General features: G+C 46.8%; 82 protein-coding genes (2 of these 82 cut by a window edge). 40 read left to right on the forward strand and 42 right to left on the reverse strand.

The window, feature by feature from the left end; genetic code table 11:
* The 3 genes in view from CLV42_RS26140 to CLV42_RS26150 are tightly spaced (at most 24 nt apart) and all read right to left on the reverse strand, a layout consistent with a single transcriptional unit that may run on beyond the window.
* On the reverse strand, positions 1 to 1,692 hold the 5' portion of the coding sequence (locus tag CLV42_RS26140) for a glycosyl hydrolase family 28 protein (RefSeq protein WP_106604886.1). Its footprint begins 504 nt before the window's first position; 1,692 of the gene's 2,196 nt are visible here — the first part of the coding sequence; it begins with the start codon at positions 1,690 to 1,692; the stop codon falls past the left edge of the window.
* A gap of 19 nt (positions 1,693 to 1,711) precedes the next feature.
* Positions 1,712 to 3,361: a RagB/SusD family nutrient uptake outer membrane protein gene (locus CLV42_RS26145; protein ID WP_106604887.1), complete on the reverse strand. Its 1,650-nt coding sequence runs from the start codon at positions 3,359 to 3,361 to the stop codon at positions 1,712 to 1,714.
* Between the two features lie 24 nt (positions 3,362 to 3,385).
* Positions 3,386 to 6,346, reverse strand: coding sequence for a SusC/RagA family TonB-linked outer membrane protein (locus CLV42_RS26150; protein WP_106604888.1), 2,961 nt, complete (start codon positions 6,344 to 6,346; stop codon positions 3,386 to 3,388).
* A gap of 356 nt (positions 6,347 to 6,702) precedes the next feature.
* Here CLV42_RS26150 and CLV42_RS26155 point away from each other — a divergent pair, with 356 nt between their 5' ends.
* Entirely contained in the window at positions 6,703 to 7,725 is a 1,023-nt protein-coding gene (locus CLV42_RS26155) for a LacI family DNA-binding transcriptional regulator (protein ID WP_089838684.1), read from the forward strand.
* A gap of 9 nt (positions 7,726 to 7,734) precedes the next feature.
* On the opposite strand, the gene gap is transcribed toward CLV42_RS26155, so the two are convergent.
* Together gap and CLV42_RS26165 are read right to left on the reverse strand one after the other, a co-directional pair.
* The gene (gap, locus tag CLV42_RS26160; protein WP_106604889.1) at positions 7,735 to 8,736 is read right to left on the reverse strand and encodes a type I glyceraldehyde-3-phosphate dehydrogenase; all 1,002 of its coding nucleotides are present in this window, start codon (positions 8,734 to 8,736) and stop codon (positions 7,735 to 7,737) included.
* 20 nt (positions 8,737 to 8,756) lie between these two features.
* Entirely contained in the window at positions 8,757 to 9,761 is a 1,005-nt protein-coding gene (locus CLV42_RS26165) for a GlxA family transcriptional regulator (protein ID WP_106604890.1), read from the reverse strand.
* Positions 9,762 to 9,946: 185 nt separating this feature from the next.
* Here CLV42_RS26165 and CLV42_RS26170 point away from each other — a divergent pair, with 185 nt between their 5' ends.
* From CLV42_RS26170 to CLV42_RS26210, 9 genes are all read left to right on the forward strand, one after another.
* Positions 9,947 to 10,531 carry an RNA polymerase sigma factor gene (locus CLV42_RS26170; protein ID WP_170117653.1) on the forward strand — a complete coding sequence of 195 codons (585 nt, stop codon included), beginning with the start codon at positions 9,947 to 9,949 and terminating at the stop codon, positions 10,529 to 10,531.
* Positions 10,532 to 10,648: 117 nt separating this feature from the next.
* Entirely contained in the window at positions 10,649 to 11,830 is a 1,182-nt protein-coding gene (locus CLV42_RS26175) for a FecR family protein (RefSeq protein ID WP_106604892.1), read from the forward strand.
* Between the two features lie 265 nt (positions 11,831 to 12,095).
* Positions 12,096 to 15,395: a SusC/RagA family TonB-linked outer membrane protein gene (locus tag CLV42_RS26180; protein WP_170117654.1), complete on the forward strand. Its 3,300-nt coding sequence runs from the start codon at positions 12,096 to 12,098 to the stop codon at positions 15,393 to 15,395.
* 10 nt (positions 15,396 to 15,405) lie between these two features.
* On the forward strand, positions 15,406 to 16,830 hold the full coding sequence (locus CLV42_RS26185; RefSeq protein WP_106604894.1) for a RagB/SusD family nutrient uptake outer membrane protein: 1,425 nt from the start codon (positions 15,406 to 15,408) through the stop codon (positions 16,828 to 16,830).
* Positions 16,831 to 16,852: 22 nt separating this feature from the next.
* Positions 16,853 to 17,608 (forward strand): DUF4843 domain-containing protein, encoded by a 756-nt coding sequence (locus tag CLV42_RS26190; RefSeq protein WP_170117655.1) that lies wholly within the window; start codon positions 16,853 to 16,855, stop codon positions 17,606 to 17,608.
* Between the two features lie 33 nt (positions 17,609 to 17,641).
* Positions 17,642 to 19,174, forward strand: a complete 1,533-nt coding sequence (locus tag CLV42_RS26195; RefSeq protein ID WP_106604896.1) for a PKD-like family lipoprotein — start codon at positions 17,642 to 17,644, stop codon at positions 19,172 to 19,174.
* 22 nt (positions 19,175 to 19,196) lie between these two features.
* Positions 19,197 to 21,185: a TlpA family protein disulfide reductase gene (locus tag CLV42_RS26200; RefSeq protein WP_106604897.1), complete on the forward strand. Its 1,989-nt coding sequence runs from the start codon at positions 19,197 to 19,199 to the stop codon at positions 21,183 to 21,185.
* Position 21,186: 1 nt separating this feature from the next.
* Positions 21,187 to 22,269, forward strand: coding sequence for an alpha/beta hydrolase family protein (locus CLV42_RS26205; RefSeq protein ID WP_106604898.1), 1,083 nt, complete (start codon positions 21,187 to 21,189; stop codon positions 22,267 to 22,269).
* Positions 22,270 to 22,360: 91 nt separating this feature from the next.
* The gene (locus CLV42_RS26210; RefSeq protein WP_245901738.1) at positions 22,361 to 23,419 is read left to right on the forward strand and encodes an NADP-dependent oxidoreductase; all 1,059 of its coding nucleotides are present in this window, start codon (positions 22,361 to 22,363) and stop codon (positions 23,417 to 23,419) included.
* 78 nt (positions 23,420 to 23,497) lie between these two features.
* Here CLV42_RS26210 and CLV42_RS26215 read toward each other — a convergent pair whose 3' ends face one another.
* The 4 genes from CLV42_RS26215 to CLV42_RS26230 form a co-directional block, all read right to left on the reverse strand.
* Positions 23,498 to 24,619 (reverse strand): glycoside hydrolase family 76 protein, encoded by a 1,122-nt coding sequence (locus CLV42_RS26215; RefSeq protein WP_106604900.1) that lies wholly within the window; start codon positions 24,617 to 24,619, stop codon positions 23,498 to 23,500.
* Between the two features lie 34 nt (positions 24,620 to 24,653).
* A complete protein-coding gene (locus tag CLV42_RS26220) occupies positions 24,654 to 26,450 on the reverse strand; it encodes a RagB/SusD family nutrient uptake outer membrane protein (protein WP_106604973.1) in 1,797 nt (598 codons plus the stop codon).
* Between the two features lie 17 nt (positions 26,451 to 26,467).
* Positions 26,468 to 29,848: a SusC/RagA family TonB-linked outer membrane protein gene (locus CLV42_RS26225; protein ID WP_106604901.1), complete on the reverse strand. Its 3,381-nt coding sequence runs from the start codon at positions 29,846 to 29,848 to the stop codon at positions 26,468 to 26,470.
* A gap of 94 nt (positions 29,849 to 29,942) precedes the next feature.
* Complete coding sequence (locus CLV42_RS26230) at positions 29,943 to 30,872, reverse strand: FecR family protein (protein ID WP_106604902.1); 930 nt, start codon at positions 30,870 to 30,872, stop codon at positions 29,943 to 29,945.
* A gap of 179 nt (positions 30,873 to 31,051) precedes the next feature.
* On the opposite strand from CLV42_RS26230, the gene CLV42_RS26235 reads away from it, so the two are divergent.
* Both CLV42_RS26235 and ppsA read left to right on the forward strand, forming a co-directional pair.
* Entirely contained in the window at positions 31,052 to 31,507 is a 456-nt protein-coding gene (locus CLV42_RS26235; protein WP_106604903.1) for a MarR family winged helix-turn-helix transcriptional regulator, read from the forward strand.
* An 8-nt stretch (positions 31,508 to 31,515) separates the two neighbouring features.
* Positions 31,516 to 34,140, forward strand: a complete 2,625-nt coding sequence (gene ppsA / locus CLV42_RS26240) for a phosphoenolpyruvate synthase (RefSeq protein ID WP_106604904.1) — start codon at positions 31,516 to 31,518, stop codon at positions 34,138 to 34,140.
* Between the two features lie 115 nt (positions 34,141 to 34,255).
* Here the strand turns inward: ppsA and CLV42_RS26245 are convergent, their stop codons facing one another.
* The 6 genes from CLV42_RS26245 to CLV42_RS26270 form a co-directional block, all read right to left on the reverse strand.
* Positions 34,256 to 34,849 (reverse strand): RNA polymerase sigma factor, encoded by a 594-nt coding sequence (locus tag CLV42_RS26245; RefSeq protein WP_106604905.1) that lies wholly within the window; start codon positions 34,847 to 34,849, stop codon positions 34,256 to 34,258.
* A gap of 102 nt (positions 34,850 to 34,951) precedes the next feature.
* Positions 34,952 to 35,911: an MBL fold metallo-hydrolase gene (locus CLV42_RS26250; protein WP_245901739.1), complete on the reverse strand. Its 960-nt coding sequence runs from the start codon at positions 35,909 to 35,911 to the stop codon at positions 34,952 to 34,954.
* 77 nt (positions 35,912 to 35,988) lie between these two features.
* Positions 35,989 to 37,059 (reverse strand): serine hydrolase domain-containing protein, encoded by a 1,071-nt coding sequence (locus tag CLV42_RS26255; protein ID WP_106604906.1) that lies wholly within the window; start codon positions 37,057 to 37,059, stop codon positions 35,989 to 35,991.
* A gap of 6 nt (positions 37,060 to 37,065) precedes the next feature.
* Positions 37,066 to 38,187, reverse strand: a complete 1,122-nt coding sequence (locus CLV42_RS26260; RefSeq protein WP_106604907.1) for a lactonase family protein — start codon at positions 38,185 to 38,187, stop codon at positions 37,066 to 37,068.
* A 98-nt stretch (positions 38,188 to 38,285) separates the two neighbouring features.
* Positions 38,286 to 39,896, reverse strand: coding sequence for a M1 family metallopeptidase (locus CLV42_RS26265; protein ID WP_106604908.1), 1,611 nt, complete (start codon positions 39,894 to 39,896; stop codon positions 38,286 to 38,288).
* A gap of 28 nt (positions 39,897 to 39,924) precedes the next feature.
* Positions 39,925 to 40,347 carry a secondary thiamine-phosphate synthase enzyme YjbQ gene (locus CLV42_RS26270; RefSeq protein ID WP_106604909.1) on the reverse strand — a complete coding sequence of 141 codons (423 nt, stop codon included), beginning with the start codon at positions 40,345 to 40,347 and terminating at the stop codon, positions 39,925 to 39,927.
* Positions 40,348 to 40,473: 126 nt separating this feature from the next.
* Here CLV42_RS26270 and CLV42_RS26275 point away from each other — a divergent pair, with 126 nt between their 5' ends.
* Together CLV42_RS26275 and CLV42_RS26280 are read left to right on the forward strand one after the other, a co-directional pair.
* Positions 40,474 to 41,322 (forward strand): universal stress protein, encoded by an 849-nt coding sequence (locus tag CLV42_RS26275; protein ID WP_170117656.1) that lies wholly within the window; start codon positions 40,474 to 40,476, stop codon positions 41,320 to 41,322.
* A 103-nt stretch (positions 41,323 to 41,425) separates the two neighbouring features.
* Entirely contained in the window at positions 41,426 to 42,643 is a 1,218-nt protein-coding gene (locus tag CLV42_RS26280) for a PAS domain S-box protein (protein ID WP_106604911.1), read from the forward strand.
* 82 nt (positions 42,644 to 42,725) lie between these two features.
* On the opposite strand, the gene CLV42_RS26285 is transcribed toward CLV42_RS26280, so the two are convergent.
* From CLV42_RS26285 to CLV42_RS26300, 5 genes are all read right to left on the reverse strand, one after another.
* Positions 42,726 to 44,405, reverse strand: a complete 1,680-nt coding sequence (locus tag CLV42_RS26285) for a RagB/SusD family nutrient uptake outer membrane protein (protein ID WP_245901740.1) — start codon at positions 44,403 to 44,405, stop codon at positions 42,726 to 42,728.
* A gap of 23 nt (positions 44,406 to 44,428) precedes the next feature.
* On the reverse strand, positions 44,429 to 47,710 hold the full coding sequence (locus CLV42_RS26290; RefSeq protein ID WP_106604913.1) for a SusC/RagA family TonB-linked outer membrane protein: 3,282 nt from the start codon (positions 47,708 to 47,710) through the stop codon (positions 44,429 to 44,431).
* A 23-nt stretch (positions 47,711 to 47,733) separates the two neighbouring features.
* The gene (locus CLV42_RS34460; protein ID WP_262510011.1) at positions 47,734 to 47,859 is read right to left on the reverse strand and encodes a hypothetical protein; all 126 of its coding nucleotides are present in this window, start codon (positions 47,857 to 47,859) and stop codon (positions 47,734 to 47,736) included.
* 459 nt (positions 47,860 to 48,318) lie between these two features.
* Positions 48,319 to 49,068 carry a metallophosphoesterase family protein gene (locus tag CLV42_RS26295; protein ID WP_106604914.1) on the reverse strand — a complete coding sequence of 250 codons (750 nt, stop codon included), beginning with the start codon at positions 49,066 to 49,068 and terminating at the stop codon, positions 48,319 to 48,321.
* A 2-nt stretch (positions 49,069 to 49,070) separates the two neighbouring features.
* Positions 49,071 to 49,814 carry a nucleotidyltransferase gene (locus CLV42_RS26300; RefSeq protein WP_106604915.1) on the reverse strand — a complete coding sequence of 248 codons (744 nt, stop codon included), beginning with the start codon at positions 49,812 to 49,814 and terminating at the stop codon, positions 49,071 to 49,073.
* A 180-nt stretch (positions 49,815 to 49,994) separates the two neighbouring features.
* Between CLV42_RS26300 and CLV42_RS26305 the strand changes: the two genes are divergently transcribed.
* Positions 49,995 to 50,456, forward strand: a complete 462-nt coding sequence (locus CLV42_RS26305) for a hypothetical protein (RefSeq protein ID WP_106604916.1) — start codon at positions 49,995 to 49,997, stop codon at positions 50,454 to 50,456.
* 80 nt (positions 50,457 to 50,536) lie between these two features.
* On the opposite strand, the gene CLV42_RS26310 is transcribed toward CLV42_RS26305, so the two are convergent.
* Positions 50,537 to 50,935: a hypothetical protein gene (locus CLV42_RS26310; RefSeq protein ID WP_106604917.1), complete on the reverse strand. Its 399-nt coding sequence runs from the start codon at positions 50,933 to 50,935 to the stop codon at positions 50,537 to 50,539.
* A gap of 187 nt (positions 50,936 to 51,122) precedes the next feature.
* Here CLV42_RS26310 and CLV42_RS34210 point away from each other — a divergent pair, with 187 nt between their 5' ends.
* A complete protein-coding gene (locus tag CLV42_RS34210) occupies positions 51,123 to 51,692 on the forward strand; it encodes a hypothetical protein (RefSeq protein WP_106604918.1) in 570 nt (189 codons plus the stop codon).
* 111 nt (positions 51,693 to 51,803) lie between these two features.
* Here the strand turns inward: CLV42_RS34210 and CLV42_RS26320 are convergent, their stop codons facing one another.
* Entirely contained in the window at positions 51,804 to 52,130 is a 327-nt protein-coding gene (locus CLV42_RS26320; protein ID WP_106604919.1) for a DUF4870 domain-containing protein, read from the reverse strand.
* 290 nt (positions 52,131 to 52,420) lie between these two features.
* Here CLV42_RS26320 and CLV42_RS26325 point away from each other — a divergent pair, with 290 nt between their 5' ends.
* Complete coding sequence (locus CLV42_RS26325; protein ID WP_211303540.1) at positions 52,421 to 54,148, forward strand: LuxR C-terminal-related transcriptional regulator; 1,728 nt, start codon at positions 52,421 to 52,423, stop codon at positions 54,146 to 54,148.
* Positions 54,149 to 54,178: 30 nt separating this feature from the next.
* On the opposite strand, the gene CLV42_RS26330 is transcribed toward CLV42_RS26325, so the two are convergent.
* From CLV42_RS26330 to CLV42_RS26340, 3 genes are all read right to left on the reverse strand, one after another.
* On the reverse strand, positions 54,179 to 54,748 hold the full coding sequence (locus tag CLV42_RS26330; RefSeq protein ID WP_106604921.1) for a hypothetical protein: 570 nt from the start codon (positions 54,746 to 54,748) through the stop codon (positions 54,179 to 54,181).
* 367 nt (positions 54,749 to 55,115) lie between these two features.
* Entirely contained in the window at positions 55,116 to 56,003 is an 888-nt protein-coding gene (locus tag CLV42_RS26335; RefSeq protein ID WP_106604922.1) for an ATP-grasp domain-containing protein, read from the reverse strand.
* 22 nt (positions 56,004 to 56,025) lie between these two features.
* Positions 56,026 to 58,515, reverse strand: coding sequence for a glycoside hydrolase family 95 protein (locus CLV42_RS26340; RefSeq protein WP_106604923.1), 2,490 nt, complete (start codon positions 58,513 to 58,515; stop codon positions 56,026 to 56,028).
* A gap of 426 nt (positions 58,516 to 58,941) precedes the next feature.
* Here CLV42_RS26340 and CLV42_RS26345 point away from each other — a divergent pair, with 426 nt between their 5' ends.
* Positions 58,942 to 63,021: a hybrid sensor histidine kinase/response regulator transcription factor gene (locus CLV42_RS26345; RefSeq protein WP_106604924.1), complete on the forward strand. Its 4,080-nt coding sequence runs from the start codon at positions 58,942 to 58,944 to the stop codon at positions 63,019 to 63,021.
* Positions 63,022 to 63,033: 12 nt separating this feature from the next.
* A complete protein-coding gene (locus CLV42_RS26350; RefSeq protein ID WP_106604925.1) occupies positions 63,034 to 63,597 on the forward strand; it encodes an SMI1/KNR4 family protein in 564 nt (187 codons plus the stop codon).
* 1 nt (position 63,598) lies between these two features.
* On the opposite strand, the gene CLV42_RS26355 is transcribed toward CLV42_RS26350, so the two are convergent.
* Complete coding sequence (locus CLV42_RS26355; protein ID WP_106604926.1) at positions 63,599 to 64,675, reverse strand: WD40 repeat domain-containing protein; 1,077 nt, start codon at positions 64,673 to 64,675, stop codon at positions 63,599 to 63,601.
* A 177-nt stretch (positions 64,676 to 64,852) separates the two neighbouring features.
* Between CLV42_RS26355 and CLV42_RS26360 the strand changes: the two genes are divergently transcribed.
* Positions 64,853 to 65,323, forward strand: a complete 471-nt coding sequence (locus tag CLV42_RS26360) for a VOC family protein (protein ID WP_106604927.1) — start codon at positions 64,853 to 64,855, stop codon at positions 65,321 to 65,323.
* A 34-nt stretch (positions 65,324 to 65,357) separates the two neighbouring features.
* On the opposite strand, the gene CLV42_RS26365 is transcribed toward CLV42_RS26360, so the two are convergent.
* A complete protein-coding gene (locus CLV42_RS26365) occupies positions 65,358 to 65,810 on the reverse strand; it encodes a hypothetical protein (protein WP_106604928.1) in 453 nt (150 codons plus the stop codon).
* A gap of 340 nt (positions 65,811 to 66,150) precedes the next feature.
* On the opposite strand from CLV42_RS26365, the gene CLV42_RS26370 reads away from it, so the two are divergent.
* The 7 genes from CLV42_RS26370 to CLV42_RS26400 all read left to right on the forward strand — a co-directional run bounded on the left by CLV42_RS26370 (position 66,151) and on the right by CLV42_RS26400 (position 75,710).
* Positions 66,151 to 69,006 carry a TIM-barrel domain-containing protein gene (locus CLV42_RS26370; RefSeq protein WP_106604975.1) on the forward strand — a complete coding sequence of 952 codons (2,856 nt, stop codon included), beginning with the start codon at positions 66,151 to 66,153 and terminating at the stop codon, positions 69,004 to 69,006.
* A gap of 105 nt (positions 69,007 to 69,111) precedes the next feature.
* Entirely contained in the window at positions 69,112 to 72,225 is a 3,114-nt protein-coding gene (locus tag CLV42_RS26375; protein WP_106604929.1) for a SusC/RagA family TonB-linked outer membrane protein, read from the forward strand.
* An 18-nt stretch (positions 72,226 to 72,243) separates the two neighbouring features.
* Positions 72,244 to 73,809, forward strand: coding sequence for a RagB/SusD family nutrient uptake outer membrane protein (locus CLV42_RS26380; RefSeq protein WP_106604930.1), 1,566 nt, complete (start codon positions 72,244 to 72,246; stop codon positions 73,807 to 73,809).
* 26 nt (positions 73,810 to 73,835) lie between these two features.
* Complete coding sequence (locus tag CLV42_RS26385) at positions 73,836 to 74,600, forward strand: hypothetical protein (protein ID WP_106604931.1); 765 nt, start codon at positions 73,836 to 73,838, stop codon at positions 74,598 to 74,600.
* A 221-nt stretch (positions 74,601 to 74,821) separates the two neighbouring features.
* Complete coding sequence (locus CLV42_RS26390; RefSeq protein ID WP_106604932.1) at positions 74,822 to 75,274, forward strand: DUF6934 family protein; 453 nt, start codon at positions 74,822 to 74,824, stop codon at positions 75,272 to 75,274.
* Between the two features lie 24 nt (positions 75,275 to 75,298).
* Complete coding sequence (locus CLV42_RS26395) at positions 75,299 to 75,499, forward strand: hypothetical protein (protein ID WP_106604933.1); 201 nt, start codon at positions 75,299 to 75,301, stop codon at positions 75,497 to 75,499.
* 22 nt (positions 75,500 to 75,521) lie between these two features.
* Positions 75,522 to 75,710 carry a hypothetical protein gene (locus CLV42_RS26400; protein ID WP_106604934.1) on the forward strand — a complete coding sequence of 63 codons (189 nt, stop codon included), beginning with the start codon at positions 75,522 to 75,524 and terminating at the stop codon, positions 75,708 to 75,710.
* Between the two features lie 182 nt (positions 75,711 to 75,892).
* Here CLV42_RS26400 and CLV42_RS26405 read toward each other — a convergent pair whose 3' ends face one another.
* The gene (locus CLV42_RS26405; protein ID WP_106604935.1) at positions 75,893 to 76,279 is read right to left on the reverse strand and encodes a hypothetical protein; all 387 of its coding nucleotides are present in this window, start codon (positions 76,277 to 76,279) and stop codon (positions 75,893 to 75,895) included.
* 99 nt (positions 76,280 to 76,378) lie between these two features.
* Positions 76,379 to 78,382, reverse strand: coding sequence for a glycoside hydrolase family 19 protein (locus tag CLV42_RS34215; protein ID WP_106604936.1), 2,004 nt, complete (start codon positions 78,380 to 78,382; stop codon positions 76,379 to 76,381).
* 105 nt (positions 78,383 to 78,487) lie between these two features.
* On the opposite strand from CLV42_RS34215, the gene CLV42_RS26415 reads away from it, so the two are divergent.
* From CLV42_RS26415 to CLV42_RS26445, 7 genes are all read left to right on the forward strand, one after another.
* Positions 78,488 to 79,348, forward strand: coding sequence for an alpha/beta hydrolase (locus CLV42_RS26415; protein ID WP_106604937.1), 861 nt, complete (start codon positions 78,488 to 78,490; stop codon positions 79,346 to 79,348).
* 113 nt (positions 79,349 to 79,461) lie between these two features.
* Complete coding sequence (locus tag CLV42_RS26420) at positions 79,462 to 80,712, forward strand: PAS domain-containing sensor histidine kinase (protein WP_106604938.1); 1,251 nt, start codon at positions 79,462 to 79,464, stop codon at positions 80,710 to 80,712.
* 14 nt (positions 80,713 to 80,726) lie between these two features.
* On the forward strand, positions 80,727 to 81,785 hold the full coding sequence (locus CLV42_RS26425; protein ID WP_106604939.1) for a response regulator: 1,059 nt from the start codon (positions 80,727 to 80,729) through the stop codon (positions 81,783 to 81,785).
* Between the two features lie 87 nt (positions 81,786 to 81,872).
* Positions 81,873 to 82,256 (forward strand): hypothetical protein, encoded by a 384-nt coding sequence (locus CLV42_RS26430; protein WP_146154484.1) that lies wholly within the window; start codon positions 81,873 to 81,875, stop codon positions 82,254 to 82,256.
* A gap of 93 nt (positions 82,257 to 82,349) precedes the next feature.
* Positions 82,350 to 82,784: a MauE/DoxX family redox-associated membrane protein gene (locus CLV42_RS26435; protein ID WP_106604941.1), complete on the forward strand. Its 435-nt coding sequence runs from the start codon at positions 82,350 to 82,352 to the stop codon at positions 82,782 to 82,784.
* 86 nt (positions 82,785 to 82,870) lie between these two features.
* Complete coding sequence (locus CLV42_RS26440) at positions 82,871 to 83,089, forward strand: hypothetical protein (RefSeq protein ID WP_106604942.1); 219 nt, start codon at positions 82,871 to 82,873, stop codon at positions 83,087 to 83,089.
* 64 nt (positions 83,090 to 83,153) lie between these two features.
* Positions 83,154 to 84,215, forward strand: coding sequence for a hypothetical protein (locus CLV42_RS26445; RefSeq protein ID WP_146154485.1), 1,062 nt, complete (start codon positions 83,154 to 83,156; stop codon positions 84,213 to 84,215).
* Here CLV42_RS26445 and CLV42_RS26450 read toward each other — a convergent pair.
* The 8 genes from CLV42_RS26450 to rmuC form a co-directional block, all read right to left on the reverse strand.
* Entirely contained in the window at positions 84,209 to 85,564 is a 1,356-nt protein-coding gene (locus tag CLV42_RS26450) for a RagB/SusD family nutrient uptake outer membrane protein (RefSeq protein ID WP_106604944.1), read from the reverse strand. The two genes, CLV42_RS26445 and CLV42_RS26450, sit on opposite strands and share 7 nt — an antisense overlap.
* 11 nt (positions 85,565 to 85,575) lie before the next feature.
* On the reverse strand, positions 85,576 to 88,815 hold the full coding sequence (locus CLV42_RS26455) for a SusC/RagA family TonB-linked outer membrane protein (RefSeq protein WP_106604945.1): 3,240 nt from the start codon (positions 88,813 to 88,815) through the stop codon (positions 85,576 to 85,578).
* A gap of 54 nt (positions 88,816 to 88,869) precedes the next feature.
* Positions 88,870 to 90,096, reverse strand: a complete 1,227-nt coding sequence (locus tag CLV42_RS26460) for a FecR domain-containing protein (RefSeq protein ID WP_106604946.1) — start codon at positions 90,094 to 90,096, stop codon at positions 88,870 to 88,872.
* 52 nt (positions 90,097 to 90,148) lie between these two features.
* Entirely contained in the window at positions 90,149 to 90,667 is a 519-nt protein-coding gene (locus CLV42_RS26465; RefSeq protein WP_106604947.1) for a sigma-70 family RNA polymerase sigma factor, read from the reverse strand.
* A 133-nt stretch (positions 90,668 to 90,800) separates the two neighbouring features.
* Complete coding sequence (locus CLV42_RS26470; protein ID WP_106604948.1) at positions 90,801 to 91,184, reverse strand: response regulator; 384 nt, start codon at positions 91,182 to 91,184, stop codon at positions 90,801 to 90,803.
* Positions 91,185 to 91,205: 21 nt separating this feature from the next.
* Positions 91,206 to 94,805, reverse strand: coding sequence for a response regulator (locus CLV42_RS26475; protein ID WP_170117657.1), 3,600 nt, complete (start codon positions 94,803 to 94,805; stop codon positions 91,206 to 91,208).
* A gap of 31 nt (positions 94,806 to 94,836) precedes the next feature.
* Positions 94,837 to 95,520: a basic secretory family protein gene (locus CLV42_RS26480; RefSeq protein ID WP_245901741.1), complete on the reverse strand. Its 684-nt coding sequence runs from the start codon at positions 95,518 to 95,520 to the stop codon at positions 94,837 to 94,839.
* A gap of 73 nt (positions 95,521 to 95,593) precedes the next feature.
* The gene (gene rmuC / locus CLV42_RS26485) at positions 95,594 to 97,012 is read right to left on the reverse strand and encodes a DNA recombination protein RmuC (protein ID WP_106604950.1); all 1,419 of its coding nucleotides are present in this window, start codon (positions 97,010 to 97,012) and stop codon (positions 95,594 to 95,596) included.
* 301 nt (positions 97,013 to 97,313) lie between these two features.
* On the opposite strand from rmuC, the gene CLV42_RS26490 reads away from it, so the two are divergent.
* A complete protein-coding gene (locus CLV42_RS26490; protein ID WP_106604951.1) occupies positions 97,314 to 97,919 on the forward strand; it encodes a porin family protein in 606 nt (201 codons plus the stop codon).
* 411 nt (positions 97,920 to 98,330) lie between these two features.
* On the opposite strand, the gene CLV42_RS26495 is transcribed toward CLV42_RS26490, so the two are convergent.
* Genes CLV42_RS26495 through CLV42_RS26505 form a run of 3 tightly spaced genes read right to left on the reverse strand, consistent with a single transcriptional unit; the run spans position 98,331 to position 102,294 of the window.
* Positions 98,331 to 100,028: a DUF885 family protein gene (locus CLV42_RS26495; protein ID WP_106604952.1), complete on the reverse strand. Its 1,698-nt coding sequence runs from the start codon at positions 100,026 to 100,028 to the stop codon at positions 98,331 to 98,333.
* A gap of 8 nt (positions 100,029 to 100,036) precedes the next feature.
* Complete coding sequence (locus tag CLV42_RS26500) at positions 100,037 to 101,284, reverse strand: NAD(P)/FAD-dependent oxidoreductase (protein WP_106604953.1); 1,248 nt, start codon at positions 101,282 to 101,284, stop codon at positions 100,037 to 100,039.
* Positions 101,285 to 101,292: 8 nt separating this feature from the next.
* Positions 101,293 to 102,294 carry a 4-hydroxyproline epimerase gene (locus CLV42_RS26505; RefSeq protein WP_106604954.1) on the reverse strand — a complete coding sequence of 334 codons (1,002 nt, stop codon included), beginning with the start codon at positions 102,292 to 102,294 and terminating at the stop codon, positions 101,293 to 101,295.
* 843 nt (positions 102,295 to 103,137) lie between these two features.
* Here CLV42_RS26505 and CLV42_RS26515 point away from each other — a divergent pair.
* Entirely contained in the window at positions 103,138 to 106,749 is a 3,612-nt protein-coding gene (locus CLV42_RS26515; protein ID WP_106604956.1) for a PAS domain S-box protein, read from the forward strand.
* Here CLV42_RS26515 and CLV42_RS26520 read toward each other — a convergent pair.
* Complete coding sequence (locus CLV42_RS26520; RefSeq protein ID WP_106604957.1) at positions 106,735 to 107,178, reverse strand: nucleoside deaminase; 444 nt, start codon at positions 107,176 to 107,178, stop codon at positions 106,735 to 106,737. The two genes, CLV42_RS26515 and CLV42_RS26520, sit on opposite strands and share 15 nt — an antisense overlap.
* Before the next feature lie 137 nt (positions 107,179 to 107,315).
* On the opposite strand from CLV42_RS26520, the gene CLV42_RS26525 reads away from it, so the two are divergent.
* Entirely contained in the window at positions 107,316 to 108,500 is a 1,185-nt protein-coding gene (locus tag CLV42_RS26525; protein WP_106604958.1) for an IPT/TIG domain-containing protein, read from the forward strand.
* Positions 108,501 to 109,365: 865 nt separating this feature from the next.
* On the opposite strand, the gene CLV42_RS26530 is transcribed toward CLV42_RS26525, so the two are convergent.
* Positions 109,366 to 110,115, reverse strand: coding sequence for a hypothetical protein (locus CLV42_RS26530; protein ID WP_106604959.1), 750 nt, complete (start codon positions 110,113 to 110,115; stop codon positions 109,366 to 109,368).
* A 229-nt stretch (positions 110,116 to 110,344) separates the two neighbouring features.
* Here CLV42_RS26530 and CLV42_RS26535 point away from each other — a divergent pair, with 229 nt between their 5' ends.
* From CLV42_RS26535 to CLV42_RS26545, 3 genes are all read left to right on the forward strand, one after another.
* The gene (locus CLV42_RS26535) at positions 110,345 to 110,926 is read left to right on the forward strand and encodes an RNA polymerase sigma factor (RefSeq protein ID WP_170117658.1); all 582 of its coding nucleotides are present in this window, start codon (positions 110,345 to 110,347) and stop codon (positions 110,924 to 110,926) included.
* A 97-nt stretch (positions 110,927 to 111,023) separates the two neighbouring features.
* Positions 111,024 to 112,178, forward strand: coding sequence for a FecR family protein (locus CLV42_RS26540; protein WP_106604961.1), 1,155 nt, complete (start codon positions 111,024 to 111,026; stop codon positions 112,176 to 112,178).
* A gap of 205 nt (positions 112,179 to 112,383) precedes the next feature.
* Positions 112,384 to 115,343, forward strand: the 5' portion of a protein-coding gene (locus tag CLV42_RS26545; RefSeq protein ID WP_170117659.1) for a SusC/RagA family TonB-linked outer membrane protein. The gene runs 574 nt beyond the window's last position; 2,960 of the gene's 3,534 nt are visible here — the first part of the coding sequence; the start codon lies at positions 112,384 to 112,386; its stop codon lies beyond the right edge, outside the window.

Consider the following 115,343-nt stretch of genomic DNA (forward strand, 5'->3'; position numbering starts at 1 on the left):
CGACATTTCACTGCCTATCACAAAACCACCATGTGCATGATATACGGTACAGTTACTCACGATCGCGTCTTCTGTAGCCACACCTCTCTTACGGCCCTGTTCATCTCTGCCGGATTTGATACAGATACCATCATCGCCTACATCAAAAGTGCAACCTTCTATGCGGGAATAACGGCAGGACTCAAGATCCAGTCCGTCGCCATTCTGTGCATACCAGGGATTCTTCGCATATACGTTACGCAAAGTGATATGCTCCGTCAGCAACGGATGAATACACCAGGCGGGTGAGTTCTGGAAAGTCACGCCTTCCAGCAGCACATATTTACAGAAGGTGATACTGATCATATTGGGACGAAGGAAATCCTTGATGTCATCATAGTCAGCGGCAGTCTTGCCCGGCTCTATTACACCAGCCAGTTTGGTATGAGAACCTTTCAATGATTTTGCAGAGGGGTACCAGGTCTTTTTATCTTCTCCTTCTATACCACCGGAAGCCAGTAGTTTTGTCCACTGTGACTCCGTCAGCTTATCCTTCTTCACAATACGCCAGGCATCTCCACCGCCGTCCAGGATACCATTGCCGGTGATGGCAATATTCTCCGCATTTACAGCAGATACCGGCGCCTGGCAGCGGATGGCCTTTAAACCTTCATAGGTGGTTTCAACCAAAGGATACTGGTCAAAGTCTGTGGTGAACTGTAAAATGGCATTAGGCGCCAGGTACAGGTTCACATTACTCTTCAGCACAATCGGCCCTGTCAGCCACAGTCCGGAAGGTACCATCACCACACCGCCGCCTTTACTGTTACAGGCAGTGATCGCCTCGTTGATGCTTTTACTGTTCAATGAAATGCCATCTGCCTTTGCGCCGAAAGCAGTGATATTGAAGGTATCCCTTCTGAAATGCGGTTCATAGATCTCCGGCAGGTCAAAACGGTACTTCCCTTCAAACTCCGTCTGTGCCAGGTATTTTTCCAGTCCGATGTGTTTATCCCGGATCTCCCGGGCTACGAGCCCTGCTACCAGGGTGGCGCCGTAGGTATTGAAATGTGTATTGTCGGTCACGCCGTTGGGCAATGTGGTATAATGTCCTGCTGGTGTAGTCTTAAACAGCTTCTCGGAACCCTGTACGCCATGCTGTAAGAGCAGGGCTTCACTGCTCTTGTGCAGGTCGACCAGCGGCACCTTCTGGCTGGCGGCCACTTCCCTTACCACACGGGGATACTCCCCATGCTGGTCCACAAAAGCGCCTTTATCATCAAACTTCCGGCGTTGTACCGGGGTGAGGAGGATAGGATTTGCCCCTTTCTCACGGGCTTCTTTTACAAAGCGGAGCAGGTTATCCTTGTATTCGCCATCAGGAGCCGCATAACGGTTCGGATCATCCTTTTTGGCGTCATTATGTCCAAACTGGATAATAAGCCAGTCTCCGGGTTTTAATTGCGCTAAAACACTATCCCAGCGATGCTCATTAATGAAGCTTTTGGTACTGCGCCCGTTCACGGCATAATTCTTTACGGTCACACCCTTCTGCAAAAAGAGCGGGAACAGCTGTCCCCATCCTCTTTCGGGATTATCTTCCAATGGTTTGTTGGCCATGGTAGAATCTCCGATCATAAACACGCGCGGCGGATCGTCTGTCGCTATCCAACTGACCAACGGAAAAAGCAGCGCCAATAGATACAACTTCATGAGCTTTCGGTTTATAGTATTACTGATAGTTCGGGTTCTGAGTGAACTCACTCTTGTTCGTCACCGCATCGATCTGGTCCTGCGGGATAGGACGAACAATATGGTATGACTGAAAATTCTTGGCCGCGTCCGGATTGTGTGCGGAGATCTGGGCGCCCATTTTACCGGTACGTTTCAGATCAAACCAGCGCAGCTGTTCGCCTGCCAGTTCGCGGGCCCTTTCTGCCAGGATGAAATCAATGCTCATATCTGCATCAGTTACCTGCATTTCTGCTTCGTGACCGGGGATAATAGAACGTTTGCGTAGGGTCGTAATGTATTCTGCCGCTTTACCTTTATTACCAAGGTTGATCTGGGCTTCGGCTGCGATCAGGTACATCTCACCCAGACGGATGATATAGGCATCACGGGCGCTCTGTTCTTCATCCTTGCTGCCACGGGTCGGATCATCAAACTTCTTCAGGGAGATATAATGGGTACGGTCAGAGCCTCCTTCACCAGAAAGATAAGAAGTATTCCTGTCATACACACGATATGGTTTACCGGCAGTGTCCGCAGGAGAAACAATGTACTTAGTGCATACTACCGCAGTATCTCCCAGTTTCATACCTCTGCGTCCTGTGGCCGGATTATTACAGAACCATACAGTTTTGAAGGTAGCATCAAACCGTGCATCGGCCTTTTCATTAAAGAGTTGCAACAGGTACAATGTAGGCATATACCTGTTGAACGGACGACCATTCGCAATATCACGCTGCATACCAGGCAGGTCATCATATTTCATCGTAAACATCAGGTGGCCATTGTTAGCGCCACGGGAATGCCCGTTAGGATATAAAGTAGCGTCCAGCCTGTCGTTAAACACCAGGTTCTTCATATAATTAACGGCCCATACGATCTCTTTGTTTTGCAGATTGTCCATCCGCCAGAGGTCAGCGTATTTGGTCTGCAGTGCAAATCCGAAGTTATTGATCACGGAGTCTGCCAGCGCCGCAGCTTTATCATTCTGACCACGGGTGAGGTACATCCGTGCGAGGAACGCCATGGCTACTGGTTTGGTAGCACGGCCATAGTCGGCGGTAGTGCGCGGCAGATTAGCAGCTGCCATTTCCAGGTCGCGGAAGATCTGCGCGTAAAAAGTATCTACAGGGGTACGGTTGGCGGTTGTCTGCACTCCGTTTGTTTCCGTCAGCGTATAGTGAACGCCGCCCCATGTTTCCACAATATGCCAGTAATAGAAGGCGCGCAGGAAACGCAGTTCCGCCTCACGGATCACTTTCCTATCTGCTGTCAATCCAGCCTTGTCGACCCTGGCTATTCCGGTATTACAGAGGTTAATGGCTGAATACAGCTGTCTCCACAATCCGCCCATCACGCTATTGCTTGCCTGGAGGTTGATGTATTGTGTGAGATCAGGGTATTTGTCGCCGGTACCACTGGTCCATAAGTCTGTGCCCATTTCAGAAATGCTATAGCCCTCTTCTTTTCCGTACCACCAGCGGTTATAGGAATAAGCAGCATTTACCAGTGTTTCGAAGCCATCAGGTGTACTGAACACCTGGTCGACGGTAAGCCCGGAAGGATTGTACTCTTCCAGTTGTTTGTTGCAGGCAGCCAGCAGACCAGCACCCAGCAATGTGATAATGAACAGATTTATATAACGTTTCATGGTTTGTCAGGATTAATTGATTGATCAGAATTCTACGTTCAGGCCAGCCACATACATCTTTGTCAACGGATTACTCAGGTCACCTCCCCGCTCAGGGTCATAGTCTTTCACTTTACTGAAGGTGAACAGGTTCTTACCCGTTACATAAACGCGCAGATTACTCATATGCATGGTCTTTAACGCGCCGGCCGGCAGTGTATAACCCAGTGAGATGTTGCGGATCTTCACGAAAGAACCATCCTTATATCCCAGTGTTTTGATATAAGGCGTACCATCTTTTGATACACTTGCATTCGGACGGGGATAGGCATTCGTTTCGTGCTCCGGTGTCCAGTAATCCAGTGGCGCACTATTTTCTAATCCCTGCGGATCATATTTGGCAGCATATTCTGAGTTGATCCATTGTCCGATACGTGCAAACACATACACGTTCAGATCGAAATTCTTAAAGCGGACATCGTTATTAAAACCACCGCTCCAGGTAGGCACTTGTTTGCCCACTACGATACGGTCGCTGGAATTCAGTACCCCGTTATTATCCTGGTCACGTACTTTGATATCGCCTGGTTTGTTTTTGTATTTGGCAGCTGCATCTGCTTCCTTAGTCTGCCAGATACCGATCTTCTCATAATCGAAGAACACTTTTACTGGCTGACCAATGAACCAGCTGTTGGCTACATCATTGGTGTTGGCATCAGCCAATGCCACGATCTCTTCCTTGTTCTTTGAGAAAGTGATATTGGATGTCCAGCTGAATCCATTCACTCTTACATTGACGGTGTTGATACCGAGTTCAATACCTCTGTTCCTCGTTTTACCGATGTTCTGGATCACGGTGCTAACGCCCGAAGAACTAGGCAATGTTCGCTGCAGCAGCAGGTCTTTGGTATGTGTATCATAGTAGTCGATGGTGGCATTGATTCTGCCGTTCAGGAAACCCATATCCAGTCCGACGTCGGTAGTGGATGACAGTTCCCATTTCAGGAATTTATTACCAACCTGGCTGCCGATAGCATATCCCATGGCAGAGTTGGTATCATCATATGAGAAGGGAATTTTGCTTAGATAACTGGCCGTTGCATAAGGCGGTACGGCATCATTACCGGCAATACCATAGCTGGCACGCAGTTTCAGATCGCTGAAGATATGCTGGTCACGCATAAAGGATTCGTCAGACACACGCCATGCTCCTGCAACAGATGGGAAGAAGGCCCATTTATTACCAGGCGCCAGTTTGGAAGATCCATCGGAACGTCCTGTTAATGACAGGAGATATTTTCCCTTATAGCTATAGTTAATACGTCCTGTAAAGGAGATCAGTTTATTGGCCATATAGCTGGAACGGATCGCAATACCGCTCACGCTATTCTGCAAAGCATAGTATAGTTGTGAAGGGAGTAGTTGTCCTTCACCCTGCAGGAAGCTGGAGTCACGCTGATCGGAGAGTAAGCTGGCTACACCGGTTACGCCGAATGAATGGTCTCCGATGGAGTGCTGATAGTTCAACACGTTCTCCCAGCTGAGAAAACGTCTGCTGCCATTATTGAGTTGTGACCGGGAAGCCGAGGCGGTAGCACGGTCGATCGTATTTTTAGCCGCATAGATACCCGTACGTGAGTTATCCAGTGTAACACCGAAGTTGGAACGTAATGACAGGCCTTTTAAAGGAGTCAGCTCGACATAAGTGTTCACGAACGTACGGGTTATTCTGCCGTTGTTCTGATAGGCATTGGGTTGTTCATCCGCCAGGGGACTGATCATTGTGCCACCATTAGGGAATATGACCAGGTTACCATTCTGATCATAAGGAACGCCAAGCGGTATGATCTTGTTACCCTGGTTCAGGGGATCACGGCGGCTATCCTGGTTGTAATAAGTGATCTGACTTTGCATACCCACTTTTAGGTAATCATTTACAACCTGATCGAGGTTCAGACGGGCGGAGTATCTTTTCAGGTGATCCAGTTTGAAGAGTCCTTTTTCATCGAAGTAATCCAGCGAGAGATACACCTTCGTTTTATCAGATCCACCGGATACACCTACCTGGTAATCCTGTTGCAGGCCATCATGGATCAGGAGGTCTGCATAGCTTGTCCAGAGGTTGTTCTGGATAGCATTCACTTCTGATGCGTTAAAGATCAGCGGATCATCTGCTTCACTTTTCCAGCGACCAGTAGTGCGGTTGGCTTCACGTTTCAGCGCAACATACTGCGGACCGGTAGACAACGCAGGATAACCTGCTACCTGCGAGGTGCCGACATAAGTGTTTACGGTAACACGTGGTTTACCACTGGCGCCTCTTTTAGTCGTCACAATGATAACACCGTTGGCGCCTCTGGAACCATAAATAGCGGTAGAGGAAGCATCTTTCAATACCTCCATAGACTGGATATCGTTCGGGTTAATATCCTGGATGTTTTCATACTGCACACCGTCTACAATGTAAAGAGGTCCGTTATCTGCACGGATAGAGCGGTTACCTCTGACGGTCACATTGACCTTCGCACCGGAAGCGCCACTGCTTTTGGTAATATCCACACCCGGCAGTTTACCCTGTACAGATTCCATCACATTGGTGGAAGGGATCTTCTTCAGCTCTTCCCCCTTCACTGAAGTAATAGCACCGGTGAGATCACGTTTCTTTACTTCACCATAACCTACTACCACCACTTCGTCGAGTTGTTTATTATCTTTTTCCAGCTTCACAATGATGTTACTGCTACCATTAATGTTTTGTGTCAGGGGCTGATATCCCAGATAACTGATTACCAATACACCTGTTCTGGCATCGGGAACGGTAAGGGAAAATGCGCCGGTGGCATCTGTCTGAGCACCTGTTGTGGTGCCTTTAAGTTGTATGTTCACCATTACGAGCGGCTCGCCTGTTGCTGCGTCGGAGACACGCCCTTTTATAACCTGACTCTGCGCAAATGCCATCCCGGCACTGCCTAGCAAGAGCCAGTACATCAATAACAGTTTTTTCATAACGTAGTGTTGTATATGTCTTTCTAAATTTGGGTCTTGTTAATCCGCAACGGAAATAGTTTTACTACAGTGGCAATACAAAGCAGTACTGGTTTGTATCAGATCCTTCTACTGATATCCCCGAAACAATTCTACAGCTATATTCATTAATTCGGAAAGGTTTGCAGGTATTTATTTACGCAAACGTTTGCGGAATGCATGTATTGTGATAGCTGCTGCCCGTAAACAGTGGAAAAACAGGTTAACCCGGCTGCTAAATGTCAGCGCTTTATTCATCTGTGAGGCGTTTTTCATACGTGTTAGAACGACACCAATATAGTATAAAATAAATTATAAGTATATTTACTCATTGCGTTATGAAATTCGAAGCTGCCACTATAAAAGATATCGCCATTGCGCTGGGGTTGTCCACCTCTACCGTGTCCCGTGCCCTGCGCGACAGTCATGAGATCAGTATTGCTACCAAGCAGCTGGTCCTCGAATATGCCACCAGGATCAACTATCATCCTAACCCGATCGCGCTGAGCCTGAAGGAAAAACGAAGCCGCTCTATAGGCGTCATTGTTGCGGAGATTGCCAATAGTTTCTTCTCACAGGCCATCAATGGTATAGAGTCTGTCGCGAAAGACAAAGGGTATAATGTAATGATCTCCCAGACGCATGAGTCGTTCGATAAGGAAGTGATGACACTGCAATACCTGGCGTCCCGCTCCATCGACGGACTGCTCATCTCTGTGTCCAGTGGTACGGAGAACCTGGACCATCTGAAGGCGTTACACGAAAGGGGTTTTCCTATCGTATTCTTTGACCGCATTGTGGAAGAGATACAGACCCATAAAGTGATGGTAGATAATTTCAGGGGCGCTTACGATGCTACACTCCACCTGATCAATAAAGGGTACAAACATATTGCGGTGATTGCAGGTCCGGAGAACCTTTCTATCAGCCGCGAACGTATTGCAGGATACAGGGAAGCGCTGGCGCATACCCGGGTAAAACCAGGTAAGGCGCTGATCAAATACAGTCGTTACGCCGGACTGCAACTGCAGGAAGTAGAACAGGCCGTGAGCCAGCTATTGAAACTGCGCCCACGGCCTGATGCTATTTTTACGGCGTCAGATAAGCTGACCACCAATTGTATGCGTGTATTGAAAAGTAAGGGTATCCGTATTCCTCAGGATATCGCCCTTGTTGGCTTCTCTAATTCAGATCTGATAGAACTGCTGCACCCACCGCTGACCGTAGTCAGACAACCGGCCTTCGAAATGGGGCAGATCGCTACCCAGCTCTTACTGCAACTGATAGAGAGTAAAAAGCCCGTTAAGGAATTCGAGAGAAAGATCCTGAACACCAACCTTATTATACAGGCTTCATCCTGATGCGGATTATCATGCAGGTACCTGCTGCTTAGCCAGTTCCACAGTCAGTTCAGCGATCCTGTTGGAGATGCCTACTTCATTGTCGTACCAGGCCACTACTTTCACCAGATTGCCTATCGCACGTGTCAGGGTGCCATCTACGATGGAAGAATGTGTATTGCCCAGGATATCTGCAGACACCAGGGGCTCTTCTGTATATTCCAGCACTCCTTTCAATGAAGTATCCGCATAATGTTTGAACAGCTGGTTGATCTCTGCTGCAGAAGCAGGTTTCACCAGGTTCAGCGACATATCTGCAATAGAACCATCAATCACTGGCACCCTGTAAGAGAAACCATCCATTTTACCTTTCAGTGCAGGCAATACATCACCGATCGCTTTTGCGGCGCCGGTAGTGGTAGGAATGATAGACTGCGTAGCAGCGCGCGCCCTTCTGTAATCTTTATGCGGACCATCCTGCAGCATCTGGTCCATCGTAAATGCGTGCACAGTGCTCATAAACCCGGATGCAATACCATATTCCTTATCCAACAGGTATAATACCGGTGCGATACTGTTGGTGGTACAGGAAGCAGTAGAAAGGATCGCATCTTCCACACTGATCTGGTCATTATTGACACCTGCTACGATAGTCTTCACACCACCAGTGGCTGGTGCTGTGATCAATACTTTTTGTGCACCCGCAGTAATATGTTGCTGCGCCAGTTCCCGCTGTGTAAAACGGCCGGTGGATTCAATCACCACATCTACTCCCAGCTGGCCCCAGGGCAGTTTCTCCGGCGACCGTTCATTCAGCAGCAGGATGTTCTTACCGTTCACAATAAGATGTTTATCATCATGTGTCACTGTTCCCGGGAATTTCCCGTGAGAAGTATCATATTTCAACAGGTGCGCGAGCAGCCCGATATCTGTCAGGTCATTCACTGCTACTACTTCCACTCCTTTTTTGTCCTGTAGTGCTCTCAGCGTCATTCTTCCTATACGTCCAAATCCATTAATAGCTACTTTCATCGTTATATAATTTTGGGTGATTAATTAAGCGTTTGTAATGCTGTTCTGAAGGAACGGCGGTAATCTGAAGGCGATACCATCATATGGCGCATAAAGGTGCGCCGCATAGATACAAGTCCTCCCAGGCCGCATTTCTCTGCAATCTGTTCCATACTCAGATCACTGTCTTCCAGGTATTTCCTGGCAATTTCTATGCGCAGTTTCTCTACAAATTTTGCCGGCGTCATTCCTGTTTCTTTCATGAATACACGGTTGAAATTCCGCAGGCTCATGTTACTATGTTCAGCAAGATGCTCTACGCGAAGGTCATCCTGTAAATGACGGATCATCCAGGGATGTAGCTTTCCTGCAATGGAATTCTCCATTGTGTGCACATCTAATAAAGAACTGAACTGTGACTGATAACCCGTACGTTTCAGGTACAAGACGAGCTTGCGTGCCGCCTGCAGGGCCAGGTCCCTCCCATAATCTTCCTCTAACAATGCCAGCGAAAGATCTATACCGGAAGCGACACCGCCTGAAGTATACACATTGCCGTCACGCGTATAAAAAGGATTCGTATCTACTTTAATACCCGGATACCTGCGCTGAAAGTCCTGGCTGAACTGCCAGTGAGTCGTAGCATGTTTACCTTCCAGTATACCTGCTTCCGCCAGTGCATAGGTGCCCACGCATACCGAACAGATGCGCCGTACCTTCGGATAGGTATCATGCAGCCACCCGATAAATGCACCACTGGTTTCCAGCATGGCCATCGGAAAACCAGCAACGATCAGCGTGTCAATAGGTTTGTCTATCGCATCTACCCTCGTCTCGCAGCTCAGCTCCAGGCGGCTTTTTGTCGTGATCTTTTTTGTAGTGAGTGGAGAAGCCAGCAGTACCTGATACCCTTCTCCCGGTAATGCCCCTCTTTCATTCAGAATTTGGTCTGCCGCCGTGAATACGTCCACTGGTCCGGCGATGTCCAGCAAAAAAGTACCCGGCATAGGCACAATCACAATGAGTTTCTTTGTTTTAACTGCCATAAGATTGCTTGAACGTTACAAATGTAGTGTACTCAGAAGATGGCACAAATGCCATATTTTATACAATTTATGCCATTTAATGGTGATATCCCTCCTGGTATAAAATACCGCCCGGTTTACAGGAATAGGATAAAAGAGCCTGTAAAGTTTCTTATCTTTAGCGCTTCAGCTAGTCAATTACATACTTGGATATTACGGAATTACATAATGAACGTGAACTATTGGGACAGGTCGCGGCAGGTGATGAATCTGCATTCCGTACTATTCTCCGCTTCTATCATCCCAGGGTCTTCTCCCATGCCCTGACCTTCACCAAATCCTACCCCGAGGCGGAAGAGATCACACAGGATATCTTTATGAGAATATGGCAGCAAAGGGAAAAGCTGCCTGAAATTGAAAACTTCCGGAACTTCCTGTACATCCTCGGCCGTAACCAGATCATTTCCGCCATGCGTAAACAGGTCATGAAAACGGACCCGGCTACGGAAGACCCCATGGAAGATATACTGATTCCAGACCGGCAATACCAGTATAAGGAAACCTATGCATTGATCCTGAAGGCGGTAGATAAACTCCCTCCGCGACAAAAGGAGGTATTCACGATGAGCAGACTGGAACATCTCAGCCATGAACAGATAGCCGAAAAACTAAATATCTCAAAAGCAGCGGTCAACTGGCATATTGTGCAGGCGCTGAATACCCTGAGGAGCTATCTCGCCAATTACCCCGAAGTGCTTATTCTCCTGATAGCTATCGCTCCAATGTATTAATAAAATAAAAATCTAAAATTATTTTAGGGTTGACCTATTATTCACCTTTTCCTATTGCGTCTTTATAAGGGCAAGGGGCAATTATTTATTCAGCATTACCATACAGGCCGACAGCTCATGGATCAAAACGTTTTTACTTCATTACTTGACAAGTATATCGACGGCAGCATCAGCACAGCCGAAAAAGTGCAATTTGCTCATCTGATGGAGCTGCCGGAAAACCGGGAGTTGCTGGAGCATGCTTTGCAGGATGCGATGCTGACTGACAAATACCTTTTTCCCCTACCGGCATCAGAAACCAACCGTTTTATAGAACAGTTTACAACACAGGTCCATGAGCTGCCACCTGCACCTGTTAGGCCTATATACACATACCGGCGCTGGGCTGCCGCTGCAGCCGTTCTCTTATTACTGGGAACAGGCGCCTACTTCTGGTACAGCCGTATGCCAGCTTCCCGTCCCATAGCCTCCAATGCACAAGTAAGACCACTGCACGATGCCACGCCGGGTGTAACAGGCGCGGTACTTACCCTGGATGATGGCAGACAGGTAGAACTGGACAGCACCGGCAACGGCGTCATCGCCAACCAGAATGGCACAAAAGTGCTGCTCAGAAAGGGGCAGCTGGATTATGAATCAGGCAGTGGTTCAACCGGCATCTCCTACAATACCATGACCACTCCCCGTGGCCGCCAGTTTAAACTGGTACTGCCGGATGGCACCAAAGTATGGCTCAATGCCGCATCTTCCCTGAAATACCCAACCGCCTTTACCGGCAATGAAAGAAAAGTGGAGATCACCGGGGAAGCATACCTGGAAGTAGCACAACATGCAGACAAACCCTTTATCCTGACCGCAGCCAATAATGTGACCATAAAAGTATTAGGTACCAGCTTCAATGTGAATGCCTATGCCGACGAGAACGCCGTGCATACCACGCTGGTAACCGGTAGTGTGCAGGTAGCCGCTGTAAACGGCGATGCCGTTACCCTGCAACCAGGCAAAGAGGCACGCCTGCAGAAGAAAACAGGAAAATTCAGTGTACTGGCAGCCGACGAAGAACAGGTACTGGCATGGAAAAACGGCTATTTCTATTTCGATAGGGCCGATATACAAACCATCATGCGGCAGATAGCACGCTGGTATGATGTGGAAGTAGAATACAAAGAAATACCAGATAAAAAATTCAGTGGTACCATACCGAGAAATGTCAATGCTTCACAGGTATTTAAAATACTGGAGCTTACCGGCAACGTACATTTTACCATAGACGGCAATAAAGTAATCGTAAGATCATAAACCAACCATACCACCAAATCAGCCACCACAACAATTGTATTTGTTCACATTTTAAACAGCATTTTATAGAAAACTACAAAACACAATTCTGAAAATGTCTTCCCATTAAAAAAGTAAACCGGCGATGCGCTAACATCCCGGTTCATGGGTGACGAATGTAACGTTGGATCACAATTTCTTCAACCAAAACAAATTTATGTATTTCACTGCTTTGTGCAAAAACAAAGAGCGTGGCTTTGCTTTGCCAACCAAAATCTGGATGATCATGAAGTTGTCCTTTGTACTTATGCTGGCTTGTACGCTGCACGTCTGTGCAGCAGTAAATGCGCAGACTGTAACATTACACGGAAAAAACATCAGCCTGGAAAAAGCTTTTTCCGACATCCGTAAACAGACAGGGATTAACTTCTTCTATACAGCGGAAGACCTGGACCGTGCCGGAAAAGTAGATGCTGATATCAATAACCTCCAGCTCAAAGAGGCCCTTTCCGTTCTTTTAAGGGATAAGGCGCTTTCCTTTTCTATTGTGGATGGTGTTGTCATTATTAAGAAAAAAGAGGCTGTAAAAGCCCCGGAAACGGCTTTACCGCCGGGAGACATCACTGGTAAGGTGACCAATGAAAAAGGGGAACCCATTCCGGGGGCTACTGTCATGGTGCTGGGCACTAAAAACGGTACGCTGACCAACTCCTCCGGCGTATTTACCCTCCGCACCGGCAGCCAGGATGTGACCCTGATGGTCACGGCCATTGGTTTCAAACGCCAGTCCGTGAAGGTGAAGAATGATAATTCCTTGCAGATCGTCCTGGAACAGGAAGCTACCAAACTGGATGACGTCGTGATCTCCACAGGTTTATTCAACCGCCGTAAAGAGAGCTTTACCGGTGCTGTGGCTACCTTTTCCGCTGAACAGCTGAAAACTGTCTCCAATCAGAATGTACTGAAATCACTCGCTATACTCGATCCCTCCTTCCAGATCGTGGAAAATCTGAATGCCGGCTCCAATCCCAACCAACTGCCGGATATACAGATGAGAGGCCAGACTGGCTTCCCCGACCTGAAGGGCGACTACACTACCAATCCTAACCTGCCTCTCTTCATCCTGGACGGTTTTCAGACCACCCTGGAGAAAGTGAATGACCTGAACATGAACCTGGTGCAGAGCATTACCCTCCTGAAGGACGCTTCTGCAAAAGCTATCTATGGTTCCAAAGCAGGTAACGGCGTGGTGGTCATAGAAACCAAACCGCCTACCGCCGGTAAACTGAGGGTATCTTACAATGGTAGCATGGACATCACGGCTCCTGACCTCAGCAGTTATAAACTGACCAATTCCATGCAGAAGGTAGAAGCGGAAGTGCTGTCTGGCAAATACAGCTCTACCAATCCTGCTACCCAGGCTGACCTGTTGCGCGACTACAGCAACAACCTACATGCTGCACTGGAGGGGGTAAATACCTACTGGCTGTCACAGCCACTTCGGAACGGCATCGGCCAGCGCCATGCAGTTACCCTGGATGGCGGCGATGATGCGCTCCGGTATTCAGTAAGCCTTAACTACAACAATGTAGCGGGTGTAATGAAAGGTTCCGACAGGAATACTATTTCCGGTATTATCAACCTCATCTACCGGAAGAAAAATTTCCAGTTCAGGAACAATCTGACCATCGACCGTAACCGCTCTGACAATTCTCCCTATGGCAGCTTTACCAGAGTAGCGATGCTGAACCCTTACTGGAGAATAACAGACGATAACGGCAACTATATCAAAACATACAATAATGGCGCGGCAGGTAATCCCCTGTACGACGCTACCCTGAATTCAAAGGATTTCACTACCTATACCAACATCATCGAGAATTTCTACACCGACTGGGATGTGGCTCGTAACCTGCGACTCACCGCCCGTGTAGGGATACAGGCACAGAAGAATGACCTGGAGCAGTTCACTCCGGCCAACCATTCTTCCTATACCAATGTACTACCCGGTACCGATGCTTATCTCGACCGTGGGGAATATAGCATCCGTAACGGAAAAACGAATAGCCTGAATGCCGACCTGTTGGCCAACTACTCCTTCCGCCTGAACAAACATCATTTCTTCCTGAACGGTGCTTATTCCGTTACACAGGACGTTGCCACCGCCAATGGCATGACAATGGTAGGTTTTCCAAACGACAAGATAGACGATATCTCTTTCGGCTACCGTTATAAGCCCGGTACGAAAGCATTGGGAACTGAAAATACCAGTCGCTCGATAGCACTTACTTCCGCATTGAACTATTCCTACGACGACCGCCTGCTGCTGGACCTCTCCTATCGCGGGAACGCCAGCTCACAGTTCGGCGCTGACAGTCGCTGGGGTCTCTTCTGGTCGGCCGGTGCCGGCTGGAACCTGCACAGGGAAAGATTCATGCAGTCGTTCCGTTTTATCAACGTGCTGAAACTACGCGGTAGTGTTGGTACAACCGGTACGCAGAATTTCAACTCCTACCAGTCGCTCGCCACCTACAATTACATCACCGATAGGACTTACAATGGAGATATGGGCCTTGACCTGGCTGCACTCCCCAATCCCCACCTGCAATGGCAGCAGGTACAGGATAACAACATCGGTGCAGACATCACCCTGTTCAACAGGCTTAGCCTGCGCTTCGATTACTATATCCGGGATACAAAGAACCTGTTGAGTGACATGATCGTTGCTCCTTCTGCCGGTTTCGATACCTATAAAGAGAACATCGGCGAATCCCGCAACAAAGGCTATCAGCTGGGCGCCAGCTTCCGGGTATATACCCACAGCGAAACACGTACTTCTGTAAATGTCTTCGCTAACCTGGCACAGAATACCAACCGTATACGCAAGGTATCCAACTCACTCGTACAGTTGAATAAAGAGGCAGACGACGAGAAAGGAAACACAACCACCGGCAACAACGACAGCCGTAAACCTGCTACCCGCTTCGAACCGGGTCAGTCTATGACCGCCATCTGGGTAGTGCCCTCACTGGGTATTGATCCTGCCAATGGCAAGGAGATCTTCATGAAGAAAGACGGTTCACTGACGTATGTATGGTCTGCCGCAGATTATATAGTGGGCGGTGACAGCAATCCGGAATACCAGGGTTCCTTTGGCGCGAATGTGCAGCATAAGGGCTTGTCAGCCAACTTCGCATTCACCTTCAGGGCCGGCGGACAACAATACAATACCACACTGGTAAACAGAGTGGAAAATGCCGACTTCAATTACAATGTAGACATACGCGCACTGGAACAACGCTGGAAACAGCCGGGCGACAGAACGCTGTTCAAAGATATTGCCGACAAAACAGATACAAGGCCCAGCTCCCGTTTTGTGCAGAATCTGCATGAACTGCTGTTCTCTTCCATAAGCCTGGGATATGATTTCAGCCATGCCAACTGGCTCAGGGCTGCCAACATCAACCGTGTATACCTGGCTTTGAATATGAACGACCTGGCCCGTATCAGTTCCGTAAAAACAGAAAGAGGGCTGGACTATCCTTTCGCAAGGACCATCTCTACTTCTTTACAGATCACCTTTTAACAGTGCAAATATGAGATTCAGAAATATATTACTGCTGTTCATTCCGGTTTTGCTGCTTACAGCCTGCAATAAGTTCCTGGATGTAAAGCCTAAAACACAGATCGATACAGACGATGCGTTCAGGGATGAACAAGGCTTCATGGATGCACTGACGGGCGTATACCTGAAGATGAATGTGAATGCTGTATACGGGCAGGAACTGAGCTTCGGGCTCACAGAAGTATTGTCCATGCAGCACAGCCGTTTCACCAGCACCTTTCATGAATACTATTACGCCGCGCAGTACAACTATACCAATGCGGCAGTAAGAAGCAAGATAGACGGTATCTGGAAAGGATTGTACAATGCCATCGCCAACGACAACAGCCTGATAAGCCATCTGAATACCACCGATCAGAAGATATTCAGGGATGTGAACTACCCCATTATCAGAGGAGAAGCCTATGGTCTGCGGGCATTTATGCATTTCGATCTGCTGCGCCTGTTCGCGCCCGCTCCTGCTTCCACAGGTGGTCTTACTGCGAAAGCCATTCCCTATATGGACCAGCTGACGGTAAACGCTTTACCCAGGCTGACCGTACAGGAGATCCTCAATCGTATACTGGCCGATTGTGCTGTTGCCGAAGCGGCTTTAAAAACAATAGATCCGATCGTACCAGGTAGCACTACGCCTACCACTACCAGCGGATATCTGCGCGACCGCTCCTATAAATTCAACTACTATGCAGTAAAAGCACTCGAAGCAAGGGTATATCTTTATATGGGTGATAAAGCCAAAGCACTCGCAGCTGCTGAAGAAGTGATCAATGCCAACGCCTTTACCTGGGTGAATATTCCTGAAGTTTCTTCCGGTAATAAAGTATTTACTTCGGAACTGATCTTTACCTTGTATAAGTCAGATATGGATGCATTCACGCAGTCCTATTTCACACCCACTTCTACCAATGTGCTGACAAAATCAAGTAGTGATGAGTTCCTGACCATCTATGAAACAGATGCCGATATCAGGTACACCGCACTTACCGATCTGGAAAATACTTCTACCAATATAAGGGTATCTAACAAGCTGGCACAGCCTACAGGAGTGTCCACTGCCTTCCTCAGAAGAATGCCGCTCATGCGCATTTCCGAGATGTATTATATCGCAGCGGAAGCACTGAAAGAAAGCGATCCGGAGAAAGCAGTGACTTATCTCAATACGGTGAGAAGAGCAAGGAACGTAACGGCAGATCTGCCGTTTACACTTACCACAGAACAGATACAGGAGGAAATATTCAAAGAGTACAGAAAGGATCTCTATTGTGAAGGACAGTTATTCTTCTATTACAAAAGACTGAACCTGCCCACCATCGTTTATTCCAATGTAACGGCCGACAATAAGGTATATGTATTGCCGCTGCCTGACAACGAAGTGGAATATGGAAACGGCAATTAATTCAGTAACAAAAAAGATCATCATGAAAACAGTTAATAATATAACAGGTTTGTTGGCACTGCTGCTCTTTTTCCTGACAGCATGTGAAAAGGATATTTCTTCCTACAATAATGATCCAAGGGTGTATTTCTTTGAAAGGAATACAGACCTGACGCAAAGCCGCGTTACTTTCAAATCTTTCTCCTTCCTGAAACTACCGACAGCAGTCACGAAAGATACCTTCCTGATCAGGGTGAAGATTATGGGAGATGCAGCACCCTATGACCGTATTGTACGCGGACAAGCGATTCCTGACAGTACCACGGCGCAGGCAGGCAAACACTATGATTTCATAGATGGGGTAATACCGGCTGATTCTATCACTGGCTACCTACCAGTCGTATTATATCGCACAGCAGATATTACTGATTCATCTGTTACATTGAACCTGGCGATTGCTCCCACCAAAGATTTCAAGCCAGGTGTTACTGAAGACGATGTCTTCACCCTTTCCTGGAGCGACAACGTAGTAAAACCTGCCAACTGGGATGGGTTCATCAGTCTCTCTGCTTATTTCGGTACTTACAGCACCGTTAAATACCGCTTTATCATCGCGACCACCGGCATCGAACAATTCCCTTTACAGCAAAGCGGAAGGGTGCCTCCAAAAGATGGTGAGTATACTGCGGCTGCCATGAGTGACATTAAAGCTATGCTGAAAGATGCGCTGAAGGCATATAATGACAGCCATGATCCCGATCTCACAGACGAATTCGGGCAACTGGTAACCTTCCCCTGATGAGGGCTATTATTAACAAACAATGATGCTGACATGAAATTTATTTCCAGATATATACTCCCGTCACTGCTGTCGCTACTTGTATTAAACGCCTGTAAAAAAGACCTCGGCGACTATGACTATACCAAAGTGGGCATGCCTGTAATAGATACCGCCGGTATTGGCAATCCCTATTATATTGAACGCTATGCGTCATTACAGATCGATCCTTCTATCCGCTATGATGGAGGCAACACAAAGGCCTTACGCTACCAGTGGTTGCTGTATCCAAATATTACCAACAGCACCAGTGGCACTGCAGTAGTAAAGACAATTTCAACAGAAAAGACACTGAACGTTCCTATTGTCGAGAAAGTAGGTGAATACCGCGTGGAACTGATCGCAACAGATACCACCAACCAACTGAAGGTAAACATGATCTTCACCGTTGTTGTATCTGTTGGTATTGAATACGGCATTATGGTATTGCATTCACAACAGGATTCATCCGACGTTGATTTTATCACGACCGCCAACGCAGTACCGGTAGCAGGTATTACACCTAAACACCTCAGAGGTATATTCTCTGCTTCCACCGGCAGCAAAATAGCCGGTGCACCGCGCTTCATTGCACAGGAAAGGCGTTCTCAGACCATGCAGAACTGGATAACGATTGGCAGCGCAGGACATATAGCTCGTATGAGTGGTAGCGACTTCTCTTTAATGAGAGAAGATAAAGCACTGTTTCGCCGTAGCGATGCAGTCATCAATCCACAGGCATTTATGTTACTTGGGAACGGCTATAGCGCATTGATCAATGATGGCAGACTGCACATGTACACCACCGTTTATGAAACAGATGCCCTGTTCAGTGCTTCCGTTCCTGGCGACTATGAACTGGCGCCTTACCTCGCAATGGGTTCCTATTACAGCGTTGTTGCCGGTGTTTATGATCAGAAGCATGGTAAGTTCATTCACCCTGCTTCACTAGTAGGGTCTATGATAGACTTCGTTGCTGCTCCGGATACCGTACATCCTCCATTCGATCTGCGTAATATCGGCAAGGACATGCTGTATATGGACCGTGGGTTTAGCAACTACACGCACGCCTTCTTCAAAGACAAGACCGGCAACGGCTACTGGCTGTATATCATCAACTTTAATACTTCCGACAATGGTAATCTCGCCATCAGTGCCAATGACATGAGCATGCTGCCTGAGATAAGCACTGCTAAATTCTTCCAGGCTAGTGAACAGGGATATGTAGATCTCTATGCCACCGACAGGAAGATCTATGCATATAATTATCAGGGCACCAATACTGCAACGCTGGCGTTTGATGGTTTTCCTGCCGGAGAGACCATCACCTGCATGAAGATATACAAACCCAATCCGAACTATAACCTGTCAACAGTAACCGGCTGGATACTGTATGTAGGTACCTGGGACGGTCAAAAGGGTAAGGTATATGAACTACAGCTGAATGCACTCAGTGGTCAGATCAATGCAACACCGTTAAACGTATTCGAAGGATTTGGAAAGGTGGCTGACATCAGCTCAAAAGCGAGAGGTTCAGGCACCTATTAACAACGGAAATCAACGAACATTTATGAGAAAGAATTTAATGCTCACAGCAACATTTATTTTGTTACTGATGACCACCTATGTGTCTGCACAAAAGGGATTCCGCGTTTCGCCGATGTATCCCAATGGAGGCGACACAGTAACGATTACCTATAATCCTGACAGTACTATCCTGAAGGGACTCGCCCCCGTAACAGGCACGATCTACCTGTTTACCGACTTTAAATGGGAAGCAGATGACCTGAACATGCAAATGACAGATTCCGGATGGGCGGCCACATATGTATTGCCATCCAAAGCATCTCTGCTTATCTGCAATTTCAGTGCTGCAGGTAAAACAGACAAAGGCGGTAAGATGACCTACGCCTGGATGATGACCGGCAACAACCATAAAATAGTACCCGGTGGTTACCCGGCATGGGCTTTCATACGCGCCAGATCCATTCACGAAAGTGTTCCTGATGCAGTAGACAGCATCGCAATGATTGATGATGAATTAGCCTTACAATGGATGATGTGGGAAGTAAGAGATCATCATGAGAGTGACAGAAAGATCTTCTACAATGCGAATACCTTTATGAAGAATCATTACGGCCGCCGGGCTGACTCCTCCATGAGAGAGCAGATCAAACACATCACCGGACTGCCTGATGTAACAGAAGAAGAACTGATAGCTGTTTCCCGCGCCTATAATGATCTGTTACATAGTAAAGCCAGCGCCGATTCTATGAACGATATCATTATCAAGAAATTCCCTGCCGGCATTACCGCCAGAGATAAATGGATCTATAGGATGTTCCGCGAATCTAATGTGCGGGACAGTCTTTGGGAACACTTCGTTCAGCTCTTTCCACTGAAGAAATTCAGCAACGTCAACACGGAGATCGATCAGATGTACTATCAGAAGGTGTACAGGGCCGTAGCCTATACTCCTATCATCAAACGTAATGACTACAGCGTCATGAATAAAATGATACCGGATGCACCACTGATCTCTCTGACAGAGTTTCACCGGCAGGTGATCATGAACCCGTTTGAACATAATACGGTAAAGGCAGACTCCATTCTCTCCTACTCCCAGACGATCGTTGACCAGCTGGAAAAACTATCCGGGGAGAAACGGGGCGCTGAAAGCCAGTTCCTCTCACCTTCCGCATGGAAGCGCTATGTACTTCAATACAGCAGCCCGGCATTCTTCGGCCATGCTACCCTGCTGCATGTGACAGGCGACGATAAACGTGCCCTGGTATACATGGAGAAAGCAAGAGCATACCACGATCCTGGAAGAGTTGGCGCCGAATTTAACGGACTATATACGACCTTACTGGAGAATAACGGCAAACATGCCGCAGCCATGCAGATAGTAGAAAACAGTGTACGTGAGAACAAGGTTACCCCTGAAATGATCGCTATGCTGAAAAAAGAATACGTCGCCAAACATAAAAGTGAGGCAGGCTTCGACGCTTACTTCAACAGCATGAAGGATCCTGAACAGCTGAAGGCACAACAGGAACACCTGAAATCAGACCTGATCAGACAAGCTGTTCCATCTTTCAAACTGGAACAGATGAAAGGGGGCTACGCTGAGCTGGCAAAACAAAAGGGTAAGATCGTAGTATTAGACTTCTGGGCTACCTGGTGTGGCCCTTGTAAAGCGGCGCTTCCTGGTATGCAGATGGCGGTAGACAAATATAAAAACGATGACAAAGTCACTTTCTATTTCATCGCTACTCAGGAAACAAAACCGGACTATCGCGAGCAGATCAAAGCCTTTGTGAAAGAGAAGAATTACAACATCAATGTGCTGTACGACGCACCTAATAAAAAGAGTGGTCACCTGGATGATACCTATTCCAGATATGCTTCGCTGATGCACTTCTCCGGTATCCCACAGAAGATGATCATTGACGGTAATGGCATGGTTAGATGGACATCCACCGGTTACTTTGGCAGTCCCAGTGCACTGGCAGACGAGATATCATATGTTGTTGAACTGCTGAAAAAAGAGAATTGATATGTTAAGATTGTTGCTGATTGTCCTATCTATACCTCTACTGATCCCTGGCCATATATACGGCCAGGGATCTCCTTACCGCAGCGATACTGTACATTTCAGCAATGCTGATGGCAGTATCCGTTTTGGCGGCACGCTCACCATACCCGCAGGTAAGAAAAGCTATCCTGCCATCGTGCTGATATCGGGCACCGGTAAACAGGACAGGGATGGCACCATGGCCGGGCACCCGATGTTCCGTGTACTAGCCGACTCCCTGACCCGCAGAGGCTTTGCCGTACTGCGCACAGACGACCGGGGCGTAGGTGAGACAACAGGAAAATATGAAGATGCCACTACTAAAGATTTTGCAGATGATGCATTAGCCGCTGTACGCTTCCTTAAACAACACAAAGCGGTCCGCAAAGTCGGTGTTATGGGACATAGCGAAGGCGGCGCCGCTGCCATCATAGCTGCGGGTTCTTCCCGTGACATAGACTTTGTAATTACCCTGGCGGGTCTTGCCCTGAATGGACTGGACGCCCTGAAATTACAGAACTATGCCATTACCAGATCAGCGCCGATCAGCGATTACGACCGTAATCGTTATGACACCATCAATACGCGGATGTTTGACACCGTTTACAGGTATGCCGGCACGCCCGAACTGGAAGGTAAACTCCGTAGTACCTATGCCGCCTGGAAACAGGCTGATGACAGCGCCTTTAAGAAAGACTTCCCGGATAAGTATGATCATATGCGCTTTTTCCTGGAATCTTACATCACACAGGCGACAGGCCCCTGGTATCAATATCATATCAGGTTTGACCCTGTTCCTTATCTGCAGAAGATCAAAGTGCCTTTCCTCGCCCTGAATGGTGACAAAGACATCATGGTCACCTACCGGGAAAACCTCGACATGATCGCTACTACACTGAAACAGGCAGGTAACGGAAATGTAACGACCCATGCCTTACCTGGTACCAACCACCTCTTTCAGCATTGTGTAACCTGTACAAGAGAAGAAATCAGCACGTTGAAAGAAGACTTCTCTGCGGAAGCATTTACAATCATCATTCAATGGTTGCAGCCATTGCTGAAATAATTTTTTTGTTGAAGATCAATAGATAAATGACAAACGCGGCTTATTGAGGCCGCGTTTTTGTATTTGGTCTTATTTTTGCCTGACAGCTATCATGAGCTTAGCAATTTCATTCAACTACAACCGGTTGAAGACAATAAGACAGAAAATGAAAGCGATCACACTTAGGCAGTTTGGCACCACGGACAATTTCTTTTTTACAGAAACTGACACCCCGGCAATCAGTGATAATGATGTACTTGTAAAAATATATTCGACCGCCTTCAACCCCATTGACTACCAGATGAGGATAGGCGCCAATGAAAGTAAACGTATGCACTCCCATATCCTGGGAAGGGAATTTTCGGGGATCGTCGCTAAAAAAGGGAAGTTGGTGAAAGACCTTGAGATCGGAGACAGTGTATACTGCGCATCCGGCAGTATGGGCTCTAATGGCACCTACGCGGAATATATCAGTGTACCACAGCAGATCCTGGCCAAAATGCCAGCGAATATCAGCTTTGACCAGGCAGCGGCACTGCCCATCAGTGCCCTGACCGCCATGCAATGCTGTAACCGGCTCAAAATATCCCCCGAAGAATCCGTCTTCATCAGCGGAGGCGCGGGTGGCGTAGGACTGGTTCTGATCAAGATCCTGCTTTCTCAGGGTGTCAGGAAGATCGTTACCACCGCCGGTAATCCCGGAAGCAGGCAGGAACTGATCAATGCAGGCCTCAGAAACGACCAGATCATCGACTATAAAGCGTCCAATGCCGTTCCCCTGATCATCCAGGCAAATAGTAACCAGCTGTTTGATTATTGCATAGACCTTGTGGGCAGGCAAATGTCTGAGCGTTGCAGCAATATTCTACGGTTGAACGGGACTTATGTAGACGTGACCAACTTAACAACAGATGAAGCACATGAAAACCTATTCAATATAGGAGCTGTAGTGGTTCATATTTCCAATTATGCCTATAGTCTGAAAGGCAATTTTGCTTATTACGGCGATCTTTTACGACGTATCACTGGCCTGGTAGAAAAAGGTGTTATCAGTCCCTCTCCCGTTCAGGTAATCGGCGACTTTGAATTAAGCACCGTCAGAAAAGCACATGCCCTCATGGAGAGCAATCAGACCCAGGGCCATAAACTGATCATGCGCATCAGCGAATAAAAAAAGGTGTACCAACAAGCCGTGGAGCTGGCCTGTTGATACACCTAAGGGGAATTAGTATGGCTGGATATGGATAGTCTATTTCTCCGGCGGACAAACCTGCATCAATTCCACCGCACTGCTGGCCTCATAAGATTGCACAATACCAGAAGGACAAGGCACCTTGTAATTCCGATATGTGATCCCTCTTGTGGCATCGCGATTGCCCCAGGCCATGTTGATATTCTTGCGGATCCATGGCAGATATTGCTGTTGCCCCGCATCCTTCACCAGCGTCATGATATAGTGACCGAAAATCGCCTTCAGTACACCCTGCTCATTCCAGTCGCCTTCAGCAGGCAGAACACCATCCGCATCACACATTTTCTGCTGTGTATAGTCGGCGCCCTTCTTTGCATTGTCCAGGTAGGACTGCTGACCGGTAGCCTTATACAACATCACCGCAGCACCGATAAAAGTGCCCTGGTTGTAAGTGTAGTCAGAAAAGCCTTTATTGCCTTTAATGTTGTTATCTGCCGCCCTGCCGGTGGTACTGTCGGTCAGGTTTACCAGCGACCAGCTATAGATATCCTTGGCCTTGTTCAGGTAAGACGTATCCTTTGTAATGTTATACAATGTCATCGCCGCAATCACTGTCGGGAAGTTGATACAGGAGTTCTTGCCTGTATGTTTGAAATCCCACCACATGCCACCAAGGGCAGGATCGTATGATTCTTTATACACGTACTGGAATCCTTCTATGGACCTATCCAGGTATTCCTTATTACCAGTGATCTCATGCGCCCTGGCTAGGGAGATAATCCACCACATCATATCATCGTAAATGAACCATACCACTTTGTTACTCCAGTTGTACCTGTCATAACGGTTATAACCACCCTGGTACAGGTCATCTATCATCTTACGGTGAGCCGCATCTCCGGTACGCTTATAGGTATCCATAATAAGGTCCCAGTATACGGCCTGTGTCCAGATAGCACCTATGTCTTTCCGTTCCGTATTAGAATAGTACAGCTTATCTGTCGTGCTGTAGAAATACTGGTTGAAAGTATTAAAAGCAGCCGTGGCATCCTTCGACGTAAAAGATACCGGTGGCAATACGGGAGGATCTACAGTGCCTCCACCTGTTGTATTGCTTTTACCACAGGAGATGCTTGCCAGCAGTACCGTAATGGTTAGAAAACAACGTAATTTATTCATCACAAAAACAAGTTGATGTCAGTTAATAAAGTTATTACCATCCGGGATTCTGCACAAGCTGTCTGTCATTATTTACATCGTTGGATGGTATCGGGAAAAAGTAATGACGCTTGTTGAACACCCTTGTTTCAAAAGTCACCACCTTCAGGAAGTCCGGCATGTCTGCGCTGATATTCATCCCTGACATAGGTCCATTTTGGGTCTGCTCTCCGATCTTCCAGCGGCGTACATCAAAGAAACGGTTATTCTCAAAAGCCAGTTCTATCCTGCGCTCCTTACGGATGGCCTGACGCATGGCATCCTGACTGGCTGGTGCGGCCAGCCCTTCCGTTCCGTATTGAGGGATACCCGCTCTTTCACGGATCAGGTTCAGGTATTTCAGTGCATCAGGATTGGAAGGATCTGATTCATTTACACACTCTGCATAACTCAGATAGATCTCCGCTAGTCGGATCAATATCACGGTACGATTGGAAATATCCCAGGCGCCCAGTCCCATTGCCTTACGTACAATGTAACCGGTAGGAGAATAGTCGCCGCCACCTGTTTGTTTACCTGAATTACCTGTGTTATAGAGACGAGTGGTGATCTCACCAAATGATTTGTTCAACCAGGTGCTGCCATCATAAGTAATGTCTACATAAAACCGTGGTTCCCTATTCACCCACTGGTTATAGATCTCCTTTTCATGGGTATCATTTGGTGGCTGGAACATAGAAGTGCCTTCCTTTACGTAACCGGATAAAGGATCATCTATACTTCTGCCATTCTTCATAAAGAAGGCATCCACCATATTCTGTGTAGCGCCTAAGCCGCCGCTACCTCTTACATCGCGGGAGCTGGCGCCATTGTGGTAAGGAGTCAGCTCATACTGTCTGGGACCGATAGAACTGCCTGGTCTGGCAAAGATCACCTCTTTGTTCCAATCGGTCAGGATCACATCGCGGCAGGATAGGTAAGGATCATAATTGCCATTGGCATCGTTCTTTCTGAACAGGTCATAAGTGCCGGGTACAAACGTGGAAAGAAAGGCCTTATAAGCTTCTGCTGCTTTTGTCCATTTATTGGCGTCGAAGGTCTGGCTGATCAGGTGTTTACCATCTTTATTGACCATATCAGCAAAATCAGTGTTACCGTTGTACAGCGGACTGGCGGCGTACATCAGGGCACTGGCGCGGAAAGCCAGGGCAGCGCCCTTTGTAACACGGCCAAAGTCTTCATCATTGTCCTGTATGACAGGAAGATCTTCGGCAGCTCTAGCCAGTTCTGTAGTAACATATTCTACGCACTCATCAAAGGAATTACGCGGCAACTGCAGGTCTGCGTCCACAGGAGGGGCTTTCTCTCCCAGGATGATAACGGGTCCGTAGATGCGCATCAGATAGAAATAATACATAGCTCTCAGCGCCCGGGCTTCTGCCTTGTATTGTTTGATTTTGTCAGGCGACAGGTCTTTGATCGCATCTGCATTTTCCATAAATACGCTGGCGCTGCGGATACCACGATAAAAGTTGCGCCAGTAGTCGCCTACAAAGCCAGAGTTAGCATCCCAGTTGCCGATGTTCACATCATTGGATTGTACAAAGCCCCATACATAATCGGCTTCGTCGGAACCACCGGTCCACAGGCCGCGGTTGTTCTCAGAACCGGGATTGCGCTGCCCGTATTCATCCGGAACACTGCGATACACATCTGCCAGGAAGCGCTGTGCACTACCCCATGTTCTGAAGGTTTCATCTAAAGTCAGCCTATCGTCCGGCACCTGGTCAAGGTATTTTGAACAGGAGGACGTGAGTACTATAACGAGGAATAGATATAATAGCTTTTTCATCATCTTTGCTTGTAGAATTAAAATTTCAGGTTCATACCAAGAGAAATGGTCCTGATGTTAGGATACCTGGAACCGTTATCTGTATTCAGCTCAGGGTCCCACAGCTTAAACTTGCTGAAGGTAAACAGGTTGATGCCCTGCACGTAAACAGACGCATTGCGGATACCTGTTCTGTTCAACCATGTCGTAGGCAGGTTATATGCCAGCTGCGCCGACTTCAGTCGCAGGAAGCTCACGTCTTTAATCCACCAGGAGCTGGCCTGTGTATTGTTTTTATTCTCCGCTTCTCCATACGCCAGTCGTGGATAGAATGCATTAGGGTTGGGATTATCTACCGTCCATCTGTCTTCTGCAATAGCATATGCATTCGTCAGACCACCACCACCATTGAATGGTATGATAGCCGATCCCCCCAGCATTCTGTCTGCATCAGAGATACCCTGGAACAACAAGCCGAAATTGAATCCTTTATATCCCAGGTCAAAGCCGAAGCCATATACGGTAGTAGGCAGATCGCCGCGGCCTATTTTTGTAACATCATAGCTGTTGATGATGCCGTCGCCGTTCAGGTCTTTATATTTGATATCACCGGCTTTTACTTTAGACTTATCTCCCGGTACAGCGCTCTTGTTCACTTCATCTTCGCTGACGAACAACCCTTCTGCAATATATCCGTAGCGGGCCAACACGTTGTTGCCTCTGTGCTCCATCCATGGGTACGTCTGTGGCGGACGGTCATCTTCTCTGACCACATCTTTCGTATAAGTGATATTACCTCTCAGTCGCAGGTCAACTGCGCCTATTTTGGTACTATATTCAAGAGAGGCGTCAAAACCTTTATTATCCACGATACCCAGGTTCGCAAACTGCTGGTTCTGCAATCCCATAAAGTCTACGTTGGAAGCCCTTTGCAGGAAGATACCGGTACGATGCTCCTTGAACAGATCTACGATCACCGACAGGCGGTCTTTTAACGTACGGAACTCGACGCCAAGGTCCTGCTTATTAGACACCGACCATTTTACATTGGTTGCATAACGATTGATGTTGATACCGCCAACGTCATTAAATGTTCTGCCATACTTATAGGCATGATCATACGTGCTCAGGTTCGTGATGTACAGGAAACGTTCTCTCGCACTTCCCAAACCGGTATTACCATTGGAATAGCGGAATTTCAGGAAAGTAATGGCATTCTTCAGCGGAGCAAAGAATTTCTCTTCAGACACGATCCAGCCCACACCTACTGCGGGGAAGAAGCCGAAACGGTTACCCGGAGCAAACAGTTCAGAGCCATTATAACCGGCATTCACTTCCAGGAAATATTTATCTGAGTAAGAGTATGCTACCCTGCCTGCAAAACCTAAAGACCTTTCGGGAATAGAGCTGATAAAATCTCCTGCCAGTGCATTTGTTTTATCGCTGGAATAGAACAGCGCCAGGCCGCCAAAGCGGTGTTTACCAAAACTCCTGTCGTAGTTCAGAGATGCCTCCGTATAGAACTTACGGCTGGTCTGCCTGTCATTGGAGTTATTATCAAATCCGAGGTATGCATTGCCGGTGTATGTCTTTACGAGGTTCAGCGTACCATCTGGTTTGTAAGGCATGCTCTGATCGGGATAATAGGTATCCTCTCTCTTGGAGCGGGTAATGTAGTTCTGGTTGTATGTATCAAATGCAAACATGACGCTCGCTGTCAGCCCTTTTGTCAATGCATCCAGTTCCTGTGTAGCCCGCAGGTTGGAGAACAGCTGATTACGGAACTCATTGCGGTAGCCCCTGCGGGTCAGATCAGCATATGGGTTACGGAAACCACCGTTAGCAGATTGTCCGGGCACGAGGCCTCCCGGATACATGATAGGGTATGCCACAGGCGCGGCGTCCATTGCACTCTGGAAAATATCAGCGGAATTGATACCGGGATAATTACCATTGGAGAAATATCCCTGTAAACCAACATCCAGTTTTGTGCTTTTGGTTATACGCAGATTGAGGTTACTGGTGAAATTATACCGGTTGTATTTCATGGACGAATTGTATTTCGACAGATCGTCTGTTTTCAGGAAACCGGACTCACTGAAATAACCCAGGGATACATAATACTGTGCATTCTCCACACCACCACTGGCATTCAGGTTAGTACTACGGGTATGCCCGTATTTATTGAATACGGCATCCATCCAGTCCACGTCAGGATACAGCAAAGGATCTGTACCCTTTTTAGTATTTTCTATATATTCCTGCGAATATTTCGGGTTCTGGTTCCGGGTCGTCAATGCCTCATTCGCCAGGTTCATATACGAGATACCATCCAGCATATCCGGACGGCGTACAAATGTGTTCACACCCTCGTTATAATCCAGGTAGATCTGTGGCTTGCCTACTTTACCGGTCTTCGTTTTCACCAGTACTACACCATTAGCACCGCGTACGCCATAAACAGCAGTACCAGCAGCATCTTTCAGTACGGTAAAAGACTCGATATCTTCCGGTGAGATATTATTGATAGAACGTTCCACACCGTCCACCAGGATCAATGGTCCGGAGCTGTTACCATCCCCGAAAGTAGAGATACCACGTATCCAGATATCGGCGCTTCCCTTACCGGGTTCACCGGAACGTTGTACACCCACCACACCGGCAATACGTCCCGCCAGCATCGTTGTGATATCAGCCGCAGGTTGTTTGAATTCTGTCACCTTCACGGTAGACTGTGCACCTACCAGGCTTACCTTACGCTGCGTACCAAAACCCACTACTGCCACTTCGCCGAGTGATTTACTGGCTACTTTCATGTGTATGTTCAGGCTCGTCTGGTTACCCACTGTTACGATCACCGTTTCATAACCGATGAAGCTAAAAGCCAGCACAGCATCGGCCGACTGTACAATTAGTTTGAACTTACCGTCATTGCCGGTGGAGGTCATGGTACTGGCCCCACGTACTGCAACACTTACACCAGGCATAGGAGCGCCTGTTTCATCTGTTACAGTACCTGATACTACTATATCCTCCCTGCCACCTTTGGTTGTGGCAGGAGCAATTGTACCGGCAGCAGCCTTGCTGATCACAACAACATTGTTGACCTCTGCAAACTCCAGCTGCTTGTTACGGAGTAATTGTTCCAGCACCACATCCAGTCGCTCGTTGGAGAAAGAGCAATCCCGGATGGGGAAAGAGCGTAACAGTTGTTTGTCATACGCAAAAGTAACTTTCGTGGATGAATGCAGCTCTTGTATGGCCGACTCCAATGACCCGCTTTTCAGGCGGATGGTAACGTTGGTCTCTTTCAGGATCTGTCCCTTACCTGCATATACCGGCAGGAAAAGGGATGCTCCCATCAGGAGAAGCACGGCAGACAATAGCCGTCTTCTGAAGGTCGTGGTAATTTTTTTCATACGTAGTTTAGGCGTTAAGATGTTACGTTAGCAGAAACCTCCGTGACATGAATTGCATACAGTGTTTTCTTGTTTCTGTGTTGATCTGTTGGTTTTATTCATATACTATGACCACGTGGCCGGTCACTTCGATTTTCAGGTTGTGGATAGCTGCCAGTACTTCTGCGGCTTTCACAGGGTCCATGGTGGTAGATAATTCGGTGGTGTACCTCGTTGCCCGTACACCTGCCTGTGAGGTGGTCAGTGTAATGCCGAAGTTTTTCTGCATGAGCACCACCATATCCTCAAAGGAAGCATCGTTCAGCACCATGCTACCTTCCCGCCATCCCAGCAGGCTTTTATCAATAGCGTCTATCGTTGTATTGTTTTTCGTGCGGTCATAAGTCAGCGCCTGGTCTTTTACCAGTACCTCTGCAGTACCACCATTTTTCTGCACACTCACCTTGCCCTCGGTCACAGCGATACTCATCCTGTTCACCTGGCGATAAGCGGTTACATTAAAGGAGGTACCGAGCACGGTGGTGGTCAGCGGACCGCTTTCCACGATAAACGGCACGGAAGGCTTCCCTTTCACATCAAAGAAGACTTCCCCGTCCACGATGTTCAGACGACGTTCCTCACGCATATCTTTAGGTATACGGACAATAGAACCTGCGTTCAGGGTCAGCTGGGAGCCATCCGCCAATTGTATGGTTTTCCTTTGGCCCACAGCGGTAGTCACTTCTGTATAGGCCGGGTTGGATCTGTTTACCATGTAATAGGTCAGCCCTCCGGCCAGTAACAGGATTACCGCTGCAGCGGTTGCCAGGTTTCTCCGCAGGTAGTGGACCTTTTTCTTCTCCAACTCCGGTTGTATACGCTGCCAGATCTCCAGGCGAACGGTTTCTTCCTCTTCCCTGCTGAGTGGGTTAACAAGCTCATTATCAAATGACTGGTACCAGTTATCAATAGCGCCGGTCTCCTTTTCCCGGGTCTGCCCCAGGAGGTATTGCCGAAAGATGCGCTTCAGTTTATCAGTTTCCAAATGTGGACGTTTTACCTACTTATCCGGAAAATGGAGGTTTGGTACTAGAGCTGCGGAAAAAAAATTTAAACCATCTTATCAAGTTCACTTTATGGGTATTTATTCCTCCAAATTATTTGGACAGCCTGTAAATCAATATTATCTTAGCAACTAAGATATTTACCCAATAAGATATAAATATGAACACTGAAGAGATCACCCGAGTCAGGAAACTCAGCCAGGCATATGCATACACCTCTATCCAGATGCATGAAACCATTGGCCGGGAAGCAGGCCTTTCCGGCACAGACCATAAATACCTCGGATTCCTGTTACAAAAAGGCCAAATGACAGCAGGCGAGCTGTCAAACTTAACAGGTCTGACCACTGGTGCGGTAACAGGTTTGATAGACAGATTTGAGAAGAAAAAACTGGTAAAAAGACGGTTTGCGGAAGATGACAGACGTAAAGTGCTCATTGAACCCAACACCAAAAATATCATGGCATTGCTGGAACCACTTTATAAAGAATTCCGGCGTCAGTCAGAAGAATTGATAGCTTCCTTTTCAAGCAAGGAGCTCAAAGTCATCGAAACCTATTTTTCAAAAGCGATTGAAATCATGACTGAGACGACCAATAAACTCAACAATAAATAATCGTAAATATGAATTCCTACATACTTGATTTCCGGGAAATCGATACGACAAAACTTGCTATCGTCGGTGGTAAAGGTGCTAACCTTGGAGAACTATCCAGGATTGAGGGGATACAAGTGCCTGAGGGCTTTTGTATTACGACGGAAGCATATAAAGAAATTACCGGTAGTAACAGTGAATTGAATGTACTGCTGGATCAGCTGTCTGTGTTGAAACCTGATAACCGAAAAGGTATCAGCGAAACGGGCGCAAAGATCCGGAAGGTGATCGAAGCCATTTCAATTCCGGAAGGTATCAGCCATGAAATTTCCCGGCGTCTTGAGCAGCTTGGCGTACACAATGCTTATGCGGTACGCTCCAGCGCCACCGCGGAGGATCTTCCTACAGCCTCTTTTGCAGGGCAGCAGGATACCTATCTGAACATCATTGGTACAGCAGCCATCCTGAAACACATCAGCAAATGCTGGGCCTCACTGTATACCGACAGAGCCGTCACCTACCGTCTGCAAAACGGGTTTGACCATAAAAAAGTTTACCTGTCTGTTGTGATTCAGCAAATGATCTTCCCGGATGTAGCAGGGATCATGTTTACCGCAGACCCGGTTACCGCAAACAGAAAAGTAGTATCCATTGACGCCAGCTTTGGATTGGGTGAAGCATTGGTGGCCGGACTTGTAAATGCGGATAATTATAAAATACGCGAGGACAGGATCATCGATAAGAAAATCTCCGCAAAGAAACTGGCGATGCTGGCGGTTGAAGATGGTGGCACAAAAGAACAGGAAATCGGTCTGGATCAACAAAATGTCCAGGCACTTCCGGATGATGCTATTATATCACTTCAACGCCTTGGAAGAAAAATTGAGGCTCATTTTGGCAAACCGCAGGATATCGAATGGTGCCTTGCCGGGGATACCTTTTATATTGTTCAGAGCCGGCCAATCACTACCCTATACCCTGTTCCCCAGGCGGATGATCAGGAAAATCACGTCTATGTATCTGTCGGTCATAACCAGATGATGACAGACGCCATGAAACCCCTGGGATTGTCTTTCTTCCTGATAACCACCTCCGCCACCATGCGTCAGGCCGGCGGAAGGCTATTTGTTGATATTACGGCTTTGCTGGCTTCACCTGTCGGCAGAAAAACGTTAATAGAAACAACCATCGGAAAATCTGATCCTCTCATAAAAGATGCACTCTTAAATATAATTGAGCGGAAAGATTTTATAAAATTGTTGCCTGCTGATACAACAGCACCGGGCCCTGGCAAAAGTGATAAAGGGGGCCATACGATCGATTATAATGCACAATTGGAAAACGATCCGGCAATTGTTACTGATCTGATCAGGATCAGTCAGGCTTCCATAGAAGCGTTAAAACAAAACATCCAGTCGAAATCAGGAGCTGATCTGTTTGATTTTATACTGGAAGATCTGCAGCAATCAAAGCAGCAATTATCCGATCCAAGGAATATGGGTGCAATTGTAACCGCTTTCAACGCGTCCTCTTGGATCAATGAAAAAATGAACGAGTGGTTAGGTGAAAAAGGCATAGCAGACACATTTTCTCAATCTGTACCCAACAATGTCACTTCAGAGATGGGACTCGCATTACTGGATCTTGCAGATGTAATTCGCCCTTTCCCTGAAGTAATTGCCTATTTACAACAGGTAAAAGACGACAACTTCCTCGAAGAACTGCCGCAATTTAAAGGCGGACAAGAAACCCGAAACGCTATCGAGGCGTATCTGAACAAATACGGCATGCGATGTGTCGGCGAGATCGATATTACGAAAACCCGCTGGAGTGAAAAACCTGCTACGCTCATTCCCATGGTCCTCAGTAATATCAGGAACTTTGAACCTGGCGCCGGTACCCGGAAATTTGAGCAAGGCAAACAAGAGGCACGGAGCAAAGAACGGGAATTATTAGACCGGTTAAAGCAACTACCTGATGGTGAACAGAAAGCAGCAGAAACAAAAGCTAAGATTGACCTGATCCGGACTTACGCTGGTTATCGTGAATATCCCAAATATCGCCTGATTAATCGCTACTTCATTTATAAACAGGCCTTATTAAAGGAGGCAGAACAACTGGTGAAGGCCGGTCTTATCCATGAAAAAGAAGACATCTACTATCTCACTTTTGAAGAATTGCACGAAGTGGTACGCACTAATAAAGTAGATTATCAGCTTATCAATAGACGAAAGGACGAGTTCAAATCCTATGAGAAACTGACGCCTCCCCGTGTGATCACATCTGACGGTGAGATCATTGCCGGTAAGTACAAACTGGAAAACCTTCCCACCGGAGCTATTGCAGGTCTTGCTGTTTCTGCCGGCAAAATAGAGGGACGGGCACGTGTGATCCTGAACATGGAAGAAGCCGAACTGGAAGAAGGAGATATATTGGTCACCACCTTCACTGATCCCAGCTGGACACCGGTGTTTGTATCTATAAAAGGCCTTGTCACCGAAGTGGGTGGATTGATGACCCATGGAGCAGTTATTGCGCGTGAATATGGCTTGCCAGCAGTTGTCGGCGTAGAGAATGCTACAAAGCTGATCAAAGACGGACAGCGGATCAGGGTGAATGGAACAGAAGGATATATAGAGATATTACCCAACTAATAGCATTAACAAACGAAAATCATTCGCGTCAATAGGCTCCGCCAGCCTAATTGTTTGCAGCCCGGGGTTTCGTACCCCGGGAAATTAAAATGAGTTGTGATAGCCCAACACGCCCTTATTTGATGTGACAAAAGAGATACGCCACCAGCAGTGCCCAGTCGCCGGAGGAGCTGGATTTCAAATAGGCGCGCATTCTGCGGAGAGCTTCCGTCAGTTGATTCTTAACCGTTTGTTCCGAGAGATTCAGCTGACGGGCTATTTCTGCTATGGAAAGATCTTCTTCCCGGCTCATCCGGAAGATCTGCTGCATACGGGTGGGTAACAGGCTTACCGCTGCAGCAATATTGGCCGTCAGTTCTTTGGTTTCCAGGCGGTCATCAAATTCCTGGCTATCCAATATATCAAATAAGGATATCTTTTTGATCTCGGCGGCGCTGAAAGCATAATGACTGATCACCCTGTATTTGATAGCAGCGTGCAGGTATTTTGCGAATTCGCCCTCTTTTAAAACGGGGATCTCTTTTCTTCTGCGCCAGAGACTTAACATGACTTCCTGTACCAGGTCTTTCGCATCGTTTACGTCTACCCGCTGACAGGCCCGCGTATATAATGCTTTCCAATACCTGTTGTACAGTATCTCGAAAGCAGCGGTATCATCTCCTTTCAGCAATTGCAGTAAGTCCCCGTCACTGATATGCGTTTCGAACATCTTGATCTTGGTGAGCCGTAAAGTAAAAGCGAATTACTTAAGAAAGCAAGCGAATTACAAATAAATAGCCCTTCCGACTTACTACTGATTATCAGCCACTTATTATATCCCCAATGCTTCTCCTACCTTCAGCACTTCCAGCTTTCCCTGTATAGCGCCCTGTTTTTCAAGTCCCTTCAAAGTAGTCAAAGGGTCGCTCAGTGGCTCATCAGACAGGTCAAAAGTGCCGTAGTGCATGGGGATCATTACGCTGGCATGCATATCATTTGCCGCTCGCACAGCATCCTGGGGAGAAATATGGCTTTGCGACATAAAAAAGGCAGGCTTATATGCCCCTATCCCTACGATACAATAGTCGATATGAGGAAAGATCCGGCCTACGTCTGTAAAATGACTGCCATATCCGGAGTCGGCAGCGAAATAGATAGTCTTGCCCCCTGCCTGGATCACAAAAGCGCCCCAAAGCTGGTTATTAAGGTCACGAAACCCTCTTTTGGCCCAATGCCTTGCCGGAAGGAAAAAAACCTTTATATGGGCTTCTGTGTGGTATTGCTGATACCATCCTGCTGTCTGTACCTGTTCATTACCCGTCAGTTTCTTTAACAGACCTTCCATTTTTAGCCCTGTCAGATATATCGCCTGCGGATTATTCTGCGCCAGTAAACGCAGGCTCCGCTTGTCACAATGGTCCAGGTGATTGTGGGATATCAGGATATAATCCAGTCCCTTCAGTTTGGCAGGATCTATAGGAAAAGGCGTACGCCGTTTGAACAACGGGATATTATAGAAAACAGGGTCGATCAGTATATTGACGCCACCCAGCCGGATGAAGAAAGAAGCATGGCCAAACCAGACGATACAGTCTTTACCGGAATGCAGGAAATCTTCATTATAGACGATATCAGGAATCCATCTGTCCGTTTCCTTCTCTGCCTTCTGCGGGTTTCGTTGCAAGCGCCATTTGAGGAATTCGGAAAAAGAGTACTTATGCGGAAACTCATAGTTCATGAATTTCCCGTTTTCATCTACCGGCGTTCCTTTCCAGTCAAAAGGTAATTGCATGTCGGACAAGTCCGGGTTTGAGACATATTCCATAACTGCCATCGTGTGTTCCCCTCAAATATACGTTATCAGTATTGTTATTCTCCATACCGTTGGATCAGCTCTTTCAGTAAAACATCAACGGCGTCTTTTGTAGCAGCAGTGGCTGCATTCGTAAAGATCACATATGCTCTGTCGGCCTCTTTGATAACATGCACTCTCGTGATAAACGCGCCTGCATTCCCTTCGTTGAATGCTACATGATGTTGTGGCAGCTGAGGCGGATTAAACCATCCGTAAGAAAAGTTCGGCAATCCAAAGAGCAATTGTTCAAAAGTCTTCTTTGGTAATAAATCACTCTTCCCTTTCAGTCCTTTCAGCAACTCCCGGATAAAACGGGTGTATTCTTCCAGGCTCACGTTGATATTACCTGCCGCCAGCAGCCAGTTCATCTTATAGCTTTCCGCGGGAGCTAGTGGCTGCAGATCTGCATCATGTCCCCAGGGTTGTGTGGTATCTTTCAGATTAGGATAATCAAAGCGGAAATTGATCCCCAGCCGCGCTCCTAATTCCTGCACGAGTGTTTTATAAGGTTTCCCGCTTGCCTTCTCCAGCATAAGGCCCGCTGTGATATAATCGAGATTGGAAGGCATTAATCCGTTCGTATCCGGCTTCTGGGGAGCCTGTGTCAGGAAGTTGGCTACCAATTGCATACGCTGTGCCGCATAGTCACCATGCAGCTCCCTGAAAGTAGGCGTCTCCGAATCATAGGAATAGCCCTGCAGCCTTCCCCTGAATGTCAGCAGGTTGGCCAGTGTAACCGTATCGTATACATAACGGGTCCTCCATCTCAGTTCAGGGAACAGCGTCAGAATGGTCGTATTCCATTGTATCTTCTGCTCCTTCACCAGCAAGGCGGCAATAAAGGAGGTAATCGCCTTGGTATTGGAGCCGATATGGAACCTGTCTCCGGCTTGGGCGGCATAAGCCGTATTAGCACGTTTTACGCCCAGTATATGGCATTCCAGTACACTATCTGAAGAGACAACCGCGAATGCCAGTTCAGGTACCTTGTAATGTTGTCGTACACTATCCGCAAAAGATGTGATGTTCTGACTGTAGGACAGGTGGGTGATAGCTACCAACAATGGCAGCAGTAAGCGTTTCATAAGTAATTAGTCGTTATATGTTCTGATTTGTAAACAGGAAGGTCCCTGTATTTTTATGTCTACGCCTGTCTTCGTCAGCAGACCGGTTTGTGCATTCCGTTTGAAAACCACCACATTCCCACTGAGCTGGTTCGCCACTATCAGGAATTTTCCGCTGGGATCTATCAGGAAGTTACGGGGATGATCACCCAGTACAGACTCATATCCCACATGGCTTAATGTTCCGTTTTTATGAATGCTGTAAATGGCGATATTATTTTCTACGCCACGGTTAGATGCATACAGGAAACGGCCGTCGGGTGAAATATGGATGTCAGCACTGCTATAAAAACTACGCGGTACACTATCATGTGTCATCAGCCGTTGCAATGATTCCAGCCTGCCTTTATTGTATTTATACGCTGTTACCGATCCCGATAACTCTTCTATACAATAAGCAAAACGCCCATTGGGATGAAAGGTGAAATGCCGTGGACCGCTGCCGGGTGTGGTCCTGATAAAACTATCTGCCTGCAATGGCTTTGCCTGACTGGCATCAAAGATAAAACGTCGTATTTTATCGGCCCCGAGGTCGGGCGTAAATACATAGTCCTGTGCAGGGGAAAATACCGTAGAATGAATATGTGAACTTTTCTGTCTTTCTGTAATACTGCTATCCGTAAATGGAATGACCGTCACCGCAGCGCCGATAGTTCCATCGCTATTCAAAGGGAATACAGAGAGACTGCCACCTGTATAGTTTCCATTCACCAGCCAGCGACCGCTTTTATGCACCGTAAGGTAGACCGGGTTATCCCCTCCGCTAGGCTGTTTACTCAACAATGTGATAAGCCGCTGCTGTCTGTCAAACCGGTAACTGCTCACGCTTCCCATACCGGCGGTACGGGTCTCAGTACAGGCATAGATATACTGACCGTTCGCCGAAAGAGTCAGATAAGAAGGGTTCATGATAGCGGAAAATGTACAGACCTTATCGAGTCTTCCACTTTCCATATCCATCCTGTAAATGTAGATACCGTCTTTATCTTTCGCATCATTGTAAGATCCGACAAACAAATAGGTCGTCTGCGCATAGGTGAAGCTATTGGCGAGTATTGCCAGTAATAGCAGGCATGATCTTTTCAGCAAGTGATGAAGCGATTTATGGGTCCGGAATTGATGTGCCAGACAAAGATAATATTTCGCTTCATTGAATCGTCAGGCTTTTTGCGCATATCTCACGCCACCTACATCCCCTTGCCAAATTCGAACAGGAGGTTTATCTGCGGATCAATATGTATCGTATGGTTGGCCTTTATATTGATGACCGTTACCCTGTCTTTGATCTGCACCGTATGTATCTGCGGATCGTCATCGATAGCGTATTCCAGTGGAAAAGTAAACAAATGCTCCTGTTGCTGACTGATCGTAAACAGCCCACCGCCACTGGGGCTGATGGTCAGTTCCGGCATACCCGGCGTATACAACCATTGCTGGAAGAAGTCACCCAGGTCCTGTCTGCTGACCTTTTCCATCACTTGTCTGAAGTCTGTTGTATTGGCATTATGCCCACCATAAGTCGCAAAGTAGCTCCTGATACCTTTCCAGAAAATACTATCCCCCACCTGCCGTCTTAACATATGCAATACCCATCCTCCCTTCTGATAACTATTCGCATTCAGCAACTGCGTATATCCACCCTTTGTCGTGGTATCCACTACAGGGGTATATCTCTTCTTCTCAAAGGCGATCACTTTCTTCCGGTCATCTTTTAATTCAGCCTTCAGGGTATCTTTCCCGTATTTATGTTCCAGATACAGCTGTGTCATATAAGTAGCGAAACCTTCACTCAGCCATACATGTTCCCAGCCTGTTTCTGTGACGGCATCTCCAAACCATTGATGTGCTATCTCATGGGCCATCAATTCCTCGATATACTTAAAGCCTACTGATTCCTCAGAATAAAAGATGGCACTGGCATTTTCCATACCGCCATAAATAGTTTTGGACTGGATATTGGCCAGCTTTTTATATGGAAATGGCCCTATCTGTTGTATGAAAAACCGGAGGATCTCTCCTGCTTTCCCATAGTCGGCAAGCCCCTGTTTTTTATTCTCAGGGAATACATAACTATATACAGGAATACCCTGCACGTCAGCCGAATGATCCACCGCAAAAGCAGCTATACCTATGGCAATAATCTTCGTCGGCAGTGGCGCCTTTTCTGTATACCGGGTCCTTTTCTGATGATCCGCCATCAATACTTCCTGTGTTTTCAGTCCGTTAGCCACCACAGTATATTTGTCGGGTGTGATGATGTCAAAGTCTACGGCCGCTTTATCGGAAGGATGATCTATACAGGGTAACCAGTGGTGTGCACGGTCAGGCCAGTTATCTGTGAAGAAGGTACGTTTCCCGAATTTATTCCTGGAAATGATCAGGCCATCCCGGGGAACGCCTGCATATTCGATCCGGTAGGTATGCGTTTCGTCCTTACCAGCACTCACAGTCAGATAAACGGCCGCACTGTCCTGACGGAAAGGGACGTTCTTAACACTGTTTGGCGCTCCCGGTTTTCCCCCATTAGCAGCTGTATGGCCTACGGCGGATCTTTCCGTTACCTTTAGCACCGTCATACCGGTATCAGCTATCTCCGGCCCTACCAGGTCAAGACGGAGCTCCCCTACGCTATTTAGAAAGCGTACAGTGATTTCCGCGGTACCTGATATCTTATCGGTATTGTCGCGCACCGTCAGGGAAATGCCGTAGTGCTGCACATCTACGGACTGGCGCTGGCCAAAAGTGTTGAAATACATTCCCAGTAACAGTGACGGGAGTACAATCAGTTTTTTAAACATACGGTATAGTATCAGTTTTCCAGGATTATTATTCTCCCCAGGCGGTGATAACCAGCTTTCTGCTGCCGCCGTGGTTACGGTGTTCGCACAAATAGATGCCCTGCCAGGTACCCAGTGCCAGATTGCCGTTCCGGATGGGGATCATCACAGAACTGCCCAGCATCGCCGCTTTCAGATGTGCAGGCATATCGTCGGGGCCTTCATCGTCATGTTGATAGTCAGGGTCATTCTCCGGCACCACCTTGCTGAAATACATCTCAAAGTCCTTCCTGACGGTCGGGTCTGCATTCTCATTGATGGTAAGAGACGCCGATGTATGCTGGATAAAGACCTGGCACATACCGGTCCTGATCTCCCTTAACTGCGGCATAGCCTGTGCCACCTCCCCCGTGATCAGATGAAACCCTCTCCTCCTTTCATGGAGCTGCAATAATTCCTGGAATATCTTCATTTCATTCAGTTTAAGCGCAATAACACCTGTTCTAACACACTTTTCATGCCTGCCCGTAAATGGTATATTTTTTTCAGATTTAGGCAGGACAAACTTAACTTAGTAAAAGAGAAAAATGAAATCGTTATGAAAACATTACTGATTCCCGTTGATTTCTCCTCTACCTCGGATAATGCGGTCGATTTTGCGATAGAATGGAGCAAAGCTTACGGTTATGAACGCATTATCCTGCTCAAGACCTTTTACGACACTGTTTTTGATCATATCGTAGTTTCTGCTGAATATGCCCCCGTCAGTCCTCATTACATGGCCAGGGAACGGCAGGAAGCTACTGCACAAATGGACAATCTCTCCCAGCATATTATTACCCAAACGAACAAGCGCGTGCAGGTCGTCTCCATGGTCAGCGAAGCCCCCCTGCTGAGGGCCATATTGGAAGTGATCAGGGATGAATCACCCGAAATGATCGTATTGGGCAGTGATAGCTTTAAGTATTCCAGTGGCAGCTTTATTGCCGGCAACCTGATCCCGATCGCCAAGGCCAGTCCCGTAAGAGTATTGATTGTACCGGCAGCTTACTCATATCAGCCGGTAGAAAACATCCTGGTGCCCTGCGACTACAAAACGCTGGACTCCCTCCATAAACTGCAGAACCTACAGATCCCTCCCCAGTGGGATGATAGTAAACTGCTGGTCCTGAATGTGGACGCAAAGGAAAGATACCTCAATCCGGACGAACAGCTGAAAGAAGCAGAACAGCATGTACATGAGCGCCTGCGGGATTACAAACATGAGATCTGTTACAGCAGTGACAAAAACATCATCAACGGCATCCTGAGTTATACAGAGAAACATAAGATCCAGCTCATTATCTCATTACCTGGCAAGCACAGCTTTCTGTACTACCTGACACATAAAAGCATTTCTGACGCTATCTGCCGCAATGCCCGGGAACCAGTCATGATACTCAAATAAAAATCGTTTTTCCGGGTACTTCTCCTCAAAAAACACCCATTATGCCAATAAATAATATGTATAATAAATTAATTTATTATTTTGGGTGGAATAGTCTCACATCATGCCAATCAGGAAAACGCCATCTGCTTTCAGGGCACCCTCCCTTGGAGTATTGTTAATGGGAAAGGAAGATGAGTTTTCCTTCGAGCACCGGGTATTTAATCTGACCGGCGCCATCACCCTGATAATCCTGTCTGCTTTCCTTGTCATTGATCTGCTTATCGACGCAAATGAATCTACCCTGCTCCTGGTGGGGCTGATGATCATACAGGTTGTCTATTATATCCTGTCCCGCAAAATGCGGAAATACCGGTCTATTATCGTCAGTTATGTCATTGTGGTATATACCGGTCTCAGTGCCAATTATTTCTTCAACGCCGGAATTGATGGCCCTACCCTACTATTGTTCTTCACCACCCTCCAGCTGGCGTTGAATATCTCCCACAGGGAAAAATATATTTTATGGCTGATATTAAGTCTCATCATTCCAGGCAGCCTGCTGGCGGTTGAATTGTATCTCCCTGGACTGATAAGCGGTTATTATAAAGACCCGACTGAAAAGATCATCGACCGTTTCGGTTGTTATGTGCTGTCCACCATCTATATTTTCTTTGCCACTTCCAGTTTCAAAAGGCATATCACCTCCCAGCAGGAACGTGAAAAGAAAAGAGCTGCCGACATTCTCGAATACGGTATCCGGCTGCGCGCCTTCTTCGAAAGCCTGACTGACAACTTTGTGCTGCTGGACAAAAACATGAAGGTGCTTTACTTCAACAAAGCGGCATTGGAGCTCACCACGACCCTCTATGACAGACAGATCGAAGAGAACCTGAACATAGATCTGTTCGTACACGACGCCAATAAAGAGTCTTTTTACTATTGTTTTGATACCGCATTAAACGGTACCGCTATTGCCAGGGAATTCCGGCGGGTATACGCCACTAAGGAGACCTGGTGGCTGAGCACCTTCAACCCCGCAAGGAATGAGAACGGTGATATCATCGGTGTAACCCTGATCATGAAAGACATCACCGACGCTTATCTCTATAAACTCAAAATTGAACGTAAGAACGAACTGCTGGAAAAGATCGCTCATATACAGTCGCATGAACTACGCGGTCCGCTCACTTCCGTACAGAGTCTTCTCGAGCTCATAAAGGAAGAATATTGCGATATGGACCTGATATATACACAGAAGCTCGAAGAGGGCTTAAACAGGCTGGATGAGAAAATAAAGGAGATCGTTACGCTGTCTTCAGTAAACAAGGAGGACTTGTAAAAAGCGGCTCTCCACATTATAAGCAAAAGGCCGTCCCGCCGAAGCACGGACAGCCTTTTTTGTAAAAACCCGAACCTTATTTTTAGAAGTTGGGATTCTTTATTGGCGCACTGCCTTCACCCGGTGGATTCAGGCCTGCTTCATCTGCCGGCACATCCCAGTAATCCATGAAATTATAGTTGATGGTGACGTTCGTATTCACTACGCTCGCGGAAGTCAGGAAGGTATTGCCATAACTACCTCCGCCATTGCTGATATCATATGTCCATCCCCATCTCCTGTTATCATAGAAAGATAAACCTCTGAACACCAATGCCGCTCTCCTTTCCATTACCAGCTCTTTTAACGCAGCTGCTTTTGTGAGCCCTGTACCTGCTACGGCGGCAATGCCGGCGCCCATATATGTCCTTACCGCATCTACATAAGCAAGTCCGGCGTCAATATTACCCAGACGGATATTCGCTTCTGCCAGCATCAGTGCATTTTCTTCATAGCTGGGGCCGATGAACAGCTCATAATTGCCTGTCGATTTGGAGCCGTATACATATACACCATTGGCGCCTGCGCCTCCATCTATGATACTATAGCGGGTGCCGAAAGAAAGATCATCCAGGTATTTGGTAGCAGTGTTGAAGTTGTTGGCCAGCCGCTTGTCGCCTGCTTTCAGGTTCTGTACAAAGCGCTCGCTCAGCCTGAATGTAATAGCTGTGTTTACACCGGTTGCCAGCGCTGCTACCGTACCACCATCCGCAGTAAAGAAACTGTTTGCCGCAGCACTTCTTCCCGTAAATACGTAGTCACTGGCTCTGATACCGTTGGTAGCGAGGGTCAGTACCTCATTCCAATCGGCCGTTGTCATTACATCTGTGGAAGCCTTTGTTATCACAGCATCCGGGTTGCCGTTCACAAATGGCGCCAGCTTATTCACAAGCAGGTTCCTCGCCAGCATGGTATTGATGTTCCTGAGCCACATATCAGCCGTCAGCACACCTCCCTTACCTACCTGGCAGAAAGCGGGGATCAGTTGTCCCAATACGGCGGCATAGTCACCTGAATTGGAAATACCGGTCGACAATAAATCTGCCGCCATATGCAGATACTTGTTGGACGCCGCGATCACCGAATCTTTTACGACATACCTGTTACTACTTGCACCGTCCCGGTCAACAAGCAGACCGGAATAATACATCGAACCGATAGACGCATATGCATAACCCTTCCACCAGTAACACCAGGCCTTGATAGTATTGCTCTTTGTCTTTGCATCCCCGGAAAAAGTGATGTTGTCAACAATACCCAGCACTTTATTGCATGCGCCGTTCAGGGCATACATATTCAGCCACTGGTAGTATAGCGGATTATACCCCGAGCCCGTCTGCGCACGTGTGTTATTAGCCCTCAGCTGACTGACATTGGAAATATTTGTGTTCACCCGGGAATTATTGTCCAGTATAAAATACGCAGGTATACTGATCGTACTCACCAGCTGATTGGATGCCTGTGCGCCTACAACATCTGCCAGCAGCTCACTATAACCATAAGGCAATGAAAAATAGCTGTCGCCCAGCCAGACATCCCCTTTCTGAAAGCCGTTTATATACACCGCTCCGATAGCCAGCGCGATGATGCCCGACTCATTATTCACGTTCTCATTTACCGTAGGCAGGTTGGGATTACCCACATTGAGCTCTTTTTTACAGGCGAAGATGCTGCATAAGAAGAGTATTCCTAAAAGCCCTGAAACATATTTATTGCTGATCATAATTTTCTCTTTTTTTGTAAACATTAGAATCCGACATTTAAGCCTACTGCATAAGATTTAAGATTGGGTATAGTACTGTTGTCTATGCCCCTGTCAAACGAAGAGTTTACAGCGCCGGAACTTACCTCCGGATCCATACCCGTATAGTGTGTAACCGTCAGGATATTCCTGCCCGTCAGCACCAGTTGCAGTTTATTGAAGTACTTTATCTTCATCACTTTTGTAAAGTCAAATCCTACAGAGATATTACGTAGTCTCAGGAAAGATGCATCTTCATAGAAATAATCCTTGGTAGCATTGTTACCCGGGCCATACAGACTTCCCCAGGAAGAACTGTAAGCACTACCATAATAAGCCGTATATGCAGCAGTAACGCCGTTAATCGTAACAGGCTTCGAAAAGTCGCCATGAATACCATCTCTGTACATCCACTCCTTTGTCTGATTGTACAGGTGACTACCATATATCCAGTCAAACTGGAAAGAGAATGTCAGGAAATCCTTGATACCAAATGCACTGATAAAGGAAGCATTGAACTTCGGATTAGGATCACCCAGTGGGTATGCTTCGGATGAGAATTGAATACTCCTGGTAGCTGTATCTACAAGACGTCCATTCACCAACTGATACTTTCCGGCATCCTGTTCCGAGATATATTTTGTTCCGTTCTTGCTAACTGCGTCTACACTGGTCAATGCCTTATAACCATAGATCTGTCCGATCTTTTGTCCCGGAGTCAATACCAGTGCCGTACTACCTGCAGCAGAAGTCAGAATGATGTCTGCCCCGCCATTGATCCCGTCGATCTTAGATGTCTGGTGACTGAAGTTGGTCGTAAAGTCCCAGTTGAAGTTCTTACTACGATACAGCGGGAGGTTCAGCTGGAACTGATAACCTCTGGAAGACATATTGATGGCATTGTTCAGAATGCCTGTAGCACCGGAAGACAGTGGAGCACTTACGGTATAAATCACATTTTCACTCTTCCGTTTCCAATAAGTAAAAGATGCGTTCACTGTGTTCAGCCATTTGCCGTTGGCCGCATTGAACGTTAAGTCAGTACCCGCTTCAAACTCTTTGGATACTTCTACCTGCAGATGAGGGTTCTGTCCTGTAACCGGTACAGAATATACCACGTCTGAACCGACAGTGTTCTGATCCAGCGTAGGGTACCTGTCAAAAGGGCCAGGCTGTATACCCGCTTCGCCATATGCAGCCCTCAGTTTAAAGTAGGGTATTCTGTCTTCCAGCTTATCAGCCCAGAAGTTAAAGGAAGAAGGGAGTATATAACCATTTATATTCGGGAAGGTGAAAGGAGAAGCACCACTTCCGAAAGCAGAAGACCAGTCGCTTCTGAAGCCACCACCTATACCGCCGTAATCACCGAAATCGATCTTCTGGTTGATCAGATAACCATAGGTAATAAAGGATTCCTCATAGTTACCGGTAGTCTTGGTAGTAGTAGAATAAGGCGCTACAAACAACTGTTTGGCAGTAGATATATTCACTGGCGGAGAAAGCGGTAAACCCAGTCCATATACATCTTCCTCCTTGTACTTATTCTTCCTGTAATCGTACGAGATCTGTGTAGTGGTCTGGATAGGCAGGTTGATATTAAAGTCCTTCTCAAAGTCGGTCCTGATATAAGCGCTTCCGAGGAAGTTCTGGAAGGTGGTATTATAGTTCCAGTTGTCTATCTCTCCGGTAGCATCATTGGCAAACTGGAATGCCCATGAATCATAGTACATGGTATTGGCATTCTTTGTCTGGTTCAGGTAGGTCCAGGTTGCTTTTTCCGTTCTGTAGTTAATGCCGTATTTCGCATCCAATTCCAGGAAATGATTCACCTGGTAGTTGGCGTTAAAGCTTTGTACGATATCTACCTTGTTATCCAGCCCACTCGCATACTGCTTTACGAAGTAGGGATTGAAGGCATTGATACTTAAAAAATCGGCCGTCTGAAAAGCGGGCGAATTACCATCTGCCATTTTAGAGGTCAGGTCAAAGAAAGGTGAAGTATTCAGGAAACTATAGATATTGTCATTTTTACCCGCTGTATTCCCTTTACCATACAGATAACCGCCAGCACCTCCTAAGCCAGGCACGGTAGTATTCTTTGTGTAGATCACCTGTGTGATGGAGCGCAGTTTGAATCCTTTGAACAACTCTGTTCCCAGGTTGGCAGTCAGATTGGAACGGTCTACATAGCCATTCTTCATTACAGGGCTTACCGTATGATTATTGGCAACGCCGAGAGAGAAGTCTGATTTATCGGAGCCACCGGAAATGCTGATGTTATTATTCCAGGATGTTCCTGTCTGGAATACCTGCTTAAAATGATCATAATATTTCAGATTGGCATTATATGGTTTGTTGGCAATATTTCTCGGATCTAATATGCCGTATCGGGTAGCGCCGCCGTAGGTATAGGATATCCCTTCAATACCGCCCACATCGGTGTATTTTAGGATATTTCCGGACGCATCAACAATGTTATTATTACCATCAGTTAAATAAGGATGCAGGCGTGCTTTTTCAACATGTCCGCTGTTGATATAACTGTTCGCTGCATAATTGGTAGAATAGGTAACAGCAATAGGACCACGTTTTCCTTTTTTAGTAAAGATCTGCATTACACCATTGGCGCCCTGCGCTCCGTAGATGGAAGCGGAAGCCGCACCCTGTACCACTTCTATCCTTTCCACATTACTCAGGTCAAGCGAGTTGAGGTCTGTGGCGGACACCTGCACACCATCCAGCATGATCAGGGGTTTGGTGCCATTCTGCACAGTATTGACACCTCTTAACAGGATGTTGACCGGATCACCGGGATTACCACTCACAGAAGAGATCTGTGCGCCGGGTATCTTACCGATGAGCGCCTGGTCAATACTGGTAGAAGGACCGCTCACCAGTTTCTCTGCTGTAACAGATTCTACTGAGATTCCCAGTTTACGTTTACTCGTAGCAGTACCTACCCCGGTAATGACTACTTCTGACAGTATCTTTTTGTCCACCCCAAGCGTCACGTTAAGCACAGGACCATCTACAGTTACCTGTTTGCTTTCATACCCAATGGCTGTAAATATTAATGTGCGGCCCTTTTCAACCCTGATCGCAAACGCGCCATTGGCATCTGTTACAGTCCCTCCACTACCTTTTATTTTGACACTTGTACCGGGAAGCGGCGCACCCGAATCGTCAGATACCGTCCCCTTAATTGCAATGGAGATCTGAGCCTGAAGAGTGCTGACATAGGCATGGCATAGCAATACCAACAGGCATAATAGCATTTTCTTTCTCATAGATGTGATTTAAATATTACTGTTTAACCGAGTAACATGTTTGCACTGGGAAGCCGGGCTGTAGGCACAATACTGTCCACCACCGCGCCATAAGGCGCGGCATCATATAACAAGGCCTGTATGTACTGTGGTTGTTCAGTACATAACATTCCCTTTAGATAATTCGCTTATCTTTTAAATTCCCGCAACGAAAAAATAAATAGGTTAAGTGGCAATAGTTAAACTGCACGGCCACTTTTAAAGCAACTGTTCACCACAAAAGTCAAATCTAAAATCGGGCATAGTACCTGGGTTTTCCAAGCTAGTGTATCATCACCACAATAAAGTTCTGGTCGTAAAATGATTTAGATTCTGGTTGACATTCTTATCATGATAAAGATATCATCCTTTTGCTAGATTTCACAACTTTTTAGGCAGAAAAAGAGAAAAAAAGTAATATTTGATTTATTATAATATAGCTACTCCAAGTGATACTATCTCACTAACACTGTTATACTTATGCGGTAATTTCTGTTTATTTCCCCTTAAAAACAGATTGGCGGCAGCATCGCTAAATATGCAATGTTGCCGCCAATCGAGTATTTCACCTGGCAATCCAAAATATCTCCTCATATTTCTACAATGTGAAACGGGAACTCATACCCCGCCTTCATCAATACCGGTTTGGCTACATTAAATACCTTCACACCTCCTGTCAGCGTTCCTTCCAGTGTGCCCATATGCGCATGTCCATGGAACACGGCGGCTACCTGCCGGCGGACCAATGGCTCTGCAAGCCTGGAAGAGCCCAGGAAAGGATAGATAGGCTCCGGCTCCCCTTTCACGGTATCCAACATCGGTGAATAATGCATAATGGCTACCTTTTTCAGATGATCATGCTGCTGATCTATCCTCGCCAGCGCCCGGTCCAGGTGTAAGGCTTCGTTCACTGCTTCCTGTACAAATGCTTTCATGGCATCTTCCCCGAACATAGACAACATGTAGTTATCAAATCCACCTCCAAAGCCTTTTACACCAGCAAATCCCACGTTCCCTATTACAACTGCTTCTCCATCCAGCACATGTACATGCTCGCTCTGTACTGTCTGCCTGATCAGTTTTTGCCTGCCCTTTTCATGATCATGATTGCCGAGAACCACCACGACAGGAATAGTGCAGGACTTCAACTCATCGCATAAGATCTTCGCCTCGCTTTCATCACCGGTATTTGTCAGATCGCCACAGATGAGCAATACATCTGCCCTGCGGGATACCTCCTTGAAATACTCCGTCCACTTATTCTTATCTGTGTCCGTTACATGGATATCGGCAACAGCAGCGATGCGCATCTTTTTGTTTTCAGTGTTTTCAGCATCCATTATCAAACCGTTTTTATGGTCATTCCTTTATAATGCCAGTCGGTAATATCGACTGCATATTGTGTCTGATCTATCAATGGTCCCCTGCATACTTTCTCCTGTGAAGGGGGCAATTCATATTGTTGCTGCGCCCGTTGCATCAGTTCGTCAAACAGCCAGCGGGGAATGATCTCCGTATAGTCGGCCGGGTAAACGAACTGGAATATCAGCAATTGCGCCAGCAACAGATGCCAGTGAGGATCACAGCGACGCAGCAGCCGTTCCCAGTTGAGCTGTTTGCCGTACCGCAACATGACATGATTAACATCTGCCCCGTCAAACCGTTCCCTGTTCTGTATAAAGACCTTGGCCCAGATCAGTTCCTCCGGCGCTATCAGTCTTACGGGCAATCCCATAAAGATAGCCTCTACCGAATGCTGGTACCAGCTCTCATCGACCAGGCAGATATTATTCGTGCTGTTGAAAATAATATCTATATAATACTCGCCCTTAAAGACCTTCGCCAGCCAGCGTACATCCGTCAGCACAATTTCATATCCATGGGATTCAAACAGCTTCATTAGCCCTACGTATTGTGTGGGCGTACAGAATATATCCAGGTCTTTGGTGTCGCGGAAAAGGCCTGTGTAATGGAATAAAGCAAACCCTCCTCCCAGCATAAAGTCATTCCCGCTCTCCACCAGGATGGATAATGCTTCACGGTAAAAAGAATGCGCTTCGCGCGTTTGTTCATCAGTCATCATCATACCCTTATATAACCTAAAAACTGTGCCGTTGCAGCTTCAGACCAGCCTTATCAGACAGGAGTCATACTATTTGCCAGACTTATCATGCAGGGCCGGGATACATTTCATGTGAATAATTGCCAATTGCTGTGAAGATTTTGCCCCATTCACTATATTTGAGACAAATCCTTAATTTAATCCATGAAATATCTTCCGTTTATTGCCATTGCAATGTCATTGCTATCCTGTAGCCAGCAACAAGAGGCATCTTCCGCAGCTACTTCCACCTCGCCCTTAACAGGTACCTGGAAACTGCTTAGTGCAAAGTCTATTCAAGGTAAGGATACGACAATCACGGCGCCTGTTGCAGGACAGGAAACCATCAAAATATTCAACGACAGCTATTTTGCTTTCTTTACACATGACCTGAACCATGGTGCCGATTCAACGGCCACATATGGTTCCGGCAGTGGTACCTATACACTGGTGAAAGATGTGTACAGCGAACACCTGGAATACTGCAGTTACAGGGGCTGGGAAAACAAAGACTTCTCCTTCGTTATGCAGGTTTCAAAGGATACGATCACCCAGAGTGGTATCGAAAAAATCGATAGCCTGAATATCAATCACGAGATCGTGGAAACATATGTAAGGATCCGTTAGGACCAAAACAAAACAGGCTGTCCGGGATGGATAGCCTGTTTTCATTTCAGCCACCATTAAAGCGGCGCTGGTTAATCTTGTCAGGAGTTTACAGCGCGCGTAGCACTAGTGATCGGTTTACGTATTTCCATGCGAAAGAAAGAGATATAGTTCAACCCGGCGGCTATAAAAACCAACCCGATAACTTTTGCTTTCAGCACACAAACACAGTATATACCAAACAGTGCGAGTATGAGCCCCATGCTGGCTACTCTTAAATTTGTCAGTTCAACATTTTTGTCGGAGAAACGGATTGTCTTTTTCGGAAAACGGAAGCGCTTAGTGAAATCTGTCTTGTAAGTCAGGATGATATTGATAACAGAGCAGCAGGTGATCAAACCGGCTACCAGTAATGCCTGTACCATTGTAAAGTCAATAAAAAATACTGCAGCCTGAGACAGGAGTACGATAGCGAGGGCAATGTACAGATAGATCTTCATCGAATGGTGTTGGTTAATGGACGAAGCTACATATATATTCTGAAAAACAAAATGTCCGTCCTGCAACACGAGGAAACATTCTATATTTGCGCGATCTGCACTCTCATTTGAATTGCAGTATACTGCTATCCTTCATGCATACATGAGACAGCATTTAACACAAACATGCAAACAGCGATAAAATTTAATGGGACGGAAAAGTAGAACCAAAAGACAGCGGGTTATTCAACAGACTCAACCAGCTTCTCTGGCATTGAAGATCGTTACTTACCTCTGCCTTTTAATTGGAATTTCTTCTCTTTGGGCAATTTCAGAATTTTCTCATATTGATAATACAAGGAATGGAGTTGTTTTTTTCTTCCTTTTTGCCTTTTTAGGATTAATACTTAGTATCCTCTTCTATATTTTAATCTACAAGACGGTGCCCGATTTTAAGAAAGACCGGAAAGTAAATAAGCAATGGTCAAATCTCTTTGCTTTAGGACTGGGGTTCTTTTTTTTGACACCAGGAATTGCATCTTATATAAATAGATCTTATGGGATTGACCAGGAAAAATGTAGTTACAATACAATAATTCGAAGAAGCAGTTCCGGCGGGCGATATCCTGAATATTATTTATTCGTGCTTATTGACAATTACGAAGAAAGACTAACTGTATTTAAATCTTATTGGGGTAGCGTTAAGGAAGGATATGCTGTACGGATTTGCCTGCAGAAAGGCATATTGGGCTTCGAATACATTAAAATTAAACCTTAAGGACCTGACAATGCAGCCAGAGCCGGTCATTCCCGACCGGCTCTTTGATTTATTACTGTATATGATAGTTAGAGGGGTTAACTACAATGAGTGCCAGACCTGCTGCCTCAGTTATAGGTTAAACTTCCCCTCCACAAACTTACCTATCAAAGGTATAGGGCGCTGTGCCTCGTTGGACGCTGTTATTATTCCCATCAGCATCAATATAAACGGGCACAGCGAAATAATATAGAACAGGGCGGCTAATGCAGGCAGTATTACCAACAGTATACCACTCACAATACTTAGCGCTATAGAAAAAATAATAATCCCTATTGCTTGCGTAAGGTGATATTTCACCAGCGGACTTTTATCGTCGGACTTACGATATGACAGATAGGCAACTACCCATCCGATAATAGTGATATAGGCAACTATGGCCGTCATGCGGTTTGTCATGATATGATGTTTTTTGTACGATGCAAACCTAATCAGTGTCGTAGGGATAACCATAAAAACAGCGGCTACAATGAGGCTACATAAACAAACGGCAGCGTCTACAAAGCGTCTACGAAAAAAGATAACTTATATGATTTTCAATCAATTAATATTTCACCTCTTTTTTAACTCTGATTCTTTTCCCTATTTTTGAAGGGATGTTACGAAATATCATAACCATATCATTATTATCCTGCCTGCCCACGCTTACGTTTGGCCAACAACGATATAGGGACTCTCTTGAACAAAAGTTGTCAAAGGCCAATTTGTCAGGTTACGACAAAGTGATCGTTCAATGTAAGCTGGCAAGAGCATATTTTGAAACAGACCTTGATAAGGCCATCGCGTTCACAAACGATGCCGCTAATGCATCCGGAGCGGATGCGAAAGCCTGGCTCTATGCAACAAGGATACACCTGCTTGTACAAAAAAAGAATAAACCAGCAGCATACGCCGCACTCGATAGTGCCCTTCTGTATGTAAACCAGGCAAAAGATCCGCTGGCGAAAGGTATGGTATGGCTCAGGAATGGATGGTTGGATATTATTGATAACGAAAATGACCTTGCTGCGTCCAAATTATTGAAGGCGGCTGGTTTCTTTCAGACACCTGCCGGAGCACCCTATGCAGCGCTTGCCTATCACTATCTTGCCAGCATTTATAGTTACGGGACAGATACCGCGAGACAGGGGAATTATGCGAAAGAATGCTACGCAAAGGCCATGAAGAGCGGCGAACCGGATATATTGAACACTGCTTACTATACCATGGGGCAGTATTTCTATGACTGCTATAAACTAAACGCCCGGAAACAATTACTTGATTCAGCATTATCTTACTATAACAAATCAATAGCACTTAGCGACCGAGAGAGAGACCGGATAATATTACGAAGCAATACGGCCGCCGTGGCGCTGAATACTGCCAATATTTATTTCCAGCATTACCCCTCGTCTTTCCGTGACAGTGTATACCATTATCTGGAGATAGCCGAGCGAATTGCTACAGCAACCCGGCTAACGGAAATACTGATCAATTGCTATGGAATGCGTAGCGAATATGCTCTCCGGAATAACAAGGTAGATGAAGCAGAGCAGCTGCTACTGACTGCACTCAGCGAGGCAGCTGCTTCCCCCGTAAAAATGCCGCTCACACAATCCCGGATATATCGTGCACTGGTAAGAGTAGCAGAACAGAAAAATGACGCAAGACTTGCCTTGTCATACATGAAAAGCTATGTATCCAGTAATGAGGAAGCATTTAACCAGGAAAAAATTAACAATGCCCAAAAGATCGATGCACGATACCGCGCGGCACAACAAGCGCAGAAAATTGCCTTGCTGGAACAGGAAGCATCCTTCCGGGAAAAACGTAACCTGCTGTATATTGGCCTGGGAGCAGCAGGAATTGCTGCATTATCTTTCCTGCTGATCTCTTATAACTATAAACTAAAAGCCTCCATGCGGAAACAGGAGCTGATAGATAAAGAAAAAGACCAGGTCATTCTGAAAGTGAAACTGCAGGAAGCAGAAACCAATCAGCTGCTGGCCGAACAAGCCCTGTTACGCGAAAGGCAGCAGCGCCTGGAAAAGGAATTGCTGGCCGAACAATTGCAGAAGGAGAGCACGAACCAGATCATGGAAATACTGGCGGACAAACACACAAGTGGTAATGAAGAGATCAAAAAGCTTATCAAACGTCAGCAACAACTGGATGAAGAATATGAAGACCACAAAACTGATTTTGTGGAGGTTCATTCCGGCTTCTTCGAACAGCTGCAGCAACGCGCCAGCAATTCCCTTACAAGACTTGACATGAAATACTGCTCCTATATACTGATGGGTCTATCAAACAAAGAGATTTCAACCCGGCTTAATATAGAAGCTAAAAGTATCAGGATGGCCAGATACAGGATCAAACAGAAATTAGGTCTTGGAAAGGAAGACAGCCTCGATAATTTCATCAAAACTTTAAGCTAGGCAGACAAAGAACCCCTCTCAAAATTCCGTTTACAACACCTTCTCTTCGAATGTCTGGTTCCCCGGCAGGTCTTCCGCCATCGCCCGGACCTTGCCTCCGCTATAGGCAGGATTGTCATTTCGGGTCGTATAAAGCCATTCTATGCCACTTCTGCCCTGTAAGGCGTTCCCCTCTTCAACCAGGACTCCCGAAGCCGTATAAATGCCTACAACGACCTGGTATACCCGGAAGTCGTCGGTAGCACGGACCCGGATTGCCTGCCCCGCTTGTCCCGTGTATTCATCTGTTTTAAGTTCATGGATCTCCGGGGCGTTGTAAAAGTCCCGTATTGCCAGGTTATTAGCATTCTGACCCGGTTTGGCAACAGCCATGTAGGCGGCTACCATATCAGGATCGGCCTTCACCACAGCGGCATACTCAGTTGCATCAGTAAACCTGGATTGTACATCCAGCTGTTTGGGGGAGAATTTATAGCGTTTCCCCTTTTTGGTCTTGGCTTTACCCAGGATGACCTGTCCTGCTCTTTGCGTTACAGTAAGCTGTTTCCCAATAGTACCGGATACCTGGGCTAACAGGAGATTGTTTTTAGCTCTTGCCATAATTGGTTTTCAGGTGTTAACAGTATTAGAATAGTTGCTATAGCAATATAATAATACTGGTTGACTTCGGCAAATATTCTTTTATAACAGGCTCTTTTACCGCTTTGATACCTATATCTCCATATCGCTACATCGTCATCTGGATATCACTTTAGGCTCATATGTATATCGATTCGATATAGAAATGTCGGTGAAATGATATGGAAATGACGGTGAAGCGATATGGAAGAATAGGGAATACATCGAACAAAAAAGGGTTTAAAAGCGATTTTCAGCCCTTCTTTACCCCTTGACTACCGGTCACATCAAAAGCAAAGGGGCAGGCTGTATAATCACAACCTGCCCCTGAAAATGAATAATGTCCAGATCAGCTGACAGCCATCGTCTTTTCTTCCAATGCTCCCAGGTAGTTCTCAAAGCTCTTTTCTTCAAACGTGGTATAGAGCAAAGGTTCTATCAGTTCCAGCTCCATTAAAGCCAGCTTTCCATCTACCATCACCCCGTCTACACGGGTATACAACGCATCTGCTGCAAAACGGCGCACCAGGGCCGTTGCTTCTCTAATAATGGCAGCATCAGGTTGAACGCCATTGATAGTAGCCCCATACTGCGGTTGTACACGGAAATCGCCTTCCTTGGGCTTTTTCACGATCGCATGACTGAAACGTCCGCCGAAAAAGACAAGCGACCACTCACCTGCATGGATCTCCTTTAAGAAAGGCTGGGCAATAAAGGCTTCCTGCCGCAGTAATTCATTCAGGGGATGTGTTGGTAATGTCGGGTCGCCTTCCACTAATGTGAAGGTATTCTTGGAACCGCCGCTCACGCAAGGTTTCACGATAATCTTGTCGGTTCCAAGACGGGTGAATAAGGTCGAAAGTGCTGTTGGCGTATCCTTTTCCAGAAAAATGGAAGGAATGATATTAAATCCTGCTTCACTGATCTCTTGCAGATAATGTTTGTCAGCATTCCACAGTACCATCTTCACCGGGTTCAGTAAGCGCACACCCAATGCTGACAGTTTATGCAGCCATGTCCTGAACTCCTCCAGCCTGTTATGATAATCATAAGGCGATTTCAGGATGACGAGGCCGTAAGAAGACCAGTCAGCCTGCGGATCTTTCCAATCCTTTGCTTCCGCTGTCCAGCCACGGGCATTAAGGTTTTCCAGCAATTTCTTGTCTTCGTTCCTTGCCATATCAAACAGGTTGGCAGGGTCTTCACATATCAGCGCTATTCTCTTATTATCTGGCATAGTCGTTTATTTCTGCGTTACGTTATTCTGCTCCCTGTAATGTATATACGCCGCCGGCGCTTGTTTTCAGGGCATATGGATAACCGGCGGCTGGATCTTTCGGTTTCATCGGCGCCAGTTGTGCATTACTGGTTGCTTTCAGGCGATGTTTTGATACGAGATAACAGGTACCTGCTCTTGTTGCATGTACTGTTACACTGGTGATCTTTCCTTCTTTCCAGCTCATATCGATGGTATGGCCATCGAAGGCCAACAAGCCTTTTACCCGGCCGCTGGACCAGCTATCAGGAAGAGCGGGCAGCAAATGTATAGCATTTGATTGTCCGTTGAGCAACATTTGTGCAATGCCGGAAGTGCCTCCGAAATTACCATCTATCTGGAACGGTGGATGCGCACAAAACAGGTTGGCATAAGTACCGCCCGCATCATGCATATCAATGGAACCTTTACCTGTAAGGGTCAGCAGCTCTCGCAATAATTTATACGCATGATTACCATCTTCCAATCTCGCCCAGGTATTGATCTTCCAGGCCTTGCTCCAACCGGTGCCACCATCACCCCTGATCTCCAGTGTACGTTTGGCGGCATTGGCCAGTTCGGGTGTTGCTGAAGGAGAGATCTGATCGCCGGGGAACAGGCCATATAAATGTGAAATATGACGATGCTCTACCTCAGCAGAAGGCCAGTCTTTATACCATTCCTGCAGACTGCCATCTTTCCCGATCTTAAACGGATACAGACGGTCGGCAGTAACCTGTAAAGAATCACGCAGTGCATTGTCCACCTGTAATACTTCACCTGCTTTGATCACATTATTAAACAACTCACGTATGATAGTCATATCCATCGTACTGGCAACAGCTACCGCTTCATGCGTGCCATTCTCCAACACGAACATGTTCTCTGGTGAAGTAGCCGGCGCAGTAACCAGGTATCCGGAAGCAGGATCTTTTACCAGCCAGTCCAGGCTGAAAAGTGCGGCCGATTTCATGATAGGATATGCAGTATCTCTCAGGAATTGCACATCGCCTGTATAGCGATAGTGCTGCCACAGGAACTGGCATAACCAGTTACCTCCCATCATCCAGTTGGCCCACTGCGGATCTCCTTTGCCTATATCTCCTACGGGATTGGAGATGGCCCATATGTCTGTATTGTGATGTGCCACCCATCCACGGGTATTATAGAAATTGCCGGCAGTATGCTGACCAGTTACAGAGAGTTCTTTCAACAACTGGTACAAGGGCCGCTGCATTTCCATCAGGTTACACACTTCCGCCGGCCAATAGTTCATCTCTGTATTGATGTTGATAGTATAATTCGAGCTCCAGGGTGCACGTAATTCTTTATTCCAGATGCCCTGCAGATTAGCAGGAGCAGCCTTTGTACGCGAACTGGAGATCAGCAGATAACGGCCAAACTGGAAATAAAGGCTTTCCAGTGTTGCATCTTTCCCTCCTGCTGTATAACGTCGCAGTCTTTCATCTGTAGGCAATGTGCTCTGATCAGCGCCATCCAGTTGCAGAGACACGCGGTTAAAGAAAGTATGATAATCCTGCTCATGACGTTTCAGCAGATTGTCGTAAGACAATGCCGCTGCTTTTTTTAGATATCCGTCCACCAACGTTTTTTCATCTACACCTTCGCTGTCCGGACATTTATTATAACCGTTAAAACTTGTAGCAGCTGTTAGCAGTAAGGTAACTTCCGTTGCATGCTTTACGGTGATGCCGGAAGTATCTGTTGTAATGCTGCCATCGGGACTAATAGCACGCATACGCAGTTCATAGCGCATACCATTACAGCTGCCCGGAGCATCATATTTAATGGGCTCTTTGTTATAGTTTACATAATTGGGATCAGCTTGAGAAGGCGCTTTACCTCTCATCGCTATTTCTTTTTTACCTGTCACTACATTACTATATCTCAGTTGGCTGGAAGTAGATGCAGTAAAGTTTAACTGTCCTTTTTTATTTGCTTTAAGACGTATCACGATCACCTGGTCGGGTGCAGAGATAAACATCTCACGTGTGTAAGTAACACCGCTACTGGTGAAACGGGTAACAGCCTTTGCATCTGCAATATCCAGATCGCGGTAATACTGGCTTACAGCGGCGTCTTTCAGTTCTTGCCGGATGCGTACATCTCCCAGTGGCAAGAAGGACTGGGAATAGGCACCCTGCATCTTCCGTAAGAGACTATCCGCCTGATGGTATTTTTCCTGGAACAAGGCTGCTCTCACCGCAGGCAGGTACTTAGCTGCATCCGGATTGATGTTGTTGTTAACAGGTCCGCCGGACCATAAAGTAGCTTCATTGAGCTGAATGAGTTCTTCACTGGTACCACCAAATACCATCGCTCCCAGTCTGCCATTACCCAATGGTAAAGCCTGTGACCATTCAATAGCTGGTTCTTTATACCAGAGTTTCAGCTTGTTAACCGGCTGCTGTGCCCGTAAATGCCCTGCTCCTGCAGAAAGCAACAATAGAAAAATAAGACCTGTTCTGTTCATAGACGTGAAAAAATAAAATAATTGTCGAATAAACAAGTTCAGCTTTTTTACAAGGAAATGCAAACGATTGCGAAAAAAAGCGGACAAACCTTTGGTTATCACTTACAGGGGCATTACATTTGTTGTGTAAATCATATATTACCGGGATAAGACGTAAGTTACCTCCAGCACAAGTGAATGAATGAAACATCCCGGCTGATGGCTGATCGGCGAGTATAATGCTCATATCATCCTGAGAAAATTTCATCAGATAACAATAAAAAAGTATTATAAGCAATATGCTAAACTTTTTATGGACCTGAGTACCATAACGTGGAATTTTAGCACAAAGGTCGAATTCTTTCGACCTTTCTTTTTTTATTTACCTGAGAGATTCTATATTGTAGAGCAGACATTTAAAATTATATATCCGCGTTAATTACACAAGTGGAGAAAAAGCTATTTATTCTATTCTTGCTGGTATTCCTACCTGCTTTACTCAAGGGACAAACAAGCTCGTCGCAATACCAGTTGAGCAGGATAGATATTACCCAGGGACTTTCTGCTAACCAGGTCAATTGCATCCTGAAGGATAATCGTGGGTTCATGTGGTTTGGCACCATGTCGGGCCTGAACCGCTACGATGGCTATAACTTCAAGGTATTCCGCCAGGCCCTCAGCGATTCCACTACTCTTTCCGACAACTTTATCACCAGCCTCATGGAAGGCCCGGAAGGCCTGTTATGGATCACAAACCGTAATGGCCAGAACATCTACTATCCTGATAAAGGCAACTTCCAAAGAGACATCCGGCCTGTACTCAGGCAGTACGGTATTCCAGGCGACTCTGTTGGTCAGATCATGAAAGACAAGGCAGGGATGTACTGGTTTGTGATGCCGAAGAATGGCTTATTCAGGTATGCACCTGCTGCTCATACATCAACTAAGATCAGCTTTAAAGCAACAGAGAATGCGCCCGTTGTATCCATTGCAGAAGACCCTGCCGGCAACATCTGGATACTGCATGCAGACGGACTGCTGCAAAGAATGGACAGCCGCAGTCTTGCAATTGTTTACCAGGTACAGATGCCCGAACAGAATGGCAGCAGCAAACAGCAGGACTACCAGATGATGGCCGACAAAGACGGAGATCTCTGGATTTTCAGCAATACGGATGTACTGGGTATTTATTATTACAATCAACACAATGCCACCTTCACACATTATAACCAGAATACCGGCACGGTAAGGCTCAACACGAATATTGTAAGAGGTGTGGTACAAGATAACCAGGGACTGATCTGGATAGGCACAGATCATGGCGGATTGAATATCATCGACAAACAAAAACAATCTATACAGTACCTCCTTAACAATAGTGAAAATCCTAAGAGTCTGAGTCAAAATAGTATCAACGCCCTGTACCGTGATAACTCCGGTATTATATGGATCGGTACTTATAAGAAAGGCATCTGCTATTACCACGAAAATATTGTTAAGTTCCCTTTATACCAGCACCAGGTATTTGCAGCCAATAGTCTTCCTTATGATGACGTAAACCGTTTTGCAGAAGATGCAAAGGGCAACCTCTGGATCGGTACCAATGGCGGTGGATTGATCTACTTTGACCGCCAGCATAATACATTCAAACAGTACCTGCATGAAGCAGGTAATCCCAATACACCCAGCGGTAATGTGATTGTGAGCCTCTGGATAGACCGTGCGCAGAAATTGTGGATCGGCTCTTATTTCGGTGGACTGGATTGTTTTGACGGCAGCCGTTTTATCCACTATAAAAACGACCCTGCAGATCCCAATAGCCTCAGTGATAACAGCGTCTGGGAAATCTTTGAAGATAGTCAGCAGCGCCTATGGGTAGGTACATTAGGCGGAGGCTTGAACATACTTGACAGGGCTACCGGTAAGTTCCAGCGCTTTACCAACGGCGTGTCTCTGCGATCGCCTTATATAGCGGCCATAATGGAAGACAGGACCGGCAATATCTGGATAGGTACTTCGGATGGTATGGATGTCATGAACAAAGCGGGTAAGTTCACACACTACGGTACCATCGACAAACAACCGGATGGCCTGAGCAACAAGAACGTCATCTGTATGTTCGAAGATAGCCGCGGACTGATATGGGTAGGTACACACGAAGGATTGAACCTGTATGATCCTGCAACGAAAAAGATACGCATACTGCGAAAGGAAGATGGTTTGCCAGACAACATTGTGCTGAACATCCTGGAAGATAAGAACAAAACACTGTGGATGAGTACCTCCAATGGTATATCCAATCTCAGTATACAGGAGAAATCCGGAGGATATATCTTTCACTTCAAAAACTATGATGAATCTGACGGATTACAGGGAAGAGAGTTCAATGAAAATGCCGCTTTAGAGACCAGCAAAGGAGAACTGATCTTCGGAGGTGGTAATGGTTTCAATCTCTTTTATCCGCATTCCATTGCTATTAATCGGAGTATACCTCCCATCGTCTTCACCGACTTCCAGATCTTCAATAAAAGTATGACGCCCGGAGAAACCATCAATGGACGTATATTGTTGCAACAATCTATCACACAGACAAAAAAGATCACTTTAAAATACAGGGAGAATGTATTCTCCATTTCCTTTGCGGCATTGAATTACTTCCATCCGGAGAAGAATCAGTATGCCTATATGCTGGAAGGATTCAACAATGAATGGCTCACTGCAGATGGCAGTCTCCGTAAAGCGACTTATACCAACCTGGACCCCGGAGAATATACCTTCCGGGTGAAGGCATCCAACAATGACGGCGTATGGACGCCTGCTCCCGTGGAGTTACATATCACCATACTTCCTCCTTTCTGGAGAACACCGCTGGCATTTATACTGTATGTACTGCTCATTATAGGCGCCCTGATACTGGCAAGAAGGATTGTATTGGAAAGGGAAAGACTGCGTGCCCGTATTGAGCAGGAGAAACAGGAAGCACAGCGCATACATGAACTGGATGCATTAAAGATCCGCTTCTTCACCAACGTCAGCCATGAGTTCAGGACACCACTGAGCCTCATCATCACGCCGCTGGAAAAGATCCTGGGCAAGGGCCTGGAGAATAATTTGCAGCAGCAGCTGGTACTGATACAACGTAATGCCCGCCGCCTGCTCAATCTCGTTAATCAGCTGCTTGATTTCCGCAAGATGGAGGTACAGGAGATCAAGCTATACACCAGCGAAGGAGATATTGTTGCATTTATAAAAGAGCTGACCACTTCTTTCTCTGACCTGTCGGAAAAGAAACAGATACACCTGGACTTTCATAGCAGCATCAAAGAGCTACACATGTTATATGATCCGGATAAGATAGAAAAGATCATCTTTAACCTGTTAAGCAATGCGTTTAAGTTCACACCGGAACAGGGGAATATCTCTGTGGATGTTCAACTGCAACATGGGTCGGTGTTGGCTATTATGGTGAAGGATACTGGTATCGGCATTCCTCAGGAACAGCAGGAGCGGATCTTTGAAAGGTTCTTCCAGCATGACATTCCTGGCTCTATGGTGAATCAGGGCAGTGGTATTGGTCTGAGTATCACACGTGAGTTTGTGAAGCTGCATGGCGGTAGCATCTCTGTTGATAGTGCGCCTGGTATGGGTAGCTGCTTTACCATCCTGCTGCCTGTACAGGGTATATCCGGCAAGCCTGTTACCACGGCGCCGGAAAAAACAGCGATCATGTCTGCGGCGCCTGTCAGGGAGACAGTTCCTGTGACATATACCGGCAAGAAACCGGTTTTATTACTGATAGAGGATAGTGAAGATTTCAGATTCTATCTAAAGGACAACCTGAGTGTCCACTTTCATATCATCGATGCACCTAATGGACAGATAGGATGGAACATCCTGCAACAAACAGTTCCTAACCTGGTGGTCAGCGATGTGAATATGCCGGAGATGGATGGCCTGGAGCTTTGTCGCAGGATACGACAGCAGCAACGCCTGGCGCATTTACCGGTCATTCTGCTTACCGCACGTGCCTCAGAAGAAGATCAGCTGGAAGCGCTGGATAATGGGGCTACAGACTATATCACCAAACCATTCAACTATGAGGTATTGTTGTCGCGCATCCGTAATATCATTACACAGCAGGCATCACTGAAGAAAACCTTCCAGCAACATATTGATGCACATCCGGAAGAAATAGCTATCTCTTCACAGGATGAGCTATTCATCCAACAGGCCTTGCAGATTGTTGAAAAGAATATATCCAACCCGGATTTCTCTGTAGAAGAACTAAGCAGGGAACTGCATATGAGCCGGGTATCTGCGTATAAGAAACTGTTATCCCTTACGGGGAAACCGCCGCTTGAATTCATACGTTCCATCCGCCTGAAAAGGGCGGCTCAATTACTGGGTAAAAGTCAATTGACGGTGGCTGAGGTAGCATATGAGGTAGGATTCAATAATCCTAAGTATTTTGCAAAGTATTTCAAACTGGAATACGGCGTGTTACCATCCGCTTATAAGAACACTTAAAAACTGATCGCTATGCAGGCATTTCTTAACAAACTGGACAGTCATCTGGCAGGTAAAAGAGCTGCTTATTATGCTACGTTACAACCGGGACTTTCAACAGAAGCAATAACAGCCCTTGAAAAGAAATTTAATGTAACGATTCCTGCAGACCTTCGTGCATTATACCAATGGAAGAACGGGCAGCGTGATGATTCTTATGAGGCATTTGTCAATAATTCCATGTTCCTGTCGCTGGAGCATGCCTTATCCACAGCCGAGGAGCATACATCCATGATAGGCACTGACTTCGAGCTGGAGAACTGGTGGCATCCTGCATGGATACCCATCTTTGATAATGGTGGTGGCGACTGTATTTGTTATGATACTGCGGGTGTATTTACCGGCATCCGGGGACAGATCATTGAGTTCTGGCATGCGGACAATGACAGGAACACTATCGCACCAGATCTTACCAGCTTTATTACTTCCCTTAATCACCTGTATGATACGACTGCTGCGGAAGACTTCGATGAATACTTCGAAGTAAAAGCGCCTGAGGGATATCCTAAGGGCAATTATGCAGGAGAAGCGGAATGATCTAGCAAAGCGTTTCCGGGAGATGGTATGTCCTTACTTCGCCGGAGTTGTGCGTCAACAGCAACTGATGTTGCTTCGTCAATGCTACTGTGACAATTTCTCCGGCGTAGTCAATGACTTCATTGGATTTAGTAGTAGGCCGGCCAGCCATATCGTAGGCCCTGATCTCACAACCTTCGGGCATGAGTTCTCCGGTACAGTTTAAACTCTCCCTGTCTATCAGTAACAACCTGCCAAAGCGGGTAAATGTCAGCAGTGTTTTGTCATTCACATACAAGACTACATATTCAACGTTGTCGCCGTCATCTGTAGTGGGGTATTCATTTCTTTCGGCGAACAGCTCATCCCGTTCTAATATCGCCGTCTTTCTTATTTCCGGGAATGAGAACAGTTCAATCCCATCTTCATGATGAGGAGCTGTCACAAACTCTTTCCCATCAGGAGAAAAGCTACCCATGATCCTGTCATGGCATTCGGATAGTTCTTCACAGCTGATCTTCCCATCTTCTAATCGCACGCGATAAAACAGGCTGGCATCCTGTCCGGCGGCCGCCTCCACAATCATCGCGTAATTATCCGGTGTTGGGTAGAACATGTAATTATAGTCCTGGTTTCCATCCATCATCCAGGTATCTATTATTTTATAATCGCATGCGCTTACTGTATACAGGATATCATTCTCCAATGTAGAACTGCCCGGAACAATAAACCAGATCAGTTGTCCATCGGAAGAAAAAGCACAAGGCGATCCGAGGAACTTCCCCCATGGCTCATGCGAAAATGCCCACAACAAATTAGCATCGAGGTCTAATATGCGTATGGTTTCATTGCCGGAAAGTGCCATCATCTTTCCATCCGGGCTTGCAGTGATCATACAGTTGACGTAATTGATCGTCTGTGCCTGCAGGTCTTTCTTCCAGATTTGATTGAAGGAGCTATCCAGTCGGATGACGTGCGGATCTTTGTTGAAATTAAGCAGATATCCACCGTCCGCAAGTTCTGTTATACAGATGGGGTTGGCTTCCAAGGCTAACCGTTGATGGATATTGAGTGGTATTTGTGTAAATATATTTCCCATAAACTCCTGGTACCTGTAAGTTAATGGTAATATTCGAAATTTTAAGGCTCAGTATGGTACATCGCGATGAAAATTAATACTGTCCTAATCTACCCTTATAGATGTCTTCTTCACACCGCTTTTGTAAAAATTTCTAAGGGTAAGTTTGTTGTATCAACGTACCTAAAAACTACTGTTATGCAAAAGATCACTCCTTTCTTATGGTTCGATACCCAGGCGGAAGAGGCAGTAAAACTGTATACTTCCCTTTTTAAGCATTCATCTATCGGAAAGATCAGCCGTTACCCTCCGGGCCTTCCCGGGCAGGAAGGGAAAGTAATGACGGTGGAGTTCAAGCTGGATGGGCAAGACTTTATAGCCCTCAATGGCGGTCCGCACTATTCTTTTACACCTGCTGTGTCTATGTTTATTAAATGTGAAACACAGGAAGAAGTGGACAGGCTATGGGCTGCCCTTTCAGAAGGTGGTACCATAGAGCAATGCGGATGGCTGCGGGATAAGTTTGGCTTGTCCTGGCAGGTAGTACCTAATGGCTTACAGGAGTTGCTGCAGGATAAAGATCCGGGGAGAGCGCAGCGAGCGGCTACGGCGATGATGAAGATGAAGAAACTGGATATTGGAGCGCTGGAAGAAGCGGCAATGGGATGAAAGCCTGCTTATGAGAAATAGAAAAGCCTGCCGGTTAAAGCGGCAGGCTTTTTATTGTCTTCAATACATTACTCACCCAATCTGCATCCTGCTCCTCCACAATGAACGTCCTGAAATTCAACCGGACTCCCTCCTGAGCTACCCCGGGCGAATCATCAATATGCAGATCAATATCGAATGCAGGCGGCAACTTGGATACTGTACCTGCCCCGCCTGATAATGTTTTGTCATGTACTGTTTTGTTAATGATCTTATCCAACCGTATACCGTAAGACAAGAAAAGCCATCTGATATAAGCAGGTGATCGCAGCGAGGTGGTGTAAATGTAAATTTTACAATCCTGCTCCCTTAAGGCCTTCATCAATGTCAGGGTACCCGTCCTGAGCTTCTCGCGGCTCACCAGCCGATGCCAGAACCGTTGTGACTCTGTCGGAAATCGTTTCATGCCCGGGATCAGGGTGTCATCCAGATCAAAAGAAATTGTCATGAGGTTCTAATGCTTTGTCATGCTTTCATACAAGTTACAAGACAATACGCTTCAATCCATTAATGGGGAATAAAAATAAAACATGACACAGTCAATTACTCATGACTGATCTCAGGGGCTCATTTTAAGCACCTGCCTTAACAAATCATACCCTTCCTTTTATCAAACCCCACCTTCCCCACCATCAACTGGTTAACATTTGTACCCCTAATCACAAACAATCCCCTCCCCTGGGTCTTAAAGGGGACTGTTAAATTTGCCTCAACACGTTAGCAATAGAAACTATTGATAATATATTCTATCGGCTGCCAACAATAATTATCAGATCAATTCCATGGATATGAAGAAAAAGAGACTACTCCCGGTCCTGGCGTTTACCTTTTGCATACAGTTCTGCTATGCAGGAAAAATTGAGAGATTTAAGGATGGTTTACTCGTACGGTTAGAAAAGACTACCGCCGGAGGAGTTAAACAGGTAAGGTTACAGGTAATTAATGACAACATTATCAGGGTAACTGCCAGCCCGGCAGATTCCATTTCCGGAACACCCAGCCTCATGGCCGTGATAACCGGTACCCGGGAAGTAAAATGGACCAGTGAGGAGAAAAACAACCAGGCTACATTAAAGACAGGCGCATTAACAGCCAGTATTGATCTGACTACCGGAGAAGTGGTATTCAGGGATCTTAAAGGACAGGTGATCCTGCAGGAAAAACAGGGAGGCGGAAAGACCTTCACCCCTGCCGTGATTGATGGCAAGCCGCTTTATAAATTACAGCAGGTATTTGAGTCACCTGCGGGTGAGGCATTCTATGGACTGGGTCAACACCAGACAGGGTTAATGAACTATAAAGACCAGGACGTGGACCTGACCCAGTACAACTCCGTAGCTGTGATACCCTTCCTGGTATCCAGCAGGCACTATGGTATACTGTGGGACAACTACTCTATTACCCGCTTCGGAGATGACAGACCTTATGAAGAACTGGGCAGTCTCCAGCTATCTGATAAAAATGGGAAAGCCGGTGGCCTGACTGCTACGTATGCGATGCGTAATAAACCAGACAGCATCTTCCTGCAAAGACAGGAGTCGCTGATCGATTTTACCTTTCTGCCCGATCTGAAGAAAATGCCGGCGGGCTACCGAATGGAAAAAGGTGTGATCACCTGGGAAGGAGATATCACGTCTCAGACTGGCGGACAGGAGAAATTCTTTATGACAGGCTCCGGTTACATCAAGGTATGGATAGACGGGCAGTTGAAACTTGACAAATGGAGGGAAGGATGGAACCCTGGTCCTTCTGTATTCCGTCATGAGCTGGACAAGGGAAAGAAATACAAATTTAAGGTGGAATGGATCCCTGAATCCGACCAGGCGTTTGTTTCTGTAAAACATCTCTCCCCTACTCCCGCAAAGCTGCAGAACAAAGCAGCGCTGACGTCAGAGGCAGGCGAAAAGATAGACTATTATTTTGTATACGGCCAGCAGACAGATGATGTTATCAATGGCTATCGTGCTATCACGGGTAAAGCCGCCATTGTTCCAAAATGGGCATTGGGCTACTGGCAAAGCCGGGAACGTTATAAGACACAACGTGATGTGATCGGCACAGTCCAGGAATTCCGCAAAAGGCAGATCCCTCTGGACAATATTGTAATGGACTGGTCTTACTGGAAAGAAGATGCCTGGGGTAGCCAGGAATTCGATCCGCAGCGTTTTCCAGATGCAAAAGGCATGATAGATTCCCTACATGATATCTATCATACTCACTTCATGATATCAGCCTGGCCTAAGTTCTATAAGGATATTCCGAACTATAAGCTCTTTAATGATAATGGCTGGCTCTATAAACAAAGCATTAACGATGGTATCAGGGACTGGATTGGCAAGGGCTATGTATCTACTTTCTATGATGCATTTAATCCCGGCGCCCGTAAGCTGTTCTGGCAACTGCTCAGCAAACACCTCTTCAGTAAAGGCGTGGATGCCTGGTGGCTGGATGCTACAGAACCAGATGTGCTGTCCAACGCCACTATCGACTACCGCAAACAATTGATGAATCCTACTGCGCTGGGACCATCTACACAATACTTCAATTCTTATGCCCTCATGAATGCGAAAGGCATCTATGAAGGTCAGCGTCAGGAGAAACCAGACCAGCGCGTATTCATATTGACACGTTCTGCCTATGCCGGCATGCAACGCTTCGGTGCAGCTACCTGGAGTGGAGACATTGCCGCCCGCTTTGATGAACTGGCAAGACAGATACCAGCGGGACTGAATTTCGGTTTGTCTGGCATGCCTTACTGGACAACAGATATCGGAGGATTTTATGTGGAGGATAAATACGACCAACCTGATCCGCAGGGGGCTGATCTCCAGGAATGGAGAGAGCTGAACACCCGTTGGTTCCAGTACGGTTCATTCTGTCCACTGTTCCGCTCGCATGGACAGTATCCTTATCGCGAGCCGTTTAACATTGCGCCGGAAAATAGTGTCGAATTGACATCAATGATCTATTATGATAAGCTACGTTATCGTTTGATGCCGTATATTTATTCTCTTGCAGGACATACCTATCATCGTGGATATACCATGATGCGTGGCCTGATCATGGATTTCGACAAGGATACAGCTGTCAGGAACATCGGTGATCAGTTTATGTTTGGTCCTGCGCTGCTGGTCAATCCGGTATATACTTATAAAGCACGCAGTCGTAAACTATATCTCCCTGCCAATGCCGGCTGGTATGATCTTTACAACGGTACTTATAATGAAGGTGGACAATACATTACCGCGGATGCTCCGCTGGATAGAATCCCCGTATATATAAAAGCAGGCAGCATTGTTCCTTTCGGTCCGGCTATGCAATACACCGCACAGCGTCCGGCCGATACGATCACATTATATGTATATACAGGAGCTAATGGAAAATTCACACTCTACGAAGATGAGGGTGTCAACTATAATTACGAAAAAGGGCAATACAGTACCATCAACCTCACATACGATGAAGCAGGCCAGACGCTGACAATAGGCAAGCGGGAAGGTAATTTCCCGGGCATGTTGCAGCATAGGACCTTCCGTATTGTGAGAGCAGGGAAGGATAAACCAGTGAGCATGGATTTCGACAACAGGAATGCAACCGTTGTGCTGTATGACGGTACAGCCAAAAAGATATCATTAAAAAATTAACCACTTACATGAAGAAAAAGAAGTATTAAAAACTAACACGTTGTGAATTTATTCACGTTTTGACCATCGATAAAACCATCCCGTAACTACTAACATTCTAACATTATGAAAACTGCTTACAAAATCAGAGATTTTGTGACTGCCTGCATGATTCCCGTTTCATGCGGATTAAGCAGCGTGCTGCTGGTGGCTATGCTGTTGCCCGTCAACGTGGCAATGGCGCAAACAGCTAAAAGAGCGCTTTCCGGAAAGGTAACTGCTGGAAAAGATAATAGTCCATTGCCAGGGGCCAGCGTACGCATTAAAGGCACCAACAATGGCGCCATTACTGATGCCAATGGTGGCTTTAACCTGCAGGTAAGCGATAGCGACTCCCTGGAAGTAACACTTGTAGGCTTTACCAAGCAGGTGATCTCTGCCAGAGGTAAAACATCACTCACCGTTAATCTTTCCGAAGGTGCTACCGGTCTTGACGAGATCGTGGTGGTAGGTTATGGTACCGAAAAGAAAAAACTGGTAACCGGCGCTATTGACCATGTAAATACACAGCAGCTGGAACAGAACCATGCCCTGCGTGTAGATCAGGCCTTACAGGGACAGACTCCCGGTGTACAGATCACTGCTACTTCGGCACAGCCGGGAGAAGGCATGAAAGTGCGCATCCGTGGTACCAGTACTGTTGGTAATGCGGATCCTTTATACATCGTGGATGGTGTACCTACCTCAGATATCAGCTACCTGAACGCGTCAGACATTGCTGCGATGGATGTACTGAAAGATGCAGCATCTTCCGCTATCTATGGTGCGAGGGCAGCCAATGGTGTTGTACTGGTTACCACCCGTAAAGGCCGTGCAGGAAACATGAAAATGTCTTACGACGCTTACTATGGTATACAGAATCCTTCACATAAAGTATCTGTGCTCAATGCACACGACTATGGTGTGATCATGAACGAGATGGCCATTAACTCCGGCTCCGTTCCTTATTTCACCGTAGATCAGCTTAGCAAACTGGGTAAGGGTACTGACTGGCAGGAAGCGATCTACAATAAGAAAGCACCGATGCAAAACCATTCCCTGGCATTTGCAGGTGGCAATGAAACTTCTGTGTTCTCTTCTTCTGTTGCCTATACAAAACAGGAAGGTGTCATCGGCTTAAAAGACCAGTCTCAATATGACAGGCTCTCTTTCCGCATGAACAGCGAGCATAAGATGTACAAGGATATTGTTGTATTCGGTGAAAACGTGACTTATACACAGTCCTCTAAAAGAGGGGTTGGTGTAGGCAATATCTACGGCAATGCTATCCGGTCTGCGTTCACCGTAAGTCCGCTGTTCCCTGTATACAATCCTGATGGCAGCTACGCAAAATCTACTTTCAATGTGCAGGAAGCTAACCCAGTGGCAGTAATGGATTATCAGAACCAGAACAAATCCAAGACTGACCGTATCATGGGTAATACGTACCTGCAGGTATCGCCTATTAAAGGCCTGACACTACGTACTGACTTCGGTATTGATGTGAGCAATAACGATTCGAGAAGTTATACACCGATATACAACCTGTCTACCAACGTAGTAAATGAGCATTCCCGTGCTACACAGGGCATCTACCGCACACATACCTGGAACTGGGATAACACCCTGAACTACCAGCGTGATTTCGGTAAGCATAATGTAGCTGTACTGGTAGGTATGAACTCCAACGAAACCAAAACTTCTTACCTGAATGGTTACAAACAGGACCTGACCAAACAAGGACTGGATAATGCCGTTATTGACAATGGTACTACAGACAGCACACAGCGTATCTTTGGTGCTGATAGTTCTGCTACGCTTTATTCTTATTTCGGACGTATCAGCTATTCTTATGCTGACAAATATATGTTTACCGCTGTAGTAAGATCGGACGCATCTTCCCGCTTCGGCCCGAACAACCGCAGAGGTACTTTCCCATCCTTCTCTATTGGCTGGGTACCTACGAATGAAGATTTCTTCAAACTCTCCTGGGTGGACTTCCTGAAAGTACGTGCAGGCTGGGGACAGAATGGTAACCTCCCTACGGGATATTATCAATACCTGTCTACTATCTCGACACAATACCTGAGTTATTATTTTGGCAGCGGCGACCTTCCTTTTATAGGTGCAGCGCCTGTCAAGATATCTAACCCTGATCTGAAATGGGAAACTTCAGAACAGGCCAACGTAGGTATCGATGCGACACTGTTCAGAGACTTTAACCTGACAGTGGATGTATACCGCAAAACAACAAAGGACTGGCTGGTACCAGTAAACGTACCTGCTGTTTCCGGTGCATCGACAGTACTGATCAATGGAGGTAATGTGCGTAACCAGGGTGTGGAGGTTTCCCTGGGCTACAATCATACCTTCCATGGTCTCTCTGTGGGTGTGAATGGTAATATCGGTGTGAACCGTAATGAAATCACCGATATCCCTAACCGGGAAAAGATCATCAACGGGTCAGGGGGCATCACCTTTGCAAGTATGCCAGAGTTTTACCGTGCGCAGGTAGGTTTCCCGATGGGTTATTTCTACGGATATAAGACAGCTGGCATCTTCCAGAATCAAAATGAAGTGGCTGCCTATGTAAATAAGGACGGCAAGAAAATACAGCCTAATGCCCTTCCTGGTGATGTTCGTTTCCAGGATCTCAATGGCGATGGCGTAATAGACAGCAAGGATGAAACACAGATCGGTAATCCTTATCCTAAGTTCACTTATGGCCTGAACTTCAACCTGGGGTATAAAGGATTCGATTTCTCTGCTTCACTGTATGGTAACTATGGCAACAAGATCTGGGATGGAACGCATGACTTCTCCAGTCCGCTCAGCAATTACAGTACAGAAATACTCGGTCGCTGGACAGGTGAAGGCACCTCTAACCGCATTCCCCGTGTAACAGATGGCGCTGAGCTGAACCAGAACTGGATCCGTTCTTCTGATCTGTACGTACACAATGCATCTTTCCTGCGTATCAAAAGCCTGAACCTGGGATATGATTTCAAGAAGGTGTTACACACATTGCCTTTACAGCAGCTGAGATTATACGTTTCTGCTACCAACCTGTTCACCTTTACACCTTACAAAGGTGTAGATCCTGAAGTAGGTTATGGTCCTACCGGATGGGCTTCCGGCATAGACCTGGGTACTTATCCGCAACCTAAGACTGTACTGGTTGGTCTGAACGTTAAATTCTAATCCGGTAAATCATTCCACATGAAAAAGATCTTCGTATCCATTATAGCAATTGCACTCTTTGCTGCCTGCAGTAAGGACTTCCTGGAGCGTTCGCCTGTAAATGAACAGACGGAAACCTCCTTCTATCAAACACCAGAACAGGCTTTACAGGCACTGGTGTCCGTATACAGCCAGCTCAATATCGGTGACTATGACAACATTCACCTTGTATCAGAAATAGCCAGTGATAACTGCTTTGGTGCTGGTGGTACTTCCGACCTTACATGGAAACAGTGGGACCGCTTTCAGGAAGCATCAAATATAAACTTGGGTCTCTGGCAGAGAGGTTATACAGGTATCTATAGAGCTAATGTATTACTCGCTAAAATAGGCGGCGTAAACTGGGGTGCAGACACCACCCTGAAAACCACCTACTCTGCTGAAGCCCGCTACCTGAGAGCATACTTCTACTTTGACCTGGTACGCGTATTTGGTAATATTCCACTGGTAACCAAACCGCTCACTGTTTCCGAGTATAATATGCCGCAGGCGGCTCCGGCAGACATATATAAGCTGATAGCCGAAGACCTGCAATATGCAGCCAATAATCTGCCCGCCACCGCATATCAGGGTATCTCTCCCAACAACTACGGCCGGGCTACCAAATGGGCGGCACAGGCGCTGTTAGGCCGTGTATATCTGTATTATACCGGTTACTATAATCAACCGGATCTGGCAGGTGTTGTTAACAAAACACAAATGATCAATTACCTGGACAATGTCATCAACGCCAGCGGATACGGACTGGTAGACAGCTTCCCTCGTCTGTGGCAGGCATCAGGAAGGTCGTTTGTAGGAGAAGACAATAAAGAAACTGTCTGGTCCATCAAATTTACCTACAAAGGCCTGGGCAACTGGAACCAGCATAATGGTAACCGCATGCAGGTAGATATCGGTATCCGCAGCCAGGTGATTGGCCCTTACTACAAAGGATGGGGCGCCGGTACTGTGACACCTAAATTATGGAATGCCTATGATGCTACTGATACCCGGAGAGGCGCCAGCATTATTTCCATTGAGGATGAAAACCTGACAGCATATGCTATTGGCGACCAGTCGCAGTACACCGGTTATTTCTGGAAAAAATATATGCCGTTGAATGATGGTAATGCAGATAGCAAGGGAGGTAATTTTCAAATCGACAATTATTTTGATGACATTATTATCCGTTATTCAGACGTGCTGCTGATGGCGGCAGAACTGAATCTCGATGTTGATCTATCCAAGGCGCAGAACTACTACAACCAGGTTCGTGACAGGGCATTCCTGAACACGACCAGTCGTAAAACACTGACCGGCGATGCCAATGGTAAAAAGCTGATCATGGAAGAACGCCGCCTGGAATTTGCATTGGAAGGACAGCGCTACTGGGACTTACTGCGTCAGGGCTTAAGCGTTGCCAAAGCTGCTATTGACAATAGCGGTGGTGATAGCCAGTTCGATGTAGGTTTCCGTACAGAAACACAGGGACTGTTTAAGATCCCTGAACAGGAGATCAATCTGTCAAGCGGTGTTTATAAACAAAATACCGGCTGGTCTAACTAATGTCGAATCATTCAAAAAACTGCATTATGAAAAAGTTTATCACCTTATCCCTGCTTGCATTATCGGCTGTGCTGGTATCCTGTACAAAGGAAGATGAAAAGAGTCTTGGCGGACCATCTATCGCTAAGAGCGATGTGAAGTTCTCCGTTACACAGCAACAGGGACATGACAATATAGTAATGTTAAATAGCCTGACACAGGGCGGATATATTCCCTACTGGGAGTTTACCGGTGGTTTCTCTAAAAAGAAGCTGGATACTATCAATCTGCCTTTTGCGGGAGACTATACCGTTCGTTATACTATCTATACACAGGGCGGCCCATTAGCTGATTCTGCAAAGATCACTGTTTCACAAAACGATCCTCAGTATTTTTCCAGCCCTATGTGGAATCTGCTGGCCAATGCACAGGATGGCAAGACATGGGTATGGGCATCTGATATTCCGGGGGGCATCTGTTATGGCAATGGTTCTGGTGGAGCAACAGCGCCCGAATGGTGGCAGAACGGCATCGCCTATCTGACACAAAAGGACGTGGCCGCAGATGAAATGACTTTTGATCTGAAGGGTGCGAAAAACTATACGTTTACGCATGCAGGTGCTTCACAGAAAGCGCTGTTTGAACTGGACACTTTAAATAAGACGTTGAAGATAACAGGTAGTGACATCAGCCTCGGTAACAAGGTTACATACGTGATCGTAAAACTGACCGCCGACGAACTCACCCTGGCACAGCAGGGTGATGGCTGGAGGAACATCTGGATGTACAAAAGGAAGGGATTTAGTTATTAGTTTACGGGATTTTAAGATGGATGAGAAAAGGGATGAAGTTTCGTACTTCATCCCTTAATTTTTTTTGAAAAAAAGTTGAAGGGAAATTTTGAGATGTTGAGAAAAGGTGTAATTTAGTGATAGAGAAAACGCCACCCCTGATGTTACAAGTCAGGGGTGGCGTTTTTTTTTATTGTCATATGTTCAGAATAAAAACCATTGTTTAAGTTAAAACCGGGGGAATGCATTTAGATCATTATTTGTTTACAATGACTTCAAAAACCGACAGAAAAACTGATTATGAATTTACCAGTATTGGTCCCAAAGGAGAAATTAAAAAGACAGTACGATTTATGAGAATAAGCCACAACTTTTATAATCTCTCATTCGGCGAAATAGATAAAAGAACCAATGGAATTGTTGATAATGTAAACTCAGGCAATAACGATCATGAGATGATATTGACAACTGTAGCTGCAGTGGTTGAATCCTTTACTATTGATCGCCCAGATTCATTTATATATGTTGAAGGTAGCACACCTTCAAGGACAAGATTATATAGGATTTGTATCACAAAATACTTGAGTGATATTACTAATCAATTTAAAATATTTGGTTACCAAAATAACGAATGGCAAAACTTTACACAGAACCAAGCATATAATGCTTTCCTTGGCATAAGAAATCTCTCATAATAGTAAATAACAAAATCATTATTTATGGAAAATGTCATCTCAAAAAGACAAATAACGAGGACTGATGAGTTTCTAATAAAGCATAATATTATGGTCGAAACACGACCCGATATGACTCTTGAAGAAATTTTGGCAATATGTCCGTTTACAAGAAAAAAGTATGAACAGGCAAAAGCTACATTGGAGAGATGTCCATTCCCTATGGAATTACTGTTCAAAAAATAATCCAATCATTAAATCATCATTCATGGAAAATGTAATCTCAAAAAGACAAAAGGAAAGTACCCACGAAAGAAAAGATAATATTGTGGTCCCTATACGACCTGATATGACTCTTGAAGAAGTTTTCAAAATACGTCCCTTTGCAAGGAAAAAACACGAGGAGGCAGTAGCCATGTTGGCCAAGTACCCTATTCCTAAAGAGCTACTGCTTTAGAATGAACTGCAAATGAATAATTCCAATCATTAAAATCACCATTCACAAAATGTAATCTCAAAAAGATAAAGACAAAGACTCATGGAAGGAATAAAGATATCATGATTGCCTTACGGCTGAAGGAAAATCATACTAAAACAACTATAAAGAAAAAGGCGCCTCTGTTACGAGACGCCTTCCTTTTATTTAATAACTACTGTATCTATCTGGTAATCATTTTCTCCGGAAACAAATTTCAGGTAATAAGTACCGGGCGTCTTTTCTGTCAGTTTATAGGACGCTTTCCTTTCAGGAATATCCATGGTGCACATACAACCTTTATATACTGCTTCTACAGTGATTGTACGGGTATTGCCGCTTTTCTTTTCATTGAATTGATGAAACTGTCCGCAGCCATTGTTTACGTTAAAATAAACGGTAGTAGCGCCATCTTTACCGGCCGATGCTTTATCGATCCTGGTAACATGGACTTTTTCATACTTTACGCAATCCTGCGCAGGGGCATTCTTCTTGCTACATCCGGCCATGACAACTACAGCCAGGGAAATAAAGGTTAATGATCTTCTCATGAAAAATTAATTTAAGCCCCTTCCCTGCTTATGGAAAGGGAACTGTAACACTTAACGCATGAGATATGCCTTTGGTTACAGCTCCCTTAAAAATTAACTTTATTTCAATCTTACGATCTTGCTGGTGCCGATCACACCGAACCTGCCTTTATCTGCCTTTAAGATCCATACGCCGGCAGGTACTTTGCTGATATCCAGCTGTACCTGTTGAGTGCCCTTACCGGCAGGTGTCACCACCTGCTGCAGTACAATCTGGCCTGTTTTCGTATTCACGAGCGACAACAGCACTTTTTCTGTACCACCGTCCACTGCAACGCTCAGGGTATTGCCTGTAACGGGGTTCGGATATACTTTCAATGATCCCTTAGCAATAGTGCTTTGATCATCTGCAACAACAGCTGTTGTTACACTGGTAAGAGAAGCGGAACAGTTACTTACGAATGTCCATGGTTTGCCGTCGCCGGTGTTCTGGTCAGGCTGATCGCCCTGTGTCCACCATTTAGCCTGGTAGATCTTCTTGCCATATGCTACTTTAGTACCTGCGGTATAGATACCTCCTTGTGTCCAACCTGCTATACCATCGCAAGGCTGGCCGGTACCACCACCATCGCCACCATTGCCGTTACAGGCGCCTACAACAGCCCAGGTGGTATTAGTGCCTGGCACATCGCCACTGCCAGCCCACCACTGGTTACGATAGATGACATTGTTGTACTTAACGATATTGCCGGCAGTCTCATAGATCTTCGTAGACTCCCAGGCCGGCAGGGAAGCACAACCTTCAAAGGTCTGGGTGTTCCATATTGTAAATGAGATGGTTGTTACGATGGAATCTTTACCATTCCTCAGACCTACTGCAGTAGCTGTCTGGGCGCCATAAGCTGTAGGTGTCCATTGTACGCTGGTGCCTGACAGTCGCAAGCCACCTATTTTGATAAAAACCTGCGTAATCTCATTCCTTGGATCACTCTTAGATACCGTCAGTGTAACTGGCGCTAAAGAAGTGACACCCATGATGCCGTTGGACGGTGATGTAAATTTCAGGGCAGTGATCTGCGCACACTCCGTATTGTCAATAGCAAAAGGGGGCATTGTAGCGCAACCGCAGTTAGCGGCGTTATTACCACCGTTCAGTTCCATACTCACCTGTTTGATGCCGGTATAACGCTGATAGTGACCAATACGGCCGAGTACCTTGGTATTCTCTGTACCGCTGCCGCATTCAATACCACCATTGATGATATTGACAGTAGCGCCAAAACCAGGTTTAAGTCCTGCAGCCTGCTGAGAGGCTGTTGGTGTCCATTTGCCGGAGATCATCACATCATGACAGGAAGGTTTAGGATATTGTTGTGCCATCCAAAACCAGATGCCTGTTTCGAAAGCGATCACACCGTCCTGGATCACTTTCTCCGGGTTGGCCAGTAATACGTTCTTGTCGCCGAAGATAAATTCACTTGCCTGTCCGTAGTTATAGTTATAACTCAGCTGTATAGGACCACGGCCGTGATAGGATTTGCCGGGAGCGGGCGGATACATAGGATCGTCAATACGGTAACCGATATTATTGGTTCCTTCATATCCCACTTCTTCGCGGAAATAAAGACCCCAGGCGTATGGTCCGCCGGGAGCGGTAGGCCAGCCACCGGTCGTCTCCTGGGAAATGTTGGCCAGGAATGCTGACAGTTCTCTCTTGCGGGCGCTCAGGTCTCCTTCGCCGGCAAAGGTGGCATAGTCGATCGTTTCCTGAATGATGGCGTTGGAAGAAATGTCGAAATCAGCATCCTTGCGGATCACCACTGTAGCACCGGTAGTTTTGTCTACACGGGTCAGCTTATACGCGTTGGTGGCACAACGTCTTTCTGAAAGGATTTTGATGTTGGACATACGTCTTACTGCTTCTGTAAAGTTGGCATAAGAGTAAAAGTCCTTAGCGGGCGTACTGGGGGGTATACCGCTACCCGACCGGTCGTCCGGGTTGAACCGGTGCGGGAACATTACATCCCAGTCTGCACTGGTAATCACATCACTAATTGTCTGGGCATTGGCTGCCGACATGCAGCATAGCAACAGGAAGGTTACAATGAAACGTGCTCTTTTCATAGATAGAGGATTTGGTACCTGGCGGTACGATGATTATTTTGAGTCGCGTCAAATATAAGAATTCCTGATTCTTTTGCTATTTTGTTTTCACAAATGATCCTCGATATGAAAAATCTATTCTACACCCTTCTTTTATCAGTAATATCTATGCAGGTTTTGGCGCAAACGCAGGAAAAGGATATTATCCATTTATGGCCGGGAGCAGTGCCCGGGGAAACTGGTCCTAAAAAACCTGCAGTTCCCACAAAGGATACCAGTAATGGCGTAATTCGCCTAACCGATGTAACCGATCCGCTGATGCAGGTCTTTATGCCGGAAAAGGGCAAGGCGAATGGCGCAGGGGTGGTTGTATGCCCCGGTGGTGGTTACCAGATCCTCGCTATCAACCTGGAAGGTTATGAAATAGCCAAATGGCTGAATGAACAGGGCTTTACGGTGTTTGTGCTGCAATACCGGGTGCCACAGAAGCAGGAAGGGGCTTTGCAGGATGTACAACGCGCTATCCGCATTGTGCGCAGCAGGGCAGCAGAATGGCAATTGCGGCCGGAAAAGATCGGCGTACTGGGATTTTCTGCCGGCGGCAGCCTGAGTGCCCGGGCCAGCACCCTGTATAATAAACAGACTTATACTCCCATTGATGCCAGTGACAGCAGTTCTGCCCGTCCTGATTTTACACTGCTGATCTACCCTGCTTATCTTGACCTGGGACCTAACCACAGTATCACACCTGAACTCCAGATAAATGAACATACCCCTCCCACCTTCGTGTTTGCCACTGCAGATGACTATTACTCTAACAGTGCACTGGTAGTAACAGGCGCCCTGAGAGATGCCAAAGTACCGGTAGAATTGCACCTGTATGCCAAAGGAGGACACGGTTACGGCCTCAGACCGGGTAATAAAGCCGGATTGGCCTGGACCACACTGGCTGCCAGGTGGCTGGATAGGAATGTAAGGGAAAAATGAGCATTATCATTCCGGGGGGTGACCACCATCATATGACCGTATGTTCCTGAAGTGGAATTTTACAGTCTATAAAGTATATTTACTGCGTATTCTTTTCACAGTAAGTATATAATATGAAGAAGTGGTTTAATAAGCTGATGGCAATGCTCCCTGGTAACAATGTATACAAGAAGGAATATAATAAAGAATTGCAGCGCTTCGAAGCGCTGTTCAATTATGCCAGTATTGGTATACTTGTTACCAATCAGCAGGGGCAGATTGTACTGATCAATGATTTTGCCCTGACCCAATTCGGGTATGACCGGGATGAACTGGTGGGAGAATACATTGAACGACTGCTGCCGAAACGTTTCCGTGACAGGCATGTGGATCACCGTAACCATTACAACCATCATCCACAGAGCCGCCCAATGGGAATAGGGCTGGATCTTTTCGCCTCCAAAAAGGACGGAACGGAGTTCCCCGTGGAGATCAGTCTGAGCCAATATAAGCATGAGGAAGGAGCTTTCGTGATCGCCTATATCAATAATATCACTGAAAGGAAGAAGGCAGAAGAAAAGATCGAGAAGCTGAACAATGAGCTGGAGCACAAGATCAGTGAACGTACGCAGCAGCTGACCAATGCACTGGAGCAGCTGGAACATTCCAAGCAGGAAGTGATGGCGGCCCTCGACAAGGAGAAAGAGCTGAGTGAACTGAAATCACGGTTTGTGTCTATGGCATCGCACGAGTTCCGCACTCCCCTCAGTACTATTCTGTCTTCCGCTTTCCTGGTGAACCAATATACCACGGAAGCAGAACAGCCTAAACGTAGCAAACATATCCAGCGTATCATTTCTTCTGTTACTTTACTCACCGAAGTACTCAATGATTTCCTTTCTGTAGGAAAAATAGAAGAAGGTGGTGTACAGGTGCGCAGCATTACATTTGATATTGTGCAGCATATCAATAGCACCATACAGGAACTGCAGGATATTGTGCAGGAAGGACAGCGGATCACCTATGAGCATGAGGGCGCTACTTCCGTACATCTTGACCCTTCCCTGCTGAAACACATCCTGTTAAATCTGCTGGGAAATGCCATCAAATTCTCTGGGAAACATACTGTTATAGCAGTACATACTGAACATACAGGAAATAGTGTAATATTGAAGGTGAAAGATGCCGGTATTGGTATATCCCATGAGGATCAGCAACACCTTTTCGAGCGTTTCTTCAGGGGTAACAATGTAAGCAATATCCAGGGAACTGGTCTTGGTCTGCATATTGTGAGCAGATACGCTGAGCTGATGAATGGAAACATTACCTGTGAAAGTGTACTTAATGAAGGCACCACCTTTATTGTCACTTTCCGGCAATCATAATTAAAAGAATGACAATGAAAACGATCCTGCTGATAGAAGATAACGACGATATCCGTGACAACACTGCCGAGATACTCGAACTGGCCAATTACAAAGTACTGACGGCTGAGAACGGGAAAACCGGGGTAGAAATGGCATTGGAGCATTTACCAGACCTGATTGTGTGTGATATTATGATGCCGGTGCTGGACGGATATGGTGTATTACATTTGCTACAGAAAAATCCGAAGGTGGAAGATACTCCCTTCATCTTTCTTACCGCCAAAAGTGAACGCGGAGATTTCCGGAAAGGTATGGAAATGGGTGCGGATGATTATATTACAAAACCTTTCAGCGGTACTGATCTGCTGAACGCGGTAGAAAGCCGTTTAAAAAAATCAGAACTTAAAAAACAGGTACTACCTGCAGATATGGAAGGACTACAACAACTGCTGCTGACAGCTACAGGCGCTAATCCTCTGAAAAAACTAATGGAAGAGGGTAATACAGATAAGTATAAGAAGAAACAACTGATCTACCAGGAAGGGAACAGACCTACCAGCCTTTATTTTATTGAAAAAGGCCGTGTTAAAACATACAAGGTCAACAATGATGGAAAGGAGCTGGCTGTGAACCTTTACAGTGCCGGTGAATTCCTGGGTTATGTAGCCCTGCTTGAGGGCAGCAATTACCATGAGAATGCGGAAGCACTGGAAGCTTGTGAACTGACTGCCATTCCCAGGGAAGATTTCGAAGCCCTGATCAATAGCAACCGCGAGGTAGCGCAACAATTTATCAGGCTACTGGCTAAAAATATCACTGAGAAAGAACAGCAGTTATTACATCTGGCATATAGCTCCCTCCGTAAGAAAGTAGCGGAAGCGCTACTCTTCCTCAAGAAAAAATACCATCACGTTACTGACCAGCCATTTTCCATTGATATATCGAGGGAGAACCTTGCTACAATTGCCGGTACAGCTACTGAATCGATGATACGTACGCTGGGCGATTTCCGCGATGAGAAATTATTGGAAATAAAACAGGGAGTGATCACCATCCTCAATGAACAGAAACTGGCTAACCTGGTGAATTAATGATAAAAATCAGTTTTTGCGCTGATGCAGGTCCTGTGTAGCGGACAGGCAACTATCTACCTTTATATAAGACAAGATAGTTTTGTAATGGAATCTCTGCTAAATGAATTAACTGCATTCAGAAAACAGCTGGCGGCACTTGAAAATCAAAATATCGGGCTGAAGATACAGCTTGCACATATATTGCAATATCATTTTGATCGTTCACAGCTGGACAAGCTGGAATATTTTCATACCGCTTTCCTCCAGCTGGATACCCGTTTCGACGGCTTAAAAAGTGAGCTGGCCCTGCATCAGGCCTGGCTGTCTGACCCGGATATGAATAGCATCAACTATGATAACATCCGTGCGCATCAACTGCACATCTGGGGCAAGTTAAACACAATGGATGCTGATGTACAGAAACTGAAATCCCTCTTCAGTGATTATCTGCAGGAACACTTTCCCAGCGGTGCTAAATCAACAATATAAGTTACCACATTATTCTTTCATACTTTAAGTACTCTGATAAAATACTTTAAATGATTTAGAAATTTATCCTATATTGGAGACGCGTTATATCCTATGTCAAGAAAACTACTGTTGGACATCCTTGCGGCATTGCTGGTATTCCTTTTTATCTATACCAGTATAAGCAAGTTGCTGGATTATGATACTTTCAGAAGGCAACTGGGACAATCGCCTTTTATCACTTTGTACGCTCCTGTAATTGCATGGGCATTACCCGTAGGGGAAATAGTTATTGCATGCTTTCTTTTATACCCGCGCACACGGCTGGCAGGGTTCTATCTTTCGTTCTTCCTGCTCTGTCTTTTCACGTTTTACCTGATGGCTATGCTGAGGCTTAGTTATTTCATTCCATGTTCCTGTGGAGGCGTATTGCAGCATCTTTCATGGAACGCACACATTGTCTTTAATATCATCTTTGTCATATTTGCAACTATTGGGGTACTGCTGCAGGATAAACAGGAACAGACACCTGCACAATCAACTCTCTGAGTTTCTGAAACCAACCGGCATTAAACAGGGGGAGCCGAAAACCTTCAGAACAGAGTAGGCATGTATTACATTTAATAAAACACACCATGAAAAAGACACTATCTTTAGCGTTCTTCGCTGCCCTATGCGCAGCAGGGACTGCTTTTGCTGGTAAGCTGAACGCGGATCCGCAATGGATGCTCAATGACGACACCATTGTAACCGGTACATCTACCCAGATCAAAGTTCTCTATTGCCCGGGGCCAAACAATGTTCAATGTGCAGTAAGCCTGGATGGTAATGTTACCATCATCAGAAAAACCTGATTACCTGTTAATAACAGGAAGCCTTATGCACGAGGCTTCCTGTCATGCCTTCCAATCCTATCCTATGAAAAAACGTATTTATTACCTTTCTTCGCTGTTACTGGCAGCATTTTTAATCGTTGTTATACTCGTCTATACCGCATCTTCACCGAACAAGCAACCCAATGGCTTCAGGCGGTCATATCTGCTGACTACTCCCCTTACACCTTATATGGCTATTCCTACGCATGACCGGATACTGGACATTGCAGGGTTTGACGATAGCACCTTTTATTTCTCTACTACTGATCCTGCAACGATGTTCTCCTCCTCTATGAAAGCAGGATCACGTATAGATACATTTCAGATTGCCCTCCGGCAGTCGTTGAAAGATTCCATGGGCAGTTACTTTTTTACTGAAGTGAATCAAGGGCAATTCTTTGTGTATGCATACAACATTCCCGCTATCAATAAGACAGGCCGTACGGGCCTTGGCACATCGGGTGCATATGCTACATTCCCTGCAGGTGGTTTTTCACAGGCACATGTTTTACGCAATGGTAAGCATATCATGCTGCGTAAGCTGGATCTCAAAGAAAAAGACCAGTTCTTTACGCGTGTAACACTTGACAGCGACAGCACACTTACAGGAAATGGGCTGTCGGCGATACGTCGTGACGGCGGGATGAGTACAGATGGCTCTTTGAATTACGATAAAACAAGCGGATTGTTCACCTACGTTTATTACTACAGTAATCAATACTTCACGTTTGACAGCGCTATGCACCTGATCAGTGAAGGGACTACCATCGATACATTCACTGTGTCCAGATTTAATATATCTACGACTATGGCCGGCAAAAACGTCTATATGAACCAGGGCCCCGATCAGATGGTCAATGGTTTCAGTTGTGTATATAACGGCGTTATGTATGTACAGGCCAAATTAAAAGCTGATAATGATGATGACAGGTTATTTCATGAGCATCGCGTGATTGACCAATATGATCTGCACACGAACAAGTATCTGGGTAGTATTTATCTTAACATTCCGGTAAGTGCAAGGATCAATCAGCTTTTCGTTTATGATGACAAGTTACTGGTACATTGTACAGACAGTGTATACGCTATAAAAATCCGTTACTGATATCCGTTATTCTGTGTCAGGTGGGGATTCCTGTTCCGCTCTTCCTGTGGAATAGGATACAATGCCGCGGTGGATTTCCAGCCCGGCTTTATAGTTTTCATCACTGTATCCAGATGACCGGTGCGATGCAGGCTAAACCATCGGTCTCCCCATTCTGTAAACAGCTCCATCCTTCTCTCCCGCTCTACCAGCGGCAGACAGGAATCTCTTATTGTAGTATCTGATAAAGCGGGGAGCCCGGCTCTTTCCCGCAGCACATTGAGGTCCGCAAGGGCATCACGGCAATTGTCCAGGTGTGCGAATGCTTCTGCACGGATGAGATATTGTTCTTCTATCCGCAATACCATCAGGTACTCTTCTTTTCCTGCTATTGCAGCTGTCCTGTTCCTGTATTTATAACAGTTGTAATAAGTGGATCCTCCGTAGGTGAAAGGTTTTGTCCAGCTGTTCTTTCTCTTATCTGCTGTATCGAACGACTGCATAAAATCTTCCGTAAAAGGATAAAAGGAAAAACTACCCTCAGAAGGAAGAAAGGTCTGACCCAGTAGTGTATAACCTTCACTTCTCCAGACCTGCAGAATAGCAGGCCGGCTATTACGCAGGAATACGCTGTCGGGTGAGATAAGCGGCGTATATATCCCTGCATTGATCACCTGTGAGGATAGTGCAATAGCATTTTCCCAATTACCTCTCTGCAGTTGTACTCTTGCCAGCAAGGCGATGGCTGCCCATCTGTTGGCTCTTACCTTTTCCCCGGTATTATAAGAAACAGGTAATAACTGGCTGGCATAATTCAGATCAGCAATGATCTGATTGTAAACGGAATCTATGCCCGTGCGCGGCGCTAACGCGGTCTGATTAACATCTGTGGTAACGATCAGCGGTACATCTCCCCAGCAGTTGACCAGGTAATAATAACAGAATGCGCGTACGAATTCGGCCTCGCCTTTCAGTTGCTGTGCTTTTTCGAAGGATAGTCCGTTGGAGGTAGCCAGTCCTTCCAATACGGCATTGGCGCCATAGATCACTTTATACAGCTCTCTCCAGGAAGATAATAAAGGAGCATCAGTAGGCAGGATCGCATTATTTACATAACGAAGATGCGTACCGTTGAAGGTATTCAGCTCGTCGGCCGTCATGCCGTTGATCACCGGTAGCAGATTGCTGTCGAAATATCCGGAGAGTGAATAATACAGATCTGCAACCGCTGCATCTGCCAGGGCATCATTGGAAAAGACCGATCCTGCCGGTATTTCATCAGACGGTGCATCTACTGTGATCAGCTTCTTACAGGAGGTGATCAGCAATAGGGTGAAAATAAGATAGTATATTCGATAATGTTGTGGCATTGCCTGTCAGCTTAAAGCGTTAACTGAATACCGCCGGTAATTACTCTTAATGTTGGTACAACAATCTGTGTTTCCGGATCCGCTCCTTTATATCCTGTTATTGTCAGTAAATTTTGTCCTTGCAGATAAACCTTGCATAATTGCAGGTGTAATTTCTTCAGTACTGATGCCGGCATCGCATAAGCCAGCATCACATTCTTCAGCCGTAGATAAGAAGCATCATCATACACCGCATTGGACAACAGCAAATTGGCATTCAGGTCATAGGCGATTGTACCCGCTGTGGCGGTCGCTCTTGGCACTGCTGTTACATCGCCGGACTTACGCCAGCGTTGCAGGCTTTCTGTCAGTTGATTGGCGAAGTCTCCTGGTTTCACGGCTACTGCTACTCCTTGTTGTTTGATGAACTGCCAGAAGAAGCCCAGGCTGATATTTTTATATTGCAGATCGTTCTGGATACCGCCATAATATTTCGGGTCCATATTGGCGATGGTCACAAAGTCATTGATACTCGACAGGCGATTGTCATGGTTGATATCCTGGAACTGTGCCAGTCCTGTCTGCGGATCAACTCCTGTAAAATGATATCCTCTTACGATGTTCAGTGACTGTCCGAGTACATAGGCATTTGCATAAGATGAAACAGACAGGTCCTGGAATTTCTTCAGCTTATTGGTGAAGAAAGATATATTGGCGCTGGTAGTCCAGGTGAAATCAGTTTTATCGACATTCCTGCTATGCAGTTCAAACTCCCAACCTGTGTTCTCCACCAATGCGGGCAGGTTGGCCTGATAGCTGGTAAAGCCTGTCATAGCGGGCAGCTGATATCCTACCAGCTGATTACTGCTGCGGTTACAATACTTGGCGGCGGAGAAGAACAGGCGATCGTGCAGGAAACCTAATTCGATAGCTGCTTCCATTTTGCGGTTCTCTTCCCAGCTATACCTGTTGTTGACGATACGCAAAGGTCTCAGCGTATTATCGCCCTGATAGTTGCCATTGCTGCCGTAATTTTTCATGTACTGGTAATCCGTGATCTGGTCATTACCCGTGATGCCACCACTGGCTCTCAGCTTTCCGTGGCTCAGCCAGGATAGTTTCTTCATAAAGGGTTCCTGCGTAAAGATCCAGGCCAGTCCTACAGCGCCAAAATCGCCGAACTGCCGTCCTGGTCCGAAGCGGGAGGACCCATCCCTTCTGTAACTGACATTGACCAGGTATTTGCTTTGCCAGTCGTAGGTTACACGTGTGAAGAAAGAAACATACCGGTACAGCGTGTAGTTATCTGGTTTATGGATGATGGTATCGGCCCCGTTAAGACCATTCATGAATGCTTCACTGGCATATCCCTGTCCGGTAGCTGAAGTACCATTTCTTGATGTCTGTTGCCAGGTGCCACCCACTAGTGCATGCAGACTACCCTTGGCGATACGCAGCACATAATCCGCCTGCGGTTCTACGATAAACGACTGCCGCTTGTTTTCTGCTGTGCGTATAAAACTGGTAGGCGCATTATTAGGATGCTGGGATGATTGGGGGAATGAAAAGAACTGCTTCATACGGATATCCGCCAGTCCCAGGCTTGTCTTCAGTTGCAGTCCCGGCAACAGGTGATATCGTAACACTACATTGCTGAGCAGGTTCCGGGTATTGCTGTTGGCCTGTTGTTTAAAATAAGCGATGGGATTATCGAAAGAGGAGCCCCAGAATAAACGTCCTGCCGAATCATACAGTGGGTAATTAGGTGGCAGATTATAAAATGGAAAGATATCATTGGCGATACTCTTATTACGGTCTGCCACAAAAGTAGCCATCAGGTTGGCTTCCAGCCGCTGTTCCGGATGATGGTGCTGCAGGCTGACATGAACGCCTCCCCTGTTATAGCCCAGATCAGCCGGCATTACGGTGCCTTCCCGGTAGAAATTCCCACCAATGAGGAAAGTATTATAGTTAGTGCCGCCGGAAAAGCTGGCTTGTGCATTGGTAATACCTGCCGTTCCGCCGGTCAGTTTCTTAAACCAGTTTACGTTCTGTGTAGTATCCCATAACAACAGATCGGGCGCCTGGGCTGTTGTAGGCTGCACGCCATCATTGGCAAAGGCCTCTCTTCTGAGTGTCAGGTAATCGTGAATACCGAGCATGGACATATTACCCGCGGTAGTACCAACACCGGTACGCACATTCATATCCAGTTTTCCTTTTCCTGGTTTGCCTTTCCGGGTAGTGATCAATACCACACCATTGGCCCCCCTGGAGCCATAGATGGCGGTAGCGTCTGCATCTTTCAGGATGTCGATACTTTCTATATCCGCCGGGTTGATGCTGTTAAAAGGGCTGATACGTCCTGCAGCGCCGAACAGGTCTTCCGAATTGTTCAGCGGGGTGATATCAAAGGGAACACCATCTACTATGAACAGGGGATCATTACCGGCGGCGATGGAATTCCGGCCCCTGATATACAATTTGATCTGAGCGCCTGGTAGTCCGTTGGTACTGGTTACCTGTACACCGGGTATCTGTCCTTGCAGGGCAGACAATGTATTGGCTACCGGTTGTGCGGCCAGCTGTTCTCCTGTGATACGGCTTACGGAGCCGGTCAGCAGACGGCGGCTACTGGAGCCATAGCCGATCACGACGGTGGCGTCGAGTGTATTGACCGCCTCTTTCAGGTGTATTTCGTGTAAACGTGTGCCATAGAGGGTGGTATCAACAGAAGTATATCCCAGGGATGAAATGTGTAGTAATGCGGGCTGTGCCACTTCAAACAGTTCGAACTCTCCGTTGTTGCCGGTGGTCACGCCGCGGGAAGTACCCTTTATAACGATGGTAGCGCCTGGGACAGGCTGATCGTTGTCGCCGGTGATGCGTCCCCGTATTGTTACCCGTAAAGTATCTTCTTTGAGCGGTGGTAATTTACCTGTTTCCATTATCTGCAGGTATATTCTCTTTCCCTGTCTCAGCCAGCTGATATTCCTGTTTTTCAGTACCTGGGCCAGCACGTCTTCCCAATGGGCGTCTTTATAATAAAGGGTTACTTTCTCCTTACCGTCGATAATGGCGTTATCAAATACAAAATAATAACCTGTTTGCCGGGCAATACTTTTAAAAACATTGTTAAGGGGGATATTCTTTCCGGTAATAGTCACCCTTGGGCTGTCGGCAGTCGCCTGGGCTACAACGTGGGTAACCGGGGACAACAGGCAGCACAACATCAATAGTATAAAGACCGCTTTACAAACAAGCTTTACCATTCCTTTGATTTATGGTATACAGATCATAGTTGGCTTTTCTACACGAATTTGGTTTTATTTTGATCTAAGATATATCTTATCATCCGTAATACGATAGGTTATACCGGATGTTTTATCAAGGCTTTCCAGGAAGTCGGTCACGGGTTGGTTCCTTTCTATGACACCGGTGAGCATCTTATTGGCCAGTAGCGGGTCTTCAAACAATAGTTGTTTGCCATACCAATGGAGGATTACGGCATCCAGGGTTCCCAATGGTTTGTTATAATAGGCATATTCTCCTTTGCGCCATGCCAGGGTAATTGCTTCATCGAAGGTACCGAGTTGCTGGCTATAGCCTTTCCGGTAGGTGGCTTCCATACCGGGTTTCAGGATGAGGCCCTCACTTTCTTCCACATTTGTCATAACACTACCCTGTACGAGGGAGGTAACTATGAATGAATCGGAATACGCATTGACGTTAAAGGAGGTACCCAATACCCTGACGGATGTTCCAGCTGTATGTACGATAAAAGGCTGGCTGGCGTTGGTAGCAATATCAAAATAGGCTTCCCCTTCCAGGTATACTTCCCTGGTTTTGCCATCGAATGAAAAAGGAAAGCGCAAACGGGAAAATGCATTCAAATGGACCGTAGATCCGTCGGATAATACCACTTTGTAGTCCTTCCCGGTGGGTACAAAGAGTGTATTCCAACCTTTACGCTGTTTAGCTGCTGTAAAGGAAAGCTGACCGGTTCCCGGGTGTAAGAGGGCGGCTTTTGTAGTGATATCGGCATCCTCCCTTCCGGACAGCCGGATGGTATCTCCATTGTCCAGCAACAGCTTCATATCTCCCCATAGGGGTATATCTCCTGTATGCATGGCGATGGCATTATCCTGTATGGAAGCAGACTTACTGTTCATCAGCCAGTAGCCACCGGCGGCAATCAGCAGGGTCACTGCGGCAGCCAGCCACCATGTGTTGCGGGAGCTGGATTTTCGGGAAGACGGCTCAGGCATATTGACCACAGGGGTTTCATCTGCGGTGACCGGGGTCAGGGCAGGCTTCTTTTCGTGATCAGCATGTAACAGTGACAATACGTTGCTCCAGGCCCTTTCGTTATGAACGTCATTCATAAAATCGGGTCCGGCCACATCGCGGGCTCCTTCCAGTTCTTCGAGGCAACGGCGCACGTTAGGGTCCTCACGGGCAATCCGTTCGAGATACTGGCTGTCTTCGTCGCTGATATCGCCGCTCAACTTTTCCAGTATTAACTGAAAGATATGTTCCTCGTTATAACTCATGTGGGATATACATAGTTCTTACTCGTTCGGGCCATAGGTTTTCGTTGGCAATTCAGAGTTTCGTCTGAAACATCAGGGCTTTCAGGGCTGCTTTACATTTATTTTTAAACGCCTTAATGCCTTTTTTCAGTATAGATGATAAGTCCAGCGGATATCTTTTGTCTGATAACAATGATAAACTGACACCTCCACTATGTACCAACGCTACCTGTCTCTTATATTGCATCAGGTACCCGGGTAAAGGTAGTACAACCTGCTGCATCAGTAAGAACCCCGGATCGTTAGATAACCGGTTGTCGGATTGTCCTCTTTTAAGAATGTTGACACAACTGTTATGTACCATTCTGTAGAAATATCCGCCAACCGAATGTTCAATTTCCAAATATAATTTCTCCTCCCAAACCTGCACAAAAACATGCCGCACCAGTAGCTCCGCCTCATCCATGTTATTCAGCATCATACGGGCTTTTAAGCAGAGCGGCTTATAATATTTCATGAAGAAGTACTGATAAGCTTTGATCTCGCCCTCTTTAAGCGCAATCAGCATTGCCGAATCATCCATGTGCTGCATAAGAGTTGTTTTGGGATACGTTAACAGTTGTTAACGTAAATATCCGTTTTCCAGCAGCGCAAAAGCGTTAATTACATGTTAACACGTATATATTACGCTTTAATTCACAAGTGAAAGATACTTAATATTTGGTTCACCACATATGGAATTCATTTTTTAACAGATCCAGCAAAACGTCCTGGTCTATGGGCTTTGACACATATGCTGCCGCCCCGGCGGCCAGGCACTTTTCCCTGTCCCCTACCATTGCCTGCGCTGTTACTGCAATTACCGGAATATGGTCCATAGCGTGATTTTCCCGGAGCTGTGCAATGGCCTCATATCCGTCCATATCCGGCATCATCATATCCATCAGTACCACGCCAACATCGGGCTGTTGTGCCAGCAGCTGTAGGCCGGTCTGTGCATCCGTTGCGGTAATACAATCGAAGCCCTTCGTTTTCAGCACCATGCGCAGGGCGTAGATATTCCTGTTATCATCATCAATGATCAGTATTTTTTTAGCGGACGATCCCATACTCTTTCAGATTCTTTATGATCAACTTCTGTTATTGTCATACAGCCACACGCGCAGCAAGGATACCAGCTGGTCTATATCCACCGGTTTGGAGATATAGTCGGAGGCGCCTGCCCTGATACATTTTTCACGGTCGCCCAGCATTGTTTTGGCCGTTACCGCCAATATAGGCAGGTGTTTGTGCTCAGGCGTTTCCCTGATCATCCGGGTGGTTTCATAACCATCCATCTGCGGCATCATCATATCCATCAGCACGATGTCTACCTGTGGATTATTTTTAAGCTGTTGCAGCGCTTCATTGCCGTCCAGTGCTGAGATGATATGCATTTTATGCTGTTCCAGTGCTTTTGTGAGTGAGAAGATATTCCGTACATCATCGTCTGCTATCAGCACAGTCTTTCCTTCCAGCACTTCTTTCAGCGGTCCGTGTTGTTTCTTTCCCGGTTTATTATCTGCTCTTTCCTCTACCAGGTGCAGGAACAGGGCTACTTCATCCAGCATGCGCTGATAGGAATGTGCCGTTTTTATCACGATAGAATCAGCATACTGGCGGATACGGTTCTCCTCAGCACGAGATAGATTCTTTCCTGTAAAAATGATGATCGGCAGGTTTTCCAGTCCGGGGTTACCTTTCACTGTTTCCAGCGTCTCATAGGCATGCTGGTCGGGCACGCCCATATCCAGGATGACGCAGTTAACATCTTTTTTCCGGAGGGCGGTTACACTGCTGGTAATATTGCCCGTGATCTCTGTGCTGACGTTGAAGTTCTCCAGGAAGTAGGCCAGCGCTTCGGCATGTTTGGGATTCTCCTCCACGATCAGCACTTTTTTCGGATTACGGGTCAGGGCATTTTCCAGCTGCTGGAAGATACGCGGCATCTGGTCAAGGGCCAATGGTTTGTCGATAAAATCTACCGCTCCTTTCTGCAGGCTTTCCTTTTTTGCTTCAAGAGAGGAAATGATATGCACGGGGATTGGTCGGGTTGCGGGATTAGACTTCAGGGCTTCCATGACCTGCCAGCCACTCTGTACCGGCAGCACAATATCCAGGAGGATAGCCGCCGGCTTATAGCGCTGTGCCATTTCAACGCCATGGTCGCCGCGTACGGCCACAATACCTTTGTAACCACGCTTACGGGTAAAGTCAAGCAGGATGCCTGCATATTTTGTATCATCCTCCACGATGAGGATCACCTTATCGTTTGGTTTCAGGTCATTACGATCGTCTGCTATCTCTTCCGGTATTTCCGCAGCGATGTAATCGTCTCTTTTATCTCCCGCCCTTAGGGCGTCTTTCCATACGTCATCTGCCTGCTGCTGAGTGGGCGGTGCAGTCTGTTCTTTTTCTTCCTGCGGATGAACGGGAATGGTCACGATAAACTCACTGCCTTGTCCTGGTTCACTCTCCAGGCGGATCTCCCCGCCCAGCAGTTTTGCCAGTTCCCGGCTGATGGAGAGTCCCAGTCCTGTTCCGCCATACTTCCGGCGGGTAGAACCATCCGCCTGCTGGAAGGCTTCAAAGACGATCTGCTGTTTATCGGCTGGTATACCGATACCTGTATCTTTTACGCTGAAGCGGATGAATGCATCATTCTCCGGAACGCTTGCCACCTGTAGGGTCACTACTCCCCTGGCCGTGAATTTGAGTGCGTTGGACAAGAGGTTTTTGAGGATCTGTTCCAGGCGCATTTTATCGGTTTCTATCAGCGCCGGCGCATCTGCCTGTATATCGACCTGCAAGTCCAGGTTCTTCTCGCGGGCAATAGGCAGGAACAATGCCTCCATGTCGGTGCAGATCTCGTGCACAGGCACATGGGCAATTTCCAGGTCCATTTTACCGGCTTCTATCTTAGAGAGATCGAGTATCTCATCTATCAGGGTGAGCAGTCCTTTACCGGAGCTCTGGATCACCTGGGCAGATTCTACCTGGTCTGTGCTCAGGTTCTTATCATTATTTTCCGCCATCAACCTGCTGAGCAGAAGGATGGAATTCAGGGGCGTACGCAGTTCGTGCGACATATTCGCCAGGAACTCTGACTTGTATTTGGTGCTGATCTCCAGCTCTTCCGCTTTTTTCTGTATTTCCAGGTTGCGTTCCACGATCACCTGGTTACGGTCTTCCAGCAGGCGGGAACGTTCTTCCAGCTCCTGGTTGGCCTGTTGTAGTTCTTCCTGTTGTACACGCAATTCCTCTTCTGAGGCCTGGAGTTTCTGTGCCTGGGCTTCCAGTTCTGTATTGATATTTTCCAGTTCTCCGTGCTGTACCTGCAGTTCCTCTGATTGCGCCTGCGTTTCTTCCAGCAGCTCCTGCATACGGCGGCGGTTTTCAGCGGTAGTAATAGCAATACCTACATTATGGGTGGCTGCTTCCAGGAAGGCCAGTTCGTTATGATTGTACGGCGACAGCGATGCCAGTTCCACTACCCCCTTTATATGTCCTTCATACAGGACTGGTACGGCTATAATATTCGCCGGCCGGATCTCTCCGGCAGCGTAGCTGATGATAATGTTATCCGGAGTGATCTCTTTCAGCAACATGGTTTTGCCGCTGGCGGCACATTGTCCGGCGAGCCCCTGTCCTACCGGAATTATCCGGCGGTTCTCTGCGGGTACAAAGGCAAAACTTCCTGTCAGCTCCAGGGTGTTGTCTGGACCTGCCAGGTAAAGCACTCCGACCTGACTGTTCGTATATTCTGTGAGGAATGCAATAATATCTTCCGCCAGGGCATTCACATCGTTTTCACCCACCATCCGGTCATTCAATCCGGCCATACCTGTCTGATGCCATTCCTTATCGGCCAGCTGGTTAAAGGCTTTTTCCAGGGAGGCGGCCATTCTATTGAGGGAGAGGGATACGCCTCCCAGCGCATCCTTTTCTTCGTCATTCACGCGTATGCTATAGTCGCCTGCCGAGATATTCTCTGCAATGCTCCTGATAATGTTTATACGATGGCTGATATCCCGGTCTTTCTTTTCCAGGACATCCTGCAGCCGGGTACGTTCATCATAATCCTTTTTCACGCGGGCATAGAAGACAGAAGTGATCACCAGGGCCAGGAGGGCGGCAATGACAATGATGACGGGCGTATAACCGGCAACGCGGTCCATGTTTCGCGTCCGGCTTTCCAGCAATCTCTTTTCCCGGTCTTCCATCATCCCTACCAGTTCGCGGGCATCCTTCATGAGTCTCCGGCCGGCCTGCAGGGAGTCAAAGCTGATGCTCTGCCCGGTTCTACGCGCCCGGAGAGTGGACTCCAGTAAGGCCTGACGGTCCTTCATCAACGATTCCAGTTTTTCAATTTCTACCTGCTGCTGGGGATTGTCCTGCGTTAGCCGCCTAAGAATATGAAGATTAACCTTTACGCTATCATATGCATACCTGTATGGCTCCAGGAAGTCTTCATCACCGGTGAGCAGGTATCCCCGCTGGCCTGTTTCTGCATCCTTCATGAAAGAGAGCGTGCTTTCCAGCCTGTAGATCACCACATTGGTATGATCCACCCAATAGGCGCTTTGCAGGAGATTACGGATACTAAAAAAAGAAGCGACGGAACTCACTATGAGTAATAACAGTGATAGTCCAAATCCAATCAGCAGGTTTCTTTTAAAAGTAGCTTTCATCCTAATAGTCTTGATAGTTATCTTGTGCGTATCAGATAGCCGGGTTAGTGGCATATTCATTCCACAATTCGTCCAGCGTACTGCCGGTTAGTTTTTTCCAGATCTCATCTGTGTATTTTTTGCCACGCATTGCGGCATCCAGTTTCTTCACAAAGTCTCTGTTCTTTTTCTTTTCCACCCACACGAAGAAACGGGCAGTGACCCGATAGCTCTGTGTGTAATGCTGTTTCGGCTTAAAGGCCGGTAATGCCCAATTGGCGCCGGCATTGTCCACACCAAATACGTAACGTACATAATCGGCAATGCCTTCTGTGATCCATCCCGGGCCGGACTCGTTGGGATAGGCCTGTACTACGTGCATGGCTTCGTGCGTCACTACATCAATGTCTCCCGGATGTGCATGGAACCAGCCGGGATTAAATACGATCACATCTCCGCTGGTGGCGGCCACGCCTTCATAGGCAGGGTCGATCACGAAGCTTACTTTTTTAGCTGCTTTTTTGTTGAATCGTGCAGCTTCTTTCGGATACACCTGGAAGAAAGCCTCGATCAGCCTTCTTCCTACCGCAGTATCAAAATCGGGCGATTTATTCGTGTATTCGAGCGTATAACCTTCACGGGCAATTGTTTGCGGTGATTCCTGCGCATATGTCAGGACAGGTAGTGTGCAAACACACAGGCATAACATGCCCAAAGTTCTTTTCAGACCTTGCATTGAGTAGACCATTAATTTACGTGGTTGTTGTTAAAGCAATTTAAATCAGGCGTAAAATAGTGAATATTGCCGCTTAGTTTTCCTCTTCTTCTTTGAGCGGTAATTCTTCCGTTTGGACGCCTAAACTGCGTATACCCGTTTCCACCTGTTTTGTCTCCGGCAAAGTCTGCTTTAGTGCCGGGCCAAGGTTGTACAATTTCCGTGCCTGTGGAATAAAGCGGCTTTCGAGGGATGCCACGGCATCGTTATAATGGTTTACTGCCATTTTCAGGCTGCTGCCTACGTTTGTGAAGTGTCTTATCAGTACGTTGGTACGGTTATACAATTCTATACCGGCATTCCTGATCTCTTCGATATTGGCGGCTACGTGCAGTTGCTGCCACACAAAGCCTACGGTACGCAGTAAGGTGATGAGGGTGGTGGGGGTAGCAAATACCACCCGGTTACGGATGCCTTCTTCAATCAGGGCAGGTTCTGCCTGCAGTGCGGCACCAAAGGAGGATTCTATCTGCATATACAGGATGACATAGTCGGGCGACTGCTGCCACTGGCTCCAGTAGGCTTTTGCACTCAATTTCTTCAGGTGGTCCTTTACGGCTGCGGCATGCTGGTTTAGCAGCATTTTGCGTTCTTCTTCGTCTTCCGTTTCAAATGCCCGCATATAGGCGCTTAAAGGCACTTTGGAGTCTACCACAATGGTCTTCCCTTCCGGCAGGCGGATGATCATGTCGGGGCGTAGCACACCTTCCTCTCCATTCACCGATACCTGTTCGCTGAAATCACAATGTTCGGTCATACCGGCAAATTCCACTACACGGCGTAAGGCGATCTCTCCGTAGCGGCCACGTATATGGGAGGTCTTCAGGGCGCTGACAAGGCTATGGGTTTCTTTCTGCAGCTTTTCTGTGCTTTGCTGTACGCCCAGGATGAACTGGTTGATCTGGCCGTATTGCTGCTGGCGGTTACTTTCCAGTTGCCGCATATTTTCATCGAAACGGTGCAGGCTTTCGGATAATGGTTTTACCATGGCATCGATAGCCTGCTGGCGCTTTTCCAGGTCGCCTTTAGCGTCTGTGAGCTGTGTTTCCAGAGCGGATTTTGCCAGGGCCACAAAGGAGGAATTGTTATGCTTCAATGCTTCTGCTGACAGTGCATTAAACGCGTCTTTCAGTTTCTCGTTGGACTGATCAACAAACTCCTGCTGCTCGCGCAGGCGGTTTTCCATTTCCCGGAAACGGGCTTCTCCGTTGCTTTCTATGCGGATGCTCTCTTCCTGCAATATCTGCAGGCGGGCATTGAGTTCATCAATAACGGATTGTTTGTCCTGTGCCTCCTGCCGTAGGGTGCCGGCAGTCTGGTTCACTGATGACAACTGTGTTTCCAGAATGGCTATGCGGGTCTTTAACTGGTGACTCCTGCTGACAACCTTTATGACCGCTGCCAGGGCGGCGCAAGCGATCAGAGCGAAGATAATAACGATAAGATGGTCCATATTTGACCACAATGTTACTCCAAACAATAATAATAAAATAAAAAAAGAAGGGAATTATGCCAGGGGTAATAAAAGACGCTTTTCTGCTTTTCGTCGATAATTATAGAGGTTCTATCCTGTTTGAACAGCAGGTGTTAAACCCTGACAGGGAAACTATATCTAAGAGCTGGTAAACTTTTAAGGCCATATTAATTATGATCTTGCATGAATTCCGTATGTTTGCCCGCAAATTTTTTAGCCTGAATTGCGTGGCAACATACGTAATTCGTTTTTGATTATCTGTAATCGTCAAATAGTATCTATGAAAAAAGGATTATTACTGGCAGGGATATTAGCAGTTATGACAGGTACTGCAGCCAATGCACAGCGTCTGCATTACGGGTTGAAGGCAGCTTTGGCACTCACCAAGATAACCGGAGCAGGTTTAAAAGAAAACCTCGCACCTGGATTCCAGGGTGGCGCTTTCTTCGAGTTTGACCTGTCTAAAGACAAGAAATGGGGTATCCAGCCGGAATTGCTTTTTACACAGACTTCAGCTAAAAGGGGACCGGATTTCGCCAGTAAGTATGTGACCTACCACAATACTGAAGGAAAGGATAAGATCTCTATCAGTGCTGCAACGATTCCTTTACTGGTACGTTACACGCCGATCCCGGCCATTACGCTGAACTTAGGTGCTCAGTATACCTACATGTACTTCATTGACGAGAACCTGCTGAAAGCTAACAGGGATGCGTTCAAGAAAAGCGACGTAGCTGCTGTTGCGGGTGCACAGGTAAATGTGGCTAACGTACGATTCTTTGCCCGTTATGCATTGGGGCTGTCAAATATCAATGATATTCCGGCGCCTCAGTATGACTGGAAATCTCACCAGGTGACGATAGGCATGGGAGTAGCGTTCAAATAGACTATTTCTTGATCAGATTATATAGAGGTTGTATCAAATTGATATAACCTCTTTTTTTATTTACACCGGGTTGTAAAGCAAATGAGGCGTTGCTAGTGAATTTTCCCGCTAAGTAGCTCCGGTTTCAGCATGGGATGGCGGTCGGCGCCTCTCTGGAATGCTATTGGGCGTTATCAAGCGAGTCGGGGGTGGGATATCTATTGGGCAGCACCGGTCGTGTCGCCGGAGAGCCGAAGGCCCGCCATTCCCATCTGAAACCGCGTGCTACTTTCGCTGTCGCTGTTGATGGTTAAGTGGCTGGCTTACCAGCGTTTAACGTTTAAAGTTTAACGTTTAAAGTTTAAAGTTTAAAGGGGGTGTATCAAAAGCCATTTGATACACCCCCTTTTCATTGTAGCCTATTCTGATATTCTATAGGTTATAAAAATGCCAGCTGGATTTAAAGTCTTTTGTTATCAGTTTATTGGTGAGGATCACCCTGACCATTTCCACGGGCAGTGCATTTTCTTTCATCACGGCATCATGGTATTGCTGATAAGTCATTTTTCCGCTGTCTACGAGCTCCTTTTTCAGCGCCATGAACTGCAGACCTCCAATCATATAGGCCACCTGGTATAAGGGGCTGTAATCGCCTTTAAATGAGCGGCGTACTTCACCGGCCGCATTCGCTCTTTCATGCCCTACCCTGTCTACCAGGAAGTCGATACATTGCTGAGGCGTCCATTTGCCCAGGTGATAATTCAGCGAAAAGATGATACGCGCACAACGGTGCATACGCCAGAAGAGCATACCGATGCGGTCTTCGGGTGATTGTGGGAACTTCATATCCCACAGCAGCATTTCCCAGTATAGTGACCATCCTTCTATCCAGAAAGGTGTCCAGAAATTGCGGTAGGTGCGATAGCGGTTTTCCATAAACTCTTCCAGTGCATGACCGGCAAAGAGTTCGTGATGTACCGTTGCCCTAGAAAAGTGAGGGTTGTTTCCCCGCATGCTCATCAGCTTATCTCCTTCTTCCATATCGTTGGTGGGATAGGAAATGCTCAGTTCTTCTCCTCCTGTAAAGAAGGGATTGACCAGTTGCCGTTCAGGCGTCATCATGATCATGCGCCAGGTCTCTTCTGCTAATGGGGGAATGGTGATGAGGTGTTTGTCTTTCAGGAAAGACATGGACTCATTGTATATTTTCATGATCGCATCCGGCTGCTCACCTGCCGGAACGTAGGTGTTCTTTACCTTTTCCAGGGCTTTATGCCAGTCTTTTCCGAAGCCCATTTCTTCACTTGCCTTCAGCATTTCAGCGTCACAGAAGGCGAATTCCTTATTGGCGATCGCTATTAATTCTTCCGGAGAGTAAGGGATCAGCTCATTCTGCAACTGCCTTACCAGTTCCTCTCTTCCGATCGGTGAGCCTACAATGCCGCTGCCATCATCTTTTCCGCCGGGCAATGTTTTGAGTTTCTGTTGCCATACGTTACTGTATGCTTTCAGCGTACTGTCCAGTTGTTTATAAGGGGCAGGTATCCACCAGGAGAACTGTGGGTCGTAGGCGTTATAGAATTCGTATACACTGTGAATAGCCTCCTGTAATCCCCTGGTAATACCAACACCTCTGCGTAGCAGGTACATGTTGATATCGGTGGCCGCATTCAGTTGTTTTGCTTTCTCCTGTAAGCCCAGCGACATGTCCCGGAAGGTGCCTGCCAATGCCTGTGCGTCCTGTTTAGTACCTCTTCTTCTCAGCTTTTCCGCTGCGTAGATTTTGTCGGCCAGCGGAAACCAGGAAGACAACTGTTTATACTGTCCTGCCTGTTCATCCAGGGCACGTACTTCCTCCTGCAATTTCATCCGGAAGAGAACATAGTCTACACGTTCTTCCACACCGAGTTTGTCGAAATTAAAACCGTTGAGCTGTTGGAGGTAATCTGTGTTGAATGTTTTCAGTCTTTCTGTTCTTTCCGGAGCATTATCGATCTGGTAGAACCGCATCAGGCTTCCTTTGTCAGCTTCGTAATGCGACAGCAGTACTGAAATGTCTTTTTCCTGTGCAACGGCGATACCTGCGCTCATGCACCATCCTGTTACCAGGCAGTAAATAAGTCTTTTCATAAGTACGTTTAACTGAATCTTTCTACTTTAAAAGGAGTGATGTCCATAGAAGCCGGCATGCGTGCCACCAGTTCACTGACCAGCTTACCGGTAGCGGCTCCCAGGCTGATACCCAGCATGGAATGTCCTGTAGCTACGGTGACATTCGGATAACGTTCCAGGTTACCTATATGTGGCAGTCCATCTGCACTGCAGGGGCGATAACCATACCATACCTTTTCCGGGGCAGGTACAGGAATATCATATGCCGGAAAATATCTTTTAACGGAAGCCAGTATACCTTCCACCCGCTGCATACGCGGTGGTGCGTTCAGGCCTGTGATCTCCATGGTTCCACCAAAGCGGATCTTGTTGCCATTCATAGGCGAGATAGCCACCCTGGCTTCACTCAGGATCACGGAGTGTCTGACTTTGTAGGGAGCATCTTCAAATGTAACTGAGTAGCCCCTGCCTCCTACCATTGGAATATTGAGCTGCAGTTGTCTGGCCAGGTCACGGCTCCATACACCTGCCGCCAGTACGATGTGATCGGCAGTATGAAAACCGGTGGTTGTTTTAATACCCTGTACCTTATTTCCTTCTGTGATAAACGACGTTACTTCCTGGTTGCCTACAAAGCGTACCCCTTGTTGTCGCAGGTATTGCATCAGGCTTTGCATCAGCTGATTGGGATATAACTGCGCATCGCCGGGAAAATAGATCGCCCCCAGTGCCTTGATGGGGGTATCCGGCTCCATTTGTTGCAAGGTTTGTGCGTCTATCATCCGGGCTTCTATTCCCAGGGCAAGGGCATCCTTTATGGTATGTTCTGCGTGGTGTGCGTTTTCTTCTGTGTTGAACAGTTCCAGCATTCCCTTCGGATCGTAAGAGAAATCCAGTCCGGGCACACGGTTCCATTCTTCATACAAATGTTTACTCAGCAGGGCGATATCCCTGAGGGGAACGGCTGAGCGTTCCACATGCGATTTAGTGGCGCTTTTCATGAACTGCCAGCCCCACCTGATCATGCTGCTGTTCAGACTGGGCTTGATATAGAAGGGGCTTTTCGGGTCCATCATCCATTTCAATCCCTGCCTGACGATGCCTGGTGTAGCCAGTGGTACAAAGTGGCTGGGACAGATATAACCTGCGTTACCAAAGGAGCAGCCCTGCTGCATATCTGTCCTGTCTATTACTGTTACGGCATATCCTGCCTGTTGCAGATAAAAAGCACTGCTCAGGCCAATAATTCCTCCGCCTATAATGATTACTTCCATATCGTTGTTTAAATCACCTGTAGTCCATATGCATATGGATCGTCCTCAGGGTCTATTGTGATCGTGTTATAACCGTATATTCTTGCCCAGCCTTCAATACCGGGACGTATAGCAGGTACGCCCGCTACGGTTGTCTCTTCTTCTATCGTACCGATAAAGCGGGATCCGATGATGCTTTCGTGAATGAAGGAATCTCCTTTTTTCAGCAATCCTTTGGCATACCACTGGGCCATCCTGGCGGAAGTACCGGTACCGCAGGGGGAGCGGTCAATGGCTTTATCGCCGTAAAATACGGCATTACGCGCTGTAGAGGTTTTATCCATGACAGCCCCGGTCCATAACACATGGGAGCATCCGTTGATATGAGGATTGTCGGGGTGTACAAAAGTATGTTTCTCATTGATCCGCTTGCGTAATTCCCTTGCCCAACCGATCAGCTGGGAGGCGGTATAGTGTTCGAGGCCCGGGAAGTTCTCCTGGACATCTACAATAGCATAATAGTTTCCGCCGTAGGAAACGTCTACTTTCAGCGGTCCGAGGTCAGGGCATTCCACCACGAGATCAGTTGCCGCGAGATAAGAGGCCACATTGGTCAGTTTGACGCTCTTCACCTTACGACCTTCCTGTTTATATTCGATCAGCACCAGTCCTGCGGGTGCTTCCATCCTTACAATGCCGGGTGTTTTAGGAGTGATCAGTCCTTCTTCAATTGCGATAGTGATGGTACCGATAGTACCGTGGCCACACATCGGCAGGCAACCGCTGGTTTCGATGAATAATACGGCTACGTCATTGGCGGGATCGTGGGGTGGATACAGGATGCTTCCGCTCATCATATCATGGCCCCTGGGTTCAAACATCAGTCCTGTTCTGATCCAGTCGTATTCCCTGAGGAAATGGTTCCGTTTTTCGCTCATGTTGTTACCTTCCAGTACCGGTCCGCCGCCGGCTACCAACCTGACAGGGTTACCGCAGGTGTGCGCATCTATGCAAAAGAATGTTTTCTTCACGTTTCCTTATTCAGTTTAAAAAGACATTGGTTGATCAACTCTTTCAAAAATACCTGTTGAGGGCGAATGGAATATTGCAGGTTTTCACCAATGGTATGCAAAAATTAACATAAATAATTCATTGGTGGGCAGGCCGGGTAACAAATATACGGTACCCGGGGTTGAAACCCGGGGTTACGAACCCCGCGCTACAAACACCCGGGGTTGAAACCCCGCGCTACAAACAAGGGGACTCCTAACGGAGTCCTATTGTGGTTTGTCAATGGCGCGAATAATGACCGGGACGGTCCGGGGATGAAACCGCGTTACAAACACCCGGGGTTGAAACCCCGCGCTACAAACAAAGGGACTCCTAACGGAGTCCTATTGTGGTTTGTTAATGACGCGAATAATGACCGGGACGGTCCGGGGATGAAACCGCGTTCCAAACACCCGGGGTTGAAACCCCGCGCTACAAACAAGGGGACTCCTAACGGAGTCCTATTGTGGTTTGTTAATGGCGCGAATAATGACCGGGACGGTTCCGGGGATGAAACCGCGTTACAAACACCCGGGGTTGAAACCCCGCGCTACAAACAAGGGGACTCCTAACGGAGTCCTATTGTGGTTTGTTAATGACGCGAATAATGACCGGGACGGTTCCGGGGATGAAACCGCGCTACAAACACCCGGGGTTGAAACCCCGCGCTACAAACAAGGGGACTCCTAACGGAGTCCTATTGTGGTTTGTTAATGGCGCGAATGCCCCCTTTCGGGCAAAAGCAGGTACCCGGCTCTGCCTTTTTAACTGAAAATCAATATGTATTGATTATCTAATTAAATTGCAGTATAGTTCCATGTCATATGAATGAAAATGCTGCCCCCAAAAATGAGAAGGCCAGGCTACGCGCGCTCAAGGAATACGGGCTGCTGCAGTTGACTCCGCAACCGGCCCTCGATCAGTTCACCGAACTGGCAACCCTCAGTTGTCATTTCCCTTACGCTGTTATAGCTGTTGCCGGGGATGAAAAACAGCTCATTGTTTCGTCCACCACCATACCGGGTACACAGGAAACCACCTTTGACTGGGGCTTTATGCAACTGATCATGCAGGCGCGGGCCTTTATGGCTGTTGAGGATACCCTGCTCCACCCCATCCTCCGAAATAATAAAGCAGTTACTGCGGCACCACATATCCGTGCGTTTGCCGGTTGCCCCCTGATTGACGGTAATGGCTTTATTTTAGGGGCGCTTTATGTGATGCACCATGAAGCCGCCGCGATCACCAGCGCAGAGCAAAGGGCGCTGACCATTATTGCGCAAAATGTTATTGCTGCTTTAATGGCGGAGCGACAGAACGCGGAAACCCAGTATTATGCGAAGTTGTTCAATCTTTCTGAAGGACTGGTGTGTGTCGGGTCCTACTCCGGCAGGTTAAGAAGGATCAATAAGGCATTCACCACTTTGCTGGGCTGGGAGGAAGATGAACTGACAAGCACTTCTGTACTGGAACTGGTGCATCCGGATGATGTAGAAAATACCGCCGCGGAGCTGGATCATCTCCGCTCGGGCCTGTCTACCATCAACTTCTACAACCGTTTCCGGACGAAGAACGGCGACTATAAATACATCCAATGGATCGCCACTCCAGAACCGTATACCGGCAACATCTTCGCTATAGGCAGGGATATTACCGGTGAAAAGCTCAAAGAGCAGGAACTGATAGACAATGAGATCAGCGCCCGTACTTTCTTTGAGAATTCGCTGGGCATGATGTGCAAACATGATCTGCAGGGGAAGCTGACGTATGTCAACAAGGCCAGTGCGGACAGTGTGGGGTATAGCATCCAGGAGCTCATGACCATGAGTTTATACGACATTATTCCTCCTGAGTATCACAATGACCTTGACCAATACCTGGCCAAGATCAAGATGAAAGGCAAGGTGACGGGTCTGATGCATACCCGGCATAAGCTTGGTAATATCCGCATCTGGTTGTTTAACAACATACTTGTCAATGATGCGCTGGGCAATCCCTATGTAATAGGCAACGCAGCCGATATCACAGAGAGGCATGAACTGGAGATAGACCTCAAGCGTACCAAGGAAATGCTGGAACGTACCAACCAGGTAGCGCGTATAGGCGGATGGGAATTTGACCTTGTTAAACAGGAGGTTTTCTGGTCGACCGTTACCTGCGAGATCCATGAGGTACCGCCAGACTTCAGGCCTACCACGGAAAATACCATGGTTTTCTATGCGGGGGAATACCGGCAACAGTTGGATGCGGTGATTGATCATGCTATCCGCACAGGTACGCCCTGGCAGCTGGAACTACAGATCACGACTGCCAAGGGGCGTAAGATGTGGGTGCGTTCAATAGGCCATGCTACGTTTGAAAATGGTATTTGTAAAAGGCTGTTTGGGACATTCCAGGATATCAATGAGAAAAAGAAAGCTACCGTGGCCATTCAGCAATCGCGAAAGCTGCTGGAGGATGTGCTGCAGTCTGCTTCTGAGGTTAGTATTATAGCTACTGACCATGAGGGAATTATTACCCTTTTTAATAAGGGCGCGGAAAAGTTGCTGGGGTATGGTGCGGCGGAGGTAACGGGCAAATATTCCTGGGAGATACTTCACTTACCGGATGAAATATCCGCCAGGGGAAAAGAGCTATCGGCGTTGTATAAGACGCCTATTGAAGGCTTCCGTGTTTTCACCCAGATCCCGGAACTGGAAGGGTCTGAAGGGCGGGAATGGACCTATGTGCGGAAAGATGGGACTACTACCATCGTTTCTATGGTGGTAACGCCTATACGTGACAATGCAGACATTACCGGTTACCTGGGTATCGCTACGGATATCTCGAAGCGAAAGAAGGCAGAAAGGGAGCTAAAAGAAGCCAAGTTACAGGCGGAGTATGCCAGTAAGGCCAAGTCGGAATTCCTGGCTAATATGAGCCATGAAATACGCACGCCGCTGAACGGGGTGATCGGGTTCACCGACCTGCTGATGAAAACCGTGCTCAATGAGACGCAGCAGCAATATGCTTCTATTGTTAATCAGTCGGGTAATTCCCTGTTGAGTATCATTAACGACATCCTTGATTTCTCCAAGATAGAAGCGGGCAAGATAGAACTGGATATCAGCAAATGTGATCTGTTGGAGTTTAGCAGTCAGGCGAGTGACATCCTCAGTTTCCAGGCGCAGCAGAAAGGGATTGAGATGTTGCTGAATGTGTCTACAGACCTTCCCCGTTTTATGTGGGCCGATGTGGTGCGGCTCAAACAGATCCTCCTCAACTTGTTGAGTAATGCAGTGAAATTCACTGACCAGGGGGAAATAGAGCTTGAGATCCGGCCTGTGGGGCAGCCTAAGGCGGGTATGACCACCATCCGCTTCCAGGTAAGGGATACGGGTATTGGTATCCATAAGAGCAAACAGGAGAAGATATTTGAGGCCTTCTTACAGGAAGACATTTCCACGACTAAAAGATATGGCGGTACCGGTCTGGGGTTGAGCATTTCCAATAAACTGCTGGCGCTCATGGGCAGTCAGCTGCAACTGGAAAGTTCGCCCGGCAAAGGCAGTACGTTCTTTTTTGAAATTACGGTAAAAACAGAAGACGGCGCTCCCATTGCATGGGAAAATATCGACCTTGTCAAAAATGTGCTGATCGTTGATGATAATGAGCATAACCGGACCATCCTGAGAAGGATGTTACAGATGAAAGGCATCAACTCTGACGAGGCGTCGAATGGTATTGAAGCTTTTCAGTTCCTGATGACCAAACAACAGTATGATGTGATCCTGATGGACTATCATATGCCTTTTATGGATGGACTGGAAACGATCAGGAAGATCAGGACAAATTTTGAGGAGCTGGAGAAAGAGCCCGCTATCATACTGCTGCACAGCTCAGCAGACGATGAGAAGATCATCAGGGCCTGTGAGGAGTTGCACGTCAACCAACGTCTGTTAAAACCTATTAAGATACAGGAAATGTACCATGCCCTATCCCATTTGTTTATCAAAGACACCACCGAAGTAAAGCGGGCTGAAAGCCGCGAGCACAAGAAGATCAAAGCTAATATCCATATACTGATCGCGGAAGATAATCCGATCAATATGCTGCTGGCCAGTACTATTATCCGTAAGATCGCCCCTGCTGCGCAGATCGCCGAGGCGAAGAATGGTAAGGAGGCGGTAGAAAGCTGTAAGCAGCACTTGCCGGATATTATCTTCATGGATATCCAGATGCCTATTGTCAACGGGTATGAGGCTACGCGGATGATCCGGGAGATCAGTCCTCATATTCACATTCCTATTATTGCGCTGACAGCGGGGAATGTGAAGGGGGAAAGGGAAAAGTGTATAGCGGCGGGTATGGATGATTTTGTTACCAAGCCGTTTGTTGAGAATAACCTTATTGCTGTTTTTGAAAAGTGGCTGACGTGGAAGTCAGTCAATGTTTAACGCTTTACATGCTTCTTCCAATACCCCGGTGATGAGTTGCGGCGGAGTTCCCCATTTTTTTATACCCGTATCTTTTAGAAGCGGATATGCGGAGCTTGCGCCGCCGATATCTCCGGATGTTAATCCCATGACGATCGTCGGTATTCTTGTATGGCGGATCACGTAAGCACACATGATACAGGGTTCATGTGTGGTGTACATAATACAATCTGATAAGTTCTGCGTATTTAGTAGCGCTGTTGCTTCGCGTATGGCTTCTATTTCGGCGTGGTAGGTAATATCCCTATGGGTTTTGCCGCCTTCTATGCCTCTGGCGATGATCTCTCCGTTACGGACGAGGATGGCGCCTACCGGGCTGTCACCACGTTGTTTGGCGGCTCGTGCCAACCCGAGGCATTCTCTCATAAAATATTCGTTGTTAAGATCCATAAGTATCTCTCAGTTCAGGTATGTGCCTGGCTTCGAATATTAATATTACGACAAAAATTGTCTGGCTTATGCTCAGTATCTGAAACCTTTGTATATTTAACGGATATTTTTTTAAGTTTAACCCGAACCCGAAATCTATGAAAAGATTATGTTTTCCCTTTTCCCGGCTACTCTATGTCGTTAGTAGCATCCTATTATTTTCAGCCTGTAGTCATGATGACAATTATCCGTACGTTACGGTGACCTCAATTTACCCGGAAGCTGCCGGTGGTGGCGATACCGTTAAAATTTACGGAACGAATTTTCCGGTCATGAAGTCAGGTCTTAAGGTATCTGTCTCCCTGAATGGCGAAAAGGTGAATGTCATCTCTGCCACTAAGGATAGCGTAGCGGTGGTAATACCCGTAATGGCAGGTTCCGGCGACCTGACCGTACAGGTAGACAATCACTCTTATTCAAAGCCGTTCACCTACAATTACGTGGCAACAGTCACGACTATAGCGGGAACCGGCGCTGTAGGCAGAGACAACGGCGCTGGCAATGCTGCCAGCTTTAATTGTCCGTGGGGTCTTACGGTGGACAGCAGCGATGGCACTTTATATGTGGCCGATTGCTACAACAGGTTGGTACGCAAGATAGCGATACCTGGTAATACTGTGTCTACTATTCCTATTTCTTACGATGTAGAATTTTATTCTCCGCGTAACATCACGCTGGATCAGCATTCAAAGCAGCTGTACCTTACAGACTTTAATACGCATGTGATGCGTATAGAACCGGATGGCAGGAATGTACCGATATACCAGGGGGCAATGCCTTTGGCTGGTATCGCATTAGGGCCGGATCATCACCTGTATGTAGCCAACACCAACTACGGGTTTATTCTGCGAATGGATACTTCGGGGCATCATGACACTACCTTTGCGTCTGGTATTACTACGCCTCAAAACATTGTCTTTGATAGATCCGGCACGATGTGGGTGAGTGCATATCCGCATGTCAAGATCACACCGGATGGCCAGATGACCTTTCTTCCCCTGGATCCTACTTATGGCGGATGGGAGATTGCGCTCGATCGCAGAGGCAATCTTTATGAGGCCGATCATGTTAATAACAACCTTCGCCTGATTGAAAAATCTACGGGAAGAAAGGTGGTTATTGCGGGGAGCGGTACTGCTGCAGATATAGATGGCGTGGGGTTGAATGCTTCTTTTAATGGTCCGCAGGGGTTGGTGATAGATCGGCATGGGGACTTGTATATAAGTACTTATAATTATGATACGCAGGGTGGGAATAAGATCCGGAAGATTGTAGTGAGATAAGGATGTCTTTGTTTAGCTGAGCGCATTGAGGTTGTATCTGTTGATACAGCCTCTTTTTTTTGCTTTGGTGTTGTTGGGGCTTCTTTTTTCCGCTAAGTAGCTCCGGTTTCAGTATGGGAGTGTTGTTGGGGCTTCTTTTTTCCGCTAAGTAGCTCCGGTTTCAGTATGGGAGTGTTGTTGGGGCTTCTTTTTTCCGCTAAGTAGCTCCGGTTTCAGTATGGGAGTGTTGTTGGGGCTTCTTTTTTCCGCTAAGTAGCTCCGGTTTCAGTATGGGATGGCGGTCGGCGCCTCTCTGGAAGGCTATTGGGCATTGTCAAGCGAATAGGCATTGGATATCTATTGGGCAGCACCGGTCGTGTCGCCGGAGAGCCGAAGGCCCGCCATTCCCATCTGAAACCGCTTGCTACTTTCGCTGTCGCTATGGATGGTTAAGTGGCTGGCTTATCGAAGTCTTTGATTAATTAAGCCCAGTATTGTAATTAGTGGCCAGGTCTAAATGCTTCATTCCTTAAATAGATGGGACCATTTGTATAACGCGTTGCTTAGCCAGACTATGTCGTATACATGCCGTATACATGCCGTATACATGCCGTATACATGCCGTATACATGAAGTAGCCATGAGGAAGATATGAAGAAGACACGGAGAAGACATAAAGAAGACACGGAGAAGACGTGGAGATGAGCTGGTGTTGAGCTGCAGGTGTGGAATACTGTAAAACTTAATGGGGTGATGTGTGGTGGTGGGATCAGGCAATGGCAGATTTGCTGCAGGACTATGCGGCAGCAGATAAGAGGTATGGGGGTGGGTTGTTACATTCAATGGATGCTTTACTCATCAAAATAATCACTGAGGCGATGATAGTTTATTCCCGTTGGATGAGTGTCTGGTAATTGTGTGCGGGTGTGAGGTTCTGCCTATTTGCTGTGGGTTGCGGGTAGGTAGGTTTGTTATGGGGAATCTTATCGGGAATCTGTGGTGCTGCCACAGCGACGATATCGGCTGCCAGGTATTGCCGGTTGCAGGAAGGGCGATCTTCGTGCATGCCTCTTATTTGCATGGTGATTACTAAGGTTCCCTCGCCGGGGACGTTCAGCGGGATGTCTGCTCCGTCGAAAGGCTGGCGGGGATCTATTGCGATTGTAACCGTTTCTGTGCCGGTGACCTGAGGGGTCAGGAAGTCTATACGTTTAGCGATTACTTTTACTTCCAGTGCAGTGATGCCTTTATGATGTGCCAGCGTCTGCTTCGGGATATGTAATGTTTCGTTTCTGAATAGCCTGGGAGCTATAGAAAGGAAACGGTCTATACCCGTGTGTTGATTGAACCGGAAGCCGGTTATAGCGGCGTTGTTGTTGCCTGCAGCGATGAAGGCTTTATTCAGGCGGTTAATGTGGCCGTCGTCGCAACGGATGTCCAGGTCAGTGTAAAAGGTGTGACGGATCAGGGCACCCTTTTTACTGGCGATGCCGAAACGCTGCGCCGCAGAGCGGGTAGCGGCGTTCTGCCGGACGAATTCAGGCATCTTACGCAGGAAGAATTTTCCATTGCGCTCGTAGCCTATGACTTTACCCAGTTTACGGGTAAAAGGGAAAAGAGAATTTTGTTTTGCCATCAGCAATTATTTTGTGAGATATGAATTTAAGATAATTCGTTGGGAGTGATGGGTTTAGAGGGCAAAGATTATCCACAGGTATGGGGTGGTGATGTGGATAATGGCAGGTAGCATTTATACTTTCCGCCGACGTATACATACACTGAAAAACATTCCTGTTTCATTTGTGTATTATAAAATCCTTACTTTTTTGCTTAAATTTAAGCCAGGGGGAAATCATTATTGTTTAGTGTTGAACGAATTTACACATACCGACGCCGACCAGGAGCTGCTCAGTCTTATCAAAACGGGATCTGAAACAGCATTCCAGCAATTATTTCAGCGACATTGGGAAAAACTGTACGTGGCAGCCAGTAAGAAATTGGGTGACCAGGAACTGGCACAGGAGCTTGTGCATGATCTGTTCCTTGACCTCTGGAGACGCCGGGAGGAATTGTCTATTCAGCATCTCCCAGCTTACCTGGGCAAAGCGCTCCAATATCGTATTATAAATAAACTGATATCCAAAAAGGATAAGTTCTTCTTTGAGTTGCTGGAAAACACTGAAGAATCCCTTTACAAGGCCGATCAGGCGCTGCTGGAAAAAGACCTTACCTCCCTTATCATTTCATGGGCGGAGATATTGCCCGAAAGGCGACGCCAGATATTTATCCAATATTACCTTCACCACCTCACCACACAGGAAATAGCCGAAAACCTGCAGATCTCGCAGAAAACCGTACAAAACCAACTCAGCATCTCTGTACAGGACCTCAGAGCTCATTTCGGACATTTACTCGCACTGCTCATCCTCCTGGATGAAACTTTATAGCACAGCAGACAGGGATTCAAAACTTTTTTAAAAAAAAGTGCCCCAAGGACGGGAAAGCGTTCTCCTTTTCCTGACTATAGTATTAAAGCCACCTGCTATGTACGATTCCGGCAAGGACCAAGGTCACTTTTTCAAGCTGCTCGCCAGGTATAACGAAGGGAAAGCATCCCCTGCGGAAGCGGCGTTTGTGGAACGTTACCTGGAACTGCTGGACTACAGGGACAAGGACATACTGAAAGATTTTGAGCAACAAAAAGAGCAGATCGCTGCCAAACTGGAACAACAGCTTTTGCTCAGCATCCGGCAGAAACCGGTAGTACGGCGTATTTCTCCTATACGCCGGTGGGTACCTGCAGCGGCAGCGGTATTATTATTACTGGGGGGCAGCGCGTATTATCTGCTACGCCAGCCACATACACATCAACAACAGCAGTTAGCGCAGCATACAGACATTCTGCCGGGTAAAACAGGCGCCATCCTTACCCTGGCCGATGGTAGTGAAATTGTGCTGGACAGTGCAAGAAACGGCGTCATCGCTGTGCAGGGCAACACTGCTGTTCAACTCCAAAATGGAACTGTATCTTATGATAATACCCGAACCGGCAGTAAAATGTCACCGGTGGCTTATAATACCATCAGCACGCCGAAGGGACGGCAATACCAGCTGATATTGCCTGATGGTTCAAAAGTATGGATGAATGCTGCCAGCAGCCTTACCTACCCTACTACTTTCAAAGGCAGGGAAAGAACGGTACATGTGAAAGGCGAGGCTTACTTTGAGGTGGCCGCCAACGCCCACCAACCATTTAAAGTGATTGTCAATGATGTTACCAGCATAGATGTGTTAGGAACCAATTTCAATATCAACGCTTACAATGATGAACCGAATATTCGCACAACACTGTTACAGGGAGCGGTACGAGTGACTTATCGCCAGACATCACAGCTGCTTAAACCAGGGCAGGAAGCACGGATCAATCAGCAGATCCATCTAGTGCCCGATGCAGACGTCAATAACGCAGTAGCCTGGAAAGACGGCATATTTGCCTTTGACGATGCTGATCTGCCGGCGGTTATGCGGCAACTGGCGCGCTGGTACAATATAGAGGTGAGTTACGAAGGAAAGATACCGGATGCCACCTTTACGGGGGAAATAGATAAGAGCCTCACTTTATCGCAGGTGCTCGAGGGATTGTCAACTACAAGAATCAACTATAAAATCGAGGGAAACAGATTAATTATCCGGCAGTAATTATCCGGCAGTAAAAAGAACCAAAATCGCATGAACTAAATGAAAAAACCGGGTGCAAAGATTGGCGTCCTACCCCCGGTTTTCGTTTAAGTCTGGCTTATTACTAAACATTAAACGTTGCAAATGTATGCAAATTAAGGGTCATTTCAATCCCGGGGTCCCTCCTATGTCCAAAGGGATCAGATCAACCAAAAACCTTCCTGTCATGAAATCAGCAATCATGCTTTTCTTTATGGCCCTGCTGCTCACAGCCGGGAGCGCATCAGCGCAGACCGTCACCTTTACCGCTAGGTCAACGCCATTAAAGAAAATATTTGCTGTCATCAGGCAACAGACCAGTTACAAGTTCTTTTACCGCAGTGAAGACCTTGAACTTGCCAGCCCCATTACAGTACAATTAAAGGATATGCCATTGGAGCGGGCCTTGCTGATTATCATGGCTAATCAACCGTTGACTTTTAATATCCAGGGCAAGACAATATTCGTGAGTCGCAGGATTCCATCCTCTGTAGCTGTACCGGCTGATGTTGAAGCGACACCGCCCGGCAACATCAGCGGCAAGGTAGCGGACAGTGAAGGACAGCTCTTATCCAATATCACGGTGATGCTCCGTAACGGACGCCGTTATGTGTTTACAAATGAAAAAGGCGAGTTTACGTTGTACGGTCTCATGCCGAATGATACCCTGCTGTTCACGAGTATTAACTACGAAAGTGTACTGGTACCTTTTTCGGGGATGTCGGAGAACATGACCGTCATCATGCGTCCCCGCATCAATGCATTGAGTACCGTTGTCATTTACAACACAGGCTACCAGCAGCTAAGCAGGGAAAGGGCAACCGGCGCATTTGGTAAGCCGGACATGAAAGTATTCAGAGAACGTGTCAGCACCTTTGATGTAGTAGGCCGCCTGGAAGGACAGATACCGGGTCTTACAGTAGGAACAAGCGTTACTTCTTCCGGCAGGACCGGCAATGGGTTCTCCACCAGGTCAAGCGTTATCAGGGGGTATAGTACTGTCAACGGCGGACAGCCCACTAACCCTTTATATGTTGTGAATGGCGTGATCACCACAGATTTCGGTTCTGTTAATCCTGACGATATAGAAGATATAACTGTGTTGAAAGATGCGGCAGCTGCTGCCATCTGGGGAGCGAGAGCTGCCAACGGCATCATCGTGGTGAAAACCAAAGAAGGCAGCAGGAACCAGAACCTGAAGGTTAACTATACCGGTTCTGTCAGTTTTCAGAGCAAGCCTGATCTTAATTACAATCAGCGTATGAACAGTGAACAATACATACAGGCTGCTAAAGAAACATTCGACCCGGTAAACTATCCCTGGAGCTCACTGGCCACGCAGGTAGTATTACCACATGATATTGTACTTTACAATCAGTATCGCGGGTTGATCACTGCAGATCAGGCAAACAGAAGCCTGGACAGCATGAGCAGGATCAGCAATCTTTCGCAGATAAGAGACCTGTTTTATCGCAATCCGCTCACCACGAATCATACCATCTCTCTTTCCGCGGGTAACAGTGTTTACGCCATGTATGCTTCGCTGGGCTGGACAGGTGTACAGAGCAACACGCCAGGCGATAAAAACAACACTTATAAGGTTAACCTCTCACAAAGTTTCAATATCGGCAAACGGATCAATGTCTCGCTGAATACCTCGTTGATCAATAACGTAAGCAGCAGGAAGAATATGCCTACTGTTGATAACAGCTTCGTACCGTACCAGCTGTTTGTTGATCAACAGGGCCGTGAACAAAACATGGCATTTACCAACGGCTGGTCAGATTCAACACGCAACAATTATGCAGCGAGAAGCAGGATCAACCTGGATTACTATCCCTTGCAGGAATTCAATTATGCGCATTCCAATACCAATACGCTCAGCATCAATACAACTGCTAATATCGGCGTCAAGCTTTGGAAAGGTATTAGCTTCCAGGGCACCTACGGTTATCTGAAAGCACCAGGAACGCTTAGCTCTTTTACAGACAGCCGTGCCCTCTCCCAACGTAAACAGCTACTGTCTTTCACCGTAGCGCCCAGCCCTTCCTCTACACCTGTTTATTATCTGCCGCAGCATAACAGCATGTATGTAGCTACGAATAATGATCAGCGTAACTGGACTGTACGTAATCGGCTGGTATATAATGCCACACCCAGGTCAGGAAAGGATATACTGACCTTACAGGCAGGGCAGGAAGCACAGGAGGCACAGGCATCGCGGAATACAAGCACCATTATCGGATATGATGAGGCCTTAGGCACCTACCCTTTAATTGATTATGCTACCCTGAAGCGTGGTGTGTTCGGCACTGTGACTGGCTTTGGCTTCTTCAGTACCCAGCCATACCTGGTATTAAAAGAGCTGACACGTTTTACTTCCTGGTTTGCATTGGCCAGTTATACCTTAAACCATAAATACAGCCTGGACCTGAGCTGGCGCCGTGACCACAGTAACCAGTTCGGCAGCGATATATCTGTTCAGAACAAACCTGTGTGGAGCGTAGGTGGTAAATGGCAGGTGCGTAACGAAAGATTCATGCAGCAGGTGGACTGGGTAGATGCATTGGCGTTAAGAGCTACCTATGGTATTACCGGTAACTCTCCTTATGTCGGTTCTGCTTCATTGTATGACATCTTATATGCACAACCTCAGTCGCAGACCGGCGGCGTGGCGGGAGATGCGCTTACCCTCAGTCAACCGGCCAACAGAAAACTGGCCTGGGAACGCACACAGACCACCAATATCGGTGTAGATTTCTCTGTGTTGAAAAACCGTATATCGGGAGCGATAGATGCCTACAGTAAAACAACGACAGACCTGCTGGGAAGGGTGCCGCTGAATCCCTTTACGGGATATGACGGCCAGGTGGGCAATGTAGGCAAGCTGGTAAACAGAGGGATTGAATTATCCCTGCGTACTGTGAACATCCGGAAACGGGACTGGAGCTGGTCCAGCAACATGGTATTCAGCTATAACTATAACAAGCTGGTATCTTATGCGGCCCTGAATCCTTCACTGAATACTGCCAGCTACAAATTGACCGCTCCATACTGGATAGGTTATAACTCGAAACCTCTGTTTGCTTACCAGTTTGCGGGGCTTGACAACATGGGTGATCCTCAGATCAGGTTGTCAGATAAATC

This window comes from Chitinophaga ginsengisoli, from assembly GCF_003014595.1.
In the GTDB taxonomy this organism is placed as follows: Bacteria; Bacteroidota; Bacteroidia; order Chitinophagales; family Chitinophagaceae; genus Chitinophaga; species Chitinophaga ginsengisoli.

Bases quoted from the DNA above. Each gene is read 5' to 3' on its own strand.
- CLV42_RS26145 (WP_106604887.1), bottom strand. From the start codon at position 3,361: ATGAAACGTTATATAAATCTGTTCATTATCACATTGCTGGGTGCTGGT.
- CLV42_RS26150 (WP_106604888.1), bottom strand. From the start codon at position 6,346: ATGAAAAAACTGTTATTGATGTACTGGCTCTTGCTAGGCAGTGCCGGG.
- CLV42_RS26155 (WP_089838684.1), top strand. From the start codon at position 6,703: ATGAAATTCGAAGCTGCCACTATAAAAGATATCGCCATTGCGCTGGGG.
- gap (WP_106604889.1), bottom strand. From the start codon at position 8,736: ATGAAAGTAGCTATTAATGGATTTGGACGTATAGGAAGAATGACGCTG.
- CLV42_RS26165 (WP_106604890.1), bottom strand. From the start codon at position 9,761: ATGGCAGTTAAAACAAAGAAACTCATTGTGATTGTGCCTATGCCGGGT.
- CLV42_RS26175 (WP_106604892.1), top strand. From the start codon at position 10,649: ATGGATCAAAACGTTTTTACTTCATTACTTGACAAGTATATCGACGGC.
- CLV42_RS26180 (WP_170117654.1), top strand. From the start codon at position 12,096: ATGAAGTTGTCCTTTGTACTTATGCTGGCTTGTACGCTGCACGTCTGT.
- CLV42_RS26185 (WP_106604894.1), top strand. From the start codon at position 15,406: ATGAGATTCAGAAATATATTACTGCTGTTCATTCCGGTTTTGCTGCTT.
- CLV42_RS26190 (WP_170117655.1), top strand. From the start codon at position 16,853: ATGAAAACAGTTAATAATATAACAGGTTTGTTGGCACTGCTGCTCTTT.
- CLV42_RS26195 (WP_106604896.1), top strand. From the start codon at position 17,642: ATGAAATTTATTTCCAGATATATACTCCCGTCACTGCTGTCGCTACTT.
- CLV42_RS26200 (WP_106604897.1), top strand. From the start codon at position 19,197: ATGAGAAAGAATTTAATGCTCACAGCAACATTTATTTTGTTACTGATG.
- CLV42_RS26205 (WP_106604898.1), top strand. From the start codon at position 21,187: ATGTTAAGATTGTTGCTGATTGTCCTATCTATACCTCTACTGATCCCT.
- CLV42_RS26210 (WP_245901738.1), top strand. From the start codon at position 22,361: ATGAGCTTAGCAATTTCATTCAACTACAACCGGTTGAAGACAATAAGA.
- CLV42_RS26215 (WP_106604900.1), bottom strand. From the start codon at position 24,619: ATGAATAAATTACGTTGTTTTCTAACCATTACGGTACTGCTGGCAAGC.
- CLV42_RS26220 (WP_106604973.1), bottom strand. From the start codon at position 26,450: ATGAAAAAGCTATTATATCTATTCCTCGTTATAGTACTCACGTCCTCC.
- CLV42_RS26225 (WP_106604901.1), bottom strand. From the start codon at position 29,848: ATGAAAAAAATTACCACGACCTTCAGAAGACGGCTATTGTCTGCCGTG.
- CLV42_RS26235 (WP_106604903.1), top strand. From the start codon at position 31,052: ATGAACACTGAAGAGATCACCCGAGTCAGGAAACTCAGCCAGGCATAT.
- ppsA (WP_106604904.1), top strand. From the start codon at position 31,516: ATGAATTCCTACATACTTGATTTCCGGGAAATCGATACGACAAAACTT.
- CLV42_RS26245 (WP_106604905.1), bottom strand. From the start codon at position 34,849: ATGTTCGAAACGCATATCAGTGACGGGGACTTACTGCAATTGCTGAAA.
- CLV42_RS26250 (WP_245901739.1), bottom strand. From the start codon at position 35,911: ATGCAATTACCTTTTGACTGGAAAGGAACGCCGGTAGATGAAAACGGG.
- CLV42_RS26255 (WP_106604906.1), bottom strand. From the start codon at position 37,059: ATGAAACGCTTACTGCTGCCATTGTTGGTAGCTATCACCCACCTGTCC.
- CLV42_RS26265 (WP_106604908.1), bottom strand. From the start codon at position 39,896: ATGTTTAAAAAACTGATTGTACTCCCGTCACTGTTACTGGGAATGTAT.
- CLV42_RS26270 (WP_106604909.1), bottom strand. From the start codon at position 40,347: ATGAAGATATTCCAGGAATTATTGCAGCTCCATGAAAGGAGGAGAGGG.
- CLV42_RS26275 (WP_170117656.1), top strand. From the start codon at position 40,474: ATGAAAACATTACTGATTCCCGTTGATTTCTCCTCTACCTCGGATAAT.
- CLV42_RS26280 (WP_106604911.1), top strand. From the start codon at position 41,426: ATGCCAATCAGGAAAACGCCATCTGCTTTCAGGGCACCCTCCCTTGGA.
- CLV42_RS26285 (WP_245901740.1), bottom strand. From the start codon at position 44,405: ATGATCAGCAATAAATATGTTTCAGGGCTTTTAGGAATACTCTTCTTA.
- CLV42_RS26290 (WP_106604913.1), bottom strand. From the start codon at position 47,710: ATGAGAAAGAAAATGCTATTATGCCTGTTGGTATTGCTATGCCATGCC.
- CLV42_RS34460 (WP_262510011.1), bottom strand. From the start codon at position 47,859: ATGTTATGTACTGAACAACCACAGTACATACAGGCCTTGTTATATGAT.
- CLV42_RS26295 (WP_106604914.1), bottom strand. From the start codon at position 49,068: ATGGATGCTGAAAACACTGAAAACAAAAAGATGCGCATCGCTGCTGTT.
- CLV42_RS26300 (WP_106604915.1), bottom strand. From the start codon at position 49,814: ATGATGATGACTGATGAACAAACGCGCGAAGCGCATTCTTTTTACCGT.
- CLV42_RS26305 (WP_106604916.1), top strand. From the start codon at position 49,995: ATGAAATATCTTCCGTTTATTGCCATTGCAATGTCATTGCTATCCTGT.
- CLV42_RS26310 (WP_106604917.1), bottom strand. From the start codon at position 50,935: ATGAAGATCTATCTGTACATTGCCCTCGCTATCGTACTCCTGTCTCAG.
- CLV42_RS34210 (WP_106604918.1), top strand. From the start codon at position 51,123: ATGGGACGGAAAAGTAGAACCAAAAGACAGCGGGTTATTCAACAGACT.
- CLV42_RS26320 (WP_106604919.1), bottom strand. From the start codon at position 52,130: ATGACAAACCGCATGACGGCCATAGTTGCCTATATCACTATTATCGGA.
- CLV42_RS26330 (WP_106604921.1), bottom strand. From the start codon at position 54,748: ATGGCAAGAGCTAAAAACAATCTCCTGTTAGCCCAGGTATCCGGTACT.
- CLV42_RS26335 (WP_106604922.1), bottom strand. From the start codon at position 56,003: ATGCCAGATAATAAGAGAATAGCGCTGATATGTGAAGACCCTGCCAAC.
- CLV42_RS26340 (WP_106604923.1), bottom strand. From the start codon at position 58,515: ATGAACAGAACAGGTCTTATTTTTCTATTGTTGCTTTCTGCAGGAGCA.
- CLV42_RS26350 (WP_106604925.1), top strand. From the start codon at position 63,034: ATGCAGGCATTTCTTAACAAACTGGACAGTCATCTGGCAGGTAAAAGA.
- CLV42_RS26355 (WP_106604926.1), bottom strand. From the start codon at position 64,675: ATGGGAAATATATTTACACAAATACCACTCAATATCCATCAACGGTTA.
- CLV42_RS26360 (WP_106604927.1), top strand. From the start codon at position 64,853: ATGCAAAAGATCACTCCTTTCTTATGGTTCGATACCCAGGCGGAAGAG.
- CLV42_RS26365 (WP_106604928.1), bottom strand. From the start codon at position 65,810: ATGACAATTTCTTTTGATCTGGATGACACCCTGATCCCGGGCATGAAA.
- CLV42_RS26370 (WP_106604975.1), top strand. From the start codon at position 66,151: ATGAAGAAAAAGAGACTACTCCCGGTCCTGGCGTTTACCTTTTGCATA.
- CLV42_RS26375 (WP_106604929.1), top strand. From the start codon at position 69,112: ATGAAAACTGCTTACAAAATCAGAGATTTTGTGACTGCCTGCATGATT.
- CLV42_RS26380 (WP_106604930.1), top strand. From the start codon at position 72,244: ATGAAAAAGATCTTCGTATCCATTATAGCAATTGCACTCTTTGCTGCC.
- CLV42_RS26385 (WP_106604931.1), top strand. From the start codon at position 73,836: ATGAAAAAGTTTATCACCTTATCCCTGCTTGCATTATCGGCTGTGCTG.
- CLV42_RS26390 (WP_106604932.1), top strand. From the start codon at position 74,822: ATGCATTTAGATCATTATTTGTTTACAATGACTTCAAAAACCGACAGA.
- CLV42_RS26395 (WP_106604933.1), top strand. From the start codon at position 75,299: ATGGAAAATGTCATCTCAAAAAGACAAATAACGAGGACTGATGAGTTT.
- CLV42_RS26400 (WP_106604934.1), top strand. From the start codon at position 75,522: ATGGAAAATGTAATCTCAAAAAGACAAAAGGAAAGTACCCACGAAAGA.
- CLV42_RS26405 (WP_106604935.1), bottom strand. From the start codon at position 76,279: ATGAGAAGATCATTAACCTTTATTTCCCTGGCTGTAGTTGTCATGGCC.
- CLV42_RS34215 (WP_106604936.1), bottom strand. From the start codon at position 78,382: ATGAAAAGAGCACGTTTCATTGTAACCTTCCTGTTGCTATGCTGCATG.
- CLV42_RS26415 (WP_106604937.1), top strand. From the start codon at position 78,488: ATGAAAAATCTATTCTACACCCTTCTTTTATCAGTAATATCTATGCAG.
- CLV42_RS26420 (WP_106604938.1), top strand. From the start codon at position 79,462: ATGAAGAAGTGGTTTAATAAGCTGATGGCAATGCTCCCTGGTAACAAT.
- CLV42_RS26425 (WP_106604939.1), top strand. From the start codon at position 80,727: ATGAAAACGATCCTGCTGATAGAAGATAACGACGATATCCGTGACAAC.
- CLV42_RS26430 (WP_146154484.1), top strand. From the start codon at position 81,873: ATGGAATCTCTGCTAAATGAATTAACTGCATTCAGAAAACAGCTGGCG.
- CLV42_RS26435 (WP_106604941.1), top strand. From the start codon at position 82,350: ATGTCAAGAAAACTACTGTTGGACATCCTTGCGGCATTGCTGGTATTC.
- CLV42_RS26440 (WP_106604942.1), top strand. From the start codon at position 82,871: ATGAAAAAGACACTATCTTTAGCGTTCTTCGCTGCCCTATGCGCAGCA.
- CLV42_RS26445 (WP_146154485.1), top strand. From the start codon at position 83,154: ATGAAAAAACGTATTTATTACCTTTCTTCGCTGTTACTGGCAGCATTT.
- CLV42_RS26450 (WP_106604944.1), bottom strand. From the start codon at position 85,564: ATGCCACAACATTATCGAATATACTATCTTATTTTCACCCTATTGCTG.
- CLV42_RS26455 (WP_106604945.1), bottom strand. From the start codon at position 88,815: ATGGTAAAGCTTGTTTGTAAAGCGGTCTTTATACTATTGATGTTGTGC.
- CLV42_RS26460 (WP_106604946.1), bottom strand. From the start codon at position 90,096: ATGAGTTATAACGAGGAACATATCTTTCAGTTAATACTGGAAAAGTTG.
- CLV42_RS26465 (WP_106604947.1), bottom strand. From the start codon at position 90,667: ATGCAGCACATGGATGATTCGGCAATGCTGATTGCGCTTAAAGAGGGC.
- CLV42_RS26470 (WP_106604948.1), bottom strand. From the start codon at position 91,184: ATGGGATCGTCCGCTAAAAAAATACTGATCATTGATGATGATAACAGG.
- CLV42_RS26475 (WP_170117657.1), bottom strand. From the start codon at position 94,805: ATGAAAGCTACTTTTAAAAGAAACCTGCTGATTGGATTTGGACTATCA.
- CLV42_RS26480 (WP_245901741.1), bottom strand. From the start codon at position 95,520: ATGCAAGGTCTGAAAAGAACTTTGGGCATGTTATGCCTGTGTGTTTGC.
- rmuC (WP_106604950.1), bottom strand. From the start codon at position 97,012: ATGGACCATCTTATCGTTATTATCTTCGCTCTGATCGCTTGCGCCGCC.
- CLV42_RS26490 (WP_106604951.1), top strand. From the start codon at position 97,314: ATGAAAAAAGGATTATTACTGGCAGGGATATTAGCAGTTATGACAGGT.
- CLV42_RS26495 (WP_106604952.1), bottom strand. From the start codon at position 100,028: ATGAAAAGACTTATTTACTGCCTGGTAACAGGATGGTGCATGAGCGCA.
- CLV42_RS26500 (WP_106604953.1), bottom strand. From the start codon at position 101,284: ATGGAAGTAATCATTATAGGCGGAGGAATTATTGGCCTGAGCAGTGCT.
- CLV42_RS26515 (WP_106604956.1), top strand. From the start codon at position 103,138: ATGAATGAAAATGCTGCCCCCAAAAATGAGAAGGCCAGGCTACGCGCG.
- CLV42_RS26520 (WP_106604957.1), bottom strand. From the start codon at position 107,178: ATGGATCTTAACAACGAATATTTTATGAGAGAATGCCTCGGGTTGGCA.
- CLV42_RS26525 (WP_106604958.1), top strand. From the start codon at position 107,316: ATGAAAAGATTATGTTTTCCCTTTTCCCGGCTACTCTATGTCGTTAGT.
- CLV42_RS26530 (WP_106604959.1), bottom strand. From the start codon at position 110,115: ATGGCAAAACAAAATTCTCTTTTCCCTTTTACCCGTAAACTGGGTAAA.
- CLV42_RS26540 (WP_106604961.1), top strand. From the start codon at position 111,024: ATGTACGATTCCGGCAAGGACCAAGGTCACTTTTTCAAGCTGCTCGCC.